Raw genomic sequence first — 112,565 nt, 5'->3', positions numbered from 1 at the left:
CGCGGCCCACCGCGCTCACCGCGCTCGCGGTGGTCGCCGTCTCCCTCGCCGCGCTGTTCGTGGCCGCGGACTCGTACGTGGGCACCGCCGTCCTGTTCGGCGTCTGGGGCCTGGCCACGGCCGCGGCCCTCGTGCCCATCCAGCACCGGCTGGTCGACGTCGACCCCGCCGTCGCCGGGGTGTCCCTGTCCTGGTACTCGACGGCGATGTATGTCGGGATCGCGATCGCGCCCGTCGTCGGCGCGTCGGTGCTGCCGTTCGGCGCGGCGTGGCTGGACCTGCTCGGCGCCGCGGCGGCCGCGGCGGCGCTCGCCGTCTTCGCCCTGGGCTACGCGCTGCCCCGCCGAGCGGCCCTGGTGTAGGTCGCCCGGGCCGAGCCCGGCTGCGCCCGTGCCCGCCGCCGAGGCCGTGCCCGCCGCCGAGCCCGGGTCGTGCCCGCCGCCCGCCCCGATCGCCCCTTCTCCTTTGAGACCTAAGTTTCTTCGCTTTGAGGCGACTTAAAGCGAAGAAACTTAGGTCTCAAAGGAGGGGGCGACAGCGGGCCGCCCCGCTGGTTTGTCCGGTTGCGGCCCGTTCGGTTGCGATCCGGCCGGGGGCCCGGGCTCAGTCCAGGGGGTGGAGCACCCGCTGCAGGAACTGACGTGTGCGTTCCTCGGCCGGGTCGGTGAAGATCTGCGCGGGCGCGCCCCGCTCGACCACCACGCCGCCGTCGAGGAACAGCACCTCGGACGCGACCTGGCGCGCGAACTGGAGCTCGTGGGTGACCACGACCATGGTCCAGCCCTCCTCGGCGAGCTCCTTCATCACCGTCAGCACCTCGCCGACCAGCTCGGGGTCGAGGGCCGACGTCGGCTCGTCGAACAGCAGGAGGTCCGGCTGCAGGGCCAGCGCGCGGACGATCCCGACGCGCTGCTGCTGCCCGCCGGACAGCTCGTGCGGGTAGGCGTCGCGCTTGTCGGCGAGCCCGACGCGGGCCAGCAGCTCCTCGGCGCGGCCGACCGCCGTCGCCCGCGGGACCCGCTGGACCTGGGTGGGGCCCTCGATCACGTTCTCCAGCACCGTGCGGTGCGGGAACAGGTTGTGGTGCTGGAACACCATCGCGGACCGGTCCCGCAGGGCCGCCCGGTTCGCCTTGGCCGTGCGGGCCGCGGCACGCCGCGCGCCCCAGCCGCCGGCGCCACCGGCGGCCTGGGCACCGAAGTCGACGACGGGGCCGCCGGCGAGCTCCAGCACGCCGGCGTCGGGCGTCTCCAAGCCGTTGAGGGAGCGCAGCACCGTCGTCTTGCCGCTGCCGGACGCGCCGATCAGCGCGACCACCTCGCCGCGCCGCACGTCCAGGTCGACGCCGCGCAGCACGTGGTTGGCGCCGAACGACTTCTCGATGCCGCGGGCGGTCAGCAGGTCCCCCGCGGGGCGGTCCTCAGTGCGCGACATACCGGTCCAGCCTCTTCTCGAGTGCGTTCTGCCCGGAGGACAGCACCGTGCAGAACAGCCAGTAGATGAAGGCCGCCTCGACGTAGATGGTCAGGAACTCGTTCGAGAACGCGGCGATCTCCTGGGCCTTGCGGAACATCTCGGTCACGAGGATGAGCGACGCGAGCGACGTGTCCTTGACCAGCGAGATGAAGGTGTTCGACAGCGGCGGCACCGACACCCGGGCGGCCTGCGGCAGGATGATGCGCTGCAGCGAGCGGACCGGCGACATGCCGACCGTCCAGCCCGCCTCCCACTGGCCCTTGGGCACCGAGAGGATCGCGGCGCGCACCACCTCGGCCGCGTAGCCGCCCACGTTCAGGGAGAACGCGATGATCGCGCTCGGCCACGGGTCGAGCAGGATGCCGATCGACGGCATGCCGTAGAAGATCACGAAGAGCTGCACCAGGAGCGGCGTGCCGCGGATCACCGAGACGTACGCCCGGCCGATCCACGACAGCACCGGGTTCGGTGACAGGCGCAGCAGCGCCACGATCAGTGCGAGCACCAGCCCGATCGCGAACGACGCGAGCGCGAGCGGGATGGTGCCGGTGAGGCCGCCTCGCAGCAGCGGCCAGAACGAGTCGGCGACGAGCTGCCAGTCCATGTCCCCCCCCTCGGCGCCGTCAGCGGTGCCGGGCGCGGTGCCCGGCGAGGAGCGTCGCGGGGTGCGTCACTCGGAGACGTCCTCGCCGAAGTACTTGTCGCCCAGCTCGGCGAGCGTGCCGTCGGCGCGCAGGTCGTCGAGGGCGCCGTCGATCGCGGTGGCCAGGGCCTGGCGCTCCGGCGTCACGACGAACGCGGACTGCGACTCCTCGTCGGTCTCCGCGGCGACCTTGATGCCGGAGGCGTCGTCGGTGTTCGCGTAGTCGAGGTAGGTCAGGCTGTCGTTGATCGTGGCGTCCACGCGGCCCTGCTCCAGCAGCGCCACGGCCTGTGCCCAGCCCTCGACGGCCTCGACCGTCGCGCCGCTCTCCTTGGCGAGGTCGTTCCAGTTGCTCGTGAGCGACTGCGCGCTGGTCTTGCCGTCCAGGTCCGCGAAGCTCTTGATGTCGTCGTTGTCCGCGGCGACGACGAGCACGCCCGTCGAGACGGTGTACGGCGTCGAGAAGACGTAGTCCTCCTCGCGCTCCGGGGTGATCGTGACCTGGTTCGCGATGGTGTCGAACCGGCCGGCGTCCAGGCCCGTGAAGATCGCGTCCCACTGGGTCTCCTGGAACTCGATCTCCAGGCCCAGGTTCTCGGCGACCGCCTCGGCGACCTCGACGTCGTACCCGACGAGCTTGTCCGTCTCGTCGTGGTAGCTGAACGGGCGGTAGGTGCCCTCGGTGGCGACGATCAGCTTGTCGCCGGAGACGAGGCCGAGCTCGTCGCCCGCGCCGCCCGACGCGCCGGAGCTGCCACAGCCGGTCAGGGCCAGCAGGGCGGCCGAGGCCGCGGTGACCGTGAGGAGGGCGCGGTTGCGAGACATGGTGAGGGCTCCTTCGAGGGATGGCACATATCGGCCGTTCCGATGCGTGCCCCAAAACTAGCCGATGACAGACCCGAACTCACGCACGGCCCCAGGACCGCTCGTCCCGGCGCCATCGGTCGGGCGTGGTCCCGTAACGATCCTTGAACCTTCGGACCAGGTAGGTCGCGTCGCGCAGCCCCGTCCGCGGGGCGACGACCGCGAGCGGCAGGTCGGTGTCCCGCAGCATCCGGCGCACCTCGGTCAGGCGCCGCTCCGTGATCCACTCGAGCAGGGTGCGGCCCGTGCGCTCGCGGACCGCCGTGGTCAGGTAGCCGGGCGTGTAGCCCAGCGCGCGGGCGACGTCGGCCGCGGAGACCGGGTCGCGGAACGTCGCCTCGATCTCGTCGAGCACGCGCGTCACGAGCGGGTCGGGAGGTGCGGGGGCCGACGGCGCCAGGCGCGCCGCCGCGATCAGCACCCGCGTCAGCAGGGCCGACGCCGCGTCCCGCGCCCCGAGCCGGTCCGGCTCGGCGAGCTCCTCCGCAAGCTCCGTCAGCCAGGCCGACCAGCGCGGGCGCTCCTCCTCGGGAACGACGGCGCTCGCGGCCCCGGCGTCGTCGAACAGCGCCAGCAGGGGGTGGTGCGCCCACGTCAGCGGCGAGACCGTGGCGAGCGCCGGGACGGCGTCGGGCGTGAACGCGACGCTCCACGCCGTGCAGTGCTCCAGGTCGGCCAGGGTGGCGGCGCCGATCGGCTGCCCCGGCGGCACGGCGTGCAGGTCGCCGTCCCGCAGCGGCGTGCGCCGTCCGCCGAGGGCCACCTCGCCCCCGCCCCGCTCGACGTACACGAGCACCAGGAAGTCGTGCGCGTGCCGGTGGTCCGGGGGCCGGTGCGGGTGGTCGGCGTCGGCGTCGATCCGGTTGACCCGGACCGGCAGCCGGCCCGGGCGCACCGGGTACCCGTAGACGGGCGTGCCGTCCGGGCGCACCGTCCGCAGGCGGTACGGGTCCCGGCCCGGGACGGGCGGCGTCGTCATGCCCGGCTCACCGGTCCCGCGCGCTCACCGGTCGCCCGGCACCGCGAGGGTGAGCACGGCGTCCACGATCTGGGGCGCGCGCTCGAGCTGCCGCTCCAGCGCCCGCAGGCGGACGGCGACGTGCGACTCGGACTCGTCGCCCGGCAGGTCGATGCTGGCGACCAGCAGGAGCTGCCGGGGTCCGACGAACTCGAGCCGGAGGTAGCCCACGTGGTCCACGCCGGGCAGCGCCTCGACCCGTTCGCGCACCGCCTGGTGGATCTGCTCGTCGGCCACCTCGCCCGTGAGGAACCGCCGGTTGCGGTCGAAGAGCACCCACGCCACGACGCACAGCAGCAGGCCCACCAGGATCGAGCCGGCCGCGTCGTACCGGGCGTCGCCGGTCACCTGGTGCAACCCCATCCCGGCCGCGGCGATCACCAGGCCCACCAGGGCCGCCGAGTCCTCGGCGAGCACCGCGCGCAGCGTCGGGTCGGACGTGCTCAGCGCGTGGTCGAGCAGGTCCCGGCCGAGCCTGCGCGCCTCGGCGCGGGTGCGCCGGTAGGCCTGCAGGAACGAGAAGCCCTCCAGGCAGAAGGCGACCGCCAGCACCACGTAGCCGACGCCGTAGTCGGTGGTCTCCTCGGTCTCCCCGAACGCGTGGATGCCGTGGTAGACCGACACGACGCCGCCCGCCACGAAGAGGCCGAGCGCCGCCAGCATCGACCACACGTAGGCCTCCCGGCCGTAGCCGAGCGGGCGGTCCTGGTCCGGCGGACGCGCGGACTTGCGCTCGGCGACCAGCAGGAACACCTCGTTGCCGGTGTCGGCCCACGAGTGCGCGGCCTCCGCCACCATCGACGCCGAACCCGTCAGCACCGCCGCGACCGACTTGGCCGCCGCCACCGCGAAGTTCGCGGCGAACGCGATGACCACCGTCAGCGCCGAGTCGTTCCCCTCGCGAGCCATGCGTCCCCCTTCGTCGCGACCTCCCTGACGCTACCGACGTTCCGGGGTGCCCGCCCGGTTCAACCGGCCCGGCCAACCGAGGATCGTGCGATCGGCACCGACTTCCGTCCTGTCGGCGCACCGCAGGATGTCCGATGCTGGAGGGGACGGCCGCAGCGGCCGGCCCGCGCCGCCCCGGCGCGGGCACCCGGACGAGAGGCGCCCCGGATGAACGACAGCACCGTGCGGATCATCGACCCCCGCACCCCGGAGGAGCGCGGGCGCGAGTTCCTGCCCGGCATGGCCCGGCCCTGGCTGCTCCCGCTCTACGACGCGTTCACCCGCCTCTCCCGCGTGCGGCCGCTGCACGACCGGGCGGCGGCGCTCGCGGACGTCGCGCCGGGGGAGTCGGTGCTCGACCTCGGCTGCGGCACCGGGAACCTGTCGCTCGCCGTGCTCCGCGCGCAGCCCGCCGCGCTCGTCACCGGCCTGGACCCGGACGCCGCCGCGCTGCGCGTCGCGGCCCGCAAGGCGGCGCGCCGGCGGGTGCCGCTCACGCTCGTGCAGGGCTTCGCCGACCGCCTCCCGGTCGACGACGGCTCCCTCGACCACGTCGTCTCCGCCCTCGCGCTGCACCACGTGCCCGACGACGCCCGGGTGCGGTTCGGGCAGGAGGCGCACCGGGCGCTGCGGCCGGGCGGCACGGTGACGATCGTGGACTTCGGCGGCGGGGACGGTACGTCCGGGGCGGACGGCGGGGACGGGCACGGCGCGCACGGCGCCGGTCACGGCGGCGGACACAGCGGCGGACACGGTTCCGGCGGCGAGCACGGGCATCGGCACGGTCGAGGGCGGGGCCACGGCCGCGGACGACGGCGCGGTCCCGGCAGCATCGGCGCGTACGGCCGGGTGCGGGGGCACGGCCGCGGGCACGACGCGGTCGAGGCCGAGGCCGGAACCGACCCCCACACCGCCCGGCCCCCGGCGGCCGACCTGCTGCGCCTCCTCGCGGACGCCGGGTTCACCGACGTCCGCGAGGTGGAGCGGGCGGAGCACCGCTACGGCCGGCTCACGTTCGTGCAGGCCACGCGCGGCTGACCGGGAGCGCGCCGCCCGGGCGGCACACCACCCGGGCGGTGCACCGGACACCTACGGGCGACGGCGCACCCGCGGCTCCGGCAGGGCCGGGGGCGCGGCCGCCGGGGTCTCCTCCAGCAGCCGGAAGGCCTCGGCCATGCCGGCCTCGAGCTGCGGGTCGACGTCGGAGAAGTAGTCCGCCGGCGTGTGCCGCACCTCGATGTCGGGGTCCACGCCGTAGTTCTCGACGTCGAAACCCTTGCCCTCCAGCCAGAAGCCGTAGCGCGGCTGGGTGATCCCGGTGCCGTCCACGAGGTCGAATCGGCCGTCGATGCCGATCACGCCGCCCCAGGTCCGCACGCCGACGACCGGCCCGACGCCGAGCGCCTGCGCGGCGGCGTTCACGATGTCGCCGTCGGACCCCGCGTACTCGTTGGTGACGAGCACGACCGGGCCGCGCGGCGCGCGGTCCGGGTAGGAGTTGGCGCGGTCGTAGTGCCGGTTCAGCCCCCAGCCCGCGACGCGTGCGGCGAGCCGCGCGATCACGAGCTGCGACGTGTGCCCGCCGCCGTTGTAGCGCACGTCCACGACGATGCCCTCGCGGTCCGTGGCGAGCCGCAGGTCGCGGTGGAGCTGCGCCCACCCGGTGCTCACCATGTCCGGGACGTGCACGTACCCCAGCCGGCCGCCCGACCGCTCGGCGACGTACTCGCGGCGGGACCGCACCCAGTCCTGGTAGCGCAGGTCGGACTCGTTGGCGAGCGGCACGACGACGACGCGGCGGTCCCTGCTCGCGACCGGGCCGGTCTCGCCGTCCGCCGGGGCCGGGGCGCGCCGCAGGGTCAGCTCCACCGGGATCTCGGCCGCGCCGACCAGGTTCGCCGCCGGGCCGGACACCGGGTCCACCGGGCGCCCGTCCACCGCGACGATGAGGTCGCCCGGCCGCGCGTCGACGCCCGCGGCGCGCAGCGGGGACCGGGCTCCCGGGTCGGACGACTCGCTCGGCAGCACGCGGTCGATCCGCCAGCCCTCGGCGGTCCGCGAGAGGTCCGCGCCGAGCAGCCCGAGCCGCCGGGACGCGTCGCCGCGCTCGTGGGGCGACCGCACGTAGGCGTGGGAGGTGTTGAGCTCGGCGACGGTCTCCCAGAGCACGTCCTCCAGGTCGTCGTGCGTCGCGACCCGGTCGATCAGCGGGCGCCAGCGCGCCACCACCCCGGCCCAGTCGACGCCGTTCATGTCCGCGCGCCAGTAGTGGTCGCGCATGATGCGGGCGTTCTCGTCGAACATCTGGTGCCACTGGGCGCGGGGGTCCACCTCGTGGCGCGCGCGGGACAGGTCGATGTCGAAGGCGCCCGGGTCGTCGTCGCCGGGCTTGCTGGTGGCGGACTGCGTGCTGAGCCCCGAACCGGACCGGATCACGACCCGCTCGCCGTCGCCCGACACCGCGTACGCGGTCACCTTCTCCGCGACGTCCGTGGCCTTGCGCGCCTCGAAGGACCAGAACTGGAGCACGTTGGGCACCGGGTCGCCCTCGGTGCCGGCGTGCCGCGCGCCGAGCACGCCCGCGTCGTCGGTCTCGTGCACCCAGAGCACGCCGCCCTTGGCCGCGAGCAGGTCGCGGTAGCGGCCCGACGTCACCGGGAACGGCATCACGCGTTCCTCGGCGCCCTCGAAGTCGATGTCGGGCGAGGCCTCGGCCTGCGTGTCCTGCTCGGACTTCTCGTCGCCCGACGCGGTGTCGTCCGCGCCGCCCTTCGTGTCGTCCGGTGTGGCGTCCTGCTTGGCGTCCGGCGCGCTCAGGCGCCAGCCGTCGGCGCTCGGGCCGAACGGTGCCGGCTCGGTGGCGGACAGCGGGATGAGCCACGGCCGGGTCGCCGCGCTGAACGACAGGGCGAACTCGTGGGAGTCGTAGGACGGGTCGAACGTGCGGTTCGACAGGAACACGACGTACTTGCCGTCGTCGCTGAACGCCGGCGAGAAGTCGTGGAACCGGCCCGACGTCAGCGGCGTCGCCGTCGGCGTCTCGGCGTGCAGGTCGGCGATCAGCACCTGGTGGTGGTCGCCCTCGGTGCCGGTCGGGCTGGACCAGGCGAGGTACCGGCCGTCCGGCGAGAACGTCGGGGACTCCGCCTCACCGTTGCCCGACCGGCCGACCGGGACGACGGTGCCGGCCGGCAGGGCGGCCTCGCCGGCGGGCAGCGCGACCACGCTGACCCGGCCGTCGTGCGAGATGGCCGCCACCTTGTCGCCGGCGGGGCTCGCGGCCAGGTGGAGCACCCGGCCGAGCTCGCCGGCCGCGAAGCGTCGCGGCACGGCGTCCGGGTCCACGCCGTCGGCGCCGGGCAGGGTGTGCACCTCCAGCGCGTCCTCCCGGCTCTCGCCCTCCGCGGTCGTGTGCGGCGCGTCCGTCACGACGACGGCGCGGCCCGTGTCGCCGAGCAGCACGGGCTCCCGCACGCGGACCGACGGGTCGGCGACGAGCGCGCGGGCCGGTCCGGCGCGGTGGGTCACCCAGAACGCGGTACCCAGCCAGCCGACGACGCTCGCGTCGCCGGTCCGGTCGACGGCGAGCCCGTCGACGCCGCCGGGCGCCGAGTCCGGGTCGGCCGGGTACGCCTCCGGGAGCGCCCCGGTCAGCGTGATGTCCAGGCGGCGGGGGGTGCCGTCGAGCGCGTCGAGCAGCCAGAGGTCGCCGCGGCTGTGCCACACGATCCGCGTGCCGTCCGACGCCGCGTCGCGCACGTAGCCCTCGGCCGCGGTCTGCGTGGTGAGCAGCCGGGGCCCGGGCGCCTGCGTGCCGGTCGCCAGGCCCTCCCAGACCCAGAGGTTCGCCTGTTCGTCGGCGTGGTCGGGGAACGTCGCGGCCCGGTCGGAGGTGAACACCAGCGCGTCCCCGATCCACATCGGGTCGTAGGTCCCGGCCTCGTCGTCGGGCAGGGGGCGCTCCCACTCGCCCGTTCCCCGGTCGAGCCACAGCACGGAGGCCGTGCCGCCGCGGTACCGCTTCCAGTAGGCGGGCGTGCGGTAGCCCGCCGACACGAGGGCGGTCGTGCGGCCGCCGTCCGGGCCCTGGTGCTCGGCGACTCCCCACGCGGTCCCGTAGCGCGGTGTCTCGACGGTGCCGTCCAGGCCGACGGCGCGCACCACGGTCAGGGAGCGCTCGTGCGCGCCCGCGTTGGACGAGACGAGCACCTGGCCGGCGTCGTCCCAGCCGAGCACCGTCGTGGCGGTGCCGCCGAGGTAGGTCAGGCGCCGCGTGGCGCCGTCGGCCAGCTCGATCACGTAGGCCTCGGGGTGGCCGTCCTTGTGCGACACGTACGCGAGGCGGGTGCCGTCCGGGGAGAACCGGGGTGTGGTCGCCGGGGCGTGATCGCTGGTCAGGCGCCAGGCGCGGCCGCCGGAGAGCGGGGCGAGCCAGACGTCGTCGTCGGCCACGAACGCGACCTGGTCGCCATGGATGTGGGGATACCGGAGATAGGGCTGGGTCACCGGTTCAACGTACTCGCGGGCCCCTGCGCCGTCACCGGAAATCGCTCACGGCGGCAAGCATGCGGACGCATGGACGTCCACATCGTGGTCTCAGATGATGAAACGATCTGGTGCACGAGTTGCATCATCCGGTTCTATGGGGTTCATCGGCATTGCCTGACAAAAGATGACCGACCGCCCCATGAGAGAGGAAAGCCCGATGACGTCACGACGCGCCACCGCGGCCCTCTCCGGGCGCGCGACGTGTCGCCGGTCCTGCCGAATGCGGCAGTGCGCCGGCATGTGACGCTCCCTTCGAGCCTGCCGCCCGGACCGGTCCGGGCCATGTCGGTGCACAGCGACAGCCCTACCGCACGGACCGATCGCAAGGGATGGACCCCCATGGTTCCCACAGCACCGTCCACAGCCCAGTCCACAGGCCGGCTCACAGCCTCGTCCGGTGCCGGCGCGAGCGTGTCCGACGTCGTCGCCTCGCCCGCGCTCCCCGTCCGCCTCGACGGCGTCTCCCGGACGTTCCCGGCGCCCGGCGCCGCGCGGGACGCGCAGGCCGGTCGCACCGTGCTGCACGGCGTGGACCTGGAGGTCGCGCCGGGCGAGATTGTCGCCGTGCTGGGGCCCTCCGGCTGCGGCAAGTCGACGCTGCTGCGCCAGGTCAGCGGCCTGGACGCGCCGACGGGCGGCCGGGTCACGATCGACGACGGACCCGTCGTCGGCGCCGACCCGCGCACCGCCGTCGCCTTCCAGGAGCCGCGCCTGCTGCCGTGGCGCACGCTCACGCAGAACGTCGCGCTGGGGCTCCCGCCGGGCACGGCGAAGGACGCCGGGCGGGCCCGCGTGGCCCAGCTCCTCGACCTGGTCGGGCTGGCGACGTCGGCCGGGCTGCGGCCCCGCCAGGTGTCGGGCGGCATGGCCCAGCGCGCCTCGCTGGCCCGGGCGCTGGCCCGCAATCCCGGCGTCCTCCTGCTCGACGAGCCGTTCGGCGCGCTGGACGCGCTGACCCGGCTGCGGATGCAGGACCTGCTGCTCGACGTCCACGCCGCGCAGCCCGCGACGATCCTGCTGGTCACGCACGACGTCGAGGAGGCGCTCTACCTCGCCGACCGCGTCGTGCTGCTGCGCACCCTGGCGGACGGCGGGGCTGCCCGCGCCGCCGGGTCCGGCGACCGCGCCGACGCCGGGTCCGGCGACCGGGCCGCCAGCATCGCGCGGATCGTCGACGTGCCGGGCGACCGGCCGCGCGACCGGGCCGCGCGCGACCTGGCCGAGCTCCGCGCGGAGCTGCTCGACGGCCTCGGCGTGCCGACGCACCACGACCGCTGAGCACGCACCGCCGCACCGAACCTGCTGTACCCGAGACCACCCCGAACCGACAGACCCAGCCCGCCGGCCGCCGTCGGGCAGCGAGAGGAAAACCCATGCGTAACCCGAGGAACACCGTCCTGGCGTCCGGTCTGGCCCTGGTCTCGGCGATGGCGCTGACCGGTTGCGTGGCGGGCGAGGGCTCGGCCGCGGCCGGCGGCGGCGAGGGCGCGGGCGCGGGCGAGTGGAGCACCGACACCCTGAACATCGACTTCGCCACGTACAACCCGCTCAGCCTCGTGGTCCGCGAGCAGGGCTGGCTGGAGGAGGAGCTCGACGGCGTCGAGGTCACGTGGGTGCAGTCCGACGGCTCGAACACGGCGAACGAGAACCTCCGCGCCGCGGCGATCGACTTCGGCTCGACGGCCGGCTCCGCGGCGCTCCTGGCGCGGGCGAACGGCTCGCCGATCCGGACCGTCGACATCTACAGCCAGCCGGAGTGGTCCGCGATCGTGGTCCCGGGCGACTCGGAGATCAAGGACGTCGCGGACCTGGAGGGCGCCTCGATCGCGGCGACCAAGGGCACCGACCCGTACTTCTTCCTGCTGCAGACCCTGGACGAGGCGGGCATCCCGCTCGACGAGGTCGAGGTGCAGAACCTGCAGCACGCCGACGGCCGCGCCGCGCTCGACAACGGCTCCGTCGACGCCTGGTCCGGCCTGGACCCGATCATGGCGGCGGCCGAGGCCGAGGCCGGCGACAAGCTGATCTACCGCAACATCGACTTCAACACCTACGGGTTCCTCAACGCGCGCGAGGAGTTCGTGGACGAGCACCCGGACGTCACCCAGGCCGTCGTCGACGCCTACGAGCAGGCCCGGGCCTGGGCGCTGGAGAACCCCGAGGAGCTGTCCGCGCTGCTCGCGGAGGTCGCCTCGATCGACCCCGAGGTCGCGGCCACGGTGATCGAGGACCGCACCGTGCTCGACCTCGACCCGGTGCCCGGCGACCAGCAGCGCGACGTGCTGGAGGTCGTGGGCCCGATCTTCGTCGAGTCGGGCGACGTGCCCGCGCAGGAGAACGTCGACACCGCGCTCGACGAGCTCTTCGCGCCGGAGTTCGCCCAGGAGGCGGTGGCCTCGGATGGCTGACGCGCGAGCCGACGTCGGGCAGGCGGCCGCCGCGCCGGCGTCCGGCCGCCCCGGGCCCGTCGCCCGGATCGGCGCCGACCGTGCCGGCCGGGTGCTCCTCGGGCTCCTCGTCCCGGTGGCGCTGCTGGCGCTCTGGTGGGGCGTCACGGCCGCCGGCCTGGTCCCGCCCTACCAGCTCCCCGGCCCGGTGGCCGTGTGGGACGCCGCCGTCGACCTGATCGAGCGCGGCCAGCTCGGGCACCACGTGGCGATCTCGACGCAGCGCGTGCTGATCGGGTTCGCGCTGGGCGCCGCCGTGGGCCTCGCCGTCGGCTCCCTGGTGGGCCTGTCGAAGCTCGGCGACCTGCTGCTCGCCCCGACGCTCGGCGCGATCCGTGCCGTGCCGTCGCTCGCCTGGGTGCCGCTGCTCATCCTGTGGCTCAAGATCGGCGAGGAGTCCAAGATCACGCTCATCGCGATCGGCGCGTTCTTCCCGGTGTACACGACGATCGCGGCCGCCCTGCGGCACGTCGACCCCCACCTGGTCGAGGCGGGCCGCGCGTTCGGGCTGCGCGGGCTGCGGCTCCTGACGACGGTGCAGCTCCCCGCCGTGCTGCCCTCCCTGGTGGCCGGGCTCCGGCTGGCGCTCGCGCAGTCGTGGCTGTTCCTCGTGGCCGCCGAGCTCATCGCGTCGTCGATGGGCCTCGGGTTCCTGCTCAACGACTCCCAGCAGAACGGCCGGGTGGACCGCATCCTGCTCGCGATCGTGCTGCTCGCGGTGCTGGGCAAGCTGACCGACGCGCTGATCGGCCTCGCCGAGCGGCGCCTGCTGCGGAGGTGGGCGTGACGGAACCGAACGTCACCGCCGAGGCCTACGACCGCGCCGCCGCCGACCCCGTCGCCTTCTGGGCGGAGGCCGCGAGCCGCCTCGACTGGACGACGCCGTGGCACACCGCGCACACCTGGTCGCCGCCCGCACCGCGGGACGAGCCAACAGACCTGAGCGTCCCTGAGGCCGCCTGGTTCGTCGGCGGCCGCCTGAACGTGGCCGCCAACTGCGTGGACCGGCACGTCGACGCCGGCCGGGGCGCCAAGGTCGCGCTGCACTGGGAGGGCGAGAACGGCGACCGCACCACGGTCACCTACGCCGACCTGCGGCGCCGCGTCGCGCAGGCGGCGCACGCGCTGACCGCCCTCGGCGTCGGCCCGGGCGACCGCGTGGTGGTCTACCTGCCGGTGCTGGTCGAGACCGTCGTCGTCGCGCTCGCGTGCGCGCGGATCGGCGCGGTGCACAGCCTGGTCTTCGGCGGGTTCAGCGCGGAGGCGCTGCGCTTCCGGCTCGCGGACACGGGCGCCAAGCTGCTGGTCACCACCGACGGGCAGTTCCGCCGCGGCGTCGCGACGCCGGTCAAGGCGAACGCCGACGAGGCCGTGGCCGGGCTGGACCACGTGGAGCACGTGCTCGTGATCCGCCGCACGGGCTCCGACGTCGCCTGGACCGACCGCGACGTCTGGTGGCACGACGCCGTCGACACCGCGCCCGAGGTGCACGAGGCGCCGTCGTTCGACGCCGAGCACCCGCTCTTCATCATCTACACCAGCGGCACCACGGGGAAGCCCAAGGGACTTGTCCACACCTCCGGTGGATATCTCACCCACGCGAGCTGGGCCCACTGGGCCCACTTCGACGCCAAGCCCGACGACGTGCACTGGTGCACCGCCGACCTGGCCTGGGTCACGGCGCACACCTACGAGATCTACGGCCCGCTCTCCAACGGGCTCACGCAGGTGATCTACGAGGGCACGCCGGACACGCCGTCCCGCGAGCGGCACCTGGAGATCATCGAGCGGTACGGCGTCACCGTGTACTACACGGCGCCCACGCTGATCCGGACCTTCATGACCTGGTTCGGCGACACCCTGCCGGAGCACGACCTGTCGTCGCTGCGCATCCTCGGCACGGTCGGCGAGGCGATCAATCCCGCCGCCTGGGAGTGGTTCCGGGCGACGTTCGGGCGCGGCGAGCTGCCCGTGATCGACACGTGGTGGCAGTCCGAGACGGGCGCCGCCATGGTCGCCCCGCTCCCGGGCGTGACGCCCCTGGTCCCCGGCTCGGCGACGCGCGCGCTCCCGGGCATCGAGGTGGCCGTGGTGGACGACGACGGCCGCCGCCTCGGGCCCGGCGAGCCCGGCATCCTCGTGGTGACCAGGCCGTGGCCGGGCATGGCCCGCACGGTGTGGCGCGACCCGGGGCGCTACCTCGACTCGTACTGGCGGCGTTTCGCGGGCCACGGCCCGGCGGGCGCGTACTACGTGGCGGGCGACGGCGCGCTGCTCGACGAGCACGGCAACGTGCACCTGCTGGGCCGGCTGGACGACGTCGTGAACGTGTCCGGGCACCGGCTGTCCACCATCGAGATCGAGTCCGCGCTGGTGGCGCACCCGACGGTGGGGGAGGCCGGGGTCGCCGGCGTGCCCGACCCGGTGACCGGGCAGGCCGTGGCCGCGTTCGTGGTGGCGTCCGGCGTGGGCGTAGGTTGGGCGGGCGCGACGTCGCCGCAGGAGGCGGACGCCGCGGTCGCTGAGCTGAGGTCGCAGGTGGCACGCGAGATCGGGCCGGTGGCGAAGCCGCGGTACGTGGTCGCGGTGCCCGAGCTGCCGAAGACGCGGTCGGGAAAGATCATGCGGCGCCTCCTGGCGCAGCTGTGGCAGGGCGAGGAGCTGGGCGACGTCACGTCGCTGCAGAACCCGTGGGCCGTCGACGACATCCGCGCCGTCCTGGCAGAGGGCGTCGCGGAGAGGAAGGCAGGACGATGACCGAGCACACCTTCGGGTTCCGCACGCGGGCCCTTCACGCCGGGGGCATCCCCGACGCGGCGACGGGGGCGCGGGCGGTGCCGATCTACCAGACCACGTCGTTCGTGTTCCAGGACACCGACGACGCCGCGAACCTCTTCGCGCTGCAGAAGTACGGCAACATCTACTCCCGGATCGGCAACCCGACCGTTGCGGCCCTGGAGGAGCGCATCGCCTCGCTGGAGGGCGGCATCGGCGCGGTGGCCACGGCGTCCGGCATGTCGGCCGAGTTCATCACCTTCGCCGCGCTCGTCGGCGCGGGGGACCACGTGGTCGCGTCCGCGCAGCTCTACGGCGGCACGGTGACGCAGCTCGACGTGACGCTGCGGCGCTTCGGCGTGCGGACCACGTTCGTGCCCGGGACGGACCCCGCGGACTACGCCGCGGCGATCACGCCCGAGACCAAGGTGCTCTACACCGAGGTCGTGGCCAACCCGTCGGGCGAGGTCGCCGACCTGGAGGGGCTCGCCGAGGTGGCCCACGCCGCGGGTATCCCCCTGGTGGTCGACGCGACGCTCGCGACGCCCTACCTGGTCCGGCCCATCGAGCACGGCGCCGACATCGTGATCCACTCCGTGACCAAGTTCCTGGGCGGGCACGGCACCACGCTGGGCGGCGTCGTCGTCGAGTCGGGCCGGTTCGACTGGGGCAACGGCAAGTTCCCGCAGATGACCGAGCCCGTGCCGTCCTACGGGGACGTGCGCTGGTGGGGCAACTTCGGGGAGTACGGCTTCCTCACCAAGTTGCGCTCCGAGCAGCTCCGCGACATCGGCCCGGCGCTGTCGGCGCAGTCGGCCTTCCAGCTCCTGCAGGGCGTCGAGACCCTGCCGCACCGCCTGGACGCGCACCTCGCCAACGCCCGCGCCGTCGCCGAGTGGCTCGACTCCGACCCGCGCGTCTCCTACGTGCTCTGGGCCGGGCTGCCGTCGCACCCGCACCACGAGCGGGCGCAGAAGTACCTGCCGCTGGGGCCGGGTTCGGTCTTCGCGTTCGGCCTCCAGGTCCCGACGACGCCCGCCGGGCCCGACGCCGAGAGCCTGGCCCTCGCCACGGACGCCCCGGTCGGCGCTGCCGTGCCCGTCGAGGACCACCTGCCGCTCCCGGACGGGCGCGAGGCCGGCCGGCTGTTCATCGAGTCGCTGCAGCTCGCGTCACACCTGGCGAACGTCGGCGACGCGCGCACCCTGGTGATCCACCCGGCGTCGACCACGCACCAGCAGCTGAGCGCCGAGCAGCTCGAGGCGGCCGGCGTGCCCGAGGACCTGATCCGCATCTCCGTGGGCCTGGAGGACGTCGAGGACATCCTCTGGGACCTCGACCAGGCACTGACCAAGGCGACGGGAGCGACCCGATGAGCGAGGCAACCCGGACCTGGCAGGGCCCGAGCGCCCCGGAGCGCCTGCGCATCCTGCGCTCGACGAGGTCGATCGCGATCGTCGGGGCGTCCTCGAACCCGGCGCGGGCGAGCTACTTCGTCGCGACGTACCTGCTGTCCTCGTCCCCGTACGACGTGTACTTCGTGAACCCGCGGGCGACCGAGATCCTGGGGCACCCCGTGTACCCGAGCCTCGCCGACCTGCCCGTGGTGCCCGACCTCGTCGACGTCTTCCGGCGGCACGAGGACCTGCCGACCGTGCTGGACGAGACGCTCGCCGTCGGGGCCAGGACCCTCTGGCTGCAGCTCGGGTCGTGGCACGAGGACGTCGCGCACAAGGCCGAGGCCGCCGGGCTGAACGTCGTGATGGACCGGTGCGTCAAGATCGAGCACGCGCGGTTCCACGGCGGCCTGCACCTGGCCGGCTTCGACACGGGCGTGATCAGCTCGCGCCGGGCGGAGCGGTAGCCGCGCTGGGTCGCGGCGTGGCCGGAACGAGGGACGACGCACGATGAGCACCCGGGTCGAACCCGTCAGCGCGCAGCTCCTCGCCGAGCGCGTCGTCGAGCTGGTCCTGGGCGGGGGCGCCGCACCCGGCGCCCCCGTCCGGCTGCTCGTCGACGGCCACCCGTCCGCCCACCCGGAATGGCTGGCCGACGCCGTCGTCGCGCCGCTGGAGGCAGCCGGCCGACCGGTCGCGCGGGTCCGCGTCAACGACTTCCTGCGCCCCCGGTCGCTCCGGCTGGAGCACGGGCGCGAGGACCCGGACAGCCTGCTCCACGGCTGGATCGACGTCGCGGCGCTCAACCGCGAGGTGCTGACGCGCGTCGCGGAACGGGGCGAGTACCTGCCCAGCCTGCGCGACCCCGCCACCGACCGCGCCACCCGGGCGGCCTACCTCCCCGCGGGCCCCGGCACGGTCGTCGTGCTCGACGGCGCCCTCGCGATCGGCCGCGGGCTCGACGTCGACCTCGCCGTGCACCTGGCGCTCAAACCGGCCACGCTCCGCCGTCGGACGCCGCCCGACGAGGAGTGGGGCGTCCCCGCCTACGAGCGGTACGCCCGGGAGATCGAGGGCGTGCCCGACCTGCTGGTGCGGGTCGACCACCCCGACCACCCGGCCCTCGTGCACGCCTGACGCGGGGCCTGCTGCCCGGCGCTTGCGGCGCGGCCGGGGCTCACGGGGCCGCCGCCTCCACGTAGCCCCAGCGCTCGCACATCGGGCGCAGCTCGCGCGGGATCGAGTCCGGGTCCGGGAGCGTGCGCCCGGGCTGGATGCTGCCGGTGCGGATCTTGTCGCGCCAGTCGCCCGCGCCCTTGCGGAACTCGCCGTGCTGCTGCTCGCCGTAGGCGGTCATCTCCGGCTCCCACGGCAGGGCGAGGTAGTCGCAGATGCGGCGGAACTCGGCCGTCGGGTCCGTGGTGACGTCCTCGTAGCGGACGGTCAGCCCGGGCAGCCGCCGCCGCACGTCCTCCAGCGCCACCATGTACTTCAGCGTGTGCTGGACGGCGCGGTTCATCGGCCGCCGGACCGGGTCGGCGTCGTGCCAGGAGCGAGCGACCGACGCCGGGTGCCGCAGCAGGAAGATGAACCGCGCGTCGGGCCAGCACACCGCGAACCGGTCCGCGACGAAGACGTTGCTCGGGGTCTTCTCCACGACCACCTGCTTGCCGCTGCGCAACAGCTCGCGGTGCAGCATGCGGTCCCACAGGATGTGCTCGACGTCGGACACCTCGTACCCCAGGGTCTCCATCGCCGAGTGCACCAGCGGGGTGGTGAAGCGGACCGCGAGCCGCCGCACATGGGTCTCGATCGGCGAGTGCACCTGGGAGTGGCTGTCCAGGACCACGCGCATGAGCGTCGACCCGGAGCGGGGCGCGGAGAGCACGAACACCGGGGCCACCAGGAGCCGGTCGGTCGCCGGGTCGGCGGGCGGCCGGAAGCGGCTGACGTCGGGCCGGCGGACGCCGCTCGTCCCGTTGCCGCCGGCCTTGCCGTTGGTCTTGCCACCGGCCTTGCCGCCGGTCCCCGGGCTGTTCGAACCGTGTCGGGGGGCGCCGGCACGCGGTACACGCGTGACCCGGACCCCGGCACGTTTCTCGAGCACCGTACCCAGACGTCGAGCGAGCTGTGTGCCGGTCTCTCGCACCGTGAGCATGTCGAAGGACTCCGTTCGGACGTCCCCCTGCCGACCAACACGGTGGCACGCCGCCCCCGGACGCGCCACCGCAAGCGGGAGAAGTCGGACTACAGCACCAGGCAGAACGGGTGTCCCGCCGGGTCGGCGAACACCCGGAAGCCCGAGCCCTCACCCGGCAGACGAGCCGCGCCGAGCGCCAGCACCGCGGCCTCGCCGGCGTCCAGGTCGGGCACCTCGACGTCGAGGTGCACCTGCTGCGGGTACCCGGGGTCCGGCCACCGCGGCGGGTTGTAGTCCGCCACGGACTGGAACAGCACCGGCCGGTCGCCGCCCAGCATCGCGACGCCGTCGGCGTCGTACGCCACCGGGGCGCCCAGCACGCCCGACCAGAACCCGGCCAGCTCGGACGCGTCGGGGCAGTCGAACGTGGGGCCCATGACGGTCACGCCGTCGGACTCCTCCTTGAGGCACAGGTCGAACGTGTGCCCCGCGAGGTCGGACAGCGTGATCCACCGCTCGTTCTCCCGCAGCACGGTCGCCCCGAGCTCGACCGCGCGGGTGCTCGCGGCGGCCAGGTCCGGCACGTACAGGTCGATGTGCGCCTGCTGGGGGTGCTCCTGCCCCGGCCACTGCGGCGGGACGTGGTCGGGGGCGAGCTGGAACGCGATCTCCCAGTGGTCGGGGGTCTGCACGGTGTGCCAGTCGTAGTCCTCGCGTGCGGCCTTCCCGCCGGTCAGCGCCGCCCAGAAGCCCGCTTCGGTGCCGAGGTCGGGCACGTCCAGGACCACCGCCCGCAGTGCGCCCACGCCGTCGGGCGCGGTTCCTTCGGCGGTAGGTCCGGTGGAGGTCGGTTCGGTCATGGCCCAGCCTTTCGGGAGGTGGTGCGAAGTACCGTCGGACACCACCCTGCACCCCGCCACTGACATTCCCCACCGGAAAAGTTGCGCGAGGCTGTCCACCGGGTTATCCACAGCCCTCCGGCGCGCCATCCGCACCAGAACGGCGTTATCCACAGATTCTGTCCACAGCCCTGTGAATTCGGTGGCCGCCCCGCCGAGGTCGAGCCGACCGGCTACCGCGCCTTCCGCTGACCACGGGCGCCGAGCGCCGAGGTGACGACGGTCCACGGCCGCCGGGCCAGGCGGGGCAGCCAGCCGCGCGGCTCCGCGGCGTCGAAGCGGCCCACCTCGGCCGTCATCGGCACCAGCAGGCCGGCCACGTCGCCTGCCTCGGCCTCCACAGCGTCCTCCACGGCGTCGTCCGTCGCGTCGATCTCCGCGACGAGCGCCCGCACCCGAGCGGTGATGTCGTCGACGATCCGCTCGACGTCCTCGATCGGCCGGCCCGCCGGGTCGTCCAGGGGCCAGTCGAGGTAGCGGCGGCCGGGGAAGACGGGGCAGGCGTCGCCGCAGCCCATCGTCACGATCACCCCGGAGGAGCGCACGATGTCGTCCGTGAGCTCGCGCGGGAACTCGATGAGCCCGTCCAGGCCGCGGCGGGCCAGGACCGTCTCCGTCATCGTGTCGGGCTCGGACACCGGCCGCGTGCCCGCGGTGCGCACCCGGATGCGGTCGCCCGCGAGGCGGCGCGTGACCGCCGCCGCGATCTGGGACCGGCCGGTGTTGTGCACGCAGACGAACAGCACGTCGCGCGGCGAGCCGTGGGTCACCTCGGTCATGGCGGCGAGCCGGTCGGTCGCGAGCCAGGCGGTGAGCGCCGGCAGGTGCTCGGACGACCGCACCTGCCTGCCCAGCGCGGCGTAGCACTCCCGGACCAGCCGGTCCACGGTGCCCGCGTTGGCGTTCGCGGCGAACGTGCCGGCCAGGGTGTCGACCAGGCGGTCGAGCAGGGCGTCGTGGTCGCGCACGTCGAGCGCCGGCTCGTCCGGGAACCGCGGGGCCGCGAGGGCCGCCGTGCCGAACCGCGCGATCCCGCGCGACGAGACGCGGTACAGCGCCGTGCTCGACGGCATCGGCCCCACGACGGCGACCAGACCGACCGCGACCAGCGCGTCCAGGTCGTGCTCCACGTCCGCGACGGCGGCCAGGTCCTCGGCGGCGGAGCGGGCCAGGTCCTCGGCGGTCGAGCGGCCCTCGGGGTGCGTGAGCAGGCGGGCCAGCAGACGCAACCGCTCGGGGTTCGCCATGGTGAGTTTCTGTGCCGAGCGCAGCTCGTCCGGGGTCATGCGCCTCTCCTTGGCCGACGGCGTTGTGGCCGAGTGCCAGGAGTGAGGCTACCGCGCCGTTCTGAGAGCCAGCGCGGCGAGTCTGTCAGGTGGACCGGGTCTTGGGCGGCCGCACGGTCGGCACGTCACCCACGATGGGGATCGGACGTCGGTGGAACGGGAACCCGTAGCGCGTGACGAGACCGGCGAGCGTCGTGACCCGGTTGCGCGGCCCGATCAGCGACATGATGTGCACGAACAGCCACACGATCCACGCCAGGCCCTTGGTGATCCGCAGCGGCCGGCCGCCGGGCAGGTTGATCTCGGCGATCGCGGCGCGCCGTCCGATCACCGCCATCGTGCCCTTGTCGACGTAGTGCAGGTCCTGCAGCGGCTCGCCGTCGAGCAGGGCCCGGATGTTCCGGCCCGCCACGAGGCCGCCCTGGAGCGCGGGCTGCGCGAGCTGCGGCAGGTCCGACGGCGAGATCGCGATGTCGCCCGCGGCAAAGACGCCCGGCAGGCCCTCGACCTGCATGTCGTCGCCGATCCTGATGCGGCCGCTGTCGTCCTGCGGCAGGCCCCACCCGGACACCTCGTCGTGCACGCTCACCCCGGCGGACCAGACGGTCAGGTCGGCGTGGATGCGGGTCCCGTCGGTGAGCACCACGGCCTCGCGCTCCACGGCCGCCACCCCGGCGCCCAGGTGCAGCGAGACGCCGCGGTGCCGCAGCTCCTGCGTCGCGTACGCACGCAGCTTGGGCGCGAACGACTTGAGGATCTCGCCGCCGCGCTGCACGATCTTGACCTCGAACGCGTCGCCGTGGATCTCCGGGTAGGCGGGCGCGAGGCCCGCGGTGCGCAGCTCGGCGAGGGCGCCCGCGACCTCCACCCCGGTGGCTCCGCCGCCCACGACGACGACGCGCAGACCGTCGTCGGCCCGCTTGGACTTCGCGGCCTTCTCCAGGCGGATGAAGAGGTTGTCCCGGATGCGCATCGCCTGCGAGCGCGTGTACATCGGGAACGAGTGCTCCTTGGCGCCCGGCGTCCCGAAGAAGTTCGCCGTGACGCCCGCCGTGACGACCAGGTAGTCGTAGCTGATCCAGTGGTCGTTCAGCAGGCGGATCTTCTTCGCGGCGTGGTCGGCCTCCACCAGGTGCTCGTGCACCACGCGCACGTTCTTCTGCTTGAGCCGCAGGCCCCGCAGGAAGTAGGTGACGTCGCCCGGGTTCAGCCCGCCCGTCGCCACCTGGTACAGCAGCGGCTGGAACGTGTTGTAGACGCGGCGGTCGATCAGCGTGATCCGCACGGGCGCGTCCTTCAGTGCCCGGACCGCCGCCATCCCGGCGAACCCGCCGCCCACGACGACCACGTGCGGCAGCGGCTCGGGGTCCCCGCTCAGGCTCTTCTCGAGGCCGTAGTCCTCGTCGTCCTCGGACAGGTGCACGGGGGTGTGTGCGGAGTCGGTCACAAGGACGATCCTCTCACCGGAGCAGAGGCACCCACATCCGGTGCCCGGGTTACCGTGGTCGGTCGTGAGCACCACCGACCACCACAGCGACCCCGCCGAACCCGCCGTCCGCCCCGAGCGGCTGGCGCATGGCCTGCGCACCCGGCACCTGACCATGATGGGCCTGGGCTCCGCGATCGGGGCGGGCCTGTTCCTCGGCTCCGGCCTCGGCATCGCCGCCGCCGGCCCCGCCGTCCTGGTCAGCTACGCCATCGCGGGCGCGATCGTCGTGCTGGTCATGCGGATGCTCGCCGAGATGGCGTCGGCGCTCCCGTCGAGCGGCTCGTTCTCCGTCTACGCGGAGGCCGCGCTCGGCCGCTGGGCCGGGTTCCTGCTGGGCTGGCTGTACTGGTTCACCATCGTCATGGTGCTCGGCGTCGAGGTGACGGGTGTCGCCGGCATCGTGCACGGCTGGTGGCCCGCGGTGCCCCAGTGGGCGGTCGCGGCCGCCGTCGTCGCCGTGTTCGGCGCGATCAACCTGGTGGGCGTGCGCCAGTTCGGCGAGGCCGAGTTCTGGTTCGCGACCGTCAAGGTCCTCGCGATCGTCGGCTTCCTCGTGCTCGGCGTGCTGATCGTCGTCGGCGTCGTGCCCGTGAGCGGCAGCGTGCTGGGGGAGTGGGCCTCCTACGGCGGGTTCGCCCCGGCGGGGCTGTCCGGCATCGCGGCTGGGCTGCTCACCGTGGTGTTCGCGTTCGGGGGCATCGAGATCGTCACCATCGCGGCCGCCGAGGCGCGCGACCCGCAGTCCGCGGTGGCGAGCGCCACCCGCACGATCCTCTGGCGCATCCTCTTCTTCTACGTGGGCTCGGTGGCGATCATGGTCGCGCTCATCCCGTGGACCGACGCCGCCCGGCTGGAGTCGCCGTTCGTCTCCGTGCTCCAGATGGCCGGGTTCGACGGCGCCGCGCGGCTCATGGAGGTCGTCGTCGTGCTCGCGCTGCTGAGCGCGTTCAACGCCAACGTGTACGCGACGTCCCGCATGCTCTTCTCGCTCGGCGGGCGTGGCGACGCCCCGGCGCTCGCGACCCGCGTCTCCGGCCGCGACGTCCCGTGGGTCGCGGTGCTGGTCTCCGTGTTCTTCGGCGTGGTCGCGGTGCTGCTCAACTACCTGCTGCCCGAGTCGCTGCTCGGCGTGCTGCTCAACGCCGTCGGCTCGGCGCTGCTCGTGGTGTGGCTGCTGGTCGTCGTCTCGCAGCTCCGGCTGCGCCCGCGGCTGGAGGCCGAAGCGGCCGAGCGGGGCGAGACCCTGCGCCTGCGCGCCTGGGGCTACCCGTGGCTGTCGTGGGTCACCCTCGTGGCGCTGGTCGCGGTGGTGGGCCTCATGCTGTCCGACGCCGCCGCCCGGCCGCAGATCGCCGCGACCGCGGGCCTCGTGGTGCTGATCCTGGTGGTCTACGTGATCGCCCGGGCGCTGCGCCGAGTGCGGTAGGCGTTCAGCGGACCGTCACCCCGGGTCCACCCGCCGGTCGGCCTGATGCCCGCGGGGTCCTCGATCGTTGGCGGCATGACCGAGAAGACTCCCGACGGCGTCGACCGCCGCACGTTCCTGTCCCTGAGCAGCCTCGGTGCGGCGGGTGCCGCGACCGCGGCCGCCGCCGGAGCCGCCGCGCCGGCCGAGGCCGTGGAGCTGGCCCGGCACCCGCAGCGGGGGCTGCGGTTCGGGCGGGACGGGAAGTTCAAGATCGTCCAGTTCAACGACACGCAGGACGACGAGAAGATCGACCGCCGCACCCTGGAGCTCATGCGCGCGGTGCTCGACGACGAGCGCCCGGACCTCGTGATCCTCAACGGCGACAACATCACCGGCGGCTGCGACACCCCGCTGGAGATGCACCAGGCGATGAACAACGTGGTGCAGCCCATGGAGGAGCGGGCCGTGCCGTGGGCCGTCACCTTCGGCAACCACGACGAGGACTCGACGCCGGACAGCGGCGTCGACGAGGCCGACATGCTGGCCTTCTACCGCTCCTACCGGCACAACGTGAACGGCCCGACGGCGCGCGGCGTCACCGGGCAGGGCAACTCGCACCTGCTGATCGAGGGCCGGGGCGGGCGGCCGGCGTTCAACGTCTGGCTGCTGGACTCGGGCCGGTACGCCCCCGACACGCTCGCGGGTCAGGACTTCGACGGCTACCCCCACTGGGACTGGCTGCGCATGGACCAGGTGAAGTGGTACTACGACACCTCGGTGCAGATCGAGCGCCGGTACGGCCGTGTGGTCCCGTCGCTCATGTTCATCCACATCCCGCTGTGGGAGTACCGCTTCATGTGGTTCGGCTCGGTGGACGGGCGCACCGACGCCGACGCGGCGCGCGGCAAGGCGCGACACGGCATCGAGGGCGAGCGCAACGAGGACGAGTGCCCGGGGCCCTTCAACTCCGGCATGTTCTCGGCGATCCGGCACCGGGGCGACGTCCGCGGCGTGTTCTGCGGGCACGACCACGTGAACACGTACTCCGGCGACTACTACGGCGTGCTGCTCGGGTACGCGGGCAACACCGGGTTCGGCACGTACGGCCTGGGCGGCGCCGAGCGCAACCGCCTGCGCGGCGCCCGGGTCTACGACCTCGACGAGTCGGCCGACGGCGTGCTGACCGGTACCCGCATGCGGTTCGCCGGCGAGTTCGGCATCGATCTCACGGCCGACGACCAGTGGATCGAGCCGCTCCCGCTGCCCCGGGGCAAGTAGCCGCCGCGCGCGTCCCCCGTACGTGTCAGACCCACAGGTCCCTCGGGTGACCTGTGGGTCTGACACGTCGGAAGTGCGGTGCGCGGATGCGAAAATGTGGGCATGGCTGAGCTCCTCGCGGTCTGTCGCGTGTACGTCCTGCATCCCGATCCCGGCACCGTGGGCGTCACGGCGATCGACAAGCGTCCCGTTGAGGGGCGGGTCAAGGTCCGGCCCTACGGCCTGTACGCGGACGTGCAGGCCGACCGCGCCAACCACGGCGGCCTCGACCAGGCGGTCTACGCCTACGCCCAGGAGGACGCCGACCACTGGTCCGCCGAGCTGGGCCGCGAGGTCACACCCGGGCTCTTCGGCGAGAACCTGCGGATCAGCGGCCTCGACGTGAACGGCGCGGTGATCGGCGAGCGCTGGCAGATCGGCTCGGCCCTGCTGGAGGTCACGCAGCCGCGCACGCCCTGCCAGACCTTCGGGCGCCGGCTCGGCGAGCAGCGCTGGGTGCGGCGGTTCACGCAGGCCAACCGCACGGGCGCGTACCTGCGCGTGATCGAGAACGGCGACCTCGGCGCGGGCGACACCGTCGACGTCGTGCACCACCCCCTGCACGGGGTGACCGTCGCGGACTGGTTCGGCGCGCAGTACGGCCTGGCCCGCGCGGCGGCCGGGTCCGGTTCGGCCGGCTCGGCCGGCTCGGCGGATTCAACCGGGACGTACGACGCCGAAGCGCCCGCCCCCGAGTCCCTGGAGGAGCTGGCCCAGCGGCTGCTGAACGCGCACGCCGCGGGCGAGGTCCGGCTCAGCGTCGACATGCACCGCCGCAGCGAGCAGGCCGCAAGCCGCGCCGTCGTCGACTAGCTGACGCCCACCACCCAACCCCACCCCACTCGAACCGTGAGTGCGGGATATTCGCCCTTCTCCCGCCCTGAAAAGGGCGAATATTCAGCACTCAACTGAGGGGTTCGGCGCGGCGTTCGTAGCGGGCGCGCGCGGCCTCGTGGGCGTCGCGCAGCAGGGCGAGCACGGTCTCGCCCGTCGCGGGCCCGGGGTTGACGACGGCGACCCAGCCGACCGACCCGTACACCGGGTGCGGCCGCACGACGTCGGCGGTGGCGGGTCCCGGACCGCCCTCTCTGGGCTCGACGGTGCCCGTGAGCTCGGCGAGCTGCGCCCGGCCGACGTGGACGTTGACCCGCCAACGCCCCTCGGGGTCGAGGTCCGAGGTCGTGTCGTCGGGGTAGTTCTTGGTGACGATCGTCCCGTACGGCTGGACGTTCTGGGGCATGCGCCCGTCGGGCGCGTAGTAGAAGAACGCGTCACCCCAGGCCAGCTCCGGGACGGCGGGGTCGCCGACGGCGGGTGCGACGACGAGTGCGCCGTCGAGGTCGCGCACCGCCGCGATGATCTGCTCGATGGTCGGGCCGGTACTCTGCTGAAGGTCCATGGTTCAAGCATCACCTTCAAGTGCTTCTGTGGGGTTGGGCGCATGACACCTCAGGCCTCCCGGCCGCTCCGCACGGCCGACGTCGCGCGAGAGTCGGGCTACTCCGTGCAGCAGGTCCGCGACCTGGAGCGGCTCGGCGTCATCCCGCCTGCCGCCCGCGGCGCCAACGGCTACCGCTCGTACGGGTCCGTGCACGTCCGGGCGCTGCGGGCGTACCGGGGCCTGGCGGCCGCCGCCGGGCCGGTGGTCGCGCGCGGTCTGCTCGCCGAGGCGCTGACCGGCAGCCTCGCCGACGCCGCCGCCGCGATCGGCGCGGTGCACGTCCGGCTGGCCGCCGACCGCGACGAGGCCCTCCGGGCGCAGGCGGCGCTGCTCGCGATCCAGGACGAGCCGCCCGACGTCGACGGCGGGACCCCGGCGCGCGGCACCCCGGAGGCCGCCACCCCAGGGGACCGAGCCCGCGCCGGGGCCGCGGACCCGACAGCCGACGTCCTGACGATCACCCAGCTCGCCGCGGCCCTCGGTGTGCGCACGTCCACGCTGCGGTTCTGGGAGCAGGAGGGGCTCGTGCTCCCCGAGCGCGTGACGTCGCTGCGCGCCCGGCAGTACGGGCCGGCCGCCGTCCGCGAGGCGCGCATCGTGACCGCGCTCCGGGGCAGCGGCTACGGCATCCCGGCGGTGCGCGACGTCGTCACGAGCCTGCGCCGCCTCCCCGGTGCCGACGAGGGTGTCGCACGGGCGCGCCAGCTCCTGGACCGCCGACTCGACCAGATCGCGACCCGCACGGTCGCGCTGCTCCGCGCGGGTGCCGACCTGGCCGACCTCCTCGACCCCCCAAACAGTTGAGTGCTGGGTATTTGCCCTTTCCGCGTGGCAGAAAGGGCGAATACCCAGCACTCAACGACCGGGACGGGGGCGGCGCGGGACGGGCAGGCGGGCCTCAGTCGTCGCTGAGCTGCTGGCCCTGGCGGACCAGGTCCTGCAGGGTGCGCTGCACCTCTTCGACGCCGGGCACGTCGTCGAGCACCATGCCCGGCTGGTCCGTGCCGTCGGAGATCACGAGGGTGCCGCAGCCCCAGAAGCGGTCGCTGAGCTGCTTCTCGAACGTGACGTTGTTGATGCGATAGAGCGGGATGTCGCGCCCGGTCTGCGTCAGGATTCCGGTGCGCAGCGCGACCCGCTGGTTGGTGATGATGTAGCTCGTCGTGCGCCACCGCAGGAACGGTCCCGCGGCGGCGACCACGCCGAGCAGCAGGATCACGGCGGTCGCGAACCACAGCACGAAGGGGTCGACCGGCAGCGGCAGCACCCAGATGGCGACCAGCACCGCGAGCAGCAGCACGAGCAGCAGGATCGGCTTGATGACCTTCTTCGGGTGCGTACGAAGCCGCAACACGATGGTCTCGCCCTCGGCGAGGTGCTCTTCCCTCATGCCGCGAATACTGCCTTACTGCGCCTTTTGGATCTACTGGTCGGAACCAAGGAACCAGCAGCCGGTCTACTGCGCCGCCAGGTTCCATCCCTCGATCGTGCGCAGACCGTGCCCGTACCCCAGCAGGCACACGGCGGCGGTGCCGAGCTCGAACCGGGCGCCCAGCCGCGGGTCCACGCCGAGCCACACCGTCGCGAGCACCCGCAGCAGGTGCCCGTGCGCGACGAGCAGCACGTGGCCGCCGGCTCCCGGACCGGTCCCGCGCAGCACTTCTTCGGCCCGGGCGACGACCCGCGCGGCCCGGACGGCGACCTGGTCCAGCGTCTCGCCGGGGCGCCCCTCGCCGTGCTCGGCCGACGGCGGCAGCACCCGCACGCCGTCGTCGAAGATCTGGAAGTCGCGCCCCAGGATCTCCGAGACGTCGCGCGAGGTGCGGCCGTCGACCGGCCCGTAGTCCCACTCGGCGAGGTCCTCGTCGACGACGGCGCCTGCGTGGCCCACGAGCTCCGCCGTCCGCCGCGCGCGTGTGCGCGGGGAGGTGAGGACGGCCGCGAACTCGTAGCCGGCCAGCGTCGCCCCGGCCGAGCGGGCCTGCGCCTCGCCGTCCACCGTGAGCGGCAGGTCGGTGCGCCCCGTGTGCTGCCCGCTCGCGCTCCACTCGGTCTGGCCGTGCCGCAGCAGCACGAGCTGCGGTTCGTGCGAGGGCTTCAGGACGGTGGGCTGGGCCGCGGTCGGGTTCGGCGGCAACGTCTCGTCGGGCATGGGACGAGCATCCTGCGTCCGACGCCGGAACGCACCCGTGACACGGGGCGACATTCACCGAACCTGCTCTGACCTGCCCGAACACGCCACCGGCCAACACGCCGGGCGGACACCCCGGGTCCTGGTGCACACCCGGCGCTGCACCTACTGTGGGCTTCGTGTCACGTGCCACACCGGCGTCGCGCGGCGCCGTCGACCACTTCTCCACGCGAGGCCTGCCCGCGGCGCGGCGGATCGAGCTGTGGGAGGAGCACAACGCCGACGCCCTCGTGGCGCTGCAGTGCCGCATGCTCGAGGACGACTCGGCGCTGGAGGCGTCCGAGGCGAACCTCCAGCTCGACCGCCTGCACCTGGCGCACGTCGAGGCCAACCCGCACGCCGTCGAGCGCACGGTCCGCACGGTCCGCGCCCGCCCCACCGAGTCCGTGGCCCTCTACTTCACGCTCCGCGGCGAGGCGTTCTTCTACTACGACGACGGCGTGCGGCGGCTGCGCCCCGGCCAGCTCCTGGTGTGCGACGCCGACCGGCCGTTCCTGCGCGGCTTCTCCCAGGGCCTGGAGGAGCTCGCGGTGAAGGTGCCGTACGACGTGTTCCGCTCCGCGGGCGGCACCATGCCGCGCACGGCCCGCGTGATCGACTTCGGCCCGCCGCGCGCACCGGTCCCCAACGCCCACGCCGCCGCCCTCGCCGGCCTGGTCGCCCGCGCGGTGGGCCCGGACGGCGACGGCGCCGCCGACGAGGACGCCCTGCTCGACCTCGTCACGGCGGTGCTGGTCCCGCCCGCGTCCGGGACGCAGGCCGCGGGCGCGCACTTCGCCGCGGCCGAGCAGTACGTGCGGCAGTGGCTGCGCGACCCCACGATGTCGGCCCGCCGGATCGCCGACGCGATCGGCCTCAGCGAGCGGCAGCTCTCCCGCGTGCTGGCCGAGCACGGCACGAGCGTGCCGCGGCTGGTCGCGCGCCGCCGCGTCGAGATGGCGAGCCGCATGCTGCGCATGCCGTCGTACGCGGAGCAGACCGTCGAGGCGATCGGCCTGCGCTGCGGGTTCTCGTCGGCGGCCCAGTTCTCGCGCGTGTTCCGGGAGCAGTCGGGCATGTCGCCGTCGGAGGCCCGGAGGTACGCGCTCGCGGTGCGGCCGCTGAGCAGGCGGCCCCAGAACACGCGGCCGCCCGACCCGCCCGCTTGATACTTTCCGCCGACTTCCATGGTCAGGTCTTTTCCCGCGCCGGGGCGCGCGGCACCCTGTCCGCATGCCTGAGTTCGACGACGGTCTGACCGAGACCGCACTGCCCAGCAACGCCGCCGCCGGCACGAACCCGGAGGGAACCGCACCGGTCGTCGAGACCGACGTGCTCGTCGTGGGTTCCGGTCCCGCGGGCGCTTCCGCGGCCCTGTTCCTGTCCAGCCTGGGGATCAGCAACATCATGATCACCAAGTACCGGTGGACGGCGAACACGCCCCGCGCGCACATCACCAACCAGCGCACCATGGAGATCTTCCGCGACCTGGGCATCGAGGACCAGGTGCTCGCGGACGCGACGCCGCACGAGCTGGTGGGCGACACCGTGTTCTGCACGACGATCGCCGGCGAGGAGATCGGCCGCATCCTCACCTGGGAGACCCACCCCGCCCGCGAGGCGGACGCGCGGCTGGCCTCGCCGTCGCTCACGGTGGACATCCCGCAGACCTACCTGGAACCGATCCTGGTCAAGAACGCCACCCAGCGCGGCACCCAGTCGCGGTTCTCCACGGAGTACCTGGGCCACACGCAGGACGCCGACGGCGTCAGCACCCGCGTGCTCGACCGCGTCACCGGCACCGAGTACACGATCCGCTCGAAGTACCTCATCGGCGGCGACGGCGCCCGCTCCCAGGTGGCGGCGGACCTCGGCCTGCCGATGGAGGGCGCGATGGACATCGCCGGCTCCATGAACATCACGTTCAAGGCCGACCTCACGGACCTCGTGGGCCACCGCCCGTCCGTCCTGTACTGGGTGCTCCAGCCGGGCTCCGACGTCGGCGGCATCGGCGCGGGCCTGGTCCGCATGGTGCGGCCGTGGAACGAGTGGCTCATCGTCTGGGGCTATGACATCTCGGGCGAGCCGCCGCAGCTCGACGACGCCGCGGCCGCCGAGATCGTGCGCCAGCTCGTGGGCGTCGACGACCTGGACGTCGAGATCACGGGCTACTCGCTGTGGGGCAACAACCAGATGTACGCCACGCACCTCCAGCAGGGGCGCGTCTTCTGTGCGGGCGACGCCATCCACCGGCACCCGCCGAGCAACGGCCTGGGCTCCAACACCTCGGTCCAGGACTCCTACAACCTGGCCTGGAAGATCGCCGCGGTGCTGAACGGCCAGGCGGCGCCGTCGCTGCTGGACACGTACTCGGCCGAGCGCGCGCCCGTCGCCGAGCAGATCGTGCTCCGCGCCAACAAGTCGGGCGGCGAGTTCCGGTTCATGGAGGTGCTCGGGGTGCTCGACGCCGAGACCCCCGAGGCGATGCAGGCCGCGATCGACGAGCGCAAGGCGAACACCCCGGCGGGCGCGGCCAAGCGCGCGGCGCTCGTGGAGGCGATGGACCTCAAGAACTACGAGTTCAACGCGCACGGCGTGGACATGGGCCAGTTCTACGAGTCGGCCGCGGTCGTCCCCGACGGGTCGCCGAAGCCCGTGGACGAGCGCGACCCCGAGCTCTACTACAAGCAGTCCACGGTGCCGGGCGCGCGCTTCCCGCACGTCTGGGTGGCCGACGTCGACGGGTACAAGCGCTCGACGCACGACCTGGTGCCGTACGGGCAGTTCACACTGGTCACCGGCATCGCGGGCGAGGCCTGGGCCGACGCCGCCGCCAAGGTCGCCGAGGAGCTCGGCGTGCCGCTGGAGGCCGTCGTCATCGGCCCGGGGCGCGACGTCATCGACACCTACTACGACTGGGCGAAGATGCGGGGCGTCGAGGAGTCGGGCGCGATCCTGGTGCGCCCCGACGCGCACGTCGCGTGGCGCGCGCAGACCCTGGCCGACGACCCGGCCGGGGCGCTGGGCGACGCGCTGCGGTCGGTCCTCGGACGGAGCGAGCACGATGGCTGAGCCGGACGCCGAGCAGGCGGCCCGCGAGCAGGAGCTCACCGACCGGGTCGCGGCGTCGTTCGCCGGCGCGGACGACGAGCGGCTGACGACGGTGCTCCAGTCCCTGACCCGTCACCTGCACGCGTTCCTGCGCGAGGTGCGGCTCACGGAGGACGAGTGGAACCAGGGCATCGGGTTCCTCACCGCGGCCGGGCACATCACGGACGACAAGCGGCAGGAGTTCATCCTGCTGTCCGACGTGCTGGGCGCCTCCATGCAGACCATCGCGATCAACAACGCGGCGTACGAGAACGCGACGGAGGCCACGGTGTTCGGTCCGTTCTTCGTGGACGACGCGCCCCGCATCGAGAACGGCGGCGACATCGCGGGCGGCGCCACCGGCCAGCCGTGCTGGGTCGAGGGCACCGTCACCGACACCTCCGGCAAGCCGGTCCCCGGCGCGCGCATCGAGGTGTGGGAGGCGGACGAGGACGGCTTCTACGACGTCCAGTACGGCGACGATCGCACCTCCGGCCGCGCCCACCTCTTCACGGACGACGACGGCGGCTACCGCTTCTGGGGCGTCACGCCCACGCCGTACCCGATCCCGCACGACGGGCCGGTCGGGGCGCTGCTCGCGGCGTCGGGCCGCTCGCCCATGCGCGCCGCGCACCTGCACTTCATGGTGACGGCGCCCGGTCTGCGCACGCTGGTGACCCACATCTTCGTGCGCGGCGACGAGCTGCTCGCGTCGGACTCGGTGTTCGGCGTCAAGGACTCGCTCGTCATGGACTTCGAGGAGCAGCCCGCAGGCACCCCGGCACCGGGCGGCCGCACGGTCGAGGGCACCTGGGCCAGGACGCGGTTCGACGTCGTCCTCGCCCCGGCCGACTGACCCCTCCCCGTGTCAGACCCACAGGTCCCTCGGGTGATCTGTAGGTCTGACACGGGAAGGGTCTTGCCTGGTGGCGGGCCGGATCTGACGGCACGGTGAGGCCGAAGTCACAGCGACTTCGGTCGACGGCGGAACTGGGTATCAACGAAGATGGTTGATCCGCAGACCAGCGGGTGAGCCACGTGCAGCGGAGCCGTAAGGCCTGCACCGGAGGAGGACCCATGACGGACGCCGACGACGCCCAGTACCACTCCATCGCCAACCCTCGCCGGACCACGCTCCTGCACCGGAGCGTCACCGACACCTACGGGTCGCAGCACGAGGAACGCGAGGCCCCGGCCGAAGAGGCCGCCGCAGGCTGACCCCCGGCGTCCGCGCCGAGAGCTGGTACCCCTGACGGAGGGCCCGGCCGCACGCCACCTTGCTGGCGTAAGCGGCCGGGCCTTCTGCGTCCCCGGCCGCCGGAGCCCGGCCGGAGCGCGGCTGAAGTCCGGCCGAAGCCCGGTCAACGCCGTTCCGCGATGCGAGACGCGGCAAAGTTCACCCGCACCTGTCGAAGGCCTGGTCCGGGGCCGGATGTCACCGGAAATTCATGTGATGGACCTCACTCCCGTTACATTCCGGAAACACTTCCGCTAGCCTGGGCCCCGCATCCTCTCCCACAATTCGACAGAGCAAGCGCAGTACGGCGAGTCGATGCAGGCGCATGAAGCACAGCGAGTTCGGCACGGTGAGCAGGCGGGCAAGGTCCCGCGGCGACCGGTACGACGTGGCAAGGAACTCGCCGGCAGCCTGGCCCCGAGACGGGGCACGGGCCCAGCAGAGCACGTCCATCACGTACGACACATGAACCGAGTGGGGTTACCAGGGATGAATGGCGAATCGATTCGACACTTCACGGACGGACGCGTTCCCGACGCCGGGATCGCGCACCTCTTCAGCGTCGAGAACCGATTCCAGGCGCGCCTCGACGTCGAGGCCGCGCTCGCGCTCGCAGAGGCCGAGGTCGGCCTGATCCCGGAGCCGGCGGGTGAGACCATCGCCCGGGCCGCGCAGATCGAGAAGCTGGACCTCGACCGCGTGGCGGCCGAGACGGCGTCGGCCAGCCACCCCCTGATGCCGCTCATCGAGGAGTTCGCCCGCGTGGTCGGGCGCGAGTACGGCGGCTGGGTGCACTGGGGCGCCACCACGCAGAACATCACGCAGACGGCCGACGTCCTGGTGCTGCGCGACGCGCACCGCTCGGTCAAGGACCTGCTCGCCAAGGTGCTGCGCGGCATGTCCAAGCTCGCGGAGGCCTCCGCGGCGGTGCCGATGGCGGGCCGCACGCACAGCCAGCACGCCGTGCCGGTCACGTTCGGCTTCAAGGTCGCGGTCTGGATCGACGAGCTCGCGGCGCACACCGACCGGCTCGAGCGCCTCGAGGACCGGCTGTTCCGGGTGCTCATGGGTGGCGCCGTCGGCACCTTCGCGTCGTTCGGGCCCGCCGGGCGCGAGGTCGAGCGCCGGGTCGCCAACCACCTCGGGCTCGGCACCATGCCGGTCCCGTCGCGCGCCATCAACGACGGCATCGTCGAGCTGGTGCTCGTCCTCGGCCAGGTCGCCGGCACTGCCGGCAAGATCGGCAAGGACATCTACTCGATGATGCAGCCCGAGTTCGGCGAGGCGTTCGAGCCCATCCCCGAGGGCACCGTCGGCAGCTCGACCATGCCGCACAAGCGCAACCCGCAGCTCGCCCTCGACCTGCTGTCGATGAGCGCCCAGCTCCGTGCCCTCGCGGCGCCCGCGCTCGAGTCGATGCAGCACGACCACGAGGCCAACGGCGGCATGACCGACCTCCTGGAGTCGACCGTCTCCCGCGCCACCGTCCTGGCCGGCGACATCCTGACCCGCCTCGACGTGATCCTCGGCGGGCTGGAGCTCGACGAGCAGCGGATGCGCGCCAACCTGGCGCTGAGCGAGGGCCTCATCGGCTCGGAGTCGCTCATGATGGAGCTGGGCGAGCGCATCGGCCGGCAGAAGGCCCACGAGGTCGTGTACGAGGTGGCGCAGGAGTCCGCCGTCGGCGACGAGCAGTTCCTCGACCTGCTGGTGCGGAACGCGACCGTCAGCGCGTACTTCGACCGCGACGAGATCTGCCGCCTGATCGACCCGCGCGCCTACCTCGGCGAGAGCGTCACCATCGCGCAGGACATGGCGCAGCACGCCCGCGCGGTCGCCGACCGGCTGGAGTTCAGCGCCCGGACGGCGAAGCCGGTCCCGCTCTTCCTGCGCGAGACGGCCGCGGCGACGTCGGCGAGCGAGGACGACGACGCCGACCCGGTCGCGTCCGGGCGGATCGCGCCCGCCGCCCGCACCGCCGAGGAGCTCCTGCTCGTCGGCCTGTAGTCCTCGGGGTCGGGCGCCCTAGAAGAGGGTGCCCGACTCCCAGGTGCGGCCCGCCCCGGACACCACCGGCGTCGGCCGGGTCGCGGGCGCCGTGCTCTCGCGGGTCTCGGGGGCGAGGCTCCCGTCCCGCAGCTCGGCGTCGGGGATCATCCCGGCGTCGGGGACCAGCATCTCGCCGACGCCGCCGCGTCCCGCGTCCCACTCCTCCGCGGCGAACCCGGCGAGCTGGTCGACGCGCTCGTTGTACGGGTTGCCGACGTGGCCGCGCACCCAGTGGAACCGGACCGGCCCGGTGCGCTCCGCGACGGCGCGGTCGATGCCCTGCACCAGGTCGAGGTTCGGCACGGGCTCGCCGGCGGGGGAGCGCCAGCCGTTGCGCTTCCATCCCTCCGACCACTCGGACACGGTCCGGACGGCGTACTGGGAGCCGGACTCGACGAGCAGCGGCTCGCTGCCGGGATGCGCGTCGATGGCGCGGAGCAGAGCTGAGAGTGCCGCGACCTGATCGTTGCCCTGGGCCGCGCCGCCCGAGTCGAACTGCCCGCCCGCGTGGTTGATCCACGCCCATCCGATCGCGCCGCCCGGCGCGGCCGACCCGTGCGTGCTGACGATGATCACGGCGTCCATTGTGCATCCTTCTGCCCGAGAATCCGGACGCCTGGCCGGGCCTGGACAACGCGGGAGAGTTCGGGGCTGCGAAACCGGCGCCAAGGGCCTACGAAACCCACGACCGGCGATCCACGGGCATGATGGCTGTGTGCCCCACGAACCGTCCGACCCCGCCCGTCGCTCGTCCGGCGGCACGCCCACGCCCGAGCAGCGCGCCCACGAGCTGCACCCGGCCCGCCCGCGGACCCGGTCCGACATCCGGCGGTGGCGGCGGCTGCTCGCCGACGAACGGGCCGAGGCGGCCGTCTACCGCGACCTGGCGGGCCGGCGCACGGGCGAGGAACGCGAGATCCTGCTCGCGCTCGCGCGGGCCGAGAAGCGGCACGAGTCGCACTGGCTGGATCTCCTGGGTCCTGACGTCGGCGCGCCCGTGCGTGGCGACCTGAGGACCCGCGGCCTCGGGTTCCTCGCCCGCCGCTTCGGCGGCGTCTTCGTGCTGGCGCTCGCCCAGCGGGCCGAGGCTCGCTCGTCGTACGCGCACGACGCCGACGCCACCGTGACCATGGCGGCCGACGAGCAGATCCACGAGGAGGTCGTGCGCGCGCTGGCCACCCGGGGGCGCAACCGGCTCTCGGGCACCTTCCGCGCCGCCGTCTTCGGCGCCAACGACGGGCTCGTGTCGAACCTCGCGCTCGTGCTCGGCATCGGCGCCTCCGGCGTGGCGACCAGCACGGTGCTGCTCACCGGGCTCGCGGGCCTGCTCGCCGGGGCGCTCTCCATGGGCGCCGGCGAGTTCGTGTCGGTGCGGTCGCAGCGGGAACTGCTCGAGGCGTCGTCGCCGTCCCCCACGGCCGACGCCGCGCTGCCGAACCTCGACGTCGACGCGAACGAGCTCGCGCTCGTCTACCGGGCGCGGGGGATGAGCAGCGAGGAAGCGACCACACGTGCCGACGCGGTGCTCGCCCGGCTCGCGGTCGCGCCGTCGGCGGGCGGTCTGCTCCTGGAGACCGGGGCGGACGGCGCCCCCGCCGCCGACGTCGACGACCTGGAGACGCACGGGACGGCCTGGGGTGCGGCGGTCTCGTCGTTCCTGTTCTTCGCGTCCGGCGCCGTGGTCCCGGTGCTGCCGTACCTGCTTGGCCTCGACGGGCTCGCGGCGGTCGCCGTCGCGACGGCGCTCGTCGGGATCGCGCTGCTGGTGACGGGCGCCGTCGTCGGCCTGCTGTCCGGGACGTCCCCGCTCACCCGGGCGCTGCGCCAGATCGCGATCGGGCTGGGCGCGGCCGCCGCGACCTACGTTCTCGGGCTCGTGTTCGGGGCCACCGTCGGGTGAACTCCGGGACTTCACCCGTAGCCCCTCCAGGGCCCTGCCGATAGCACCGAATGCCCTGAAATGACTGAGATATGGCGGCTCTTCCGACATACTCGTGTTCCCAAGCACAAAATTCTCGATCCGCAAACCGCAGGTATGCAGTTGCCGAACCCTGGTGCGCGCCGCAGATTTAATGTGTATGCATGGCTGCTGAGCGGCCCGGTGAGCTGAGAGCGGGAGACCGATGTCGAAGGACGCGATGACGAGCACGGGGGACAACCTCCGTCGCATCGTCGTGCGCGCCGTCGGCACCTTCGCGCTCGGTGCCGCGGGCGTCGCGCTCGGCGTCGGTCTCGCGGCGCCGTCGAGCGCCGCCGAGCGGCCTTCGCTCGGCTCCCTGCTCGGCGACACCGTGGGGGCGACGGTCCAGACCGTCGTGCGCACCACCGAGGCGCTCGGGTCGGCAGTGACGCCGCCGGCCGGCCAGGCCGCTACCGGCGGCAACGGGTCGGCGACGAAGCCGGCCGCGCCGGAGCCTGCTCCCGCGGCGAAGCCCGCCGCGCCCAAGCCCGCCGCGCCCGAGCCGGTCGCCGCGAAGCCCGCCGCGCCCAAGCCCGCCGCCCAGGAGCCCGCTGCTCCGGCGCCGGCGGCGAAGCCTGCTGCCGAGCCCGCCGCCGGTTCCGGTAGCGCCGCCAAGCCCGCTGCCGCCGCGCCGAAGCCGGCCGCCGCGAAGCCCGCGCCGACGTCGGGCGGCACGACGGCGAAGCCCGTCGCGCAGGCCGTGGACGGCCTCGTCAAGGGGGTCTCCGAGGGCGTGCTGGAGCCGGTGACCACGCCGGTCCGGACCGCCGTGACGGAGCCTGTCGGCGAGCTCGTCAAGGGCATCACCGAGAAGCCCGTGGCGCAGGTCGCCGACGTCGTCGAGCAGGTCGCGGACCCGGTCCTCAAGCCCGTCACGGAGCAGGTCGGCAGCGCGCTGACGCCCGTGACCGCACCGGTCGGCGAGGTTCTCGCCCCGGTGACGGGCCTCGTCGGACAGGTCGTCACGCCGCTCGCGCCCGTGCTCGGCGCCGTGACCCAGCCGCTGGCCCCCGTGACCGGCGGTCTCCTGACCCCCGTGGTCGACCTCGTCTCGCCGGTGACCGACGCGGTCGGTGGCGTGACCGCCCCGATCACGCAGGTGCTCCGGCCCGTGACCGCCCCGGTGACGGACGCCCTGGCGCCCGTGCTCACGCCGGTCGGCGAGGCAGTGGCCCCCGTGGGCGGCGTGCTCGCCCCGGTCGTCGAGCCGCTGAGCCCCGTCGTGGAGCCGCTCGTGCCGGTGCCGGGCGTCGTGCCCGCCGCGCCCGCGACGCCGGCCACGGTGGTCCCGACCCAGCGGGTCGAGGAGCCCACAGAGCCGACGTACCCGGGGACGCTGCAGACCCCCGGTGACGCCGCGGGTGTCGTGGTCTGGACCTCAGCCGGGGTCCAGCACGCGATGCTCGACCTGATGCCGGTGCCCGCCCTCGTGGCGGCCACGGACACCGCCGAGGCGCTGAGCGTCGTGACGGCGGGTGTCGTCGACGCCGCCGGTCCCGGCCTGCTCGGTGCCGGCCTCCCGCTCGCCGCCGGCGGCGCGGGCAGCGCGGTGCTCGCCGGGGGTGCCGGTGGCCTCGTCGGCGGCGGCGCCCCGCAGCTCAAGGTGCTGGGCGGCGACATCCTCGCCGTCCTCTCCGCGCTGCTGATCTTCCGGGCTCGCACCTGGACCGTGTCCGCCGACGAGTCGCGCGCCAAGCTGGCGAGCAGCTACACGGACATCCCTGTCTCTCCTGCCTGACCTGGCTGGTCCGCGCACACGTGCGCGGTACCACCGACGGCGCATGTGCCGTCGGCTCCACGCCAGGCAAGGAGAGACCCATGGACAAGAACTTCCGACGTGCGCTGTTCACGGCGCTCGTGACGGGCGGCCTCGTGGTCGTCGGTGCCGCCTCGGCCTACGCCGCCGGGGACGGTCCGACGGACACCGCCACCCAGGGAGCACCCGAGACGATCGAGGGCGCTGCCTCGGCTGACGCCGCTGCCTCCGTTGACGCTGCCTCGGACGAGGCCGTGCCGGACGGCGCCGGTGCTTCGGTCGACGCTGCCGTCTCGGTCGACGGTGCTGCCTCGGACGACGCTGGGGCTTCGGACGACGACGCCGCCTCGGACGACGGCGCTGCGGGCGATGCCGCGACCGGTGCCTCCGGCGAGGGGATCGTCGGGTCGGTCGTGCACGGCGACCTCGCGGGCGTGGTCGACGGGACGCTCGGCGCCGACGGCCTGGTCCACGACCTCCTGGACGGTCTCCTGCCCGTGGGCGGCGAGGTGCCCGGTGACCCGGGCACGGACGAGCCCGGCACGGAGCAGCCTGGTACGGAGCAGCCCGGCACCGATGAGCCTGGTACCGACGAGCCCGGCAGGCCGGGAACCGACGAGCCGGGTACCGACCCCGACGGCGGCATCCTCGATCCCGGAATCCTCGACCCCGGCGTCGGTGACCCCGGCGTCGACCCTGGTACCGGCGAGCCTGGCACGAACGAGCCCGGCGAAGGCGGCCCCGGTACGGGCCGCCCCGGCACGGACGGCCCCGCGACCGGCAGGCCCGACGACGGCCACGGTCGTCCCGGCCAGGGCCGGCCCGAGGGCTGGCTCGGCACCGACCCGCGCCCCGGAGCAGGACGTCCGGGGGCCGACGTCCCCGGTACCGCCTACCCCGCCGTCGGCTGGTCGGATGCCGTGACGCCCGGCGTCATCGACGTGGCGCGCGACGCCGTGGCCGGGGACGCGCCCGGCACCGACCCGGCGTCCGCCGGACCCGCGGACCCGGCGGACGCCGGACCCGCGGACCCGGCGGACGCCGCCGAGGCGCGGTCCGACGAGCCCGCGCCGGACACCGACGCCCGGGACACCGGCGTCGACATCACCTGGGGAGACAAGGCGGTCGTCGTGCCGACGACCGCCGCCGACGGGGCGGTCCTGTCGGACGGCTCGGTCGCCGGCCTCCTCAGCGGTACACGGACCGGGCCCGAGGGGCAGGTGGCGCCGGATGTTCCCGGCGAGACCCTTGCCCAGACGGGCCCCATGATCACGGGGCAGCTCGCGCTGGTCTCGCTCCTCCTGGGGCTGGGACTCGTGGCGCTCCGCATGCGTCGCCGTCGGAGCGTGGGTTAAACCACGCGCCGAAGGGCGACTACGGCCCGGGCGCGGTTCTCGTCGTGAGTCTGTCAAGGGGCTCGTGACAGGGAGCCGACCCAGCCCGGGTCGGAAGGTTCGTGAGGTCGGGACGCCGCTGGGGGGCGTCCCGGCCCGCGGACCGGAGTCTGGGGTCGGGACACCGCTGGGGGGTGTCCCGGCTCACGGACCCTGAGTCCAGGGTCGGGCCGCCGCTGGGGGGCGGCCCGGCCCAGGGCCGGAAGTGAACAGAGCGGGAGCTCAGGGCATCGGGGGGTGACCTGGGCGCCCGCTCTGTCATGTCCGGGGTCGGGCCCGGCGTCGTCCCGAGGTCGGCACCGGGCACGAGTGCGGCGAACGTCATATGGACGGCGCCGCCCGGGCACGTTGCCCCGGCATACGATCGGGCATCATGCGCCATCTGCTCGCCGACACCACGCCCCTGAAGGTGTCGCCGGACTACCGGCGCCTCTGGTTCGGGCTGTCCGTCTCGAACATCGGCACGCAGGTGACCATCGTCGCGGTGGGCCTGCAGGTCTACGCGCTGACCGGCTCGACGCTCGCCGTCGGCGTGCTGGGCCTGTTCTCGCTGGTCCCGCTCGTGGCGCTCGGCCTGTACGGCGGCGCGCTGGTGGACCACTACGACCGGCGCAAGGTGTCGCTGGTGTCGTCGGCCGTGCTGTGGGTCGTCGTGGCCGCCATCGCCGCCCAGGCCTGGCTCGGGCTGGAGTCCGTGGAGCTGCTCTACGGCCTGGTCGCCGTGCAGAGCGCGGCGTTCGCGATCAACAACCCCGCGCGCTCGGCGATCATCCCGCGGCTGCTGCCCAAGGAGCTCATGCCCGCGGCCAACGCCCTGGCGTCGCTCTCGATGAACGTCGCGCTGACCGGCGGGCCGCTGATCGGCGCGCTGCTCGTCGCGCAGCTCGGCTACGCCTGGGCGTACACGCTGGACATGGTGCTGTTCCTGGCGGCCCTCTGGGCCGTGTTCCGCCTGCCGCCGGTGCTGCCGGAGGGCGCCGGCGAGGGCGGGAGCGGGAACGGCCGGAGCCGGGTGGGCGCCGTCGGGCTGCGGTCCGTGCTGGACGGCCTGCGCTACCTCGCCACCCAGCCCAACGTGCGCACCACGTTCCTCGTCGACATCTGCGCCATGGTGCTGTCGTTCCCGCGGGTGCTGTGGCCCGCGGCGGGCGTCATCTACCTGGGCGGCGGCGAGACGACGACGGGCGTGCTCGCCGCGGCCTTCGCCGTCGGCGGCATCCTGGCGAGCGTGTTCTCCGGCGGGCTGACGCGCCTGCGCAAGCAGGGCCAGATCATCGTCTGGGCCATCACGGCGTGGGGCCTGTCGATCGCCGCGTTCGGGCTGGTGCTCGTGCTGGTGGGCCGCGGGTCGCCCGACGGGACGATCGTCTGGGCCGTCGTCGCGGCCGGGATCGCGCTCGCGTTCGCGGGCGGCTCCGACAGCATCTCGTCCGTGTTCCGGCAGAGCATCCTGCAGACCGCGACCCCGGACCACATGCGCGGGCGGCTGCAGGGCGTGTTCATCGTGGTGGTGGCCGGCGGCCCGCGCCTCGGGGAGATGGTGCTCGGCGCCGAGGCGACCTGGTTCGGCGAGGGCTGGGCGGCCGTCGCGGGCGGGCTCACGTGCGTGGTGCTGCTCTGGGTGATCGTCCGTCTGACGCCGCGGTTCTGGCGGTACGACGCGCGGCACCCGGAGCCCTGACCCGGGCGCCCCTGCTCCTGAAGAGCCCCCGACGTGTCAGACCCCCAGGTCCCTCGGGGGACCTGGGGGTCTGACACGTCGCGCTTGGTCTGACGACCCTGGCTCAGTTCTTGGTTGCGGCTTCTCCGGAGGCTGCGGTCCCCGTGCCGTTGCCGGCGGCCGGCCCGGCCAGGCCCGAGATGAGCTGGTGGATGTCCACGCCGGTGAGCTGCTTGATGACGCCCTGGCCCTCGCCGAGCACCGAGGCCACGTTCTTGGTGATCGCGGAGGCCCCGTCGGTCGAGACCACGGTCATGCCCTGGATCGAGGCGATCGGCTCGGCGGCGGCGCGGACGATCTCGGGCAGGCGCTCGATGAGCTCCTGCACCAGCGCGGCCTCGCCGTACTTGCGCAGCGCCTCGGCCTTGGCGTCGGTGGCCTTGGCCTCCGCGAGACCCTCGGCCTCGACGGCGGCGGCCCGGGCGCGGCCCTCGGCCTCGATACCGGCGGCCAGGGCCACCTGCTTGTCACGCTCGGCCTCGCCCGCGCGGCGGACGGACTCGGCGGACGCCTCGGCGTCCTGCAGCGCGGCCGTCTTGTTCGCCTGGGCGATCGTGGTGCGCTTGAACGCCTCGGCCTCGGTGGCCGCGTTGTTCGCGTCACGGCGGGCGTTGGCGCCCTGGACCTCGGCGTACGCCGTGGCCTCGGCGGGCTTGCGGACCTCGATGTCGAGGCGCTCCTGCTCCACGCGCGCCTTCTCGGCCATGGCCTCGCGCTCCTGCTGGGCCACGAGCCGGTCCTGCTCGGCCCGGGCGAGCTGGCCGGCGGCCTCCGCCTCGGCGTTGGCCCGGTCGGTCTCGGCCTTGATGGTGGCCTTCTTCAGGTCGAGCGCCTTCTGCCGCTCGGCGATCTGCTCGGCGGCCTCGATCACGGCGAACTCCGAGGCCCGGTTGGCCTCCGCCTCGGACACCTCGGCGAGCTGGCGGGCGTTGGCGGCCTCGGCGCGGCCGAGGTTCGCGAGGTAGTCCGACCCCGGCGTCGAGATGTCGGAGATGTTCAGCAGGTCGACCTGGAGGCCCTGCTCCGAGAGGTCCGTCTTGGTCGACTGCACCACGCGGTCGGACAGGCCCTTGCGGTCCGAGATGATCTGCTCGATCGTCATGTCGCCGACGATCGACCGCAGCGAGCCCTCCAGGGACTCCTTGATGATCTCCGTCAGCAGGTGCTGCTGGGACAGGAAGCGCTGTGCGGCGCGCCGCACGCCCTCCTCGTCACCCCGCACCTTGAAGTTGATCGACGCCTTGATGGCGATCTTGATGCGGTTCTTGTCGACGCCCTCGACGGTGATCCCGATCTGGCGCTGCTCCAGCGAGATCGCGAAGCCCTGCTGCAGCACCGGCCACACGAAGGCCCGTCCGCCGACGACGACGCGCTGGCTGGCCGTCTGGGCCTCGGACTTCCCCGCGCCACGGCCCACGACGATCAACGCCTCGTTCGGCGGGACCCGCCGGATGCGGCTCGCGACGAACGCGAGGACGAGGAAGATCGCGAGGACGCCCGCCACGACGGCGATGACGCCGACCAGCTGACCGTTCAGTTCCATGTCGGCTCCTGGGGTGAGTCGGTGTGGACCGGGCCGGCGTGCGGTCCCGGTCGAGGGTGTTCGGGGGTGGGGAGGGGCGTCGGCGTGGTGCGGCTCAGCGCCACACCGGCTCGACCTTCACGCGCGCGCCGTGCTGCTCGACGACGACGATGCGGGTGCCCTGCTCGATCGGCTCGTCGGAGAACGCGAGCCGGGTCTCCAGCTCGGACGCGGCGTCGAGCGACACCTCGCCGTGCCCGCGGTCGACGCCGGACGTCACCGAGCCCTGCGCGCCCACCAGCGAGACGGGCGCGCCGTCGTCGCCGGCCTTGAGGCGCTTGACCAGCACGTTGACCAGGAGGACCACGAGGACCGCGACCACGAGCCCCGCCGGGTAGGCGACCCACGGTTCGAGGCCCCAGGACAGCACCAGCATCCCGGTCGCGCCGAACAGGAGCCCGCCGGCGCCCAGCGAGGTGCCCGAGATGGCGCCGTCCAGCAGGTCGAGGAAGTCGCCCAGCAGGAGCGAGGCGACCGCCAGCCCGAGCCCGAGGAGTCCGATGACGATGAAGACAAGCATCCCGGGTCCGTTCGTGAAGATGTGATAAGTCAGATGTAACGTATCAGGACGGTTATTTACATCTCAGGGCTTTCGCGGGTGAAATTCCCGTGGGTGTGCCCGGCGGCGTCGATCATGGCTGCGCCGCGGCCTGCCGGCGCAGCGTGCGGCTCGCGGCGAGCGTCAGCAGCGCGGCGAACCAGGCCGCGGCGACGGGGACGAGGAAGCCCGCGTCCGCCCCGGCGTCGTCCACGCGCATGCCGGCGACGGACGCGCCGAGCGAGGCGCCGATGCCGATCGACGTGCCCACCCAGGTCAGGGCCTCGGTGAGCTGGTGCCCGGCCACCATGTCCTGCACCAGGCCGTTGCCGGTGATGACGGTGGGGGCGATGGCGAGCCCGGCCACGAACATCGCGGCGGCCAGCGCCCACAGGTTGTGCGCCAGCAGGAAGAGGGAGACGCCCGGTCCGAGGGCCACCATCCCGATCACGAACCGCCGCACGGCAGGGCTGGTGAAGTGCCGTGCGCCGTACGCGAGGCCCGCGACCATCGACCCCAGCGCGAACACCGCGAGCACCAGTCCGGCGGCACCCTTGCTGCCGCGCTCCTCGGCGAACGCGACGGTGACGACCTCCATCGACCCGAAGATCATTCCCATGGCCACGAAGACGAGCACCAGCACCGGCATCCCGGGCACGAGGACGACGGGGCGGTGCCGCACCTCGGTGTCCGGGGGCACGACGGCGGGTTCCGTGGCGCGCTGCACCACGAACAGCAGCCCGCCCGTCAGCGCCGCGACCCCCGCGACCACCAGGGCGGACGGCGCCGCCACCGCGGTCGCGAGCGTCGTGGCCAGCACCGGCCCGACGATGAAGACCAGCTCGTCGACCGACGACTCCAGCGAGTACGCGGTGTGCAGCTTGCGCGGGTCGTCGAGCGCGTGGTTCCAGCGGGCCCGAACCATCGAGCCGTACGAGCCCTGGCTCGCGCCCGCGACCGCGGCGAGCGGCCAGAGCACCCACTCGGGGGCGCCGAGCACCGCGGCCGTGACGAGGCCGCCCAGCCCGGCGACGGACACGAGCAGCGCGGGCAGGAGCACCGTCCGCTGCCCGCGGCGGTCGACCCAGCGGGCGATCTGCGGCGCGACGAACGCCTGCGCCAGGCCCAGCACGGCCGCGACCCGGCCCGCCATGGCGTAGCTGTCGTACAGGCCCTGGACCATGAGCACGGCGCCGATCCCGACCATCGACATCGGGAGCCGGGCCAGCGCGCCGGCCGCGGAGAACTTGAGGGCTCCGGGGGTGCGGAGGACCGCCGCGTAGGGGTTGGAACGGGGTGAGGCAGCGGTCTGTGGCACGCGTCGAGTGTCGCACCGACCACTGACACCGGTGCCGGCACCCGGGCCGGCGCCGGCCACGCACCGGGGCCGCACCCGGGGCTGGCGACCCGCGGGTGCGTGCCGCACGATGGGGCCCATGACAGACGAGCCTCAGGTGAAAGTGGTCGACAACCCCGACGAGTCCCGGTTCGAGGTGAGCGTCGACGGCACCCTGGCCGGCTTCGCCGTCTACGAGAACGACCGGGGCGCCGTGATCTTCGTGCACACCGAGGTCTTCGAGGAGTTCGAGGGTCAGGGGCTCGCTGGTCAGCTCGCGAAGGCCGCCCTCGGCATGGTGCGCGAGGCCGGGAGGACGATCATCCCGCTGTGCCCCTACATCAAGGCCTACGTGCGCAAGCACTCGCCCGAGTACGACGACCTGCTCCGGCATCCGGCCGCGGAGGCGTGAAAGTAAGTTTCACAATCTGCTCCACTGTGCAAACTTCACATCTGGCGCGAGATGTGCAAGAGTTTCCCCACGGCGTCGCCCAGTGGCATTGTTCGTCACCATTGCTGTCGATCCTGTGCGCCGATCGACGCCGGCCAACTTGAGACAACCACATCACAGAGCACCACGGCACCAACCCCCAGCAGCCAGCACCGGAGGTCAAGCACGTGAGGCACCCCGCCCGCCGTGAGGCGACCGAACTGCCCGCCTACGCGCGTACCAGGTCGCTGGAGCAGGACAGGCAGGCGGGGGTGGTGCCGGGGATCGGCCGTCGTGAGTTCCTCACGATGGCGACGGCGGGCACGGCGGCCGCGGCGATCGGTGTCACGATCTCGGCCCTCGACCCGGCCACAGCGCTCGGCGCCCCGGCCATGACCGGCAACGCCTCACCATCGCCGTCGCCGGACCTGGGGCTCAAGCGCGAGCTGCGCGCCATGTGGATCGCCAGCGTCGCCAACATCGACTGGCCGTCGACGAGCGGCCTCGACGCGGACACCCAGAAGGCGGAGTTCCTGCACTGGCTCGACGTGGCGCAGGAGAACCGGCTGAACGCCGTGTTCGTGCAGGTCCGCCCCACGGCCGACGCGTTCTACGACAGCCCCTACGAGCCGTGGTCCAAGTACCTGACGGGCACGCAGGGGCAGGACCCGGGCTACGACCCGCTGGCGTTCATGGTTGAGGAGGCGCACCGGCGCAACATCGAGCTGCACGCCTGGTTCAACCCGTACCGCGTCTCGATCGAGACGGACCTGTCGCAGCTCGTCCCCGAGCACCCGGCGCGGCAGCACGCGGACTGGGTGTGGGAGTACCACGGCCGGCTCTACTTCGACCCGGGCGTCCCCGCCGCGCAGGAGCACATCCAGGAGTCGATCCTGCACGCGGTGGCGAACTACGACGTCGACGGCGTGCACTTCGACGACTACTTCTACCCGTACCCGGTGGACGGCCACGTGCTGCCCGACATCGGCACGTACGAGCTGTACGGCGCGGGCTTCGACACGATCGAGGACTGGCGGCGGCACAACGTCGACCACTTCGTCGAGACGATGAGCGTGCGCATCAAGGAGACCAAGCCCTGGGTCAAGTTCGGGATCAGCCCGTTCGGGATCTGGCGCAACTCCACCACCGACCCGCTCGGCTCGGAGACCGGCGGCCAGGAGTCGTACGACGACCTGTACGCCGACACCCGCAAGTGGGTGCTGGAGGGCTGGCTCGACTACGTCAACCCGCAGGTCTACTGGCAGATCGGGCTGACCGTCGCCGACTACGCGAAGCTCGTGCCGTGGTGGGCCGAGGTCGCCGCGCAGTCGGGCACCCAGCTGTACATCGGCGAGGCCCTCTACAAGGTGACGAGCGGCGTCTTCACCGACCCGGAGGAGCTCACCAACCACCTGGACCTCTGCCGGGAGGTCAGCCGCGACGTCGGGCCGATCCACGGCAACGTCTACTACTCGGCCGTGCACGTGCCCGCCGACCCGCAGGGCGCGATGTCCAAGGTGGTCGCGGACCACTACCAGCACCCGGCGCTCGTGCCTCCGATGCCGCACCTGCCGGCCGACCCGGTGGTCACCCCGGTGCTCACCAAGGCCCGCCGGGTGCCCGACGGCGTCAAGGTCCACGTGGCCGACATCGGCAACAAGAACGCACGGGCCACGTCGTTCGCCGTCTACCGCGTGGCCGGTGCCGCCGACACGGTGGACACGAACGACCCCGCGAACCTCGTGGGCACGTTCCGCGGCGTGAGCGGGCGCGTGCAGTCGTGGCTCGACACCTCGGCCGAGCGCGGCGCCGAGTACACCTACGCCGTCACCGCGCTGGACCGGGTCTGGAACGAGACCGACCCGAGCCAGCCGCGGGTCACCGAGAAGTAGCCGGCCGGGTCAGGTGCGTCGGCGCTCGGCGGACGGGCGTCAGCGCTCGACCGGCAGCCCGGCGCCCGCCCAGGCGACGATGCCGCCGTCGAGGTTCGTCGCCTCGAAGCCGACCGCGTCGTTGAGCCACTGCGTCGCGCGCGCCGAGCGGCCGCCGGAGTGGCAGATGACCAGGACCGGGGCCTCGGCGTCGAGCTCGCCGTACCGCGCGGGCAGGTCGCCCAGCGGGATGTGCACGGCGCCCACGGCGTGGCCGGCGTCCCACTCGTCCTGCTCGCGCACGTCCAGCAGGACGGTGCCGGCGGGGACGGGGGCGGACGGGTCGAGCTCGCTGGGGTGGAGCGACGGGACCTCGGGCTGCATCGGCGGGAACATGCGGCCAGCCTACGACGGCGAGGGTGAGGAGAGGCGTGGGCGGCGACGGACCCGCCCGGTACCTGGCAGTATCGGCTGTATGGATGCGCGTGCCGGAACCCCCGCCCAGCCCAGCGACCTGATCGACGTCGACCAGGTGGTCGGGGCGTACTACGACCTCACCCCGGACCCCGAGGACCCCGGGCAGCAGGTCGCGTTCGGCACGTCCGGGCACCGTGGGTCGAGCCTCGACCACGCCTTCAACGAGGCGCACATCGTCGCGATCACCGCCGCGATCGTGGAGTACCGGCGCGGCCAGGGCACGGACGGACCCCTCTTCATCGGCCGGGACACGCACGCCCTGTCCTACCCGGCCTGGCGGACGGCGCTGGAGGTGCTCGCCGCGGCCGACGTCGACGTCATGGTCGACGCGCGCGACTCCTGGACCCCCACGCCCGCCGTCAGCCAGTCGATCCTGCTGCACAACCAGACCCGGTTCGCCGAGGGCACCCCGGGCCTCGCCGCGCCGGGCGCGGGCCTCGCGGACGGCATCGTGGTGACGCCGTCGCACAACCCGCCGCGCGACGGCGGCTTCAAGTACAACCCGCCGCACGGCGGTCCCGCGGACTCCGACGCGACCGGATGGATCGCCGACCGGGCCAACGAGATCCTGCGCACCGGCGTCGGCCAGGTGAAGCGCGTGCAGCTCGACCAGGCGCTCGCCGCCGAGACCACGCACCGGCACGACTTCCTCTCGACCTACGTGGACGACCTGGCGAACGTGCTCGACCTGGAGGCCATCCGCACGTCCGGCGTGCGCATCGGCGCCGACCCCCTGGGCGGCGCGTCCGTCGAGTACTGGGGCGCGATCGCCGAGCGGTACGACCTCGACCTCACCGTCGTCAACCCGCAGGTCGACCCCCGCTGGGCGTTCATGACGCTGGACTGGGACGGCAAGATCCGCATGGACTGCAGCTCCCCGTACGCGATGGCGTCTCTGGTGCAGCGCATGACGGGTGACGGCCCGGCGCCCTTCGACGTCGCGACCGGCAACGACGCGGACTCCGACCGGCACGGCATCGTCACCGCCGACGGCCTGATGAACCCCAACCACTTCCTCGCCGTGGCGATCGAGTACCTGTACGGCGGCGCGCGTCCCGGCTGGCGTCCCGACGCCGCGATCGGCAAGACGCTCGTGTCTTCGGCGCTCATCGACCGCGTGGCCGGCGGCCTGGACCGCCGCCTCGTGGAGGTCCCCGTCGGCTTCAAGTGGTTCGTCCCGGGCCTGCTGTCCGGCGAGGTCGGCTTCGGCGGCGAGGAGTCGGCGGGCGCGTCGTTCCTCCGCAAGGACGGCCGCGTCTGGTCCACCGACAAGGACGGCCTGCTGCTCGCGCTGCTCGCCTCGGAGATCCTGGCGACCACCGGCCGGTCGCCGTCCGAGCACCACGCCGACCTGGTCGGGCGGTACGGCGAGAGCTGGTACGCCCGGGTCGACGCCGCGGCCACGCGCGAGCAGAAGTCCCGGCTCGGCGCGCTGTCGCCGTCCGACGTCTCGTCCACCACGCTCGCGGGGCAGGAGATCACGGCGAAGCTCACCGAGGCGCCCGGCAACGGCGCGAAGGTGGGCGGGCTCAAGGTCACGACGGCGGACGCGTGGTTCGCCGCGCGGCCCAGCGGCACGGAGGACGTGTACAAGATCTACGCGGAGTCGTTCGTCTCCGCGGAGCACCTCACCGAGGTGCAGGACGCCGCGCGGACCCTGGTCGACGAGGCGCTCGCCTGACGTGTCAGACGTACAGGTCACCCCGGTGACCTGTACGTCTGACACGTGCGGTGCTTAAACGATTCGTGTGGTTCCCCGGGCGGCGGCGTGTTCCTAGCGTCACGCGGGCACGCCCCGGCCTCCCCGGCCGGGGCGGACCCGACGAACGGAGAGCGCCATGTCTCGCCTACGACGACGTAGCCGCACGGCGGCCCTGGCCGCAGCCCTCGCACTCGTGACCACCGGGGCACTGACCGCGGCCACCCTGACGGCGCAGAGCGCCACAGCCGGGGTGACGAGCCTGGGGGTCACCAGCCTTGGCGTCACCAGTCTCGGTGTGACCAGCTTGGGAGTGACGAGCCTGGAGGCTGAACCGGTGGCGGCCACGGAGCTCTACGTGGACCCGACCACCCAGGCGCACGCCGCCTGGGAGGTGGCGGGCGGGACCGACAAGGACCTGCTCGCGAAGATCGCCCTGACGCCCCAGGCCTACTGGGTCGGCAACTGGGCGGACGCCGACCACTCCCGCGCCGAGGTCGCCGACTACACGGGCCGGGCCGCCGCTGCCGGACGGACCGGTGTCCTGACCGTCTACGCCATCCCGGGCCGCGACTGCGGCAACCATTCCGGCGGCGGGGTGCCGGAGAGCGAGTACGCGCGCTGGGTCGACACCGTGGCGGCCGGCATCGAGGGCAGCCCGGTGGTGGTCCTCGAACCGGACGCTCTGGCCCAGCTCGGCGACTGCGACGGCCAGGGCGACCGGGTCGGGTACCTGCGGTACGCCGCGGCGGCGCTGACCGACGCCGGCGCGCGGGTCTACGTCGACGCCGGCCACTCGGGCTGGCTGAGCCCGGGGGAGGCCGCGCGGCGGCTCCAGCTCGTCGGCTTCTCGGACGCCGTCGGCTTCGCGCTGAACACGTCGAACTACCAGACGACGGCGGCCACCCAGGCCTATGCCGAGCAGGTGTCGGCGCAGGTGGGCGGGCGTCCGTACGTGATCGACACGTCCCGCAACGGCAACGGGTCCAACGGGGAGTGGTGCAACCCCCGCGGCCGCGCGCTCGGTGAGCAGCCGCGGTTCGTCGACGACGCGACGTCGCTCGACGCGCTCCTGTGGGTCAAGCTCCCCGGCGAGTCGGACGGCGCGTGCAACGGCGGGCCGGCGGCCGGGGCGTGGTGGCAGGAGGTCGCGCTGGAGCTGGCGGCCAACGCGAGCTGGTGATCAGTCGGCGTTCGTCACCAGGAGGTTGACGAGCTGGCTCAGGACGGCGGCGCCCGGGGTGGCGTCGCCGTCCTCCCGTTCGGGGCTGGCGACGACGGCGGCCCGGGCGGACGACTCGTACACGCTGAGCAGCAGGTCCACGGCGGTGCGCTCGTCGACGGTGAACCGCAGGCCGAAGTCCCGCAGGATGCGCCCGATCGCCGCGCCGAGCTCGGTGCGCAGGGTCTGCTCCTGGGCCAGGAACGGCTCGCCGACGGCGGGGTCGCGCATGGCGAGCAGCTCCAGCTCGGCGCGCATCAGCGCCCACTGCCGGGCGTCCCCGGCATCGGTGACCACCACCGAGAGGATGGTCTGGATCGCGTCGTGGTCCACGGCGCCGCAGCGGACGACGTCCGGCTCCAGCTCCTTGCCCACCGACTCCAGCGAGACGAGCTGCCGGCGCATCGCCCGCTCGGCGAGCGCGAGGAACAGCTCCTCCTTGCTGCTGAAGTTCGAGTAGAAGGCGCCGCGGCTGAAGCCCGCCGCCTCGCAGACGGCCTCGATCGACGCGCCGTGGATGCCGTGCTGCGCGAAGACGGTGAAGGCGGCGTCGAGCAGACGCTCGCGCGTCCGTTCACGTCGGGGGGTCAGTGCCGTGGCGAACGCGCGCTCGACGGGCGACTCCGAGCCGACGTCGCCGGCGGGTTCGGTGGTCACATCAGCTCCTCAGATGGCGGATGTCCCAGCCTATCAATACATCCGTGTATCCGATGCATCCGTGTATCGGATACAGTGGTGCATCGAACGTCCCCTCATCGGTTCCCGCCTCGCTCAGGAGTGTGCGTGTCCTCCGTCCTCTACTCGCTCGGCCGCTGGGCCGTCCGCGCCCGCCGGCTCGTCGTAGCCATGTGGGTCGTGGCACTCGTCCTCGTGGGCGGTGCGGCCGGCCTGCTGCAACAAGGTCTCGACAACCAGGTGTCCATCCCCGGCACCGAGTCCCAGGAGGCGCTCGACCGGCTGGCGGCGACCTTCCCGCAGGTCAGTGGCGCTTCCGCCCAGGTGATCGTGGTCGCGCCCGACGGCGGGACCATCAACGACGACGCGATGCGCGCCGCCATCGAGGACGGCGTCGAGGACCTCGGCGACGTCTCCCAGGTCGAGGTCGTCACCTCGCCCTACGACGACCTCATGCCGGCCTCGGTCTCCGACGACGACCGCGCCACGCTGCTGACGATCCAGCTCGACGGCGACCAGGGCTCCATCACCGACGAGACCAAGGACGCGCTGGGCGTCGAGACCGAGGCGCTGGCGCAGGCCCTGCCCGCGGGCGCCGAGGCGCACCTCGGCGGCCAGCTCTTCTCCTCGAAGTTCCCCGAGATGACGCTCACCGAGGGGATCGGCCTGCTGGTCGCGCTCGTGGTGCTCGTGCTGACCCTCGGCTCCCTCGTGGCCGCCGGCCTCCCGCTGCTCAACGCGCTGCTCGGCGTCGGCGCCTCGATGGGCCTGCTGTTCGCCGCCACGGTGCTCGGCCCCATCAACTCGACCACCCCGATGCTGGCGGTGATGCTGGGCCTGGCGGTCGGTATCGACTACGCCCTGTTCATCGTCTCGCGACACCGGGAGCAGCTCGGCAAGGGCCTCGACGTGCACGAGTCGATCGCGCGGGCCACGGCCACGGCCGGCTCGGCCGTCGTGTTCGCGGGCCTGACCGTGATGATCGCGCTGGTCGGCCTGGGTGTGGCGGGCATCCCGTTCCTCACCATCATGGGCGTCGCGGCGGCGGTCACCGTGGGCGTCACCGTGCTCGTCTCGCTGACCCTGCTGCCCGCGCTGCTCGGCATGGCGGGCGAGCGGCTGCGTCCCCGGCCGTCGCGCAAGGAGCGGCGTGCTGCCGCCCGCGCGGCGGCGGCCGCGGTCGAGGCCTCGCAGGGCACCCCCGCCCAGGACGACCTCGAGGCGACCCGCACGCGCGTCGCCGTCGTGGCGCCGCCCGAGGAGAAGCCGAACCGCTTCTTCGCCGGGTGGGTGCGTGCGGTGACCAAGGTCCCGGCCCTGACCGTGGTGCTGGTCATCGCCGGCATGGGTGCGCTGAGCTACCCGGCGCTCGACCTGCGCCTCGCGCTCCCGGACGCGGGCGTGATGGCCGAGGACGACCCGGCGCGCGTCACGTACGACCTGGTCTCCGAGAACTTCGGGGACGGGTTCAACGGTCCGCTCATCGTGACCGGCTCCATCGTGACCAGCACCGACCCGGTGGCGCTCATGGACCAGATCGGCGACGAGATCGCCGACCTGCCGGGCGTGGCCGACGTGCCGCTCTCGACGCCCAACGAGTCCGCGGACACCGGCATCATCCAGGTGGTGCCCGAAGGCGGTCCGACGTCGGCCGAGACCGAGGCCCTGGTGCGCGAGATCCGCTCGCTGCACGACCACTTCCTCGACGAGTACGGGGTGGACCTGGCCGTCACCGGCTTCACCGCGGTGGGCATCGACGTGTCCGACAAGCTCGGCAACGCGCTGCTGCCCTTCGCCCTGGTGGTCGTGGGCCTGTCGCTGATCCTGCTCACGATGGTCTTCCGCTCGATCGCGGTGCCGATCAAGGCGACGATCGGCTACCTCTTCTCCGTCGGCGCCGCGTTCGGCGTGGTCTCGCTCGTGTTCGAGCACGGCGTCCTCGCCGAGGCGCTCAACGTGACCCGGACCGGGCCGGTGATCAGCTTCATGCCGATCGTGCTCATGGGCATCCTGTTCGGCCTCGCGATGGACTACGAGGTGTTCCTCGTGTCCCGCATGCGCGAGGACTACGTGCACGGTGGCAGCGCGAAGCACGCCATCTCCACCGGGTTCCAGGGCTCGGCCAAGGTCGTCACCGCGGCGGCGATCATCATGATCGCGGTCTTCGTGGCCTTCGTGCCGCACGGCGACATGAACCTCAAGCCGATCGCGCTCGGACTGGCGGTCGGTGTGGCCGTGGACGCCTTCGTGGTGCGCATGGTCTTCGTGCCGGCGGTGCTCGCACTGCTGGGCGAGAAGGCCTGGTACATGCCGAAGTGGCTCGACAAGGTGCTGCCCTCGTTCGACGTCGAGGGCGAGGGCCTGACCCGCGAGCTGTCGCTGACGGAGTGGCCCGAGCCGGGTGCGACCGACTCGGTCGCGGCCGGGGACCTCGAGGTGCACGGCGCGTCCGGCACTATCGTCGGCCCCGTGAGCGTCCGGGTGCCCGACGGCGGCACGCTGCTCGTCCACGGCGACGCGACCGCACCGGTCAGCGCCTTCCTGCTGGCCGTCGCCGGCCGGATCAAGGTGTCGGGCGGCGTGGCCAAGACCGCGGGTCTGGTCCTGCCCGAGCGGGCCTCGTCGGTGCGGCGCCTGGTCGCGGTGGTCGACTCCGCGGCCGAGGACGGACGTCCCGCCGCGGCGGTCCGCCGGGCCCTCGGCGACAAGCCGAAGGTGCTCGTCGTGGACGGCACCGAGACCGTGGGCGACCTCGCGGCGCGGGCCGAGCTGGCGCAGGCCGTCGCCGGTGCCCAGGCCGCGGGTGTCGCGGTGCTGCTGGGCTCGACCGGCTTCGCCGCGACCGACCTGGCGCCCGCCGGTACCCCGGTACTGGACGTGACCCCTGGCGAGAGGGCTGGCGCCGGCGCCCACCTCGCCACCGATACAGACGTGACCGAGCAGGAGGTGCGGGCATGACGACCGCGAACAAGTGGCTGCGGCCCGAGCCGTTCCGTAACCCGTGGCGCGCCGTGGCCGTGGCGCTCCTTCCCCTGATGATCCTGGGCCTGCTCATCTCGGCCCTGTGGAACCCGCAGGACCGGCTCGACACCGTCAAGGCCGCGATCGTGAACCTCGACGAGCCCGTGACGGTCGAGGGCCAGATGGTGCCGCTCGGGCGCCAGCTCGCCGCGGGCCTCGTGAGCGGCGGCGAGACGGCCGACGCCGCGGCGGGTGAGGCGGCGGCGATCCCGGCGTCCGACGCGAGCTACGACTGGGAGATCTCCGACGAGCAGTCGGCCGCCGACGGCCTGGCCGACGGCACCTACGCCGCGGTCATCACCATCCCGGAGGACTTCTCGGCGGCCGCCACGTCCTTCGGCGGGGACGACCCGGCGAAGGCGGAGCAGGCGACCATCGACGTCGCCACCGCCCCTGACGGCCGCGTGCTCGACGACGCCCTCGCGCAGGTGGTGGCGCAGACCGCCACCGGCGTGCTCAGCAGCACCCTCACCGAGACCTACGTGGACAACGTGCTCGTCGGCTTCTCCACCCTCTCCGAGGAGCTGGGCAAGGCCGCCGACGGCGCCGACCAGCTCGCCGACGGCGCGACCGAGGCGGGCAAGGGCGCGAAGCAGCTCGCGGACGGCGCGCAGCAGACCTCCGACGGCGTGTCGGGGCTCGGCGACGGCGTGTCCGGCCTGGCCGGCGGCGCCGGGACCTGGGCCTCGGGTGCCGGGCAGTGGGCTGCCGGTGCGGACCAGACAGCGGCGGGCGTGTCCGGGTTGGCCTCGGGCGCATCCGAGCTGGCGAGCGGCGCGGACCAGGTCGCCTCCGGCGTGGGTCAGAGCTCTGCCGGGGCTGCGGGCCTGGCGGACGGCGCTGGCGAGCTCGCCAAGGGGGCCTCGGGACTCTCGGACGGCGCTGCCGAGCTTGCCGGTGGGACCAGCCAGCTCGCCGCGGGTGCGAAGAAGGCTGCTGACGGTACGCAGGTGCTTGCCGGGAGCGCGGCCGACGCGTCGGACGGCGCCGTCGCCCTGTTCACGGAGACCGCGAAGGTTTGCGCGAACCCGGCGCTTGCGCTCCAGGTCCCGGAGCTGTGCGCCGCGATGGCCGAGCACAGCGACCTCCCGGTCGATGCCGGCACCGTCGAGTACGGGCTCAACGCGCTGTCCGACAAGAACAGCCCGGAGAGTCTCTACGGCCTCGCTGCGGGGGCCTCGGAGCTTTCGGGGGGCGCGGACGAACTCGCCGCCGGTGCTGACGGGCTCGCGGTGGGTGTGAACAAGGTCGCCACCGGCAACAAGCAGCTCGCCGGCGGTCTCGGCGAGCTGGAGGACGGCGCGACCCAGCTCGCGGGCGGTCTCGGTGAGCTGTCCAACGGCGCCGACCAGGCGGCCGGCGGCGTCAGCGCACTGTCCGCGGGCGCTCGTGAGCTCTCGGGCGGCGCGGGCGGCATCGCGTCGGGTGCCACCCAGCTCGCCGACGGCGCCGGCCAGCTCGAGACGGGTACCGACCAGCTCGCGACCGGTGTGGGCGGCCTGGCCGACGGCGTCGGCGAGCTGGCCGGCGGCGCGACGGAGCTCTCGGACGGCCTGGGTCAGGCGACCGAGGAGATCCCGTCGTACACGGAGCAGGAGCGCAAGTCCCTGGCCTCCGTGGTGGCCGACCCGGTCGCGACCGACGGTGAGGTCACGGACCTCAACACCGGCACGACCGGCCCGATGTTCGCGGTGCTGGCGCTCTGGCTCGGCGCGCTCGCGCTGATGATCGTCTTCCCGCCGGTCCCGCTGCGGGCTCGCGGCTCGACGCGCGGTGCCTTCCGCCTCACGCTCGGGACGTTCGCGGTCCCGGCCGCGATCGGCCTGGTCACCGGCCTCGCGACGGGCGCGATCCTGGCCGGGATCGAGGACCTGGGCGTCGGCGGCTGGGTCGCGACCATGGGCTTCGGCGCGCTGATCTCGGTCGCGTTCGTCGCCGTCAACCAGGCGCTCGCCGCGGCGCTCGGGCACGTCGGCCGGGGCATCAGCCTCCTGATCGCGGTGCTCGTCATCGCGACCGGTGTGGTGTCGACCGTGCCGGGCGTCCTGGAGGGGCTGGCAGGGTTCCTGCCGGTGGGTCTGAGCATCGTCGGCCTCGTCCGGCTCACCGAGCCCGGCACGGGCGGGATCGCGATGGCGACCGCGGCGGTGGTCCTCTGGGCCCTCGCGGGGCTGGTCGTCACGACGCTGATGGTCGCGCGCGAGCGCACCGTCCGGGTCGCGGAGCTCCTCCGCACCGCCTGACCCCCTACCGCTGAGCCCGACCCCCACCGCTGAGTGCGGGATGTTCGCCCTTCCAGACCGCTGGAAAGGGCGAACATCCCGCACTCAGCTGTGTTCCGGCTGGACGCGGCGGAGGCGGCCCGCCGTGTCCGGCCACGGCACGTGCACCGCCTGCAGCGGGACCAGGGCCTTCGCCAGGAAGGCGTCCCGGAGCACGATGCCGGCGGGGGAGAGCTCGCTGATCGCGAGCTCGGGGCCCGCGCCGTCGAGCAGCCAGTGCTCCGCGAGCTCCCGCAGGCCGCGGTCGAGCACGATCTCCTCGGCGGCGTGGTAGTCCTGCACGTCGCCGACGGCGTGGCCGAGGCGGTTGCGGGGGAGCACGGTGGCGTAGTCCTCGGTCACCGGTTCGAGGTAACCGACGGTCTCGCCGTCCTCCCGCGTGACCGCGAGCCAGGTGTCGACGGGGGCTGTCTCCGGCATCGTCATGGCCCGACCCTAGGGTCGGTCACCGAGCCCGCGCCCGCTGTTTTCCTGGCCCGCGGCCACGGCAACCTCAGGCCAGGTCGGACTTCCGGATCAGCCCGTGCACGCCGACCGTCCGGTCCACGACCTGCGAGACGGCGAAGTCGGCCGCCGCGGAGAGGTAGGCGTACGCGACCGCCCGGTCCAGGCCGTGGTCGTGCTCCAGGAAGTCGAGGGCGTTCACAACGGCCCGGCGCATCGCGACGTCGAGGTCGCTGAGCTGGCCGCCCACCGCGCCGTCGGGGTCGGACAGGCCGATCGGAATCCAGGCGTCCGCCGTCTCGGCGAAGGGGTACGAGTACGCGACCGACGGCGCGTCGCCGGAGCCCGGCTTGCAGACGGTGAGCCGGAACGTGCCGCGCAGCGAGCCCTCCATCGCGGTGAGCGCCACCTCGCCGTCGCCCATCGCCATGTGCGGGTCGCCGACGTAGAACAGCGCGCCCTCGGCGCTGACCGGCAGGTAGAAGGTCGAACCGGCACCCAGGTGGCTGATGTCGATGTTGCCGCCGCCCAGCGTGGGCGGGATCGAGTTGGCCTCCGGTGAGGTGAGGTTCGTCGTCTCCGCGTAGGCGACGCCCATCATCCCGAAGAACGTGCGGAGCGGGAACCGCACCCGTCCCCGGCCGGAACCCATGGTCGCGTGGTCGCCCCGCACCTCGGCGAACACGGACACGTTGCCGTACTCGGTCGGGATGCCGGAGTCCCGGCCGTCGGTCGCGACGGGCGGCATCACCTCGTCGAGCGTGATCCCCGCGGGGGCGCCTGCGGCCGTCGCCGCCAGGGCGCCCTTGCCGTGCCGCGACGACACGACGCCGTACGGCACGCGCGGCGTGGCCTCCAGCGTCTCGATCTTCAGCACGTCGCCTGGTTCGGCCCCCTCCACGAAGACGGGCCCGGTCACGACGTGCGGCCCGTCGACGTCGAAGTTCCGCGCCGTCCGGGAGTACCCGGCGGCGATCGCGACGGCGTCGTCGAGCACCTCGCGGCGTCGCACGCCGTGCTCGGCGAAGTATCCGACCGGGTCGCGGCCCTGGTCCTCGAGGATGCCCTCGTGGGAGACGGAGTCGATCGTGATCGTCCGACCGGAGCGGACCCGCGTCACGGCGTCGGCGTGCACCGACGGGACGTAGCCCCACAGGACGTCGTCCGTGTCGGAGCCCAGGTAGACGTCGCCGCGGATGCGGCCCTTGCCGGGCTGGAGGATGCCGGAGTACCGCCCGGAACCGCGCCCGGCGCCTGCGCCGTGAGCCGCCCCCGCGCCGCGGACGGCCTGTGCGGCCGAGCCCGACGTCGGGCTCCCGGCCGCCGCGGGCACCGCCGCTCCGGCGGCGAGTGCGGATCCCGCCCCCACGCCCAGTGCGGCCTGCAGGAACCGGCGCCTGCCGAGTGTCGCGACCAGCGTCTGCGCCGCGGTCCGTCCTTCGAGATGTCCGCCTTGATGTCCGCGAGGTGTCACGGGTCCACGCTCCTTCGGTCGGGCGCGCGATCGGGCACCGCGCGAGCCTGACGCTAGAAAGCGGAGATTTCGCCCGGATGTGCGGGCCGTTACGACGGGACCGACCTGTCCGCTGAGAGGCTCTCCTTCGAGACCTAAGTTTCTCCGCTTTGGTTGGCCCGAGAGCGAAGAAACTTAGGTCTCGAAGGAGATGTCTCCCGCCAGGCTCGGTCGGTCCCGGCGTAACGGCCCCGGCCCTGCTCCGGTCCCGGACTGGGCCTCGGCGGCGCGCTGTCAGTCGAAGTAGCGCTCCACGTCGACCGGGCCGCCCTGGGCGGCGAACTCCTCGTGGACGGCGGCCCGTAGCCCGGCGTCGGACAGGTAGTCCAGGGCGGTCGCCGCGAGCCCGGCGGCGCTGTCGACGGCGGCCGAGACCGCCGCGGGGGTCGCTGCTGCAGCCGCGAACTCGGCGGTGTGCAGTGCGACGTCGGGCCCCGAGACCTGCACGAGCGGGTGGATGCCGGGGATGCGGAACGAGACGTTGCCGAAGTCGGTGGACGCCGCGAGCGTCTCCGAGAGCACGCCGAAGGGCAGCGGGTCGCGCCCGCGGCGGTGCTGGGCCGTGACCCAGCGGCGGGTCAGAGCCTCGTTGGTCCGCACGGGGAGGCTCGGGTGCGCGCCGTCGTCCCAGGCGATCTCCACCTCGGTGCCGGTCATGAGTGCCGCGCCGCGTGCGATGTCGTCGAGACGACGCGAGAGGTCACGGAGGGTGTCGGGGTACTTGGACCGCGCGTAGAGGTGCACCACCGCGCGCTCCGTGATGATGCTCGGCCGGGTGCCGCCCTCGGCGATCGTCGCGTGCACGCGGTCGACCGGCGGCATCTGCTGCCGCAGCAGGCCGATGCCCTGGTACGCGAGGGTGGCGGCGTCCAGCGCGTTGCGGCCCATGTACGGCTGGGCCGAGGCGTGCGCGGGCCGGCCGGTGAAGGTCCAGGTCAGCAGACGGCGGCCCAGCCACACCTGGTCCGCGACGTCGAGCCCGTACGGGTGCACCATGATCGCCGCGTCGATTCCCTCCAACGCCCCGTTCCGGGCCAGGACCTCCTTGCCGGAGTGTCCCTCCTCGGCGGGGGTCCCGAGCAGGACGACGCGACCCGCCGGGAGCGGGCGACCCGCCGACCCGAGGACCTGGTGCAGCGCGAGGAACGCGCCGACGCCGGCCGCCGCGATGACGTTGTGGCCGCACGCATGGCCGATGCCGGGCAGCGCGTCGTACTCGGCGCAGATGGCGATCGTCGGGCCGGCGGGGTCGCCGAACTCGGCCCGGAACGCCGTCGGCACCCCGTGGACGCCCAGCTCCGCCTCGACGCCGTGCCGGGCGAGCACCTCCACGAGCGTCGCCGCGCTGCGGTGCTCCTCGAAGGCGGGCTCAGGATGCTCGTGCAGCCTGCGGACGATCTCCGCGAGCTCGGGTTCGAGGCCCTCCGCCGCCCGCTCGACGGCGGTGATCAGGTCGGCGGGCGCCCCGCCGTCGTCGTCCGGACCCGCGTCGGCGGCCTGACCCGCGGGTGCCGCACCGGCCAGGGCGGCCCGCCGTCCGGCGGTCTCGGCGACCAGGTGGTCGAGGTACGCGGTGCTCGGCGGGGTGGGGCGGTTCATGCGCTCCATCGTATGGAGCGCGGACCGGCCCACCTGGTCCATCTCGCCCAAACGGAACGCCCGGCCTGTTTGCGCGAGGTCTGACTCGCGCAAACAGGCCGGGCGTTCCGCTCGGCGCATTCGGCTTCAGGCTCTACCTATGTGGCCTGAGGCTGCGGTTCCGCTCCGGGCGAGTGCCTCGTTCCTCGGCCCCCACCTGCGCTGCACCTCCGCCTCAGTCCAGGTAGTCCTTGACCAGCTGCTCCGCCAGCCCCGTGTACGTCGCCGGGGTCAGGGCGGCGAGGCGGGCGGCGACGTCGTCCGGCAGGCCGAGGCCCGCGACGAACTCGCGCATGCGCGCGCCGTCCACGCGCTGGCCGCGCGTGAGGTCCTTGAGACGCTCGTACGGGTTCTCCATGCCGGGCACGCCCGCGACCGACGCCGCGCGCATCGCGGACTGGACGGGCTCGCCCAGCACCTCCCAGTTTGCGTCGAGGTCCTCGCGCAGCAGCGTCTCGTTCACGGCGAGTCGGTCCAGGCCGCGCGCCACGTTGTCGATCGCGAGCAGGCTGTGCCCGAACGCCGGCCCGATGTTGCGCTGCGTCGTCGAGTCGGTGAGGTCGCGCTGCAGGCGGCTGGTCACGAGCGTCGCCGAGAGGGTGTCCAGGAGCGAGCACGAGATCTCGAGGTTGGCCTCGGCGTTCTCGAACCGGATCGGGTTCACCTTGTGCGGCATCGTGGACGAGCCCGTGGCGCCCGCGACCGGGATCTGCGTGAAGAACCCGAGCGAGATGTACGTCCACACGTCCGTCGCCAGGTTGTGCAGGATGCGGTTGAAGCGGGCGACGTCGGAGTAGACCTCGGCCTGCCAGTCGTGCGACTCGATCTGCGTGGTCAGCGGGTTCCAGTCCAGGCCGAGACCCTCGACGAACGCCTTCGACACCGCGGGCCAGTCCGCCGTCGGGACGGCGACGACGTGGGCACCGTAGGTGCCGGTGGCGCCGTTCAGCTTGCCCAGGAACTCGGCCCCCTCGACGCGCCGGAGCTGACGTCGCAGGCGGTGCGCCAGCACGGCGAGCTCCTTGCCCAGGGTCGACGGCGTCGCGGGCTGGCCGTGCGTGCGGCTGAGCAGGGGCGCGGCGGCGTGCTCGCGTGCCATGCCGGCGAGCTGGTCGACGACGGCGGTCGCGGCCGGCAGCCAGACGTCCCGCACCGCGCCCCGCACCATCAGGGCGTACGACAGGTTGTTGATGTCCTCGCTGGTGCAGGCGAAGTGCACCAGCTCGCTGGCGGCGGGGAGGCTCGTCTCGCCGAGCGTCTCGGGCGCCGCGGCGATGCGCCGCTTGATGAAGTACTCGACGGCCTTGACATCGTGCACCGTCTCGCGCTCGATCTCGGCCAGCTCGGCGATCTCGTCCGCGCCGAACGTCGCGGGGATCGCGCGGAGGTAGTCGACCTCCTGCTGCGACAGCGTCGGAGCCCCCGGCACGACCGGCGCCTCGACGCCCTCCGCACCGTTGCACAGCGTGATGAGCCACTCCACCTCGACGTGGATGCGCTCGCGGTTCAGTGCGGCCTCGCTCAGGTGGTCCACGAGCGGCGCGACGGCCTTGCGGTACCGGCCGTCGAGCGGGCCGAGCGCGATGGCCGGGCTCACCTCCGCGAGCGCGACGCGGGTGACGGCGCCGGCGGAGTCGGCAGGGCTGGCAGCAGGGGCGGTGGTCTCAGGCACGTGCTCCATTCTCCCACGGGCCCGTCTTCGGGCCGCCTCGTTGTCCACAGGCATGGCGTGATGCTGTGCGACCGATCGGCACACCGGTCGGGAGAGACCCTCCCGACGGCGTCCCGCGGGAGCGAGCCCGACCACAGGTGGCCGTTCGGGCCGTCCGTGCACAGACGCCCCTGGCGGCCCGACGCCGGACCACAGGCCCTGCGTAACGTCATCGGGACACGTGACCGGTCGACCCAGGGAGTGCGAGCGCCGATGAACAGAGACCGGCCATGAGCGGCCCGTCGTGCTTCCCCGTCCCGGAGAGCGCCGTGCCCGCGCTCCTGCGGGCCGCGGACCTGGTGGACGGGGCGGTGGTGGGGGTACGGGCCGCGGCCGAGGTCGAGTGGTGTGCCCGTGCGGCGGAGCTGTACCGGGTGGCGGTCGGCGACGTGGCGCGTGCTCTGGTCCAGGACCGGGCCGTGCTGGAGGGGGCCCTACGGCTCGCGTACGGCGGGTGGGTGCGGTGAGCGGGGGACCCTGGCGGCCCGAGGACACGGTCACGGTCTACGGCGGGAAGGGCGCGTCGGCCGTCGAGACGGCGTCCGTGCGGCGTGCCGCCGCACTGCTGGCCCGCGCGGCGGACGACCTGCGGGCGGCCGCGCTGTGCTGCCTCGGGGTGAGCCGTGACCTCGCGGTCGTCCCGGGCGGTGCGGCCGGGCCGTGGGAGCCGCTCGGCCCCGCGGGAGCAGCGCTCGCCCCGCAGACCCTCGCCCTGGACGCCGCCCGACACCTCACCGACCGGGCCGACCTCTGCGACCTGCTCGGCTGGCGGCTGCTCCGCGCGGCCGGCCTGTACGAGGAGGCCGAGTCGACGGCGGAACGCCTGGTCGGCGGGCTCGTCACGGCGTGGGCGTTCGGCACCGGGGCGGCGTTCGGCGTCCTGGGCTGGGCAGGACTGGCGGGGATCGGCGTCGTGGGTGGTGCGGAGGTGGGCGCGCGTCTGGTCGGCAGCGGGCTCGCCGGGGGCCTCCCGTCGGCACTCACCGGCCGGCTCGGGTCCGGTCTCACGCGCGGCCTGTCCCCGTACTCGGACGAGGCGGTCACCGGCCTGGGCGGCGGCGTCGCGCTGGCCCGGCCCGGCCTCGCCGGGGGCAGACCGGGCGTGGAGGGCGCCGCCGGTGTGCTCGCGCACGTGGCCCGCGAGACGCCTCTGCTCGGCAACGACGACGCCGGCGTCCGGCTGGCCCGGCTCGGCCCCGGGGACTTCGCCCACGGCGCGGTCCCGGCGTGGTCCACGAGCGGGGCCGGGTCGGTGCAGGAGGCGCTGGCCCGGGTCGACGACCTCTACCCGGGCACGGGCGGCGCCCCCGCGGCCACGATCGCCGTCCAGCGGGTCACGGGCGCCGACGGCGGGGTGTCCTGGACGGTGCTGGTCCCGGGCACCCAGTCCGCCCTGCCCGCGGACCACCCCTGGGACGGCCGGACCGACCTCGAGCTGGTCGCGGGCCAGGCCGACGGCGCCACGGCGGCGATCGAGGACGCGCTGGCGGACTCCGGCGTCGGACCCGACGAGCCCGTGACCCTCGTGGGGCACAGCCTCGGCGGGATCGCCGCCGCCGCGCTCGTCTCGCGGGCGGGTTTCACCGAGCGGTACCGGGTCGGCGGGCTGGTCACAGCCGGCGCGCCGACGGGCCTGCTGAACACGCCGCCCGGCGTCCCGGTGCTGCACCTGGAGACGCCGGAGGAGCTCGTCTCGAACACCGACGGCCGGTCCGCCGCGGAGAACCCGCGCACACGCGACCGCGTCACCGTGGTCCGGTCGCTGCGGGACTCGGTCGCTGTGGGCGACCGGGCGGCGTCGGGCAGCCTGCCGCAGGCGCACGCGGTCGCCACGCACGTCCGCACGCTCGACCTGGCCCTCGCCTCGGGCGACCCCCGGGTGGTTGGCGCGGCCGACCGGATCGGCGCCCGGCTGACCGGCCCGGAGGTGAGCACCGTGTTCTACCGGGCCGAACGCGCGGGCACGTGACCCGGATCAGGCCGTGACCCGGGTCAGCCCCGGCTCACTCCGAGATCCGCTTGGGCAGCACCGCCAGCAGGATGGTCTGCACCACGGAGATCACGATCGCCGCCAGCACGAACCACCAGAAGCCGCCGTTGATCTCCAGGCCCCAGTTCGGGGTGTCGGAGAACCAGGACTGGTTCGTGATGAGCGTCGTGATCCACAGCATCAGCGCGTTGATGAGCACCGACACCAGACCGAGGGTCAGGATGTAGAGCGGCAGCGAGATGAGCTGGACGATCGGCTTCACGATCATGTGGACGAGTCCGTAGACCACGGCGACCACGATGACGGCGAGGATCGTGCCGAGCGTGGTCCCGTTGCTCACGACATCCATGTGGGACCCGAGGATCAGGGACGACAGCGCGATGGCCAGTGCGGTGATGAGGATCTGCGCGACGAGCTTCATCCGGTCATCGTGGCATGCTGACCCTCGTGGAAGAAGCATTCGTACCGCTCCGCGCCGCCGTGTCGGCCCTCCCCGCCTACGTCCCCGGAGCGCGCGCCGGCGCCGGTGCCCAGGTGTGGAAGCTCTCGTCCAACGAGAACCCCTACCCGCCGCTGCCGTCCGTGCTGGAGGCGATCGCGCGGGGCGCGACCGAGGTCAACCGGTACCCGGACATGTATGCCGGCGAGCTCGTCGAGGCGCTCGCGGCCCACACCGGCGTGGTCGCGGAGAACGTCGTCGTCGGCAACGGCTCGGTCGCGGTGCTCGCGCACGTGCTGCAGGCCGTCGTCGAGCACGGTGACGAGGTCGTCTTCCCGTGGCGCTCCTTCGAGGCGTACCCGATCGCGGTCGCCGTCGCGGGCGGCAAGGCCGTCACCGTCCCGGTCCAGGAGGGCACGGGCCGGCTCGACCTCCCCGCGATGGCCGCGGCCGTCACGCCCGCCACCCGCGTGGTCCTGGTCTGCACGCCGAACAACCCGACCGGCCCCGCCGTGCACGCCGACGAGCTGGAGACGTTCCTCGCCGCGGTGCCCCGGGACGTGCTCGTCGTCGTGGACGAGGCCTACCTGGAGTTCGTCCGCGACCCCCGCGTGGCCGACGGCGTCGACCTGCTGCGCCGGCACCCGAACGTGGTGCTGCTGCGCACCCTGTCCAAGGCCTACGGGCTGGCGGGCCTGCGGGTCGGCTACGCGGTCGCGGAGCCCCGGCTGGCCGCGGGCATCCGAGCGGTGTCCACGCCGTTCGGCGTCTCGCACATCGCGCAGGTCGCGGCGCTGGCGTCGCTGGCGCCCGCCGCGCAGGGCGAGCTGCTGGAGCGCGTGGACGCGCTGATCACCGAGCGCACCCGGGTCACCGGGGCGCTGCGCGAGCAGGGCTGGGCGCTTCCCGACACGCAGGCCAACTTCGTCTGGTTCGGGCTCGGCGAGCCGACGGCGCAGCGTGCCGCCGAGGCGAGCGGCGGCGGCGTCCTGGTCCGTCCCTTCGCGGGCGACGGGCTCCGCGTGACCATCGGCGAGACCGAGGCCAACGACGCGTTCCTCCGCATAGCGGCCACCTGGCGCTGACGGACGGTCCCCGACGGACGGTCCCCGACGGACGGCGCCGCCCGGCTCAGCCGATCATCGCGTCCGCCAGCACGCCGTCCCGTGCCGTCCAGGCGGGCGCGGCGCCCACCAGGGAGTCGAGGCGCTCGAGCCGGCGGGCCGAGTCGGCGTCGGCGGGAGTGAGCACGACCATCCGCTCACCCCGGTCGCGGTCGAGCCACAGACCCTGGAAGACGGTATCGAGCCTGCCCACCCGGGAGGACAGGTAGCGACGCAGTTGTCCGGGCCGGTCGCCCCGCACCTCGTGCTCGTCCCAGTACCGCACGAACTCCGGCGAGTGCTCGCGCAGGCCGCCCAGCAGTCCGCTCCACCTCGGGTGCTGCCGGAACTCGGCCTCCCGCGCGCGGAGGCGTCCGGCGAGGTCACGGAGCACCACCTCGGGCTCCACGAGGCTGTCGCGCCACTCGTCGTTCATGAACAGGAGCCAGGCGCAGTTCCGGTCGACGGGATCCACCGAGTCGAGGTCGCCGAACAGGAACCGGTAGCTGCGGTTGGCCGCGACCAGGTCGTACGTCGCGGTCTGGATCGCGGCGGGGAAGGGCAGCAGCCGCTCCAGCAGGGCGATGTGCTCGGGGCGCACCTCCATCAGCGGGTTCGGCGCGTCAGCCCCGGGGTCGGCCGCTCGGCCGGCCAGGAGCATGAGGTGCCGGCGCTCCTCGGGACGCAGGCGCAGCGTCCGCGCGACGGCGTCGAGCACCTGGTCCGACGGGTGGGGCGCCCGCCCCTGCTCGAGCCACGTGTACCAGGTGACACCCACCCCGGCGAGCTGCGCCACCTCCTCGCGGCGCAGACCAGGGGTCCGGCGCCGGCCGGCGTGCGGCAGCCCGACGTCGGCCGGCGTCACACGCCCGCGGCGCTCCCGTAGGAAGGCGCCGAGCGCCTTGTGGTCCGGTGCGGTACTCGTCACCCGACCAGTGTCACCCCGCGGGGCGTGGGCAACCAGGTGGTGTCAATACCCGTATGGACAGGCTCCTGGTACCAGGATGGCGAGCGGCGCACCGTCGAGGGCATGACGACATCTCTCCCCACCGCGGTCGACCCCGGCGCGCTGCCGGCCCACCCCGAGCGCCCGGCACGGCCGCTCCCCGCCATGGCGCCGGCGCTGACCTGGGGCGGCCTGGCCGTGCTGCTGCTCGCCTTCCTGCCCGTGAACTTCACGTTCGGCGCGGTGAACCTGCTGGTGCCCGCGATCCGGGCGGATCTGGCCGCCGGCCCGTCGGGCGGGGCGCTCGTGCTGTCCGCCTACACCACCACCTTCGCCGCCGGGCTGGTGGTCTCCGGGCGGCTGGGCGACCGCTACGGCCGCCGGAGGCTCCTCAGGATCGGGCTGGTCGCCTTCGGCGTGCTGGCAGTCCTGACCGGCCTCGCTCAGGACGTGGTCTCCCTGGTGGCCCTGCGTGCGGCCCTGGGCCTGGCCGCCGGACTGTTCACGCCCCAGGTGCTGACGAGCATCCAGGCCACGGCGCCCGACCGGCTCCGCACCCGCGGGATCATCCTGTTCACGGCGGCCGGCGCGGTCGCCTCGATCGCCGGCCAGGTCGTGGCGGGCGCGACCACCGTCGCGCTGCCGGAGCACCTGGCCTGGCGAGCGGTCCAGGTGGTCACCGGTCTCATCGCACTGGTGGCGCTGCTCGGCCTGCGCGCCGTCCCGGAGTCCCGCTCACCGGCGCCGCTCGGGCTCGACCTGCGGGGCGCCGCCCTGCTCGGCGGCGGGCTCGTGGCGCTGGTCGTGCCGCTGACCCTCGGCCCGACGGCGGGGTGGCCGGCCTGGTCGCTCGGCCTGCTGGCCGTCGCCGCGGTGACCCTGACGGCCTTCGGCCTCGCCCAGCGCGCCACGGAACGACGGGGCGGGCTGCCCGTGGCGCCGCCGAGCGTGCTGCGCGTCCCGGCGGTGCGGATCGGCCTGACCCTGACGCTGCTGTTCTTCGTCTCCTACAGCGCGTTCCTCTACGAGGTCTCGGAGTACTCGCCGACCGCCTGGGGCGCGGACGGCTGGGACGTCGCGATGCTGACGCTCGGCTTCGGCGGCGGGTTCCTCGTCGCCGCGCTGCTGCTGCCGGGCATCCTGCGCCGGGTGGGGCCGCGGATCATGGTCTACGCCGCGTCCGGTCAGGCCGCGGCGCTGCTCGCCATCGCGCTGGTCGTCGGGCTCGACGGCGGCCGGAGCGCCCCGCCGGCGCTGCAGCCGCTGCTCGTCGTCCTCGGTGCCGCGCAGGCCTTCATGTACGGGCCCGCGCTGCAGACGGTGCTCTCGCGCACCCCGGTCTGGGCGGCCGGCGTCGCGGGCGGACTGCTGACCACGCTGCAGCAGCTCGGGATCGGCCTGGGCGTGGCCCTGCTGGGCGGGCTCTTCCACGCCGTGGCCGGCCTGGCGGGTGGAGCGGCCGGTGGGACTGCCGCGGCGGACGCCACCGGGACGGGGTCCGGGCTGACCGTCGGCCTGGTCGCCGCTCTGACCGTCCAGGCCGGGTGCGCCGTGGTGTTCGCGCTGCTGGCGCACCGCGTCGCGCGGGATGCAGCGTGATCGGTAGAACGTCAGACGATCGGCATTCCGAGCTGCCGACCATCTGACGTTTTACCGACCGTCTGACGTTCTGCCGACCACAGCCCCGCGCCGCCCCGGCGCCCGGTCAGCCAGCCACGCACCTCGCGATGTGGCCCCGGGTCGCCGATGCGGCCCGGGCCTTCACATCCACGTCGCCGGGGTAGTCGGCGTGACCGGCCGGCAGCGTCTCCAGCTCCAGCGCGGGGCAGGCCGCCCCGCCGGCCCGGGTCGCGGCGACGGCCGCCACCGCGTTCGCCACGGCGAACTGCCCGGGCGGCGGCACCGCCGCGTCCCACAGGGCGCACTCGCAGCGCACGGGGATGCGCAGGTACCCGGCCGCCGTCGACGTGTCGAAGTAGCGCAGCACGTCCCGGGCCTCGGGGTGCTCCGCGACGTACCGGCGCACGGCCTCGCCGCTGCCCGTGCACTCCAGCCCGAGCCGCACGTCGTACTGCCCGAAGCTCGGTACCACGAAGGTCGCGCCCACGAACCGGCGGTCCCACGGCAGGGCCAGCGCACCGATCCCGCCGAAGCTCTCGCCCACGTAGTAGAGGGGCAGGTCGCCGGCCACCTCCACCAGGGCGTCGGCCGCGTGCCACAGGTCGACGGCGCAGCGGCCCAGCGAGTAGGTCGCCACCGAGCCGATGCCGTGCACCACGTGCTCGGCCGCCTCGTCGGGCGCGCCGACGCCGCTGTTGAGCGCCCCGAGCCCGCGGGCCACGGGGAAGACGACGGCGGCGTCGTCGGGCACGCGGTCGAAGGCGGGTGCGTCCCGGCCGCCGTAACCGTGGCCGTGCACCACGCCGACCCGGGCCCGGCCCTCGGACGGCAGCGCCAGCCAGCCCCGCAGCCGCAGCCCGTCGGCGCCCGCGTGCTCCACCTCGTAGAGGTCGTGCGCCCCCTGCCGGCCGAGCGACGTCAGCCGAGGCTCGGGGCGTACCACCCGCGAGGCCGCGAACCATCCCTGCCACAGCTCGGCGAAGCCGGCGGGCGCCGGAACGGGCTCGACGGCGAGCAGCGCGTCCCGGTCGTACCCGTAGGTGCCGTCGATCGGGGCGTCGGGAAACCAGGTGGCGTAGGGCTCGGGCAGGGGCACCGGACCAGTATCGGTTCGGGGCCCGGCGAGACGCGGGCGCCGCGCGGAGCGCTCACGGCCCTGGGCGCCGATACCCGGTCGCACCCTTGGTGGGTTTCGACAAACGGTCCCCGGAGAGATTGGGGGACATCGCGGCAGACCAACCTACGGAGCCGTAGCCTACGCTTGCGTAGGCTACGAGAGCGTAGGTTGCGGATCGGCCAAATTTCCGGCTGGACCCGTGCCAGGATGGAAAGGTCCCCGGAACGGGCCGGGCGTCTCCGCATCAGCGGGCGCTCGCCGCCCGCAGGTGAAGGAGGAAAGTGTGACTACCACCAACGGCTCCAACGAGGCGATCCCGACGTTGCAGCTACTCGATCCCCGAGGGCGCCGCGTCACGACGCGCGGCACCAAGGGCTATCGCGACCGCGCCGCCGCGCTGACCACGGAAGACCTCCGTGGCATGTACCGCGACATGGTCCTGACTCGCCGTTTCGACGACGAGGCGACCTCGCTCCAGCGGCAGGGCGAGCTCGCCCTGTTCGCGCCTGCTCGTGGCCAGGAGGCCGCGCAGGTCGGCAGTGCCTACGCGCTGCGGCCGCAGGACTACGTCTTCCCGTCCTACCGGGAGCACGGCGTGCTGCACGTCCGCGGGCTGGACCCTGTCGACCGGCTGCGGTTCTTCCGCGGTTCGGACCACGGCGGGTGGAACCCGACCGAGCACAACACGGCGGTCTACACCATCGTGATCGGCGCCCACGCGCTGCACGCCGTCGGCTACGCCATGGGCGTCCAGCGGGACGACACCCCGCACGACGAGCACGACGGCACCGCCGTGATCACCTACTTCGGTGACGGCGCCACCTCGCAGGGCGACGTCAACGAGTCCATGGTCTACGCGGCGGTGAACGAGGCCCCGGTCGTGTTCTTCCTGCAGAACAACCAGTGGGCCATCTCGGAGCCCACCACCCGGCAGACGAAGACCCCGCTGTACAAGCGCGGCGAGGCGTTCGGCATGCCCAGCCTGCGGGTCGACGGCAACGACGTGCTCGCGGTGTACGCGGCGACGCAGGAGGCGATGGAGCGGGCCCGGCTCGGCCAGGGCCCCAGCTTCATCGAGGCGTTCACCTACCGCATGGGCGCCCACACGACGTCGGACGACCCGACCCGCTACCGCACCTCCGAGCAGGAGGAGATGTGGCGCCAGCGCGACCCGATCGACCGCCTCGGTGCCCTGCTGCGGTCCGAGGACGCGCTCGACGACGAGTTCGAGGCCGAGATCAAGGCCGCGGGGGACGAGCTGGGCGCAAAGCTGCGCACCGGTGTCCGCGCCCTCGACGGCGGCCCGGCCGTCTCCAGCACGTTCGACGACGTGTACGCCACGCCGCACGGCGTCGTCGCCGCAGAACGGGCCTGGTACGAGGCCTACGACGCCGGTGACCCGCCGGCGCCCCAGTATGCGATCGCGGAGTCGGCCCAGGGAGGCGCACGATGACAACCATGGCGGAACGAACGCACACCACAGGCGGCGCCGCGGAGCCGGCGTCGGGCACCCAGACGCTGACGATGGGCAAGGCGATCAACGAGGGCCTGCGCGCCGCGATGCGGCGCGACGACAAGGTCATGCTCATGGGTGAGGACATCGGCCCCCTGGGCGGCGTCTTCCGCGTGACCGACGGCCTGCAGGCGGAGTTCGGCGAGCGGCGCGTGGTCGACACGCCCCTGGCGGAGTCCGGCATCGTCGGTACCGCGATCGGCCTGGCCATGCGCGGCTACCGGCCCGTCTGCGAGATCCAGTTCGACGGGTTCGTCTTCCCGGCGTTCAACCAGATCACCACGCAGCTCGCCAAGATCCACAACCGGACGCGCGGGGCCGTGCAGATGCCCGTCGTGATCCGCATCCCGTACGGCGGCGGCATCGGTGGCGTCGAGCACCACGGCGAGAGCCCGGAGGCGCTGTTCGCGCACACCGCGGGTCTGCGGGTGGTCTCGCCGAGCACCCCGCAGGACGCCTTCACGATGATCCAGGAAGCCATCGCCTCCCCGGACCCCGTGATCTACTTCGAGCCGAAGAGCCGCTACTGGGGCAAGGGGCCGGTCGACCTGGGCACGCCCGTCGGCGCCGACACCCTCAACGCCGCCCAAGTGGTCCGCCAGGGCACCGACGTCACGCTCGTCGCCTACGGGCCGTCGACGGTGACGGCGCTCAAGGCCGCCGACGCCCTCGCGGAGGAGGGCAAGTCGGCCGAGGTGATCGACCTGCGCGCCATCTCGCCGATCGACACCGCGGCCGTCGTAGCCAGCGTCCGCAAGACGGGGCGCTGCGTCGTGATCCACGAGGCGCCCGTGTTCTTCGGGGCCGGCGCCGAGATCGCGGCCCGGGTCACCGAGGAGTGCTTCTACGCGCTGGAGGCGCCCGTGCTGCGCGTGGGCGGTTTCCACACGCCGTACCCGGTGGCCAAGCACGAGCACGAGTACCTGCCGAGCGTGGACCGTGTGCTCGACGCCGTCGACCGTGCCTTCGCGCACTGAGCCAGGAGTGAACCGAGAGTGAGTTCGAACATCCAGAGGTTCCCGCTCCCCGACGTCGGCGAGGGTCTCACCGAGGCCGAGATCGTCGAGTGGCAGGTCGCCGTCGGCGACGTCGTCGAGGTGAACCAGACGATCGTCGAGATCGAGACGGCGAAGTCGCTCGTCGAGCTGCCGTCGCCCTGGAACGGGACCGTCTCCGCGCTCCTCGTCGAGCCGGGCACCACCGTCGACGTCGGCACGGCGATCATCGAGATCACCGTGGCCGACGACGCCGGTGCGCCCGCGCCGGCGTCGAACGGCACCTCGTCCGCGGGGGCCGCGCCGGCTCCGGCGGCCGCCGAGGACGAGACCTCCGGGTCGGTGCTCGTCGGCTACGGCACGGCCGAGGCCAAGGCGAGCGGACGGCGTCGCCGGCACCAGGTGGCGGCGTCCGCCCCCACGGCGGCCCCCGCCCCGGCGGCGGCCCCCGCCCCGGCGGCGGCCGTCCGGACCGCGCCCCCCGCTCCGGCACCCGCCCCCGTGGCGGCCCCGCCGGCTCCGGCGCCCGCCCCGGTCGCGGCCCCGCCGTCGGACACCGGGACGACGACGGCCGCCCGGGCCCGTGTGCTCGCCAAGCCGCCCGTCCGCAAGCTCGCCAAGGACCTGGGCGTGGACCTGGCGGGCGTGCTCGCGTCGGGTCCCGGCGGCATCGTGACGCGCGAGGACGTGGTGGGTCACGCCGAGCGCTCGTCGGTGCAGAAGCTGACCAGCTACCCGGACGACGAGCCGTGGCTCGCCTCCGGGACCGTCTCCCCGGACGGGCGCCAGACGCGCGTCCCGGTGCGGTCGGTGCGCAAGCGCACGGCCGAGGCGATGGTGGCCAGCGCGTTCACCGCGCCGCACGTGACGGTGCTGCACACGGTCGACGTCACCAAGACGATGAAGCTCGTGGCCGCCCTCAAGGAGGACCGCGACTTCACGGACGTCAAGGTGACGCCGCTGCTCGTGGCGGCCAAGGCGGTGCTGCTCGCGGTGAAGCGGCACCCGCAGATCAACGCCTCCTGGGACGACGCCGCCCAGGAGATCGTCTACAAGCACTACGTGAACCTGGGGATCGCCGCGGCGACCCCTCGGGGCCTCGTGGTGCCGAACATCAAGGACGCGCACACGCTCGACCTGCTCGGCATCGCCAAGGCGCTCGTCGGGCTGACGGCGACCGCGCGGGCCGGACGTACCTCGGTCACCGACATGTCCGACGGCACCATCACCATCACCAACCTGGGTGTCTTCGGCATCGACACGGGCACGCCGATCCTCAACCCGGGGGAGTCGGGCATCCTCGCCTTCGGCGCCATCCGCAAGCAGCCGTGGGTGCACAAGGGCAAGGTCAAGCCGCGCTGGGTGACGACGCTCAGCTTCAGCTTCGACCACCGCCTGGCCGACGGCGAGCTGGGCGCCCGGTTCCTGTCCGACGTCGCGCGCGTGCTCGAGGAGCCGGTGCACGGCCTCGTCTGGAGCTGATCCCGTAGACGTGTCAGACCCCCAGGTCACCCGAGTGACCTGGGGGTCTGACACGTCTACATCTTTGTGATGCCCATGTGGAACGATCCAAGACGTCGGTCGGCTGGAGCAGCGCGCCTGTCCCGGACCGGTCTGGGAGATCCGTGGTGCGGACGGGCGCGCTGCCCCGACATTCACGGCAGCCGGTCGTGGCGGCCGTGCCCCGGGCGATGTCTGGGGGTCAGGTGGCCGTCATGCCACGCGCATGCCACCGATCGAGCGCGGGCGTCCACGACGACGCTTGCGGCTGCGCACGGTGCCGTCGACGACGATCTCCCCGCCCCAGACGCCCCACGGTTCGCGGCGCGCGAGGGCGCCCGCGAGGCACTGGGCCTTGAGCGGGCAGGCGGCGCAGGCGCGCTTCGCCTCCTCGAGGTCCGCCGGATGTTCCGCGAACCAGAGCTCGGGCTGTTCCGAGCACGGCACGGAGTCGTCGGTCTCGGTGATGATGTTCGCGAGGTCCACACTGGTCACAACGCAGAGGAGGGCTAAAGGGTTGGGTTTGGTGCATAATCCTCCCTAATTTTTCCTGAACTTCTTCGGAAGTCGGGATGGCCGCCGGTTCCCGGTGTGGTCAACGGGACGTCCGCGGACGGTCAGAACCGCTGCTCGACGCGCCTAGGCTGGACCGTGTGACCCCCACCGAAGCCCGGAACGGGACCAGCAGAACTGCCCGGAAGAGCACCGAGGTCGGCCCGACCAGCCCCTCGTGGCTCGGCGTGGCCCTGCCCGTGGCCGCGCTCGTCGCCCTGGCGGCCCTCGTCGCGGCCGGCGCGTTCTCCGGGGCGTTCACCGCGTTCGCGAACTTCGCCGACCCGGGCGTCCTCGTCCGCTGGGGCGTGCCCGTCGCGACCGTGACCACCGAGCTGGCCGTGGCCGTGACCGTCGGCGCGCTCGCGCTGGCCGCCTGGGTGCTGCCGCGCGGGCCGCTGGTCGACCGCGCGATCGGGGTCGCGGGCGTCGCCGCCGGGGTGTGGACCGTCGCCGCGCTGGTGCAGCTCGTCCTGCGGTTCTCCTGGTCCACGTACCTGCCGCTGGACTCGCCGACCTTCGGGCCGGCGCTGATGGAGTACGTCTCGACCATCCCCGTGGGACGTACGTACCTGGGGATCGTGATCGTCGCCGCGCTCACGGCCGCCGTCGCGCTCCTCGTGCGCGGCTCGGTCGGTGCGATGTGCACGATGGCGCTGCCGCTCGTCGCCCTCGGCATGCAGTCCTCCACGGGGCACGCCGCCGGCGCGGCCAGCCACGACCTCGCCATCTCGGCCCTGTTCCTGCACCTCGGCGGCGCGGCCCTGTGGATCGGCGGTCTGGCCGCGATCGTCTTCGTCGGCCTGCGCTACGCCGCGACCGGCGACGTGATCCGGCGGTACTCCGCGATCGCCCTCTGGTGCTTCGCGGCGGTCGCGATCTCCGGCCTGGTCAGCGCCTGGGTCCGGATCGGCTCGCTCGACGGGCTGGGTACCGACTACGGCATCCTGATCGTGGTCAAGTCCGTCCTGCTGATCGTGCTGGGCGGCCTGGGCTGGCTGCACCGCAGCACCGTCGTCGCCCGCCTGTCCGCGGGCACCACCACCCGGAACGCGGCGATCGGCCTGTTCTGGCGGCTCGCCGCGGTCGAGGTCGGGGTGATGGGCGCGGTCTCCGGCGTGGCGGTCGCGCTCGGCTCCACGGCACCCCCCGTGCCCGACGACGTCATCGCCGACCCGACCCCGGCCGAGATCGTCACCGGCCACCCGCTGCCGCCCGAACCCACGCCGCTGCGCTGGCTCACCGAGTTCCAGTGGGACGTCATCGTCGCGTTCGCGTGCGCGGCCGCCCTGATCGTGTACGTCCGGTGGGCGCTCCGGCTGCGTGCCCGGGGGGACGCCTGGCCCGTGGCCCGCACCGTCTCCTGGTGCCTCGGCATCATCGTGCTCTTCTGGGCCACCAACGGCGGCGCCGCCGCCTACGGTCACGTCATGTTCAGCGCCCACATGGTGCAGCACATGATCCTGGCCATGGTGGTGCCGATCTTCCTCGTGCTGGCGGCACCGGTCACCTTGCTCGCGCGGGCCGTCCCCGCGCGCCAGGACGACTCCCGCGGACCCCGCGAGTGGGTGCTGCTGCTCGTGCACTCCGCCTGGGGCCGGTTCCTGGCGAACCCGATCGTGGCCGCCGTCCTGTTCGCCGGCGGGATGATCGTCTTCTACTTCACGCCCCTGTTCGAGCTGGCCCTGACCACGTACGCGGGCCACCTGTGGATGATCCTGCACTTCACGCTCGTCGGGTACCTCTTCGCGAACGTGCTGATCGGCGTCGACCCCGGCCCGTCCCAGCCCGGCTACCCGATGCGGCTCGTGCTGCTGTTCGCCACCATGGCGTTCCACGCGTTCTTCGGCGTGACGCTCACCTCGGGCACCGCACTGCTCGTCCCCGACTGGTTCGGGCTCATGGGCCGTCCCTGGGGGCCGAGCGCCATCGCGGACCAGCAGACGGGCGGCGCCGTCGCCTGGGGCATCGGCGAGCTGCCGACGCTGCTGCTCGCCGTCGGCGTCGCGATCTCCTGGACCAAGTCCGACGCGCGCGAGGCCCGGCGCACCGACCGCAAGGCGGAGCGCGACGGCGACGCCGAGCTCGAGGCGTACAACGAGATGCTCGCCAAGAAGGCGGAGCAGGCGGCGAAGCGCGGCGAGGGCTGACGGCTCACCCGGGCCGCAGCCGGCCCGGGTGACGGATCTGGTGGACGTGGCCTATCCTGACAACGAGCCTTCCCCCGCTGAGGGAACGGAAGTGAGGCCGGGAACTCCTGATGTAGGTCAGGACCCCGGCTCTCGCGCTTTCCAGGGCAGCCCCGCTCCTAGGACAGCTCAAGGTCGATCTCGTCCACCTCGCCGAGCGCGGTACGGATGTCGCGGATACTGCGATTCGCCGAGCTCGTCGGGTACGGAGCGAAAATCCCTGCCCGTCCTCATCCCCGCGTGATAAGACGGCGACGTGAGCGAATCTCCGCAGACCCCGCAGACCCCGTTCCACGACCTCGACCAGTACGTGGCGATCCCGCGCCTGGCAGGCCTTACAGCCAGCCCGGACGGCACCCGCCTCGTCGCCACCCTCCAGACGCTCGACGGCGAGCGCACCGCCTACCGCACGGCCCTGTGGGAGGTGGACCCGGCGGGCGAGGCACCGGCCCGGCGGCTGACCCGGTCCGCGAAGGGCGAGTCGTCGGCCACCTTCACGCGGTCCGGCGACCTCCTGTTCACGTCCGCCCGGCCCGACCCCGACGGCAAGGACGGCGACGAGCCCCGGTCGGCCCTCTGGCTCCTGCCCGCGGGCGGCGGCGAGGCCCGCGTGGTCGCGGCCCCGCAGGGCGGCGTCTCCGGCCTTCTCGCGGCGCGCGAAGCCGACACGGTCAGCGTCGCCTCGAGCCTCCTGCCCTCCGCGAAGGACCTGAAGCAGGACGCCGAGCTGCGCAAGGCCCGCAAGGACCAGAAGGTCTCCGCGATCCTGCACACCGGCTACCCCGTGCGCTACTGGGACCACGACCTGGGCCCGGACGAGGAGCGGCGCTTCGCCGGCGACCTCGCGGCGCTCGTGGACGACCCCGCCGTCCCGCTGCCGAAGGCCCCGAAGGCCGAGGGGTCCGCGGCCGACGACACGTCGGCCGAGGGCAAGCACCTCGACCTGCGCGACCTCACCGGCGCGGGCAAGCACCTGGCGGACCACTCCGCGGACCTGTCCGCCGACGGCACCACCCTCGTCACCACCTGGAGCGTGAGCGACGCCGGGGCCGCGACCCGCGGCACGCTGGCCGTGCACGACGTCGCGACGGGCGAGCGCCGCGTGCTGGTGGACGACCCGGACGCCGACGCCGGCGCCCCGCGCATCTCGCCCGACGGTGCCTGGGTGGCCTACGTGACGGAGTCCATCTCGACGCCGGACGAGGCCCCGGTGGTCCGCCTGGCTCTCGTGCCCACGGACGGTTCCGCCGACCCGGTGGTCCTCGCGGACGACTGGGACCGCTGGCCCGGCCGCCCCACCTGGCTCCCCGACGGCAGCGGCCTGCTGGTCCAGGCCGACGACGACGGTCGCGGCCCGGTCTTCCTGCTCACCTTCTCGGGCGCGCTGCCCGGCGGTGACGTCGTCGTCGAGCGGGTGACGTCCGACGACGCCGTCTTCTCGGACCTGAACGTCACGCCCGACGGCGCCACCCTGTTCGCGCTGCGCAGCTCGTACGCGGCCCCGGCCGAGCCGGTGCGCGTCGACCTGGCGGCGTTCGCGGCGTCGGGCGCGCCGGGGGAGCGGACGCCGGTCGCGGCGACCCTCCTGCGGTCACCGGTGGCGGCGCCGGAGCTGCCCGGCACACTGACCGAGATCGAGACCACCGCCGAGGACGGGACGCGCGTGCGCGCCTGGCTCGCGCAGCCCGCCGACGTCGGGCCGGAGGACAAGGCCCCGCTCCTGCTGTGGATCCACGGCGGCCCGCTGGGCTCGTGGAACGCGTGGAGCTGGCGCTGGAACCCGTGGCTGATGGTGGCCCAGGGCTACGCCGTCCTGCTGCCGGACCCCGCGCTCTCGACCGGCTACGGCCAGGAGTTCGTGCAGCGCGGCTGGGGCGCCTGGGGCAAGGCGCCGTTCACGGACCTCATGGCGATCACCGACGCCGCGGAGGCGCTGCCGCAGATCGACGAGACCCGCACGGCCGCGATGGGCGGCTCGTTCGGCGGCTACATGGCCAACTGGGTGGCCGGGCACACCGACCGGTTCCAGGCCGTCGTGACGCACGCGAGCCTGTGGGCGCTGGACCAGTTCGGCCCCACCACGGACGCATCGTTCTACTGGGCGCGCGAGATGACGCCCGAGATGGCGCTGGAGAACAGCCCGCACATGTCGGTGGGCGAGATCCGCACCCCGATGCTCGTGATCCACGGCGACAAGGACTACCGCGTCCCGGTCGGCGAGGGCCTGCGCCTGTGGTTCGAGCTGCTCACCAAGTCGGGCCTCCCGGCGTCCGACGACGGCGAGACCGTGCACCGGTTCCTGTACTACCCGGACGAGAACCACTGGATCCTGACGCCGCAGAACGCGAAGGTCTGGTACCAGGTGGTCTCGGCGTTCCTCGCCGAGCAGGTGCTCGGCGAGGAGCCCGAGCTGCCGACGACGCTCGGCTGACCTGACGGCCGGCCGGACATCCGGCCGGTCGGCCGTCAGCCCGCCCGCACGGCGCCCACGACGCGCACGCGCACCGCGACGTCGTTGATCTCCTCGGGGACCTTGTCCACGAGACGGGCGTCCGTCACGTTGACCTGCAGCACCCAGCTCCCGCCGGGTCCCGCGACCTGTTCGACCAGTTCGTCCTCGGAAAGTACTTCGACCGGCGACCTGCCGGACGTGCCGGGCTTCGCTTGCTTTCGAGCGGGGTACTCACGCGGTGGCTGTCCGATTGACGCCGTGAACTCTGGGGCGACGCCAACCCCGATCACTCCGTCGAGCCCGGTGACTTTTTCCCGCAATGCGGCTTTTGCCGACCTGGCCTCGTCGAGTGTTGCCATCCCGATCACCTCCTGGTCATCCATTGTGTCCCCCGTGTCTACCCCCTTCCACCGGGGCGGAGAGGGGTCTCGGGGCACCTCCCAGAGCCTCGGACAGCGCCGCAGGTCAGCCGGGTTACGGCGCGCGACGCGCCGCGAAAACACGCCCACCGGGCCGGCCTCCGAATGCGACACGCCCGGCGGTGGAAACGCTGGTGCGCATGCCGAACATTCACCCGGACGACACGGCATTCATCCGAACGGATGGGTCTGTTCTCTCGCCAGCTCCACCTCCAGGATATCGAGCACCTGGTCGATCGGGTTGGCGTAGGTGAGACCTTTTCCGCTGCGCCCGCCGGACTCCGAACCGGCGAAAAGAAGGCCCACCGCCACGCCGTCCTCCCGGTAGACAAGGGCGCCGGAATCGCCGCCACGCGAAAAAGGCCCGTCGTCCAGGCTCTCGATCTCGATCTGGTCGTCGAAGCTCAGGGCGCCGAGGTCCTCGTAGCCGACGATCACGTCGTCGAGCTCGATGGCCGTGACCCGACCGCGCGTGATCGCCGTCGTGCGGCCCACCTTGCCCACGATCTCGCCGCCCAGGGCGCGCGCGGTCTTGACCACGCGGCCCACGGGGTAGTCGAGGCTGATCGGCACCCGGTCGAGGCGCGCGATGGCGGCGTCCGTGTAGGACGGCTCGGCCGAGTCCAGGTCCACCACCTGCGTCAGCTCACCGATACGGTCCCCGGGCGCGAGCCCGCCGTCGGCCGGTCCGGGCTGCAGCACGACGTCGCCGGGCCGCGCCTCCGGGGAGCCGGCCAGCACGTGGTAGTTCGACAGTGCGTACAGGTGGCCGTCGCCGGGGACTGCGCGGGTCACGAAGGCGCCGAGGGTGCCCGCCGTGACGCCGACGTGCCCGATCGAGACCCCGGGCCGCAGCGGACGACGCCGGTCGGTGTCGCCGTCCGCCTGGGACGTCGGCGCCGGCGGACGCGGGCCGAGCTCGCTGACCGGCCGGATGCGCCCGGTCCGGCGTACGTCGGCGCCCGGCCCGATCTCGGCCGAGACCTTGCGCACGATCGAGCGGGCGCGCGGCACCCCGAGCCGGTAGCGGACCGCGATGCCGAACTCGCCGTCCCCCTGCGGCACCAGACCCAGCGCCAGAGTGGGCGCGCGCACCACGTCCGCGGCGGCGGCATGCGTCCGCCCGCCCGGCGACCCCTGTGTCGCCGTGGTCCCGTGTCTCTCGGCCAGCTCTCGGGCGAAGGCTGTGAGCTGCTCCTTCATCTTCCTGGCCTCGTCGCGGTCCATGCCCTGATCCTCTCCTCACCCACCAACACGACACGGCAGCAGGATGGCGACACGCCGGTCTGCCCAGGAAAGTCATCCGATAGATGGATATCCCCCCGCCGGGTTTGCGCGGTACGTTCCTCTGCTACACCCAACCATGGCCGGGTGAAAGCCAGGAAGCCCTGAGGTGTCACAAATGATCCTCGGCCGCCTCTTGAATCGTTGGCGGCGCCCGCTCCGGACGCCGATGGACACGAAACGGCGAGAATGATCGGGACGATGGACGAGACGCGGAGCGCGCGGGTCACCCGCGCCGACGTGCGGGCGGCGCTCATGTGGGCCCTCGAGCGAGACCGCGCTGCCCTGCTCGCGCACCGTGCGGCCGTGCACTCCAGCAAGAGCGACCTCACCCGCCGCCGCGCCGACAAGACGCTGGTGGAGACCTGGCGTGCCCGCAGGACGGACGGCGGCAAGGACGGTTCGCCCCGGGAGTGACAATGGACGGGTGAGCGCCACCGTCCAGAACTTTCCCCGGGTCCGTGCGTCCGAGCTCGTCGGGCGCGGCTGGCTGAACACCGGAGGCCGCACCGTCACGCTCTCCGAGCTGCGCGGCAAGGTCGTCGTCCTCGACTTCTGGACGTTCTGCTGCATCAACTGCCTGCACGTCCTCGACGAGCTGCGCGAGGTCGAGGAGCGGCACCGCGACGAGCTCGTGATCATCGGGGTGCACTCGCCCAAGTTCGAGCACGAGGCCGACCCCGACGCGCTCGCGGCCGCCGTCGAACGGTACGAGGTGCGCCACCCCGTGCTCGACGACCCCGAGCTGGTCACCTGGGGCGCGTACACGGCGCGGGCCTGGCCCACGCTCGTGGTCATCGACCCCGAGGGCTACATCGTGGCGCAGATGGCGGGGGAGGGGCACGGCTCCGCCATCGCGGCGCTCGTCGACGACCTCGTCGCCGAGCACGCGCTGAAGGGCACGCTCCACCGTGGCTCGGGGCCGTACGTGCCGCCGGCGCCGGCGTCGGGCACGCTGCGCTTCCCCGCCAAGGCGCTGGTCCTGCCGAACGGCAACCTCCTGGTCGCCGACGCCGGGCACCACTCCCTCGCGGAGCTCGAGCCCGACGGCGAGACCCTGGTCCGCCGCATCGGCTCGGGCGAGCGCGGGCTCGTGGACGGCGGGCCCGGCGAGGCGCGGTTCTCCGAGCCCAACGGGCTGTGCCTGGTGCCCGCCGACCTGGCGACGAGCCTCGGGTACGACGTCCTGGTCGCCGACACGGTCAACCACGCCCTGCGCGGCGTGCGGCTGTCGGACGGCGCCGTGCACACCGTCGCGGGCACCGGCCAGCAGTTCATGGTGGGCGGCCAGGAGAACGTGACCTGCACCGTCGGCACGTTCGACGCCGGTGAGTCGTACGACGCGCTGAGCGTCCGGCTCTCCTCACCCTGGGACGTCGAGTGGTCCGCGGAGCTCGGCGTGTTCGTCGTGGCGATGGCCGGCAACCACACGCTGTGGGACTTCCACCCCGGCCCGCACCTCCCCGTGGTCTCGCTGCTCGCGGGCACCATGAACGAGGGGCTGGAGGACGGCCCCGGCGAGGGCGCGTGGTTCGCGCAGCCCTCGGGCCTGGCTACCGCGTCCGACGGCGCGCTCTGGCTCGCCGACGCCGAGACCTCCGCCCTGCGCCGCGTCGTGCCCGTCGACGAGACCGACGTGCGGGTCGAGACCGCCGTCGGGCAGGGGCTGTTCGACTTCGGGCACCGCGACGGCGCCGCCGGCCAGGCGTTGCTGCAGCACCCGCTCGGCGTAGCCCTCCTGCCGGACGGCAGCGTCGTCGTCGCCGACACCTACAACGGCGCCGTGCGCCGGTACGACCCGGCATCCGGTGAGGTGACGACCCTCGCGAAGGACCTGGCCGAGCCCTCCGACGTGCTGGTCGAGGTGGCCGACGGCGCCGTGCACCTGCTCGTCGTCGAGTCGGCCGCGCACCGGCTCACGCGGATGGCGCTCCCGGCGGGCCTCGCGGGCGAGGTGCTCGACGGCGGCGCCCACCGGGTCGCCCGGCCCGCCACCGACGTGGCGTCCGGTGCCCTCCGGCTCGACGTGCCGTTCGCACCCGCCCCGGGACAGAAGCTCGACGACCGCTGGGGCCCGTCGACGTCGCTCCAGGTCAGCGCGACGCCGCCGGAGCTGCTGCTGTCGGGGGCCGGCAACGGGACCGACCTGTTCCGCGACCTGGTGATCAACCCCGACGTGGCCGAGGGCATCCTGCACGTGACCGCGAAGGCGGCGTCGTGCGACCAGGTGCCGCTGCTGCCGAACGGCGAGCCCGACCCCGACGTGTTCCCCGCGTGTCACCTCGCGCAGCAGGACTGGGGCGTCCCGGTCCGCGTGGTGCCGGACGGCGACGCGGGCCTCACGCTGCCGCTCCGCGGCTGACCAGCCCCGCCCCACGTGTCAGACGTACAGGTCCCTCGGGTGACCTATACGTCTGACAGGTCCGCGAGGGTCTGACAGCTCTCAGCCCGCCAGCACTCCGGGCAGCTCCGTCAGCGAGTCGATCACCGTGGTGCGCGCGGCCTCGGGCCGGCGCGCGTGCAGGTACCCCCACGGCCCGCGGCGCAGCAGCACCGGCATCATCCCGGCGTCGGCCGCGGGAAGCACGTCGTTGTCGAGCCGGTCGCCCACGTAGGCGATCTCCTCCGGCGCGACGCCCGACAGCTCCGCGACCTTGACGAAGAACTCCGGCTCCGGCTTCTGGACGCCCCACTCGTCCGAGGTGCGGATGGCGCTCGCGGGCAGGTCCATCGCCTCCAGCGCGGCGCGCGCCTCGGGCGGCTGGTTTCCCGCGATGACGACGTCGAAGCCCGCGTCGCGCAGCGCCTCCAGCGCGGGCCGGACGTCGGGGTAGAGGTCGTCGGCGTCGAACCCGGTGCGCAGCCCGTCCGGGTCGTCGAGCGCCCAGCGGGCGGCCTCGGCCTGGTAGTCCAGCCCGGGCCGCAGCAGCTCGAACGCCTCGCGGTGCGTCAGGTCGAGCGCGGCGCAGCCGCCGAGCACGCCCAGGAACGTGAGCGGCGGGACGCCCAGCCGCTCGGCCCAGCGGAGCCAGATCCGGGACTCGTCGATCAGGGTCTCGCCGACGTCGAACACCACGGTGCGCACCATGGCCCCGACCCTAGGCGGTGTCAGACCCACAGGTCACCCGGGTGACCTGTGGGTCTGACAACTGCCTAGTGGGGGCCCAGGTGGCGCTTCAGGATCGCGACGACGCGGTCGGGTTCGGTCCGTGCCGCCGCCGCGGGCAGCCGGAGCCGGATCTCCCGGTCGCCGGTGGTGAGCTCCGCATCGCGCAGGAGGTCGTCGTACCAGCGGGCCACCTCCATGTGGCCGATGCCGTCGATCTCGACGAGGAGTCGTCGCCCGTCGTCCAGGATCCACACCGCGTCCAGGAAGCGAGTCCTTCCCCTGGAGTCGACCCGTCTCTCCTGCTGCTTCGGTTCGGGCAGCCCGTGACGGCGGCACAGCCGGACGAGGTCGATCTCGCTCAGCGCGTCGGATCCGCCCCGGATGTCGGCGACGCTCCGGCGCATGAGGTCGCGGAACCGTACCTTACCCACGCGTTCGAGCTGGTCCCACAGCTGCTCCGGGGACGCCATCCGCTGCTGGACCACGGCGGCCAGCAGCCCGACGGCCGTCCGCGGAGAGTCCTGCCAGGCCGCGGCGTCGATCGCGCACCGCTGGACGGTGTGCACGGGCAGGCGAGCGAGCCGGACGATGTCCTCGGGAGCCGGCCGTCGGGACTCGTGCACGACGACGCCGGGCAGCCGTCGGGTCTTCGCACCCCGCGGCACGACGATGTGGACGCCGTCCCGGTCCCAGCCCCGAAGCCCGTGCCTGTGCAGTCCGGTCCACGAGCCGAGGGCCACCGGCGGCTCGACGTCCAGGACCGCCACCCACAGCTCGGCGTCCCGCGGCAGGGGCCCGTTGTGCAGGACGACGACGTCGCTGGTCACCGCACGCCAGCGCAGGGCCGCGAGCTGGTGGCTGACGTGCCGGGCACTGATTCCGAGCCCGGCGAGCTGCCCGCGGGTGACCACGGCATGCTGACGGCGGGCGAGCTGCACCAGGCCAGGGGTCCGCTCGAAGTTTCGTGATCCGGTCATGAGGCGATCGTGCGTCGCCGGGCGCGTCCGCCGTCGGCCGATCGCGCGGTCCTGTGGACCGAGCGACCCCGAACGCTCCTGTGGTCGCGGTCGAACCGTTGGAACGGCGTCGCGCGGGTCGGAAAACGGGCCGCGTCACTTTCGGAGCCCGGGTCTTGTCAGACGCCCCCGGATGTGTCAGACGTACAGGTCCCTCGGGTGACCTGTACGTCTGACACGTCCGGGGAGGTCTGACAGGTCACGCCAGGCGGAACAGGGGGTCTCCCGCCCGGACGACGGTGCCGGGGCGGACCAGCTCGTCCAGCCCGTCGGTGCCCAGGTCCAGGGCGACGACCGGCACCAGGGGCGAGCGGCCGCCGTCGGCCACCGTGAGGGGCGACCAGACGACGAGCTCCTGCCCGGCTACGACCGTCTCGCCCTCCTCGACGAGCAGCGTGAAGCCCTCGCCCTTGAGCTGGACGGTGTCGATGCCGAGGTGCACGAGAACGCCCCGGCCCCCGGCGGGCTCGGCGCCCCCGGACGGCGCCAGCAGGACGAAGGCGTGCGGGTGCAGCTTGACCACGACGCCGGCGCACGGCGCGACGACGCGCCCGCCGGTCTCGGCGTCCGGCTCGACCGCGAGACCCGGGCCGACGATGCTCTCCGCGAAGACGGGGTCCGGCACGTCGCGCATCGCGACCACCCGTCCCGCGACGGGCGATCCGACGTTCAGGGCCTCGGCCATGCGGACATCCTGTCAGAACGTCGCGACCCCGACACGGCGGACGCCCCGGCGGCTCCGCCACCCGCCCCAGGCCGGCTCCGGCCACCCGCCCCGGCCTGCGCGGGGAGCCCCGCCCGGGTGCACGCGACCCGCCCGCCCCGCCGTCCGCTGTGACACCCCGCCCCGACCACCCGACCGGGTCTCGCTCGGCCGTCCCGTCGCGTGTAACGTTCCGAGAAGACCCGACGACGAGCCTGAGGGAGCGTACGGATGACGAGCGAGAGGCTCACGGGGGTTCCGGCGAGCCCGGGCCGAGCGGTGGGAACCGTGGTCCGGATGCCGGCCCGAGTCCCTGAGCCGAGCACGAGTCGCCTGACGGGTTCCGCGGACGACGCCGTCCGTGCCGTCGAGGAAGCCGCCGCCCGGGTCGAGGCCGACCTCGCGGAGCGCGCCGGCCGTGCCTCGGGCACCGCGGCCGACGTCCTGGCGGTCACCGCCGCCATGGCCGCGGACCCGACCCTCGCCGCGGGTGCCGCGCGCCGCGTCCGGGAGGACCACCTCACGCCGGAGCGTGCCGTGTGGGACGCCGCCGGCTCGGTGGCGAACCAGCTCGAGATCCTCGGCCCGCCCATGTCGGAGCGTGCCCGGGACGTGCGGGACGTGCGCGACCGCATCGTCGCCGCGCTCACGGGCGCCGCCCCGCCCGGCGTGCCCGACCCGGGGCACCCGTTCGTGCTGGTGGCGAGCGACCTCGCCCCGGCGGACACCGCCATGCTCGACCCCGCCGTGGTCACCGCGATCGTCACGGCGCGCGGCGGCCCCACCTCGCACATGGCCATCCTGGCGCGCGCCCTCGGCATCCCCGCCGTCGTCGCGCTCCCGGGCGCGAACGACCTGGGCGACGGAGAGGAGCTCGTGGTCGACGGCACGCTCGGCACGGTCCTGCGCGCCCCGTCGGCCGACGACGTCGCCGGTGCCCGGCGCAGCGTCACCGCCGCCACGTTCGACGGGCGGGGAGTCACCCGCGACGGGTCCGAGGTGGAGCTCGTGGCGAACGTCGCCGACCCGGCGGCCGCCCAGGCCGCCGCGGCCGCGGGCGCGCGCGGGGTCGGCCTGTTCCGCACCGAGTTCTGCTTCCTGGGCCGGGGCGAGGAGCCCAGCGTCGAGGAGCAGGTGACCGCCTACCGGGCGGTGCTGTCCCACTTCCCGGGACAGCGGGTGGTGGTCCGCACGCTCGACGCGGGCGCCGACAAGCCCCTGCGGTTCCTCACGCCGGACCACGAGGACAACCCCGCGCTCGGCGTGCGGGGGCTGCGCACCGCCGTCGCGCACCCGGACGTGCTCGACCGGCAGCTCGACGCGATCGCCCGGGCCGCCGCGGCCGAGACCGCCGAGGTCTGGGTGATGGCGCCGATGGTCGCGACCGTGGACGAGTCCCGCGACTTCGCGGCGGCCTGCGCCGCGCACGGCCTGGAGCAGCCCGGGATCATGATCGAGACGCCGGCCGCCGCGCTGCAGGCCCGGCACCTGCTGGCCGAGGTGTCGTTCGCGAGCCTCGGCACCAACGACCTGACGCAGTACACGATGGCCGCCGACCGGGACCTGGCCGGGGTGGCCGTCCTGTCGACCCCGTGGCAGCCGGCCGTTCTCGAACTGGTCCGGGTGGCGAGTGAGGGGGGTGCGTTGCATGGTGCTCCGGTGGGGGTGTGTGGCGAGGCCGCGGCCGATCCGCTGCTCGCGCCCGTCCTCGTGGGACTGGGCGTAACGTCGTTGTCCATGACACCTCGTGCTCTGGCGGACGTCGCGGGTACCATCGCCGGCGTGTCCCGTGAGGAGTGCGTGGAGCTCGCACGAGCCGTCCTGGAGTGCTCGACGGCCCAGGCGGCGCGCGACCTGGCGCGCGAACGACTCCTCACCTGAACCTCCAGGTCACATCACAGTCACGTTCGCGTTTTAAGGTGGCCCGCATGCCCGAACCGATCAGGACCGAACCGCAGGAGCCCGCCGCACCCGACGTGCAGGTGACGCTCTCGACGGCATCGGTCTTCCCTCGCCGTGTGCCGCTGGCCTTCGAGGCCGCGGCCGAGCTCGGCTACGACGGCATCGAGGTGATGATCTGGTCCGAGGAGGTCACCCAGAACCCGCGCTCGCTCGCGAAGCTCGCCGCCGACAACGGCATGCCGGTCCGCTCGGTGCACGCGCCGACGCTGCTGGTCAGCCAGCGGGTCTGGGGCAGGTCCCCGGTCGCGAAGCTGGAGCGGACCACGGAGATGGCCCTCGAGCTCGGCGCGGGCACGGTGGTGGTGCACCCGCCGTTCCGCTGGCAGTACAAGTACGCGCGGCAGTTCCAGGACCAGGTGCGTGCGCTGAGCGAGACGACCGGCGTCACGATCGCCGTCGAGAACATGTACCCGTGGCGGGGCGGCAAGCGCGAGTTCCAGGCCTACCTGCCCGGGTGGGACCCCGCCGAGCACGACTACGACGCGGTCACCCTGGACCTCTCGCACGCGAGCGTCGCGCAGCAGGACGCGCTGACGCTGCTGGAGACGTTCGGCGACCGGCTGCGGCACGTGCACCTCGCCGACGGCAACCACGGCGCGCGGGACGAGCACCTGGTGCCCGGCCGCGGCAGCATGCAGGCGGAGAAGGTGCTCCAGGAGCTGGTGGCGCGCCGCTGGAGCGGCGACGTCTGCGTGGAGATCTCGACGCGCGCGGCCCGGAGCGCCGCCGAGCGGCACGACGACCTGGCGGCCTCGCTGCAGTTCGCCCGGGCCTACCTGTCGCCCACGCCGCACGAGTTCCACACCCCGCCCGGGCCGCACCACCGGCCGCACGACGCCTGGTGACCCGGTCTGTGACCTTGCTCTCGAACTGTTTCGATCCCCGGGGCCGACGGGTCTAGACTGGCCCCTGTCGAGAAAGACGCTGGTGCGGCGGTCCGCCGCAGGACGAAGGAGGTGGCGCGCATGACCCGTAGCGAGCCTCCGAGTAGTCCGAGCCGCAGCTGAGCTGACGGTTCCCCTGCCCGCGTGTCAGCGGGTCTCTCGCGCACCGGTGCGCTCCGCCCCTCACGGGGCGTGAGGTCCACCGGTCGCCCGGCCGTCCTTGTTGCGGTGTGCGTTCGCAGTCCTTCTTCCTGCGCTCGACCCCGGGAGTTTCCCATGGCCACGTTCCTGCCGTCCCGTCCTGCCCGTCCGCTGCTCGGCGCCCTGCGCCAGCGCCGCTCCGTCGGCGTCGTGCCCGACGTCGCACCGCGTCCCGTCGCGCCCGAGCCCCGCTCGTCGATGGTCGCCGCCGCGATCTACGACGACGGCGTCCGCACCGCCGGCTACGACAACCTCGCGGAGACCTTCAGCGCGCTCCGGTCCCGTCCCGGCGGCATGGCCTGGATCGGGCTGGAGCGGCCCGAGGAGTCCGAGCTGACGTCGCTCGCGCGCGAGTTCGACCTGCACCCGCTCGCGATCGAGGACGCCATCCAGGCGCACCAGCGCCCCAAGATCGAGCGGTACGGCGACACCCTGTTCGTCGTGCTGCGGGCCGCGCGCTACCTGGACGACGCCGAGGAGGTCGAGTTCGGCGAGCTGCACGTGTTCGTGGGCCCCGACTTCGTGGTGACCGTGCGGCACGGCGCCTCGCCCGACCTCGCCGCCGTCCGCGCCCGACTGGAGGCGGACCGCGAGATGCTCGCCCGCGGGCCCGAGGCCGTCCTGTACGCCATCCTCGACAGCGTCGTGGACGGCTACGCGCCGGTTGTCGCGGGGCTGGACCACGACATCGACGAGATCGAGTCCGACGTCTGGGGCGGCGCCCCCGACGTGTCGCGGCGCATCTACGAGCTCTCCCGCGAGGTCATCGACTTCCAGCGCGCCGTCCGGCCCGAGCAGGCCCTGTGCGGCTCGCTCGCCAAGGGCGCCGACAAGTACGGCGTCGACCCGGAGCTGCAGGCCTACCTGCGCGACGTCGCCGACCACCTCACCGAGGCCGCCGACCGCATCGAGGTCTTCCGGGCCGCGCTGCGCGACATCCTCACCGTGGCCGCGACGCTCGTCGCGCAGCGGCAGAACGAGGAGATGAAGCACCTCTCGGAGGTCAGCATCCGGCAGGGCGAGGAGGTCAAGAAGATCTCGGGCTGGGCGGCCATCCTCTTCGCCCCGACCCTCGTGGGCACGGTCTACGGCATGAACTTCGAGTCCATGCCGGAGCTGGGCTGGGCGTGGGGGTACCCGGCGGCGCTGGTCGCGATGCTCGCCGTGAGCGTGGGTCTGTTCGGCGTCTTCCGCTGGAAGCGCTGGATCTGATCTGACGCGTCGCCGTCAGGCCCGGGCCGGCTCCACGGCGTCGAGTGTCTCCGGATCGGGCAGCGTGGCGATGTACCGGTGCCCGACGGCGGAGACCATCAGGCCGACCGTCGCACCGACGATCAGCGGCGTGCTGTAGCCGGAGCGCGCGAGCAGGCCGCCGGCGAGGGAACCGAGCGGCATGGCGCCCCACAGCGCGGTGCGCCACGTGCCGTGCACCCGGCCGAGCAGGTGGTTCGGCACCGCGGCCTGGCGCAGCGACATGACCAGCACGTTCCACGTCGTCGTGCAGCCGAACGACACGAAGATCGCGACCGCGCCCACCCCGGCCAGGGGGAACACGCCGACGAGGAACCAGGCCCCGAGCCCGACGGCGTTCACCGCCGCCATCACGGGGCCCGTTCCGAAGCGGGCCTTGAGTCTGCTCGTGACGGCCGCCGCCGTCAGGGCGCCCACGGCACCGGCCAGCATGAACGTGCCGTACCAGGCCTCGGGGACGTCGAGCCGCTCCAGGATGAACAGCACCAGGGTGGACGTGATCGCGGCGTGGCAGATGCCGATGAGCACGCTCACGATCCACAGCGGCCGCAGCATCGAGCTGGCCCAGATGAAGCGGAACCCCGCGGCGAGCTCGGCCCGCCAGCCGGCCGTCGGTGCGGCGACGTCCGCGTCGTCGTCCTGGCCGGCCTCTGCCCGGCCGGGCTCGTCCGCCACCTGGCGTCGTCGTCGGGCGGCGATCCCGGAGGCGACGGCGGGCAGTGTCAGCGCCAGCCCGCCGGCCACCGCGTACGCGGCGGTGTTCAGCCCGAGCGCCCAGGCCGCGGAGAACGCGAGCAGCCACGAGGTGAGCGGCTGCGAGAGGAACTGCTGCACCACGATCTCGGTGGCCTCGATGCGCGAGTTCGCGCGGGGCAGGTCGCCCCGGAGGACGATCGACGGGACCACGGCGCGGATCGCGCCGTCGTACACCGTCTCCAGCGCGCCGTACAGGAGCACGACTAGCAGGAGCCACCAGATCGTGAGCGCACCGGTGAGGTGCAGCGCGAGCAGCCCGGCCGCGACGAGGGCGCGCACCCCGCCCGCGAGGCCGAGCGCGAGCCGGCGGTCGATCCGGTCCACGAGCACGCCCGCCGGGATGGCGAGCACGAGCCAGGGGAGCAGGGCGGCGACGGCCACGAGCGACACGAGCAGCGGGTCGTCCGTGAGCTGCACGGCCAGCAGCGGTGCGGCGACGCGGGCTATGCCGTCGCCCAGGCTCGAGCTGAGGTTGGCGGCGACGACCCTGGCGAACGGTCCGCCGAGCGGCGCCTGCCTCGTCGGGGGCGCGGGCTCCGGGTTTACGGCGGCGGAAGACACGCGCTAGAGGCTACCGCCAGGCGGGTTACCGCCTGCCGGCCCGCTTACCTAAGCTCTGCTCGTCTGCCGCCCGAGCCTGCGGCTCCGCTCCGGGCGGGTGCCTCGTTCCTCGGCCCCCACCCTGCGCTGCACCTCCGGCTCAGGCGGGCACCCGCTCCGGAACCCGGGCCCCCACCGCGCGCAGCACGAAGGCCTCCGCCGCACGGATGGTCCGCTCGCGGGCGACCGGCTCGTCCGGGATGAGCCGGCCCGACAGGCAGGCGTTGACCAGGTGCACGGTCGGCTCGATGTCCTGGGGCGGGAAGGTCCCCGCGTCGATCCCCGCCGTCAGGATGCGGCGCAGGATCGCCTCGACGATGTCGGCGTGCTCGCGCAGGCGCTGCAGCGTGGCGCGGGACAGGACGGTGCGCAGGTCCGGGCCGGGGGCGAGGTGGAAGACACGGGTGAGCTGGGCCTGCTGGCGGATGTAGGTACGCAGCTGTTCCACGGGGTCGGCCACGCCGTCCAGCGCGCGCTCCAGCGTGTGGGCGTACTGCTCGGTCTCGTGCGTGATGAACCCGAGGAGCAGTGCTTCCTTGTCGTGGAAGTGGTTGTAGACCGCGGTCCGGCCGACGTTCGCCGCCGCGGCGATGTCGGCCAGCGTGATGGTGTCGAACCCGCGCTCCGCCATGAGGGTGGACAGAGCGGTGAACAGCTTGTGCCTGGTCATCTGCCGGTGCTCGTGCAGGCTCTTGCCGATGATCTTGGGCATGCTGACAGCATATGCCCTCGTCGTCAGTATCTGGAACGCAGGATCGGGTGGCGAAGGGCGTCGCGGCGAATTCGTCGGACACGTGGCGCTAAGTTCGTATAGATCGGCTTTGCGCGGTGCCACTGGTGGAATATGCATGTCTTTGCACTGAGACTCCGTCGCCAAATATATGGATGTGTAATACGCCTCGCGCGAAGCGCGGAAAACCGCGAGTCCTTCGTCACGAGCGTGTTTCATCTCTGTAACACGCCTGCATCATGGGCGAAAGTGCCCGGCAGTAAGGTGCCCGCATGACATTTCTGGCGGGCGCGATTCCAGCGGAGCACGCCTCGGGTCATCTTCTGATCCTGCCCAGCACGAACGGCCCCGTGGCGGTCAGCGAGCTGGCGGCCGCCTGGTTCTCGGACATCGCGTGGCTGCGAGAACCCTCCCGCGCCGCGGGCGCGCGGCGGATGGCCGGCTCCCGGTTCCGTGGCATGGCGCAGTCCGACGCGCTCGTCCCCGGTGTCATGCGGCTGGGTGAGGCGCACGTCGCGACCGGCCCCTTCGAGGTCGGGGAGGCACACCTCGCCGAGCTGTCCATCGCCGCCACCAAGGCGGAGGCGTACTCCGTCGCGCGCAGCGACGGCCTCCGGGACATGCGGGGCGCGGCCCCGACGTCGTACGACGACCGGGACGGGATCGCCCGCGCCTTCCCGCACGCCCTTCCGCAGACCGAGGAGCTGCGCATCGTGCAGTGGATGGTCGCGGCGGCGCGCAAGACCGCCGGCGGAGTGCTCGCCGACGGGCGTCAGCCCCTGGTCCCGGAGGCGGCGGCGTCCGTCAACCTGTCGCTCTACTCCGCGCACCCGCTCCAGCCGGGCGACGTGCTGCCCATGCTCCGCTCGTTCATCGCCACCGCCGACGTGTCCGCCGAGCAGGTCATGCCCGACGGCACGCCGCGGTACACGCTCGCGGGCAGCACGGCCTACGACGGCTCGATCGTCGTCGACGTCGAGCGGGTCGACCGGGTGCCGCGCGCGCTCGGGGCGCTGGACTGGCGCAGCTACGGCCCGTACGCCTACCGCATGACCTGGGTGCCGGCCGACCCCTACGAGCTGGAGCTCGAGCGCGGCTCCGGGCTGCACGTCATCGCCCGGGCGCGCATGCGCGCGTCGCTCGCCCGCCTCGCCGTCTCCCTCCAGGGCCGCATCGCCGGCGTCCTCGTGGACGACGGCGGCTTCATCGCCACCCCGGAGGAGCTCGACGGGCGCACCGACTCGACGACGGGCGGCGCACCGGGTTCCCGCGCCTGGGTCTGACCCGGCAAGTTATCCACAGATTTGATCCACAGCCCTGTGTGTTGTGTGGGAAATCCGGGGCTTTTCCTGTGGACAGAACTGTTGAGAACCAGAGGGTGAAAATTACAACGGCGGAGCAGTTGCCGCATGTACGACACGCGGATAGAAACGGTGTCAATGGTTCGACGATCCGGGTGCAGATGCGGTGCGCTGCAGCAGTACCGACCGGCTTGGACATCGGACACATGGGTCGACCGGAGAACGACAGGACATCCCGTACCGCGGTGCGGGCTGTGGATGACGCCACAGGTGCCTGTACGGGGCCGGAAGACCGCCCGCGTTCGAGGTGTTCGTGCAGAACAGGCCTGGCGACCCGGGTCTGACGGGCACAACGGAGTCGTGACGTCGACACGACGCCCCTGGTTCTCGCCGAGCGCGGGCCACGGGTATGCGGTTTCGCCAGGGCCCCCGGCCTGCCCCGGGGGCCCTGGCCCCTCCCCGGAGCCCGCGCGCGGCATCTAGGCTCGGCGCATGAGCAACCTCGAGACCCAGCCGGCCGAGCAGGTCTGCGCCGCGGGCGACCAGGGCGACGGCATCGAGCTCCTCACCCCGCGGGACGTGCCGCTCGGCGGGCCGCGGGCGATGGACGTGCGGCGCACCATCCCGCAGCGCGCACGGTCGCTCGTGGGCGCCTGGTGCTTCAGCGACCACTACGGCCCCGACGACGTCTCCGACAGCGAGGGCATGCAGGTGCCGCCGCACCCGCACACCGGGCTGCAGACCGTGAGCTGGCTCTTCGAGGGCGAGATCCTGCACCGCGACTCGGTGGGCTCGCTCCAGCGGGTCCGGCCGGGCGAGCTCAACCTGATGACGGCGGGCATGGGCATCTCGCACTCCGAGGAGTCGCCCGCCGAGGGCCGCCCGCCCCGGCTGCACGGCGTGCAGCTCTGGACGGCGCTGCCCGGCTCCGCGCTCGGCGTCGACCCGCACTTCGAGCACCACGCCGGCCTGCCGCTCGTCCGGCACGAGGGCGCCGTCGTGCAGGTGTTCGTCGGCCGGCTGTCCGTGGCGGGGGAGGAGCTGGCGTCGCCCGCGACGACGTACACGCCGCTCGTCGGGGCGCAGATCGACCTCGAGCCGGGCGCCGAGGTGCGGCTCGACGTCGACGCGGGGCACGAGCACGCCCTGCTCGTCGACTCCGGCGACATGACGTTCGAGGGCAGCGTCGTGCCGCCGTCGAACCTCGGCTACGTGGCTCCGGGGCGGTCGACGCTCGTGGTGCGCGCCGGGGCCGCGGCTCCTGTCCGGGCGGTGCTGATCGGCGGCCTGCCGTTCGACGAGGACGTCGTCATGTGGTGGAACTTCATGGGTCGCACGCACGAGGACATCGTGCGGGCCCGCGACGCCTGGACGGCCCAGATCGCCGAGCTCGCGGACGGGGTGACCGGCTACGCCGACGGCGCCGCCGGGCGGCTGTTCGGCCAGGTGCACGGCTATCCGACCGGGCCGCTGCGCGCACCCGCGCTGCCGGACCTGCGGCTCAAGCCGAGGACGCGCCCGGGTCAGGGCTGACCCCGGTCCGGCGGGCCGGTCCGACGCCGGTTCGGCCGGCCGGCCCGACGCCGGTCAGCCCGCCTCCGGTCCGGCGTCGGCCGGCCGCAGCAGCGGCGGGTGCAGCACGGTCGCGGTCGGGTCGGCGCCGGGGGCCAGCCGGAACAGCTCGGCCGGCCGGCCGGGGCCGCCGCCGCCCAGGCGCCCGGTCGGCTCCAGGAAACCCGGGGTTCCCGTGGCCTTCCGGTGGAAGTTGCGCGCGTCCAGCCGCGTGCCCCACACCGCCTCGTAGACGCCGCGCAGCTCGGCGACCGTGAACTCGGGCGGGCAGAACGCGGCCGCCAGCGGCGAGTACTCGATCTTGGCGCGGGCCCGCTCCACGCCGTCGGCCAGGATGCCGTCGTGGTCGAAGGCGAGCCCGGCGCCCCGGCCCCCGACCGGGACCCAGCGGGCCTCGGCCGCGTCGCCGCCTGCCGCCGGCAGCCCGAAGGCGGGCGCGAGCAGCAGGTAGGCGACCGAGAGCACGGGGCCCCGCGGGTCCCGCCCGAGCGGGCCGTAGGTGCGGAGCTGCTCCAGGTGCCAGGGGCCCGTTCCCGTCGCCCCGGCCGGGACCGTCAGCCGCGTCTCCTCCTCGAGCTCTCGCCCCGCCGCCTGCTCCAGCGTCTCGCCCGCGAGCACGAACCCGCCCGGCAGCGCGGCCTGCCCGCGGTACGGCTCCAGGAGCCGGTCGACGACGAGGACGTGCAGGGCGGCCTCCCGCACCGTCAGCGCCACGACGTCGACGGTGACGGGGAAGGCGCCCGCGGAGTCGGGTATCGCGGACGGGACGGGTGCTGTGCGGGCCATGACATCGACCGTACATTCTCGTCACCTTGACGAAAAGCCGGGAGGGTAGATATCGTCAAACTGACGACAACAATCGAAGGAGAGTCAGACGATGGCGACGATCAAGCGCTACCCCGGGTTCCGCCAGTTCCTCGGCACCGCGAGCGACTACGTGGTGCACCTCAGCAAGGGCGGCGTCCGCCACGAGGGCGTGGGCCAGGCCTTCTGGTTCCGGCCCGACACCTCGGTGCTCAGCGAGGTGCCCGCCACCGACCAGGAGCTGCCGGTCCTGTTCCACGCCGTCACGCGCGACCAGCAGGACGTCAGCGTGCAGTCGAACGTCACCTACCGCTTCGGCGACCCGGTCCTCGCGTCCCAGCGCCTCGACTTCGGCATCTTCCCCGTCACGGGCAAGGGTCAGGAGGCGAGCGGCCGCCAGCAGGTCGGCGCCATCGTGGGGCAGCTCGCGCAGAGCCTCACGGTCGACCTGATCGCCACGCTGGACCTCGCCGAGGCGCTGGAGTCCGGCATCGGGCGCGTGCGGACGGCGCTCGGCGCGCTCGGCGAGGACGCCCGCCTCGCCGCGACGGGCATCGAGATCCTCGGCGTCCGCGTGCTCGCGGTTCGTCCTGAGGGCGACGTCGAGAAGGCCCTGCGCACCCCCGTCCGCGAACGGCTCCAGGCCGAGGCTGACCGCGCGACCTACGAGCGCCGCGCCGTCGCCGTCGAGCGGGAACGCAAGATCGCGGAGAACGAGCTCGCGAGCCAGATCGAGCTCGCCGCCCGCCGCGAGCAGCTCGTGGCCCAGGAGGGTGCGAACAAGCGCCGCGAGGCCGAGGAGGCCGCGGCGGCCGCCCTCGTCTCGGCGAAGTCCGACGCCGAGCGGCGCGAGATCGCCAGCACGGCCCAGGCGGGCTCGCTGCGCCGGCTCGGTGAGGCCGAGGCCGCGAAGGAGGCCGCGCTCATGGCGGTCTACACGAACGTCGGGCGCGACGTGCTCACCGCGCTCGCCCTGCGCGACGCCGCACCGCACCTGCCGAACGTGGGCTCCCTGACCGTCACGCCCGACCTGGTGAGCGGGCTCCTGAGCGCGCTCACGACCCGGGCGGCCGAGCCGACGGCGGACACCGCGCCGGCCTCGAACGGCGCGCCGGCCACGGAGCGCTGACATGGCGCTCCGCACGCGCGCGGTGCTCGTGCACCGCCGCACCGAGCTCGACGAGCTGCTCGACCGGCACGCCACCCGCGGCCAGGCGGAGTTCTTCCTGCGCACCCGGGGCCGCACCCTGGCCGACGTCGAGGCCCGGCACGACGCCGCGACGTCGGCCCGCCGGGTGGTCGCGGCGAGCGTGCCGTCCGACTGGGCGCTCGCGGAGGTGGAGCGGGCCGACCTGGACCGGTTCCTCTTCGCGCCCGAGGACGTCGTGCTCGTCGTGGGCCAGGACGGCCTGGTCGCGAACGTGGCCAAGTACCTGGACCGGCAGCTCGTGATCGGCGTCGACCCCGAACCGGGCACCAACCTCGGGGTGCTCGTGCGGCACGACGTCGACGACGTCGGCGCGATCATCGGCGCGCTGGCCGAGCCGGGCCGGGGGGATGCCCGGCGTGGTTCGGCCCTGCGCGGCGACGAGCTCACGATGGTCCACGCCCGGCTCGACGACGGCCAGGAGCTGCACGCCGTCAACGAGCTGTTCCTGGGGCACCCGAGCCACCAGTCGGCGCGCTACCTGCTGGGGTCCGGCCGCGGCTCGGAGCGCCAGTCGTCGTCGGGCCTGATCGTCAGCACCGGTACCGGGGCCACCGGCTGGTGCGCCTCGATCGCCCACGACCGGGGCGGGCGCCGGCTGCCCGGGCCCACGGACCCGGCGCTGGCCTGGTTCGTGCGGGAGGCGTGGCCGTCGCCCGTCACCGGCGTCACGATGACGGAGGGCGTGCTCGGGAGCGACGGCGAGCTCGTGATCACCGTCCAGTCGGACCGGCTCGTCGTGTTCGGCGACGGCATGGAGGCGGACCGGCTCGAGGTCTCGTGGGGGCAGGAGGTCCGCATCGGCGTGGCCGAGCGGAGGCTCCGGCTCCTGTGAGGCGGCTCCTGTGAAGCGATGCTCAGGCTCTGCTTGTCTGTCGACTGAGCCTGCGGTTCCGCTTCGGGCGGGTGCCTCGTTCCTCGGCCCCCACCCTGCGCTGCACCTCCGGCTCAGTCGATGTCGTAGCGGAGCATGAACTCGCCCGCGTCCAGCACCACGTGGCTCACCTCGACCGGCGACCCGTCCTTCGTGAAGGCGGTGCGCGTGACCGCGAGGACCGGGGTGCCGGGCTCGATGCGCAGCTCCTCGATCTCCTCGATCGTCGGCATGCGGCCCACCACGTCCTCGCGGAACCGCACCGGCGCGTGCCCGGCCTCGGTCAGCCGCGCGTGCGTGCCGCCCGGCCCGACCTCCTGGTCCGCGATCGGCGTGCCGGCCGCGATCGCCGCGGGCAGGTACGACGTCGCGAACAGGACCGGCTTGCGCTCCCGCAGGTGCAGCCGCTCCCGCACGGTGACCTTGTCGCCCTCGGCGAGGCCGAGCGTCGTGCGGATCTTCTCGGACGGCTCGGCCTCCGCCGTCACGGCGAGGGTGCGGACCACGAGGCCGGCGCCGGTCTCGTCGATCTCCGCCGTCACCGTGGACTCGCCGGCCTTGCCGCCCGTGCTGTCGCGGACGATCGGCTCGAACGAGCGCACGAAGACGCCGGAGCCGTGCCGGGTCACGGTCAGACCCTCGTCCTTGAGCATCGACAGGCCGTGGCGCGCCGTCATCCGGGCCACGCCGTAGTTCGACATGAGCGCGGCCTCGCTCGGAAGGCGATCGCCCGGTTTGTAGGTCCCGGAGCGGATCGCGGCACGAAGATCCTTGGCGATGCTTGCGGCAGTCACACGTCCCTCTCTAGACACGGAACCCACCTAACCCGCAGCCAGTGCGTATACGCAACTTTTCCGCGTAGCGGTTGCAACCCCCAGTTAACCCGCAACACGCTGTCTATGCGCCTAGAGGTAGGTGCAGAGAGGTAGGAGAAATGGCAACGATTGCGGGCACCCTGGCTGATACCACGCTGAGTGTGCGGGACTTGCTGGACGAGGTGGGGGACGCGCGGGTCAAGTGGGTCGAGGTGTTCCGCGATCACCTGGTGCTGCATCCGACGCAGCGCTCCGAGGGTGCGGCCATCGCGGAGCAGCTGGGGATCACGGTGGCGACCGACTACCCGGCCACCCGACCGGGCTTCACGATGTGGACCGGGTGCTGGAGGGGCATCGACATGTACGTCTACGGCGACCTGCGTGGCTCGGCCCGCCCGGTCCGCGCGTGGCCCACATGACAGCAGGGTCCTGCACCGGGGGCCTCGGCCCCGAGGGCTGCCCGACGCCGGGGGCGCACCTTGCCGAGCTCGTGGAGGTCACCGCGCTCATCGCGCACGTCTACGACATCCACACCCTGGACGTCCGGGCCGGCGTGGACCACCTCGACCTCGAGGACGACGTCGTGGCCATGCTGACCGTCGACGTCGTCGCGGCCCGGTCGCCCGACGCCGCCCGGCTCGCCAGGATGCTCCACCTCACCGAGCGGGCGGGGCACCACGGCAGCGAGCCGCACGGGCGCACCACCTGGCGGTGCTGGACGGGCTGGGTGCCCGCCGCCGGGCCCGGGCTGCCGGTGTCGCTGCACGTGACGGCACCGATCCGGGGCTGAGGCCCCCACGGACGAACGCCGCGGGCCGGACGGTGGGTCCGGCCCGCGGCGTTCCTGGCGTCATCTCGCGTTCATGCCGGCCGGGCAGACTGCGCCGATGACGCCTCGCCTGCCCGGTCCGGCCCCGACCCGTCCGCTCCATGTCGCACGCGGCGCCACACGGCTCGCCAGTGCCACCCGGCTCGCCGGCGTGGCGCTGGTCGTCGGGGTGCTGGCCGGCTGCACGCCGCCCCCGCCGTCGGGCGCCCTGCCGGGCATGCCGCCCGGGGTGCGGGCCCCGGAGGAGTACGCCTTCGGGGACGACGTCGCGGGCCGCGACCTGCGTGCCTCCGGCCCCGTCCACGACGCGCTCTCCGAGGAGGTCGACGACGAGCGGCTGCGCAACCTGCCCCTCGTCCTGGACGTCGACGTCGATCCGGCGGCCGTGCGGGACGCCTATGCCGACGAGCTCGTCGGGCGCGGCTGGACCGCGATGCCGGAGCTGCCGGACGTGGACGAGGCCTGGACCGAGGGCTGGACCAGCCCCGACGGTCGCGACGCCTTCGTCCTGGTGGGCCTCGAACCCCGCCCGGACGAGACGCACGTACCCCTGACCGTCCTGACGACCCTGCCTGACGAAGTGGACGACGACGCCTGACGGACGTGCGAATTGCGGGGAAATGCGCGAATGTTGGGCGGTCGCGACCCCGCGCGACCCGATGGAGGTGTCCCCGTGCCCCAGAACTCCACCAGCGCAGGCGGCGCCGTGCGCCGAGCGAAGAACAGCCGCGCCGTACGCGGCCTCGCCCGCGGCGGCTATGCCGCCTCCGGTGTGCTCCACCTGCTGATCGGCTGGCTCGCCGTCCAGCTCGCACTGGGCGAGTCCGAGGGGCAGGCGGACCAGTCCGGCGCCTTCCGGGCGGTCGCCCAGATGCCCGGCGGAGAGCTGGTCCTCTGGCTGGTCGCCGTGGGCTTCACGGCGCTCGCGGTCTGGCAGCTCGCCACCGCCGTCGTCGGCGTGCCGAACGCGGACAACCAGGCGGCCGCGCGAGGCAAGAGCGTGGCCAAGGCCGTGCTGTACGGGGTGCTTGCGGTCTCCGGCGTCCGCTACGCGACGGGCGGCGGGGGCGGCAGCAGCGGCGGCGAGGAGAGCCTGACCGCGCGTGTCCTGGCGATGCCCGGGGGCGCCTGGCTGGTGGGCGCCGCAGGCCTGGTGATCGTCGGCGTCGGCGTCTACCACGTGGTCAAGGGCGTGCGGAAGAAGTTCCTCGAGGACCTCACCGGAGCGGGCGGCAGCGCGGTCCGGCCCGTGGTCGTGCGGCTGGGGCAGATCGGCTACGCGGCGAAGGGGATCGCGCTCGGCGTGGTCGGCGGCCTCGTGGTCGCCGCCGCGGTGACGGCGGACCCGGAGCAGGCCGGCGGCCTCGACGAGGCGCTGCACACGATGCGCGACCAGCCGTACGGCACGGCGCTGCTCATCGTCATCGGGCTGGGGATCGCCGCGTACGGCGGCTACTCCTTCGCGCGCGCCCGGTTCGCGCGGCTCTGATGTCGTCGCGGGCCGACGCCGGCGACGCGAGCCGGCCGTGGTTCACGCTCGCCCAGGGCTACGAGCAGGCGCGGGCCAAGGAGGACTCGCTGGACCGCCTGGTCGAGTGGCCCGCGCAGCGCGACCTGCTGGGCGACGTCGACGGACGGTCGGTGCTGGACGTCGGTTGTGGCAACGGGGCCAAGCTCGCCGAGCTGGTGCGCGACGGCGCGGCGGCCTCCGTCGGCGTCGACATCAGCGGCAACTTCCCGGCCGGTCCGACGCCCGGCATGGAGCTCGTCCGCGGCGACCTCTCCGACCTGGGGTCGGTGCCGGCGCTCGCGGGCCGGACGTTCGACCGGATCTTGTTCCTGCAGACCATCGGCTACGCGGACGACCCGGTGCGCACGTTGCGGGCGGCGCGGTCGATGCTCGCCGACGACGGGTTCGTCCTGCTGTCGCGGACGCACCCGATCCGGTACGCCGTCGAACGGGCGGAGCAGAACGGGACCACCCTCGGCGAGGAGTACTACTCCACGGCCCCGTACACCTACTACCACCGAGGCTGGAACGACCAGGTCGCCCTGACGAAGCGCGGCTACACCGTCGCCGACCTGCTGAACCTGTTCAGCGCGGCCGGGTTCTGGGTCGAGGCCGCCGTGGAACCGCAACTCTCCGAGGACGCCCGGCGCCGCTACCCGCACAAGCAGGCGTGGATGGACAAGCACCTCGGCATCCTGATCTTCCGGCTCCGGCCTCTTCCTTGAGGCCCCGGGAACGACGAAGCCCCAGGTCAGAACGTTCTGACCTGGGGCTTCGTGCTGGAGCGGGTGACGGGAATCGAACCCGCGCTATCAGCTTGGGAACTGTGCTCGCCTACCTGTCGTCCGCTGTTTGGCGCGCGTTCGAGCGGCCAGGAGCGGCCACGAGTCGCCCCCTGTGGCCTGGGGTAATGGCACGCCGATGGCACGACGTCGAGTGGTATCCCACGGGGCGTCGGGTGAACTTGGGGGTGAAGAGGTAGGTCCGCGTGGCCTGGGGCCGTTTGGGGAAGGCTACTTGTCGTACTTTCGACAGCGACACCTTGCTGCGCACCGTGCGTGCAGGGGAGAGGAGCGACCATGGCTGTCAACGTCGACAAGGGTCTGACCACTGCCAAGACCTACGAGAGCGGGCAACGGGTGACCGTGGACAGCGGACACCTGCTTGTGCAGAAGCTCAGTGAGACGAACCACTGGGTGAACGTCGCGATCCATGCCCCCGGCGAGTGGCGGCGAGCGGTCGTCACTGAGGCGAAGCAGCCCTGATCTAGTTCACCTCGCTTTCAGCGAAGTCCGTGCCCTAGGTCACTGCGTTCAGGCGGCGTTGGATGTAGCCTGCGACCATGCCTCAGATGTGGACCGTCTCCCACCGTCTCCGGTGGACGCCGATCCTGACCTTCGGGATGAGGAGGCTGCGTCTGCTGGAGTGGCTTGAGAAGAACACTAGCCCTGTGGCCTTTGCCGACGAGGGGGAAGGCCACATCGGCATCTCACTGGTTGACCGAAGCCTCAAGCTCGTAATTGGTCGCAGCCATGCGGATATTTCGAGCAGCGCCGCGGACCTCAGCATCGACAACCTTGAGCCTGCGTTGGCCGGGTTGTTCGAGGTCTTCGAGCCGGAAAGTTGCGTACTGACGGCAACGGACTCTGTCTGGACTAGCGAGATCGACTCCACCGACTACAACGAAGAGCGGGCAGGGCTCGCGTCCGCGATGACCGGTGTGATGGGTAGTCGCGCAGGGTTCCGAGCTGTTGACGCTTCTGCCCTGGTCGACTTCGAGTCGATGGAGCACACGGCGCAGGTCGAGTTCGGGATCATCGATGACAAGGAGCTACGGGACCGCCTCAGTGACCCGCGGATGGGACGGATCAGCGGTCGCCGGCCCGTCTACGAGGGCTTGTTCCCGGAGCAGGTTCCATCTGTCGCGCTCCTCGCGGACGTGGCGCTACGGCGCAAGGTCGGTGGAACGGTTACAAGTGCGCAGGACGTTATAACTAGTGCGGCAGACGAAGTCCGTACGATCGATAGCATCGTCTCGATGCTCGTCGACGGACAGGGGAAGGGAAGGGATTCAGGTGAGCACATTCAAACTGGCTGAGCGCATTGACTGCGTCGATGGAGACACAGCGAGTGCGTGGGTTGATGTGGTTCCGCCTGCGGAGACGCGTACGCAGCCCAGGGCACCCGGCGTAGTCCTCTCGATCGCTGCTGCCCGAAACCGCTATAACCGAGGAGTCGTCGAAGAGGTAGAGGTCGACGAGTCGGAGCTTGCACCGATCGGCGAAGTCGACCGCGACATGGCGGACTACTTTGACTCGGTGTGGGACCGCTGATTCGGCCTCCGATTCGTGACGAAGTTCGCGCGCGGGCAGGTGTGGCGTGCAGATGTGCCGTTCAACGACGAGCCCGCAGCTGGTAAGTACCGGCCGGTGGTCGTGATTGGGATCTCCAAGTTCGGCAACGACGAAGATGGTGTCCTGCTGGTCGTACCAGTTACCAGCTTTGGCGACGGCGGCTCTCCGAGGAACGGCGATGTAGTCATTGACGATCACAGTCAAGCAGGCTTGAAGGGCAGGTCCTGGGCTCGCGCGAGGCGCCTATGGGGCCTCAGCCCGCGCGCACTTGACGCACAGAAGGGCTCGACCGGCACTGTGTCTCCTGAAGTGATGTCGGCGATCCTGACTGAAGTTGAGAAGCTGTTCTAGGTCCGGCCGGGCTGGCGACGCTACTACTAGAGGCCCACTCTCGGGATGAGAGTGGGCCTCCGGCGTTGGTGGCGCGGCGGGACGAGCAGCTGACTACAAGCGCTGTTGCTGTCTGATGCCTGAGCCTGATCCGTATCGCGTGTAGTGCGAGGCCCCACCTCTTGCAGGTGGGGCCTCGTCATGGGGTCCCTCGGCTCCGTTTGCCCAGACCGGATAGCACCTGTGTTCGAATAGTGGTCCATACTGATACCCATGAACGGCACGGCCCATGTGGGCGACGCGGGGCGTGAGCGGGATAGGCAGGCGCAAGAGCGCCGGATCGCGTCGTGGCGTAAACATGGCCTGGAGGAGCGGGGATGGGCGGCTGAGCGTCTGATCGAACATCAGGGTCCGGCGTCGGTCCCGGCAGTCAAGCTGCCGCAGCCGATCCCCGCCCGATGCACCGCCCGTGCTTACGACGGCACTGTCGTGACGATGGTTGGAGAGGTCACCCATGTTCGCGGCCCGTGGCGGAGTTTCACCGCGGAGTATCCCGGCTGGGGCGAGTGGTCGGCCGTCGTGCATCGCGACGCGTGCGAGTACCTCGACCGGTGAGGTTCGCTCAATACTGGGCTATCTCCGCTGCCAACCCCATGAGGTCCATGAGTCGATCGCCGTCGATCCCTCGGGCAATGATGCCGGTCTGAACGCTCTCATCTTTCGAGGTCCACGATGCTTGCCCGCCGACCCCCTGACCTGTGGCCCACATTGGCGAATCCATCGAGCGGTGCCATGCGGTGGGCTCGTCGTACAGGTCATCAAGGATCGCGACGAAATCGAGCGGCGCGGGACCGCTAAGTGCTGCGATGTAGCCGGAGTAGTCCGTCTGCCACCAGCACGCTTCCACACCATCGCTGAGGCTCCGGTCATCGCGTTTGACGATTTCCGACCCGAGAAGTTCGGCGACCGCACTGGTGAAGGCTTCGCAGCGATCGCGAATGGTATGGATGGGCGTTGGATCGGCAGATGGTGACTGGGACGCGGCCGGGCTTGGTGCGGTGCTTACCAGCGGCTGTGCGCTACACCCGGTCACCATCATGACCACTGCGAGCGTTACGGCCGCCACCATTGGTGTGTGGTGCATGAGAACAGCATGCATTAACAGCAATGGCCCATCCGGGAGGATGGGCCATTGCTGTTAGAGGTTTTGAGATTAGAGCCCGCCGCCGACGCGAATGCGTCGACGCGACTACTCGGCACCCACGATGGCTAGCCACTCGCGCGCCGAGGTCCGGGCCGCGTTGTAGTCGCCGGTGTTCATGCTGTCGCCTACAAGGTCGGAGCCGACGCCGAGAGCGACAGCCCCGGCATCGAGCCACGCGCGGGCATCCTGCCGCGTGATCGTCCCGGTCGGCATGATTCCGGCGTCCGGCAGCGGTGGCAGGAGCTGACGAATGAACTTCGGGCTGTGCGAGCTGGCAGGGAAGAGCTTGACCACCTCGGCGCCCGCCTGGGTGGCCGCGTCGATCTCACTCGGAGTGAAGACCCCAGGAACGAACCCAATGCCGCGTTCCCGGGCGTATTCGATCACCGGCATTGACATGCTCGGAGCGACCAGGAAGCCCGCGCCGGCGTCGATCGCTCGCTGTGCGTCAGTGACGTTTCGCACCGTGCCGGCACCGACGTATCCGGTGTTCCCGAGGCGGCTTGCAATCTTCGTAACCACCGAAAGAACCTCTGGCCGGGCGATGGGAAATTCCAGCGCCCGAATTCCCTCGGACACCAGCACCTCAGCGACGTCGGCAAGGCGCTCAACGTCCGGCCCGCGCAGGATCGGGAGTAGCCGCGCGTCGCGTATCGCCTGTGCCGCGCTTGAGGGCCGCGTGGTCATGCCGCCGCCGAAATGGTCGCGAGCATCTTGGTTGCCTGGCTCTGCAGAGGCTCGCTGGACGCTGAGTTGTCGATGATGACGTGGTCCGCTGCTGGCTGGAATGCGAGGTCGATTCCCGCGATGTAGTCGTCCCAGTTCGAGAGTTTGCCCGTGTCGCGAGCAGCACCACGACGCTTCAGGTAGGTGTGCATCGTGGTTGCGTCGCAGCGCACCCAGACCAGGCTGAGCCCGACGCCCGCCGCGTTCAGGCGCGTGCCGATTCGTTCGATCCACGCAGCGTCCTGAAACTCACGGATGAACGGCGCTGTGGCGATGACCCCTACACCAACCTCGGCGTTCTCCTCAATGGTTGCAAGAAGCGCCTCGTACTCGAACGGGCGCACGTGCTCCAGGTATGTCTGTGACTCACGGTCGTGCGCCGGTCGCCCGAGCTCTTCGAGAAGCCTTTCGACGACGGCGCGCGTTGTCGTGTCCTTGTCCACGATGGCGGATCCCGTGACCCGAGACAGCACGCGGCTCAGCTCCGACTTGCCGCTACCCGCGTAGCCGCCGATCAGGAACACGTGCGGTCGGCGGGGCTTACCGCTCTCAGTTGGCGCTGTGATGCCGCTTCGAACGATGCGGCGAGAGCGGGAGATGGCCTCAACGAGACCGTCGGCTACGAGCTGTTCGATCGCCTTGCTCACCGTCCAGGCGCTTACGCCCATTTGCTCGGCCAGATCGCGCGACGAGGGCAACGCTGCACCGTCTCGGAGCCTGCCCGCTTCGATGTCGTTTCGGAGGATCCGCTCCACTCGTTCGAGCTTCTTGCCGCCAACGTCGTCGGCGCTGTACTGCGACATGTGACCTACCTCACATTGGAATCTCGCAACTGGCTGGTTTCGGCCTAACAACTGGCTGGTTACCGATCATCCACGCCTGAGCGCCCGCTGCCAAATCAGATGCGAGGGCACCAATCAGTTGACAGGTTGCCTCGCAACTTGCAAGGTTTCCTCTCAACAGGACTGTGACCCGGGACATAGATCCGGATCACAGTCACGACGAGGAAGCGAGGTAGTGAGATGTCTCAGCACCGCATCAGTGGTCTGGACGTAGCACGCAGGTACCTGTTCGAAGCCCAGGACGGCCTGAACAAGGCCGCCCGGGTCCTGACCCAGCACGGCACCACCGCTGACGGCCTCAAGGAGGACGGCCGTACGGCGGCGTCTCTGGCCCGGAAGGTCGAGGCCATGAAGGACCGGGTTCGCAAGGTCCACGAGGCCGCCCTTGCCGCTGAGCGTGGCAACGGTGGCAACGGTCGTCGGGGGTGGGGCTGGTGACCTACACCGACTACGCGGGGTTCGAGGTTGAGCCCACGTTCACCGACCTCGCGGCCATCGCCGCCGAGGAGCCGGTCATCTCGGCCGAGGTCGCCGTGGTGGACGCCGAGTGCCAGATGGCCGCTTCGCCCGGCCCGGCCGCGACCGAGGCTCACCGCCGCGCGGTGACCGCCCTGAACACGGTCATCCGGACCCGCGCCTCCCGCGCTACGTCTACGGCCCCGGTCTTCGGACTGGTCCAGCCGCTTTCCACGGCCCGCCGGGTCGTCATCCGCCCTGCCCACCGCACTGCCGCCTGAGAGGACACCCCAATGGCTATCTCCGTTATCGCGTTCATCTTCGCCGTCGTCGCGTTCTGCCTGTGCAAGTGGGGCCCGGAGCGCTGGGGACCGTCGCTGTTCATGGTCGCCACCGGCCTGATGCTGGCCGCTACGCCGGTCGGTCAGGACGCCTCGGTCATGATCCAGGAGCTGTTCAACAACATCTTCAGCGGGGTGCTGGCGTGACCACCCCCAACGAGCACGAGGGCGGTTACCCGCCTGACGACGCCTCGGAGATCGCGGAGCTGGAGGCGCTGCTCGCCCTGCCGAGCGGCCCGGAGGCCGTGGGCGAGTCCATCGCTGACGCGACCCTCAGTGGCGCTGACGCGAACACGCTGGACCAGGGTCGCGCTGCTTCCCCGTCGGTCGAGGTGGCCGGCGGGGAGGTGGGCGACGAGGACGACGAGTACGAGGACGACGACGCTCCGGGCGGTGTCCTGGCCCTGCTGGACGGTCTGCGGTCGCTGACCGGTCGTGCTCCGTCTGTTGCTCGCCGTGAGGTCGATCAGGCCACGTCGTGGCTGGGCTCGAACTGGGTCCTGATCCCGCTCTACCCGCTCATCGCTGTCGTTCTGGCCCCGTACGGTGCCGGTCTGCTCGCTCAGCGGCACTGGACCTGGGTGTGGGACCTGGACTACAAGACCCACCGCGCCGAGCGACGCAAGGCCGCCCGCGCCGCGGGGGAGGACGCGGAGATCCGCAAGGACTACGCGGCCCTGTTGCGGGCGCGGTGGTTCGCGACGGTCGGCCTGTCCCTGGCCGGGTTCGTGGGCGCGCTGCTGTTCATCCAGTTCACTCCGTGGTGGGCGACCTGGGCGGCCCTGTTCGCCCTGGTCGGCAGCATGGGCGGGTATGGCATTGCCCGGGCTCCGTGGCTGGCCAAGGCCACGGGCCGCAAGGCCAAGGCCCCGACGATCACGATCCCGTTCGTCACCGAGGCCCTGGCCACGCTCGGGATCTCTCCGGAGCCGTCCAAGCGCGGCCTGCCCGGCCTGGAGATCCTGGGCATGCGGACCCTGCGCGGCGGCGTCGAGGTCCTGGTGGACCTGCCCCCGGGCAAGACCGCCGAGGACGTCGTCAAGCTGCGCAACCGCCTGGCCTCCGCGCTGCGCCGGCAGAAGGGCTGCGTGTGGCCCTCGGGCGACACCGAGGTGCACGAGGCACGCCTGGTTCTGTTCATCTCGGACAAGCCCTTGCACAAGCGCGACGCCGTGAAGTGGAAGCACGCCAAGTCCGGGGCGACCAACGTGTTCGAGCCCATCGCCCTGGCCGAGGACGTCCGCCACCGCGACGTGACCGCCACGCTGATGTTCAACTCCGGGATCATCGGCGCCGTCCCCCGCATGGGCAAGACCCTCGCGCTGCGGACCATCGGCATGGCGATGGCCCTGGACCCGCGTGTGGAGATCCACGCCTACGACCTCAAGGCCACCGGCGACCTGGACTCGCTCGGGCCGATCGCGCACGCCCTGCGCGTGGGCGACTCCACCGATGACATGAAGTTCATCCGGGACGACCTCAAGCGGCTCGTCGAGGACCGCGCCCGCCGCGCCGCGACGATCCGTGGCCTGTCGGTCAAGGAAAAGAAGATCACCAGCGACATCGCAGACCAGCACGAGCTGGGGCTGCACCCGATCGGAATCCTGATCGACGAGTGCCACATCGCGTTCACCGACGCCACGTACGGCAAGGAGATCGCGGCCCTGTGTGAGGACCTGGTCAAGCGTGGTCCCGCTACCGGGATCATGCTCTGGCTCGCCACCCAGGAGCCGAACAACGACATGATCCCCGCGTCGATCTCGCGGGCCTGCACCTACCGGTGGTGCCTGATGGTCATGGACTGGCGCGCCAACGACGTCGTCCTCGGTAACGGGGCGCACGCCGCCGGGTTCGCCGCGAACAACTTCACCACCAACGACAAGGGCCTTGCCTACTTCCGGGGCGAGGGCGAGTCCCCGGCCCTGGTCCGTGGCGCGTACATCGACATCCCGACCTCGGAAAAGATCGTCGAGCGTGCCCTGATCGCCCGCACCGAGGGCGGCTGGCTCTCGGGCATGGCCGCTGGGGAGATCGCCGCCGACGACGACCGGTCCACGATCCTGCACCACCTGATCGCGGTCTGGCCCGAGAACGACCCCGCCTGGCCCAACGGGAAGGTCTGGTCCGAGGTGCTGGCCGAGCGCCTGGCCGAGCACAAGCCGACCCTCTACGACGGCTGGAACGCCACCCAGGTCAACTCAGCCGCCCGCCGCCACGGCGTCAAGGCCCGCGACGTCAAGGGCCGCCACAACGGCACCGAGGGCACCCGCAAGGGCCTGGTCCGCGCCGAGATCGTCACCGAGCTGGGCACCGACACCACCACGGAGGACTGACCCATGAGCACGTTCAGCGTCAAGGCCAAGGTCCGGGTCACGGCCGGGCCGTCCCGGGGACAGGTCGGACGCGTCGTGGACGTGGACGACACCCGCGTGGACGACGGCAGCGACCCGTACGTCTACCTGGTCCAGCTCGCCCGGCCTACCCGCCTGATCACCCTGACCGCCGCCCAGATGGAACGCGCCCGATGAGCGGGCACCACCCCACACACGAGAGGAGCACCACCATGAGCACCAACACCACCGATGCACCGCGGCGCGGGTCGCGCCGCCTGGTTCTGGGCGGAGCCGTCTCCGTCGCCGTCATCTCGACCGTGTCCGCCTACCTCGCCATGGTCGGGTTCGGGAGCGACGTCCTGGGCATGGACCAGGCCACCGCGTACACCACCGCCGGGGTGTTCGAGCTGTCGCTCGTGACCGTCGCTCTGCTGGCCCGGGAGGCCGCCCGGGACAACCGGCCGGGCGGCACCCTGCTGACCCTGACGTGGGCGCTGTCCACGGCGTCCGGTGTGTTCGCCGCATGGCACGAGGTCTACCTCGGGCACCCGGCCGGCGCGGTCCTCTTCCGGTTCGTCGTGCCCCTGCTGGCCGCCTTGATGTGGCACCTCGCCCTCATCGGTGACCGCCACCTCGCGTCCGGGAACACCTGGGCGAGCATCCGGCAGTCCATGCGGATGCACGCTCTGTTCCTGACCACGGAGGACGCTGTCCGGGCGCACGCCGCCGACGACGGCACCCCCGCCGCCCGCCGTGCGATCGAGCGTGCCGAGGCTCGCCGCCGGGCCGCTCGCGCTGTCGCTCTCAAGTCGGTTCCCCCGGCCGAGATGCGCACCCGGACCGTGGAGTGGATGGACTCGCTGTCCGCCGTCGCGGACGCCGTGACCGATGTGGCCCGCTTGCACGTCGAGGCGAACAACCGCGTTGCCGGACACCTCGCCGCCCCGGTCGTGTCCGGGCCGGACTACGAGGACAAGGCGGCCGACGCTGTCCGGGCCGAGGTCGCGGACATCCTGGCGGACACCGAGGCGGACACCGACCGCCTGTCCGCCACCCCGGCGGCCGGACAGGACACGCCCCGTGTCCGGGCCAACGTCCGCGCCGCTGTCCGGCCCAAGTCGCCTCGAACCGTCCGCCCGGCGGCGTCGGCCGGTGACCGGGCTGTCCGCCGGGACATCGTGTCCGGCCTGCTGTCCACCAGCCCGGCCGCGACCGCCAGTGACGCCCTGGCCGCGCTGTCCGACGCCGGGCACCACGTGACCGACCGGACGGCGCGCCGCCTGCTGGCCGAGCTCCGCCCGGCCACGGACAGCGCCACCGACACGGACAGCGACGCCGAGGCGGCCTGACACGTCCTGATCTACCTGCCCGCCGTCGAACACCACCCTTAAGGGAGCACCCGCCATGGTCAAGATCACCGCCCCGAACATGCTCGCCGCCCAGGGCGCCAAGCTCACCAAGGCACAGCTCGCCGCCCTGCGCGCCAAGGCCGACCGGCGACGCGCCAAGCACGGCGACTTCGGCCCCGAGGCGATCGACGTCCCCGTGTACGACCACCAGGGCGCCCTCATCGGCCACATGCGCTACACGCTCTGATCCACCACCGACCGACCGACCGCCGTCACCGTCACCGTGATCAGGAGGAGAACCACGATGAGCAACACCGACCGCATCCGGCAGGCACAGCGGGCCTACGACCAGGCCGCCGCCCGGAGCAAGGAGCTCGGCCGGATCCACGACCGCGCCGACGATGCCCTCACCGCCGGGAAGACCAGCCAGGTCAAGGTCTGGAAGGCGTGGCAGGACTTCCTCGCCAGCGTCGAGGTGATGAACGCCGCCAAGAGCGCGCTGGACCAGGCCAAGGCGGGCCGGTGACCAGCTACCCGACGTGAACCTGCCTGTCCCCGCGCCCGTCCCCGAATCTGGAGGAAGCCATGAGCACCACCACAGAGCAGATGGACCCGCAGGAGTACGCCGCACTGGTCCGGGACGCAAACGCCCTGGTCAACGCCATCGAGACGGGCATCACCCGCACAGGGTTCGTGTTCGTCTCGGCCTCGGCCCTCACCGTCGCCCACCTGGCGTTCGGCCTGGCCCCGGTGGCTCAGGTGCTCGCCGCCGTCGCCGCCCTCGCGTTCCTCGCCGCCGTCGTCCTGGTCGTGACCAGGATCAGCCTCGGCCCCGTCCCGGAGCCCCTGCCCGAGGGTCCCGAGGCCGCGACGGGGGTAGCGCAGGTAGCGCAGAGCCCCGCTACCGGTAGCGGCAGCGCTACCGCCGAAAACCGCGTGATTCCAACGAAGTAGCGCGGTAGCGGCCCTCCCGCTACCCCCTCGAAACACACTCCGCACCCCACTTCCAGGGCACGCCGGCCCCGCTACCGCTACCGACGCGCCCCTACCCCACCCATGCCAAAAACAGGCCGTACGACGGCCCGAGAGGAACCCCTGATGAGCACCGCACGCGAGTACAACACCACCACCCCGCATGGCCCCGACACCACCGACCCCCGCGTCATCGACTGGGCCGAGCGTCAGGCCCGCGCCCTGGTCCCGTTCGACGTCGTGGACGGCCTGCCCGTCAACCCCCTGACCACCGACCTTCCCGAGGGGCGGGGCGGCCTGTGGCACTGGGGTGAAGCGGTCGCTGTCGATGCCGCTGTCCTGTCGTTCGGGCGCGGCTCGGACCGAAGCCGGTGCCTGCTCATGGTCGAACGCACCGACGGCCACGGCTGGGCACTGCCCGGCGGGATGCTCGACCCCGGCGAGAGCCCACGGCAGGCCATGGCCCGCGAGGTCGGTGAAGAGACCACGCTGCGTGTCGACCCCAACGACGCGGTGATGTGGTCGGCCCGCGCCGTGCCCGACCCGCGTGCCGGGGCCAACGCATGGATGGTGACCGTCCCGTTCGTCATCCCGCTGTTCACCCGCCCCACGGTGCGCGGGATGGATGACGCCCGCCTGGCGGCATGGATGCCCGCCGAGGACTTCACCACCCTGACCGCCGCCCTCGGCACTGGTCGTGTCTTCCCCGCCCACGTCGAGCTGATCCGCGAGGTCCTGGCCCGCTGACACGCCCTCTCGCCGCCCGGCCCCGGCGTCGGGCGGCGGGAGAGCGCGGCAGACCCGCCACGCCACCCCACCCATGGAGGAACCCACATGTCCCGGATCAATCGGCCAACACGCAGATGGCTCCTGATTCCCGTGTCCGATGCCGGACACCCCGGCATCCGCTACGCGGCCATCGCGCCCGGCTGCGACTACCAGCCCCACGACAGCACCCGCTGCGGCTGCCGCCGGTTCGACGACGAGACCGACGCCGAGCGCTACATCCGCGACCAGAGGCGCCGCTGACGCACCCTCTCGGCGCCCGGCCCGGCGTCGGGCGGCGGGAGAGCGCGGCAGATGCCACGCGACCAGGAACACCACCGGAGGAACAGCACCCATGAGCAACGACATCAAGCGAGCACAGCGCGACCTGGACAACGCCCGCAAGCGCGTCGAGGAGACCGCCAAGGCGTGGCGTGACGCGCTGCGGACCAAGGCCCCGGCCGGGCAGACCGCCAAGGCCAAGGCCCTCAACACCCGGGCGATCGAGGACGAGATGAAGGCAGAGGAGGCCCTCAAGCGAGCGATCGAGCGCACCACCGGGACCGTCGTGAACATCTCGCGCGGCGGCACGGTCGGCATCCAGGCCCACACCATCAACGGCGGCTACTACCGCAACTGATCCAGCCCCGCCGTCCGGCCCACGGGCCGGGCGGCGGCCCCCAGGTCCCACCACCGAACCAGGAAGGAAGTGCGTCATGACCACCACCACGCCCGCCGC

The 112,565-nt window shown here is 72.9% G+C and carries 107 protein-coding genes (2 of these 107 cut by a window edge); 68 read left to right on the top strand and 39 right to left on the bottom strand.

The window, feature by feature from the left end:
* Positions 1-362 carry the 3' portion of an MFS transporter gene (locus FHX71_RS23530; RefSeq protein ID WP_182619801.1) on the top strand. The gene continues 826 nt to the left of window position 1, outside the view, so the window shows 362 of its 1,188 coding nt (coding positions 827-1,188); its start codon lies off the left edge, out of view; its stop codon occupies positions 360-362.
* Positions 363-603: 241 nt separating this feature from the next.
* Here FHX71_RS23530 and FHX71_RS23525 read toward each other — a convergent pair whose 3' ends face one another.
* The 5 genes from FHX71_RS23525 to FHX71_RS23505 form a co-directional block, all read right to left on the bottom strand.
* Positions 604-1,434 carry an amino acid ABC transporter ATP-binding protein gene (locus tag FHX71_RS23525; RefSeq protein WP_220490245.1) on the bottom strand — a complete coding sequence of 277 codons (831 nt, stop codon included), beginning with the start codon at positions 1,432-1,434 and terminating at the stop codon, positions 604-606.
* Positions 1,421-2,080: an amino acid ABC transporter permease gene (locus FHX71_RS23520; protein WP_182619800.1), complete on the bottom strand. Its 660-nt coding sequence runs from the start codon at positions 2,078-2,080 to the stop codon at positions 1,421-1,423. The genes FHX71_RS23525 and FHX71_RS23520 overlap by 14 nt, the downstream gene beginning before the upstream one ends.
* 66 nt (positions 2,081-2,146) lie before the next feature.
* A complete protein-coding gene (locus FHX71_RS23515; RefSeq protein ID WP_182619799.1) occupies positions 2,147-2,944 on the bottom strand; it encodes an amino acid ABC transporter substrate-binding protein in 798 nt (265 codons plus the stop codon).
* A 79-nt stretch (positions 2,945-3,023) separates the two neighbouring features.
* On the bottom strand, positions 3,024-3,962 hold the full coding sequence (locus FHX71_RS23510) for an AraC family transcriptional regulator (RefSeq protein ID WP_182619798.1): 939 nt from the start codon (positions 3,960-3,962) through the stop codon (positions 3,024-3,026).
* A gap of 24 nt (positions 3,963-3,986) precedes the next feature.
* Positions 3,987-4,910: a cation diffusion facilitator family transporter gene (locus tag FHX71_RS23505; RefSeq protein WP_182619797.1), complete on the bottom strand. Its 924-nt coding sequence runs from the start codon at positions 4,908-4,910 to the stop codon at positions 3,987-3,989.
* 207 nt (positions 4,911-5,117) lie between these two features.
* On the opposite strand from FHX71_RS23505, the gene FHX71_RS23500 reads away from it, so the two are divergent.
* Positions 5,118-5,987: a class I SAM-dependent methyltransferase gene (locus FHX71_RS23500; protein ID WP_182619796.1), complete on the top strand. Its 870-nt coding sequence runs from the start codon at positions 5,118-5,120 to the stop codon at positions 5,985-5,987.
* A gap of 51 nt (positions 5,988-6,038) precedes the next feature.
* Here FHX71_RS23500 and FHX71_RS30195 read toward each other — a convergent pair whose 3' ends face one another.
* Positions 6,039-9,455 (bottom strand): S41 family peptidase, encoded by a 3,417-nt coding sequence (locus tag FHX71_RS30195; protein WP_182619795.1) that lies wholly within the window; start codon positions 9,453-9,455, stop codon positions 6,039-6,041.
* Positions 9,456-9,836: 381 nt separating this feature from the next.
* Between FHX71_RS30195 and FHX71_RS23490 the strand changes: the two genes are divergently transcribed.
* The 7 genes from FHX71_RS23490 (at position 9,837) to FHX71_RS23460 (ending at position 17,253) form a co-directional block, all read left to right on the top strand.
* Complete coding sequence (locus FHX71_RS23490) at positions 9,837-10,775, top strand: ABC transporter ATP-binding protein (protein ID WP_182619794.1); 939 nt, start codon at positions 9,837-9,839, stop codon at positions 10,773-10,775.
* A 95-nt stretch (positions 10,776-10,870) separates the two neighbouring features.
* Positions 10,871-11,905 carry an aliphatic sulfonate ABC transporter substrate-binding protein gene (locus FHX71_RS23485; RefSeq protein WP_182619793.1) on the top strand — a complete coding sequence of 345 codons (1,035 nt, stop codon included), beginning with the start codon at positions 10,871-10,873 and terminating at the stop codon, positions 11,903-11,905.
* Entirely contained in the window at positions 11,898-12,731 is an 834-nt protein-coding gene (locus tag FHX71_RS23480) for an ABC transporter permease (RefSeq protein WP_246403378.1), read from the top strand. Before FHX71_RS23485 ends, FHX71_RS23480 begins: the two co-directional genes overlap by 8 nt.
* Positions 12,722-14,701: an acetate--CoA ligase gene (acs, locus tag FHX71_RS23475; RefSeq protein ID WP_182619792.1), complete on the top strand. Its 1,980-nt coding sequence runs from the start codon at positions 12,722-12,724 to the stop codon at positions 14,699-14,701. Before FHX71_RS23480 ends, acs begins: the two co-directional genes overlap by 10 nt.
* The gene (locus FHX71_RS23470; protein ID WP_182619791.1) at positions 14,698-16,095 is read left to right on the top strand and encodes an O-acetylhomoserine aminocarboxypropyltransferase/cysteine synthase family protein; all 1,398 of its coding nucleotides are present in this window, start codon (positions 14,698-14,700) and stop codon (positions 16,093-16,095) included. The genes acs and FHX71_RS23470 overlap by 4 nt, the downstream gene beginning before the upstream one ends.
* Positions 16,092-16,583, top strand: coding sequence for a CoA-binding protein (locus FHX71_RS23465; protein ID WP_182619790.1), 492 nt, complete (start codon positions 16,092-16,094; stop codon positions 16,581-16,583). Before FHX71_RS23470 ends, FHX71_RS23465 begins: the two co-directional genes overlap by 4 nt.
* A gap of 43 nt (positions 16,584-16,626) precedes the next feature.
* On the top strand, positions 16,627-17,253 hold the full coding sequence (locus tag FHX71_RS23460; protein ID WP_182619789.1) for a nucleoside/nucleotide kinase family protein: 627 nt from the start codon (positions 16,627-16,629) through the stop codon (positions 17,251-17,253).
* Between the two features lie 40 nt (positions 17,254-17,293).
* On the opposite strand, the gene FHX71_RS23455 is transcribed toward FHX71_RS23460, so the two are convergent.
* The 4 genes from FHX71_RS23455 to FHX71_RS23440 all read right to left on the bottom strand — a co-directional run bounded on the left by FHX71_RS23455 (position 17,294) and on the right by FHX71_RS23440 (position 21,888).
* Positions 17,294-18,274, bottom strand: coding sequence for a sulfotransferase family protein (locus FHX71_RS23455; protein ID WP_182619788.1), 981 nt, complete (start codon positions 18,272-18,274; stop codon positions 17,294-17,296).
* 89 nt (positions 18,275-18,363) lie between these two features.
* The gene (locus FHX71_RS23450; protein WP_182619787.1) at positions 18,364-19,116 is read right to left on the bottom strand and encodes a VOC family protein; all 753 of its coding nucleotides are present in this window, start codon (positions 19,114-19,116) and stop codon (positions 18,364-18,366) included.
* A 212-nt stretch (positions 19,117-19,328) separates the two neighbouring features.
* Entirely contained in the window at positions 19,329-20,441 is a 1,113-nt protein-coding gene (locus FHX71_RS23445) for an arsenate-mycothiol transferase ArsC (protein WP_220490244.1), read from the bottom strand.
* A gap of 85 nt (positions 20,442-20,526) precedes the next feature.
* Positions 20,527-21,888: an NAD(P)/FAD-dependent oxidoreductase gene (locus tag FHX71_RS23440; protein ID WP_312877189.1), complete on the bottom strand. Its 1,362-nt coding sequence runs from the start codon at positions 21,886-21,888 to the stop codon at positions 20,527-20,529.
* 64 nt (positions 21,889-21,952) lie between these two features.
* Between FHX71_RS23440 and FHX71_RS23435 the strand changes: the two genes are divergently transcribed.
* From FHX71_RS23435 to FHX71_RS23425, 3 genes are all read left to right on the top strand, one after another.
* Complete coding sequence (locus FHX71_RS23435) at positions 21,953-23,356, top strand: amino acid permease (RefSeq protein ID WP_312877188.1); 1,404 nt, start codon at positions 21,953-21,955, stop codon at positions 23,354-23,356.
* 75 nt (positions 23,357-23,431) lie between these two features.
* Positions 23,432-24,616 (top strand): metallophosphoesterase family protein, encoded by a 1,185-nt coding sequence (locus tag FHX71_RS23430; protein ID WP_182619786.1) that lies wholly within the window; start codon positions 23,432-23,434, stop codon positions 24,614-24,616.
* Positions 24,617-24,718: 102 nt separating this feature from the next.
* On the top strand, positions 24,719-25,468 hold the full coding sequence (locus tag FHX71_RS23425; protein ID WP_182619785.1) for an MOSC domain-containing protein: 750 nt from the start codon (positions 24,719-24,721) through the stop codon (positions 25,466-25,468).
* 91 nt (positions 25,469-25,559) lie between these two features.
* Here the strand turns inward: FHX71_RS23425 and FHX71_RS23420 are convergent, their stop codons facing one another.
* Complete coding sequence (locus tag FHX71_RS23420; protein ID WP_182619784.1) at positions 25,560-26,054, bottom strand: DUF6194 family protein; 495 nt, start codon at positions 26,052-26,054, stop codon at positions 25,560-25,562.
* A 42-nt stretch (positions 26,055-26,096) separates the two neighbouring features.
* Here FHX71_RS23420 and FHX71_RS23415 point away from each other — a divergent pair, with 42 nt between their 5' ends.
* Positions 26,097-26,900, top strand: a complete 804-nt coding sequence (locus FHX71_RS23415; RefSeq protein WP_182619783.1) for a MerR family transcriptional regulator — start codon at positions 26,097-26,099, stop codon at positions 26,898-26,900.
* 94 nt (positions 26,901-26,994) lie between these two features.
* Here the strand turns inward: FHX71_RS23415 and FHX71_RS23410 are convergent, their stop codons facing one another.
* Positions 26,995-27,486, bottom strand: coding sequence for a PH domain-containing protein (locus FHX71_RS23410; RefSeq protein ID WP_182619782.1), 492 nt, complete (start codon positions 27,484-27,486; stop codon positions 26,995-26,997).
* A 66-nt stretch (positions 27,487-27,552) separates the two neighbouring features.
* Complete coding sequence (locus tag FHX71_RS23405) at positions 27,553-28,248, bottom strand: histidine phosphatase family protein (RefSeq protein WP_182619781.1); 696 nt, start codon at positions 28,246-28,248, stop codon at positions 27,553-27,555.
* 158 nt (positions 28,249-28,406) lie between these two features.
* Between FHX71_RS23405 and FHX71_RS23400 the strand changes: the two genes are divergently transcribed.
* From FHX71_RS23400 to FHX71_RS23380, 5 genes are all read left to right on the top strand, one after another.
* On the top strand, positions 28,407-29,435 hold the full coding sequence (locus FHX71_RS23400; protein ID WP_182619780.1) for a helix-turn-helix domain-containing protein: 1,029 nt from the start codon (positions 28,407-28,409) through the stop codon (positions 29,433-29,435).
* Positions 29,436-29,499: 64 nt separating this feature from the next.
* Positions 29,500-31,338, top strand: coding sequence for an FAD-dependent oxidoreductase (locus FHX71_RS23395; RefSeq protein ID WP_246403377.1), 1,839 nt, complete (start codon positions 29,500-29,502; stop codon positions 31,336-31,338).
* Positions 31,331-32,212, top strand: coding sequence for a hydroxyquinol 1,2-dioxygenase (locus tag FHX71_RS23390; RefSeq protein WP_182619779.1), 882 nt, complete (start codon positions 31,331-31,333; stop codon positions 32,210-32,212). The genes FHX71_RS23395 and FHX71_RS23390 overlap by 8 nt, the downstream gene beginning before the upstream one ends.
* Before the next feature lie 221 nt (positions 32,213-32,433).
* A complete protein-coding gene (locus FHX71_RS23385) occupies positions 32,434-32,574 on the top strand; it encodes a hypothetical protein (RefSeq protein ID WP_182619778.1) in 141 nt (46 codons plus the stop codon).
* A 508-nt stretch (positions 32,575-33,082) separates the two neighbouring features.
* Entirely contained in the window at positions 33,083-34,600 is a 1,518-nt protein-coding gene (locus tag FHX71_RS23380; RefSeq protein WP_182619777.1) for a class-II fumarase/aspartase family protein, read from the top strand.
* 18 nt (positions 34,601-34,618) lie between these two features.
* On the opposite strand, the gene FHX71_RS23375 is transcribed toward FHX71_RS23380, so the two are convergent.
* Positions 34,619-35,227, bottom strand: coding sequence for a ribonuclease H family protein (locus FHX71_RS23375; protein ID WP_182619776.1), 609 nt, complete (start codon positions 35,225-35,227; stop codon positions 34,619-34,621).
* A gap of 130 nt (positions 35,228-35,357) precedes the next feature.
* On the opposite strand from FHX71_RS23375, the gene FHX71_RS23370 reads away from it, so the two are divergent.
* From FHX71_RS23370 to FHX71_RS23355, 4 genes are all read left to right on the top strand, one after another.
* The gene (locus FHX71_RS23370) at positions 35,358-36,542 is read left to right on the top strand and encodes a VIT1/CCC1 transporter family protein (RefSeq protein ID WP_376770157.1); all 1,185 of its coding nucleotides are present in this window, start codon (positions 35,358-35,360) and stop codon (positions 36,540-36,542) included.
* A gap of 223 nt (positions 36,543-36,765) precedes the next feature.
* The gene (locus tag FHX71_RS23365; RefSeq protein ID WP_182619775.1) at positions 36,766-38,340 is read left to right on the top strand and encodes a hypothetical protein; all 1,575 of its coding nucleotides are present in this window, start codon (positions 36,766-36,768) and stop codon (positions 38,338-38,340) included.
* Between the two features lie 80 nt (positions 38,341-38,420).
* Positions 38,421-39,713: a hypothetical protein gene (locus FHX71_RS23360; RefSeq protein WP_182619774.1), complete on the top strand. Its 1,293-nt coding sequence runs from the start codon at positions 38,421-38,423 to the stop codon at positions 39,711-39,713.
* A gap of 412 nt (positions 39,714-40,125) precedes the next feature.
* Positions 40,126-41,433, top strand: coding sequence for an MFS transporter (locus FHX71_RS23355; protein WP_182619773.1), 1,308 nt, complete (start codon positions 40,126-40,128; stop codon positions 41,431-41,433).
* Between the two features lie 103 nt (positions 41,434-41,536).
* Here FHX71_RS23355 and FHX71_RS23350 read toward each other — a convergent pair whose 3' ends face one another.
* From FHX71_RS23350 to FHX71_RS23340, 3 genes are all read right to left on the bottom strand, one after another.
* Positions 41,537-43,015: a flotillin family protein gene (locus tag FHX71_RS23350; RefSeq protein ID WP_182619772.1), complete on the bottom strand. Its 1,479-nt coding sequence runs from the start codon at positions 43,013-43,015 to the stop codon at positions 41,537-41,539.
* A gap of 94 nt (positions 43,016-43,109) precedes the next feature.
* Complete coding sequence (locus FHX71_RS23345) at positions 43,110-43,574, bottom strand: NfeD family protein (RefSeq protein WP_182619771.1); 465 nt, start codon at positions 43,572-43,574, stop codon at positions 43,110-43,112.
* Between the two features lie 112 nt (positions 43,575-43,686).
* Positions 43,687-44,910 carry an MFS transporter gene (locus FHX71_RS23340; protein WP_182619770.1) on the bottom strand — a complete coding sequence of 408 codons (1,224 nt, stop codon included), beginning with the start codon at positions 44,908-44,910 and terminating at the stop codon, positions 43,687-43,689.
* Between the two features lie 118 nt (positions 44,911-45,028).
* Between FHX71_RS23340 and FHX71_RS23335 the strand changes: the two genes are divergently transcribed.
* Together FHX71_RS23335 and FHX71_RS23330 are read left to right on the top strand one after the other, a co-directional pair.
* A complete protein-coding gene (locus FHX71_RS23335) occupies positions 45,029-45,340 on the top strand; it encodes a GNAT family N-acetyltransferase (RefSeq protein WP_182619769.1) in 312 nt (103 codons plus the stop codon).
* A gap of 206 nt (positions 45,341-45,546) precedes the next feature.
* The gene (locus FHX71_RS23330; RefSeq protein ID WP_312877187.1) at positions 45,547-47,250 is read left to right on the top strand and encodes a glycoside hydrolase family 10-like protein; all 1,704 of its coding nucleotides are present in this window, start codon (positions 45,547-45,549) and stop codon (positions 47,248-47,250) included.
* Positions 47,251-47,289: 39 nt separating this feature from the next.
* On the opposite strand, the gene FHX71_RS23325 is transcribed toward FHX71_RS23330, so the two are convergent.
* Positions 47,290-47,625 carry a rhodanese-like domain-containing protein gene (locus FHX71_RS23325; RefSeq protein WP_182619768.1) on the bottom strand — a complete coding sequence of 112 codons (336 nt, stop codon included), beginning with the start codon at positions 47,623-47,625 and terminating at the stop codon, positions 47,290-47,292.
* A gap of 79 nt (positions 47,626-47,704) precedes the next feature.
* Here FHX71_RS23325 and pgm point away from each other — a divergent pair, with 79 nt between their 5' ends.
* Both pgm and FHX71_RS23315 read left to right on the top strand, forming a co-directional pair.
* A complete protein-coding gene (gene pgm / locus FHX71_RS23320; RefSeq protein ID WP_182619767.1) occupies positions 47,705-49,387 on the top strand; it encodes a phosphoglucomutase (alpha-D-glucose-1,6-bisphosphate-dependent) in 1,683 nt (560 codons plus the stop codon).
* 157 nt (positions 49,388-49,544) lie between these two features.
* Entirely contained in the window at positions 49,545-50,588 is a 1,044-nt protein-coding gene (locus FHX71_RS23315) for a glycoside hydrolase family 6 protein (protein WP_182619766.1), read from the top strand.
* On the opposite strand, the gene FHX71_RS28880 is transcribed toward FHX71_RS23315, so the two are convergent.
* Entirely contained in the window at positions 50,589-51,284 is a 696-nt protein-coding gene (locus FHX71_RS28880) for a TetR/AcrR family transcriptional regulator (protein ID WP_312877186.1), read from the bottom strand.
* 126 nt (positions 51,285-51,410) lie between these two features.
* On the opposite strand from FHX71_RS28880, the gene FHX71_RS23305 reads away from it, so the two are divergent.
* Both FHX71_RS23305 and FHX71_RS23300 read left to right on the top strand, forming a co-directional pair.
* Positions 51,411-54,260 (top strand): MMPL family transporter, encoded by a 2,850-nt coding sequence (locus FHX71_RS23305; RefSeq protein ID WP_182619765.1) that lies wholly within the window; start codon positions 51,411-51,413, stop codon positions 54,258-54,260.
* On the top strand, positions 54,257-56,566 hold the full coding sequence (locus FHX71_RS23300; RefSeq protein WP_182619764.1) for a YhgE/Pip domain-containing protein: 2,310 nt from the start codon (positions 54,257-54,259) through the stop codon (positions 56,564-56,566). The genes FHX71_RS23305 and FHX71_RS23300 overlap by 4 nt, the downstream gene beginning before the upstream one ends.
* 84 nt (positions 56,567-56,650) lie before the next feature.
* Here FHX71_RS23300 and FHX71_RS23295 read toward each other — a convergent pair whose 3' ends face one another.
* The 4 genes from FHX71_RS23295 to purB all read right to left on the bottom strand — a co-directional run bounded on the left by FHX71_RS23295 (position 56,651) and on the right by purB (position 61,881).
* The gene (locus FHX71_RS23295) at positions 56,651-57,031 is read right to left on the bottom strand and encodes a hypothetical protein (protein ID WP_182619763.1); all 381 of its coding nucleotides are present in this window, start codon (positions 57,029-57,031) and stop codon (positions 56,651-56,653) included.
* Positions 57,032-57,098: 67 nt separating this feature from the next.
* The gene (locus FHX71_RS23290; RefSeq protein ID WP_182619762.1) at positions 57,099-58,523 is read right to left on the bottom strand and encodes an acetamidase/formamidase family protein; all 1,425 of its coding nucleotides are present in this window, start codon (positions 58,521-58,523) and stop codon (positions 57,099-57,101) included.
* Between the two features lie 273 nt (positions 58,524-58,796).
* Positions 58,797-60,170, bottom strand: coding sequence for a M20 family metallopeptidase (locus FHX71_RS23285; RefSeq protein ID WP_182619761.1), 1,374 nt, complete (start codon positions 60,168-60,170; stop codon positions 58,797-58,799).
* A gap of 205 nt (positions 60,171-60,375) precedes the next feature.
* Positions 60,376-61,881 (bottom strand): adenylosuccinate lyase, encoded by a 1,506-nt coding sequence (gene purB, locus FHX71_RS23280; RefSeq protein WP_182619760.1) that lies wholly within the window; start codon positions 61,879-61,881, stop codon positions 60,376-60,378.
* A gap of 260 nt (positions 61,882-62,141) precedes the next feature.
* On the opposite strand from purB, the gene FHX71_RS23275 reads away from it, so the two are divergent.
* Complete coding sequence (locus FHX71_RS23275; RefSeq protein WP_182619759.1) at positions 62,142-62,378, top strand: hypothetical protein; 237 nt, start codon at positions 62,142-62,144, stop codon at positions 62,376-62,378.
* Positions 62,375-63,880 (top strand): lipase family protein, encoded by a 1,506-nt coding sequence (locus FHX71_RS23270; protein WP_182619758.1) that lies wholly within the window; start codon positions 62,375-62,377, stop codon positions 63,878-63,880. The genes FHX71_RS23275 and FHX71_RS23270 overlap by 4 nt, the downstream gene beginning before the upstream one ends.
* Before the next feature lie 34 nt (positions 63,881-63,914).
* On the opposite strand, the gene FHX71_RS23265 is transcribed toward FHX71_RS23270, so the two are convergent.
* Positions 63,915-64,322, bottom strand: a complete 408-nt coding sequence (locus FHX71_RS23265; protein WP_182619757.1) for a phage holin family protein — start codon at positions 64,320-64,322, stop codon at positions 63,915-63,917.
* 14 nt (positions 64,323-64,336) lie between these two features.
* Between FHX71_RS23265 and hisC the strand changes: the two genes are divergently transcribed.
* Positions 64,337-65,425 carry a histidinol-phosphate transaminase gene (gene hisC / locus FHX71_RS23260; RefSeq protein ID WP_182619756.1) on the top strand — a complete coding sequence of 363 codons (1,089 nt, stop codon included), beginning with the start codon at positions 64,337-64,339 and terminating at the stop codon, positions 65,423-65,425.
* Positions 65,426-65,471: 46 nt separating this feature from the next.
* Here the strand turns inward: hisC and FHX71_RS23255 are convergent, their stop codons facing one another.
* A complete protein-coding gene (locus FHX71_RS23255) occupies positions 65,472-66,371 on the bottom strand; it encodes a helix-turn-helix transcriptional regulator (protein ID WP_182619755.1) in 900 nt (299 codons plus the stop codon).
* A gap of 102 nt (positions 66,372-66,473) precedes the next feature.
* Between FHX71_RS23255 and FHX71_RS23250 the strand changes: the two genes are divergently transcribed.
* Positions 66,474-67,988: an MFS transporter gene (locus FHX71_RS23250; protein WP_220490243.1), complete on the top strand. Its 1,515-nt coding sequence runs from the start codon at positions 66,474-66,476 to the stop codon at positions 67,986-67,988.
* Between the two features lie 106 nt (positions 67,989-68,094).
* On the opposite strand, the gene FHX71_RS23245 is transcribed toward FHX71_RS23250, so the two are convergent.
* Complete coding sequence (locus FHX71_RS23245; RefSeq protein ID WP_182619754.1) at positions 68,095-69,105, bottom strand: acetylxylan esterase; 1,011 nt, start codon at positions 69,103-69,105, stop codon at positions 68,095-68,097.
* Positions 69,106-69,409: 304 nt separating this feature from the next.
* Here FHX71_RS23245 and pdhA point away from each other — a divergent pair, with 304 nt between their 5' ends.
* The 3 genes from pdhA to FHX71_RS23230 are packed head-to-tail and all read left to right on the top strand — an operon-like array spanning position 69,410 to position 73,116.
* Complete coding sequence (gene pdhA / locus FHX71_RS23240) at positions 69,410-70,579, top strand: pyruvate dehydrogenase (acetyl-transferring) E1 component subunit alpha (RefSeq protein ID WP_312877185.1); 1,170 nt, start codon at positions 69,410-69,412, stop codon at positions 70,577-70,579.
* A gap of 5 nt (positions 70,580-70,584) precedes the next feature.
* Positions 70,585-71,616 (top strand): alpha-ketoacid dehydrogenase subunit beta, encoded by a 1,032-nt coding sequence (locus FHX71_RS23235; protein WP_182619753.1) that lies wholly within the window; start codon positions 70,585-70,587, stop codon positions 71,614-71,616.
* 18 nt (positions 71,617-71,634) lie between these two features.
* The gene (locus FHX71_RS23230) at positions 71,635-73,116 is read left to right on the top strand and encodes a dihydrolipoamide acetyltransferase family protein (protein WP_182619752.1); all 1,482 of its coding nucleotides are present in this window, start codon (positions 71,635-71,637) and stop codon (positions 73,114-73,116) included.
* A gap of 231 nt (positions 73,117-73,347) precedes the next feature.
* On the opposite strand, the gene FHX71_RS23225 is transcribed toward FHX71_RS23230, so the two are convergent.
* Positions 73,348-73,620 (bottom strand): WhiB family transcriptional regulator, encoded by a 273-nt coding sequence (locus FHX71_RS23225; RefSeq protein ID WP_182620063.1) that lies wholly within the window; start codon positions 73,618-73,620, stop codon positions 73,348-73,350.
* A gap of 167 nt (positions 73,621-73,787) precedes the next feature.
* Between FHX71_RS23225 and FHX71_RS23220 the strand changes: the two genes are divergently transcribed.
* The gene (locus FHX71_RS23220; RefSeq protein ID WP_182619751.1) at positions 73,788-75,836 is read left to right on the top strand and encodes a bifunctional copper resistance protein CopD/cytochrome c oxidase assembly protein; all 2,049 of its coding nucleotides are present in this window, start codon (positions 73,788-73,790) and stop codon (positions 75,834-75,836) included.
* 295 nt (positions 75,837-76,131) lie between these two features.
* Entirely contained in the window at positions 76,132-78,306 is a 2,175-nt protein-coding gene (locus FHX71_RS23215; protein WP_182619750.1) for a S9 family peptidase, read from the top strand.
* A gap of 35 nt (positions 78,307-78,341) precedes the next feature.
* Here FHX71_RS23215 and FHX71_RS23210 read toward each other — a convergent pair whose 3' ends face one another.
* Positions 78,342-78,686, bottom strand: coding sequence for a hypothetical protein (locus tag FHX71_RS23210; RefSeq protein WP_182619749.1), 345 nt, complete (start codon positions 78,684-78,686; stop codon positions 78,342-78,344).
* Between the two features lie 231 nt (positions 78,687-78,917).
* Entirely contained in the window at positions 78,918-79,973 is a 1,056-nt protein-coding gene (locus FHX71_RS23205; protein WP_182619748.1) for a chymotrypsin family serine protease, read from the bottom strand.
* Positions 79,974-80,231: 258 nt separating this feature from the next.
* Here FHX71_RS23205 and FHX71_RS23200 point away from each other — a divergent pair, with 258 nt between their 5' ends.
* Positions 80,232-80,447 (top strand): hypothetical protein, encoded by a 216-nt coding sequence (locus tag FHX71_RS23200; RefSeq protein WP_182619747.1) that lies wholly within the window; start codon positions 80,232-80,234, stop codon positions 80,445-80,447.
* 10 nt (positions 80,448-80,457) lie between these two features.
* Positions 80,458-82,392: an NHL domain-containing thioredoxin family protein gene (locus FHX71_RS23195; RefSeq protein WP_182619746.1), complete on the top strand. Its 1,935-nt coding sequence runs from the start codon at positions 80,458-80,460 to the stop codon at positions 82,390-82,392.
* Between the two features lie 81 nt (positions 82,393-82,473).
* Here FHX71_RS23195 and FHX71_RS23190 read toward each other — a convergent pair whose 3' ends face one another.
* The 3 genes from FHX71_RS23190 to FHX71_RS23180 form a co-directional block, all read right to left on the bottom strand.
* Positions 82,474-83,118, bottom strand: coding sequence for an HAD family hydrolase (locus tag FHX71_RS23190; RefSeq protein ID WP_182619745.1), 645 nt, complete (start codon positions 83,116-83,118; stop codon positions 82,474-82,476).
* Positions 83,119-83,183: 65 nt separating this feature from the next.
* Positions 83,184-84,116 (bottom strand): hypothetical protein, encoded by a 933-nt coding sequence (locus tag FHX71_RS23185; protein WP_182619744.1) that lies wholly within the window; start codon positions 84,114-84,116, stop codon positions 83,184-83,186.
* Between the two features lie 238 nt (positions 84,117-84,354).
* On the bottom strand, positions 84,355-84,840 hold the full coding sequence (locus tag FHX71_RS23180; RefSeq protein ID WP_182619743.1) for a PTS sugar transporter subunit IIA: 486 nt from the start codon (positions 84,838-84,840) through the stop codon (positions 84,355-84,357).
* 249 nt (positions 84,841-85,089) lie between these two features.
* Here FHX71_RS23180 and ptsP point away from each other — a divergent pair, with 249 nt between their 5' ends.
* The 3 genes from ptsP to FHX71_RS23165 all read left to right on the top strand — a co-directional run bounded on the left by ptsP (position 85,090) and on the right by FHX71_RS23165 (position 89,117).
* Positions 85,090-86,739, top strand: a complete 1,650-nt coding sequence (gene ptsP, locus FHX71_RS23175) for a phosphoenolpyruvate--protein phosphotransferase (RefSeq protein WP_182619742.1) — start codon at positions 85,090-85,092, stop codon at positions 86,737-86,739.
* A 47-nt stretch (positions 86,740-86,786) separates the two neighbouring features.
* Complete coding sequence (locus FHX71_RS23170) at positions 86,787-87,665, top strand: sugar phosphate isomerase/epimerase family protein (protein ID WP_182619741.1); 879 nt, start codon at positions 86,787-86,789, stop codon at positions 87,663-87,665.
* A 315-nt stretch (positions 87,666-87,980) separates the two neighbouring features.
* A complete protein-coding gene (locus tag FHX71_RS23165) occupies positions 87,981-89,117 on the top strand; it encodes a magnesium and cobalt transport protein CorA (RefSeq protein WP_182619740.1) in 1,137 nt (378 codons plus the stop codon).
* A gap of 15 nt (positions 89,118-89,132) precedes the next feature.
* Here FHX71_RS23165 and FHX71_RS23160 read toward each other — a convergent pair whose 3' ends face one another.
* Positions 89,133-90,473 carry an MFS transporter gene (locus FHX71_RS23160; protein ID WP_182619739.1) on the bottom strand — a complete coding sequence of 447 codons (1,341 nt, stop codon included), beginning with the start codon at positions 90,471-90,473 and terminating at the stop codon, positions 89,133-89,135.
* Between the two features lie 139 nt (positions 90,474-90,612).
* The gene (locus FHX71_RS23155; protein WP_182619738.1) at positions 90,613-91,224 is read right to left on the bottom strand and encodes a TetR/AcrR family transcriptional regulator; all 612 of its coding nucleotides are present in this window, start codon (positions 91,222-91,224) and stop codon (positions 90,613-90,615) included.
* Between the two features lie 290 nt (positions 91,225-91,514).
* On the opposite strand from FHX71_RS23155, the gene FHX71_RS23150 reads away from it, so the two are divergent.
* On the top strand, positions 91,515-92,525 hold the full coding sequence (locus FHX71_RS23150) for a hypothetical protein (protein ID WP_246403376.1): 1,011 nt from the start codon (positions 91,515-91,517) through the stop codon (positions 92,523-92,525).
* 510 nt (positions 92,526-93,035) lie between these two features.
* Positions 93,036-94,076 carry a pirin family protein gene (locus FHX71_RS23145; protein ID WP_182619737.1) on the top strand — a complete coding sequence of 347 codons (1,041 nt, stop codon included), beginning with the start codon at positions 93,036-93,038 and terminating at the stop codon, positions 94,074-94,076.
* A 54-nt stretch (positions 94,077-94,130) separates the two neighbouring features.
* On the opposite strand, the gene FHX71_RS23140 is transcribed toward FHX71_RS23145, so the two are convergent.
* Positions 94,131-94,901: an NUDIX hydrolase gene (locus FHX71_RS23140; protein WP_182619736.1), complete on the bottom strand. Its 771-nt coding sequence runs from the start codon at positions 94,899-94,901 to the stop codon at positions 94,131-94,133.
* Positions 94,902-94,992: 91 nt separating this feature from the next.
* Between FHX71_RS23140 and FHX71_RS23135 the strand changes: the two genes are divergently transcribed.
* Both FHX71_RS23135 and FHX71_RS23130 read left to right on the top strand, forming a co-directional pair.
* The gene (locus tag FHX71_RS23135; protein ID WP_182619735.1) at positions 94,993-96,048 is read left to right on the top strand and encodes an SPFH domain-containing protein; all 1,056 of its coding nucleotides are present in this window, start codon (positions 94,993-94,995) and stop codon (positions 96,046-96,048) included.
* 1 nt (position 96,049) lies between these two features.
* The gene (locus FHX71_RS23130) at positions 96,050-96,961 is read left to right on the top strand and encodes a diacylglycerol kinase catalytic domain-containing protein (RefSeq protein ID WP_182619734.1); all 912 of its coding nucleotides are present in this window, start codon (positions 96,050-96,052) and stop codon (positions 96,959-96,961) included.
* A gap of 113 nt (positions 96,962-97,074) precedes the next feature.
* Here the strand turns inward: FHX71_RS23130 and FHX71_RS23125 are convergent, their stop codons facing one another.
* The gene (locus FHX71_RS23125; protein ID WP_312877183.1) at positions 97,075-97,794 is read right to left on the bottom strand and encodes a GntR family transcriptional regulator; all 720 of its coding nucleotides are present in this window, start codon (positions 97,792-97,794) and stop codon (positions 97,075-97,077) included.
* A 140-nt stretch (positions 97,795-97,934) separates the two neighbouring features.
* On the opposite strand from FHX71_RS23125, the gene FHX71_RS23120 reads away from it, so the two are divergent.
* The 9 genes from FHX71_RS23120 to FHX71_RS23080 all read left to right on the top strand — a co-directional run bounded on the left by FHX71_RS23120 (position 97,935) and on the right by FHX71_RS23080 (position 103,453).
* On the top strand, positions 97,935-98,234 hold the full coding sequence (locus FHX71_RS23120) for a hypothetical protein (RefSeq protein ID WP_182619733.1): 300 nt from the start codon (positions 97,935-97,937) through the stop codon (positions 98,232-98,234).
* Complete coding sequence (locus FHX71_RS23115; RefSeq protein WP_182619732.1) at positions 98,231-98,605, top strand: hypothetical protein; 375 nt, start codon at positions 98,231-98,233, stop codon at positions 98,603-98,605. Before FHX71_RS23120 ends, FHX71_RS23115 begins: the two co-directional genes overlap by 4 nt.
* 97 nt (positions 98,606-98,702) lie before the next feature.
* Entirely contained in the window at positions 98,703-99,242 is a 540-nt protein-coding gene (locus tag FHX71_RS23110) for a hypothetical protein (protein ID WP_182619731.1), read from the top strand.
* Positions 99,243-99,317: 75 nt separating this feature from the next.
* Positions 99,318-100,133: a DUF1206 domain-containing protein gene (locus FHX71_RS23105; protein WP_182619730.1), complete on the top strand. Its 816-nt coding sequence runs from the start codon at positions 99,318-99,320 to the stop codon at positions 100,131-100,133.
* Positions 100,133-100,879, top strand: a complete 747-nt coding sequence (locus FHX71_RS23100; RefSeq protein ID WP_182619729.1) for a class I SAM-dependent methyltransferase — start codon at positions 100,133-100,135, stop codon at positions 100,877-100,879. The genes FHX71_RS23105 and FHX71_RS23100 overlap by 1 nt, the downstream gene beginning before the upstream one ends.
* Positions 100,880-101,233: 354 nt before the next feature.
* Entirely contained in the window at positions 101,234-101,419 is a 186-nt protein-coding gene (locus FHX71_RS23095; RefSeq protein WP_182619728.1) for a hypothetical protein, read from the top strand.
* Positions 101,420-101,496: 77 nt separating this feature from the next.
* A complete protein-coding gene (locus tag FHX71_RS23090) occupies positions 101,497-102,252 on the top strand; it encodes a hypothetical protein (protein ID WP_182619727.1) in 756 nt (251 codons plus the stop codon).
* 250 nt (positions 102,253-102,502) lie between these two features.
* Entirely contained in the window at positions 102,503-102,859 is a 357-nt protein-coding gene (locus tag FHX71_RS23085) for a type II toxin-antitoxin system PemK/MazF family toxin (protein ID WP_182619726.1), read from the top strand.
* A 252-nt stretch (positions 102,860-103,111) separates the two neighbouring features.
* Entirely contained in the window at positions 103,112-103,453 is a 342-nt protein-coding gene (locus tag FHX71_RS23080) for a hypothetical protein (RefSeq protein WP_182619725.1), read from the top strand.
* A 7-nt stretch (positions 103,454-103,460) separates the two neighbouring features.
* Here FHX71_RS23080 and FHX71_RS23075 read toward each other — a convergent pair whose 3' ends face one another.
* The 3 genes from FHX71_RS23075 to FHX71_RS23065 all read right to left on the bottom strand — a co-directional run bounded on the left by FHX71_RS23075 (position 103,461) and on the right by FHX71_RS23065 (position 105,571).
* Entirely contained in the window at positions 103,461-103,982 is a 522-nt protein-coding gene (locus FHX71_RS23075; RefSeq protein WP_182619724.1) for a hypothetical protein, read from the bottom strand.
* A gap of 105 nt (positions 103,983-104,087) precedes the next feature.
* Complete coding sequence (locus FHX71_RS23070) at positions 104,088-104,729, bottom strand: bifunctional 4-hydroxy-2-oxoglutarate aldolase/2-dehydro-3-deoxy-phosphogluconate aldolase (protein WP_182619723.1); 642 nt, start codon at positions 104,727-104,729, stop codon at positions 104,088-104,090.
* On the bottom strand, positions 104,726-105,571 hold the full coding sequence (locus tag FHX71_RS23065; RefSeq protein ID WP_182619722.1) for a GntR family transcriptional regulator: 846 nt from the start codon (positions 105,569-105,571) through the stop codon (positions 104,726-104,728). Before FHX71_RS23065 ends, FHX71_RS23070 begins: the two co-directional genes overlap by 4 nt.
* A gap of 219 nt (positions 105,572-105,790) precedes the next feature.
* Here FHX71_RS23065 and FHX71_RS23060 point away from each other — a divergent pair, with 219 nt between their 5' ends.
* From FHX71_RS23060 to FHX71_RS23000, 13 genes are all read left to right on the top strand, one after another.
* Complete coding sequence (locus FHX71_RS23060) at positions 105,791-106,048, top strand: hypothetical protein (protein WP_182619721.1); 258 nt, start codon at positions 105,791-105,793, stop codon at positions 106,046-106,048.
* On the top strand, positions 106,045-106,347 hold the full coding sequence (locus tag FHX71_RS23055; protein ID WP_182619720.1) for a DUF6284 family protein: 303 nt from the start codon (positions 106,045-106,047) through the stop codon (positions 106,345-106,347). Before FHX71_RS23060 ends, FHX71_RS23055 begins: the two co-directional genes overlap by 4 nt.
* Positions 106,348-106,359: 12 nt before the next feature.
* On the top strand, positions 106,360-106,554 hold the full coding sequence (locus FHX71_RS23050; RefSeq protein ID WP_182619719.1) for a hypothetical protein: 195 nt from the start codon (positions 106,360-106,362) through the stop codon (positions 106,552-106,554).
* Entirely contained in the window at positions 106,551-108,740 is a 2,190-nt protein-coding gene (locus FHX71_RS30190; protein ID WP_182619718.1) for an FtsK/SpoIIIE domain-containing protein, read from the top strand. The genes FHX71_RS23050 and FHX71_RS30190 overlap by 4 nt, the downstream gene beginning before the upstream one ends.
* Positions 108,741-108,743: 3 nt before the next feature.
* A complete protein-coding gene (locus FHX71_RS23040; protein ID WP_182619717.1) occupies positions 108,744-108,935 on the top strand; it encodes a KOW motif-containing protein in 192 nt (63 codons plus the stop codon).
* Positions 108,936-108,970: 35 nt separating this feature from the next.
* Positions 108,971-110,089 (top strand): hypothetical protein, encoded by a 1,119-nt coding sequence (locus FHX71_RS23035; protein WP_182619716.1) that lies wholly within the window; start codon positions 108,971-108,973, stop codon positions 110,087-110,089.
* A gap of 55 nt (positions 110,090-110,144) precedes the next feature.
* Positions 110,145-110,336: a hypothetical protein gene (locus FHX71_RS23030; RefSeq protein WP_182619715.1), complete on the top strand. Its 192-nt coding sequence runs from the start codon at positions 110,145-110,147 to the stop codon at positions 110,334-110,336.
* Between the two features lie 57 nt (positions 110,337-110,393).
* Positions 110,394-110,615 (top strand): hypothetical protein, encoded by a 222-nt coding sequence (locus FHX71_RS23025; protein WP_182619714.1) that lies wholly within the window; start codon positions 110,394-110,396, stop codon positions 110,613-110,615.
* 59 nt (positions 110,616-110,674) lie between these two features.
* A complete protein-coding gene (locus FHX71_RS23020; protein ID WP_182619713.1) occupies positions 110,675-111,043 on the top strand; it encodes a hypothetical protein in 369 nt (122 codons plus the stop codon).
* Positions 111,044-111,187: 144 nt separating this feature from the next.
* Complete coding sequence (locus tag FHX71_RS23015; RefSeq protein ID WP_182619712.1) at positions 111,188-111,808, top strand: NUDIX hydrolase; 621 nt, start codon at positions 111,188-111,190, stop codon at positions 111,806-111,808.
* A gap of 132 nt (positions 111,809-111,940) precedes the next feature.
* Complete coding sequence (locus tag FHX71_RS23010; RefSeq protein ID WP_182619711.1) at positions 111,941-112,090, top strand: hypothetical protein; 150 nt, start codon at positions 111,941-111,943, stop codon at positions 112,088-112,090.
* A 91-nt stretch (positions 112,091-112,181) separates the two neighbouring features.
* On the top strand, positions 112,182-112,466 hold the full coding sequence (locus FHX71_RS23005; RefSeq protein ID WP_182619710.1) for a hypothetical protein: 285 nt from the start codon (positions 112,182-112,184) through the stop codon (positions 112,464-112,466).
* A 76-nt stretch (positions 112,467-112,542) separates the two neighbouring features.
* Positions 112,543-112,565, top strand: partial view of a hypothetical protein gene (locus tag FHX71_RS23000; RefSeq protein ID WP_182619709.1) — the 5' end (the start) only. The gene runs 499 nt beyond the window's last position; 23 of the gene's 522 nt are visible here — the first part of the coding sequence; it begins with the start codon at positions 112,543-112,545; its stop codon lies off the right edge, out of view.

Source organism: Promicromonospora sukumoe, assembly GCF_014137995.1.
GTDB lineage: Bacteria > Actinomycetota > Actinomycetes > Actinomycetales > Cellulomonadaceae > Promicromonospora > Promicromonospora sukumoe.
This window is presented reverse-complemented; position numbering and strand designations above follow the sequence as displayed.

Coding starts and splice junctions, on each gene's coding strand:
- FHX71_RS23460 (WP_182619789.1), top strand. CDS start 16,627: ATGAGCACCCGGGTCGAACCCGTCAGCGCGCAGCTCCTCGCCGAGCGC.
- FHX71_RS23180 (WP_182619743.1), bottom strand. CDS start 84,840: ATGGCCGAGGCCCTGAACGTCGGATCGCCCGTCGCGGGACGGGTGGTC.
- FHX71_RS23490 (WP_182619794.1), top strand. CDS start 9,837: ATGGTTCCCACAGCACCGTCCACAGCCCAGTCCACAGGCCGGCTCACA.
- FHX71_RS23210 (WP_182619749.1), bottom strand. CDS start 78,686: ATGGCAACACTCGACGAGGCCAGGTCGGCAAAAGCCGCATTGCGGGAA.
- FHX71_RS23455 (WP_182619788.1), bottom strand. CDS start 18,274: ATGCTCACGGTGCGAGAGACCGGCACACAGCTCGCTCGACGTCTGGGT.
- FHX71_RS23480 (WP_246403378.1), top strand. CDS start 11,898: ATGGCTGACGCGCGAGCCGACGTCGGGCAGGCGGCCGCCGCGCCGGCG.
- ptsP (WP_182619742.1), top strand. CDS start 85,090: ATGACGAGCGAGAGGCTCACGGGGGTTCCGGCGAGCCCGGGCCGAGCG.
- FHX71_RS23145 (WP_182619737.1), top strand. CDS start 93,036: ATGAGCAACCTCGAGACCCAGCCGGCCGAGCAGGTCTGCGCCGCGGGC.
- FHX71_RS23415 (WP_182619783.1), top strand. CDS start 26,097: ATGACACCTCAGGCCTCCCGGCCGCTCCGCACGGCCGACGTCGCGCGA.
- FHX71_RS23050 (WP_182619719.1), top strand. CDS start 106,360: ATGGCTATCTCCGTTATCGCGTTCATCTTCGCCGTCGTCGCGTTCTGC.
- FHX71_RS23130 (WP_182619734.1), top strand. CDS start 96,050: ATGGCGCTCCGCACGCGCGCGGTGCTCGTGCACCGCCGCACCGAGCTC.
- FHX71_RS23265 (WP_182619757.1), bottom strand. CDS start 64,322: ATGAAGCTCGTCGCGCAGATCCTCATCACCGCACTGGCCATCGCGCTG.
- FHX71_RS23430 (WP_182619786.1), top strand. CDS start 23,432: ATGACCGAGAAGACTCCCGACGGCGTCGACCGCCGCACGTTCCTGTCC.
- FHX71_RS23300 (WP_182619764.1), top strand. CDS start 54,257: ATGACGACCGCGAACAAGTGGCTGCGGCCCGAGCCGTTCCGTAACCCG.
- FHX71_RS23345 (WP_182619771.1), bottom strand. CDS start 43,574: ATGCTTGTCTTCATCGTCATCGGACTCCTCGGGCTCGGGCTGGCGGTC.
- FHX71_RS23065 (WP_182619722.1), bottom strand. CDS start 105,571: ATGTCGCAGTACAGCGCCGACGACGTTGGCGGCAAGAAGCTCGAACGA.
- FHX71_RS23100 (WP_182619729.1), top strand. CDS start 100,133: ATGTCGTCGCGGGCCGACGCCGGCGACGCGAGCCGGCCGTGGTTCACG.
- FHX71_RS23410 (WP_182619782.1), bottom strand. CDS start 27,486: ATGAGGGAAGAGCACCTCGCCGAGGGCGAGACCATCGTGTTGCGGCTT.
- FHX71_RS23395 (WP_246403377.1), top strand. CDS start 29,500: ATGCCTGAGTTCGACGACGGTCTGACCGAGACCGCACTGCCCAGCAAC.
- FHX71_RS23040 (WP_182619717.1), top strand. CDS start 108,744: ATGAGCACGTTCAGCGTCAAGGCCAAGGTCCGGGTCACGGCCGGGCCG.
- FHX71_RS23295 (WP_182619763.1), bottom strand. CDS start 57,031: ATGACGATGCCGGAGACAGCCCCCGTCGACACCTGGCTCGCGGTCACG.
- FHX71_RS23170 (WP_182619741.1), top strand. CDS start 86,787: ATGCCCGAACCGATCAGGACCGAACCGCAGGAGCCCGCCGCACCCGAC.
- FHX71_RS23200 (WP_182619747.1), top strand. CDS start 80,232: ATGGACGAGACGCGGAGCGCGCGGGTCACCCGCGCCGACGTGCGGGCG.
- FHX71_RS23090 (WP_182619727.1), top strand. CDS start 101,497: ATGCCTCAGATGTGGACCGTCTCCCACCGTCTCCGGTGGACGCCGATC.
- FHX71_RS23135 (WP_182619735.1), top strand. CDS start 94,993: ATGGCGACGATCAAGCGCTACCCCGGGTTCCGCCAGTTCCTCGGCACC.
- FHX71_RS23525 (WP_220490245.1), bottom strand. CDS start 1,434: ATGTCGCGCACTGAGGACCGCCCCGCGGGGGACCTGCTGACCGCCCGC.
- FHX71_RS23465 (WP_182619790.1), top strand. CDS start 16,092: ATGAGCGAGGCAACCCGGACCTGGCAGGGCCCGAGCGCCCCGGAGCGC.
- FHX71_RS23350 (WP_182619772.1), bottom strand. CDS start 43,015: ATGGAACTGAACGGTCAGCTGGTCGGCGTCATCGCCGTCGTGGCGGGC.
- FHX71_RS23425 (WP_182619785.1), top strand. CDS start 24,719: ATGGCTGAGCTCCTCGCGGTCTGTCGCGTGTACGTCCTGCATCCCGAT.
- FHX71_RS23515 (WP_182619799.1), bottom strand. CDS start 2,944: ATGTCTCGCAACCGCGCCCTCCTCACGGTCACCGCGGCCTCGGCCGCC.
- FHX71_RS23450 (WP_182619787.1), bottom strand. CDS start 19,116: ATGACCGAACCGACCTCCACCGGACCTACCGCCGAAGGAACCGCGCCC.
- FHX71_RS23375 (WP_182619776.1), bottom strand. CDS start 35,227: ATGGACGCCGTGATCATCGTCAGCACGCACGGGTCGGCCGCGCCGGGC.
- FHX71_RS23365 (WP_182619775.1), top strand. CDS start 36,766: ATGTCGAAGGACGCGATGACGAGCACGGGGGACAACCTCCGTCGCATC.
- FHX71_RS23335 (WP_182619769.1), top strand. CDS start 45,029: ATGACAGACGAGCCTCAGGTGAAAGTGGTCGACAACCCCGACGAGTCC.
- FHX71_RS23285 (WP_182619761.1), bottom strand. CDS start 60,170: ATGGAGCGCATGAACCGCCCCACCCCGCCGAGCACCGCGTACCTCGAC.
- FHX71_RS23120 (WP_182619733.1), top strand. CDS start 97,935: ATGGCAACGATTGCGGGCACCCTGGCTGATACCACGCTGAGTGTGCGG.
- FHX71_RS23080 (WP_182619725.1), top strand. CDS start 103,112: ATGAACGGCACGGCCCATGTGGGCGACGCGGGGCGTGAGCGGGATAGG.
- FHX71_RS23505 (WP_182619797.1), bottom strand. CDS start 4,910: ATGGCTCGCGAGGGGAACGACTCGGCGCTGACGGTGGTCATCGCGTTC.
- FHX71_RS23315 (WP_182619766.1), top strand. CDS start 49,545: ATGTCTCGCCTACGACGACGTAGCCGCACGGCGGCCCTGGCCGCAGCC.
- FHX71_RS23185 (WP_182619744.1), bottom strand. CDS start 84,116: ATGACCGGATCACGAAACTTCGAGCGGACCCCTGGCCTGGTGCAGCTC.
- FHX71_RS23005 (WP_182619710.1), top strand. CDS start 112,182: ATGAGCAACGACATCAAGCGAGCACAGCGCGACCTGGACAACGCCCGC.
- FHX71_RS23070 (WP_182619723.1), bottom strand. CDS start 104,729: ATGACCACGCGGCCCTCAAGCGCGGCACAGGCGATACGCGACGCGCGG.
- FHX71_RS23030 (WP_182619715.1), top strand. CDS start 110,145: ATGGTCAAGATCACCGCCCCGAACATGCTCGCCGCCCAGGGCGCCAAG.
- FHX71_RS23190 (WP_182619745.1), bottom strand. CDS start 83,118: ATGGTGCGCACCGTGGTGTTCGACGTCGGCGAGACCCTGATCGACGAG.
- FHX71_RS23235 (WP_182619753.1), top strand. CDS start 70,585: ATGGCGGAACGAACGCACACCACAGGCGGCGCCGCGGAGCCGGCGTCG.
- FHX71_RS23420 (WP_182619784.1), bottom strand. CDS start 26,054: ATGGACCTTCAGCAGAGTACCGGCCCGACCATCGAGCAGATCATCGCG.
- FHX71_RS23445 (WP_220490244.1), bottom strand. CDS start 20,441: ATGACCCCGGACGAGCTGCGCTCGGCACAGAAACTCACCATGGCGAAC.
- FHX71_RS23360 (WP_182619774.1), top strand. CDS start 38,421: ATGGACAAGAACTTCCGACGTGCGCTGTTCACGGCGCTCGTGACGGGC.
- FHX71_RS23020 (WP_182619713.1), top strand. CDS start 110,675: ATGAGCACCACCACAGAGCAGATGGACCCGCAGGAGTACGCCGCACTG.
- FHX71_RS23510 (WP_182619798.1), bottom strand. CDS start 3,962: ATGACGACGCCGCCCGTCCCGGGCCGGGACCCGTACCGCCTGCGGACG.
- FHX71_RS23140 (WP_182619736.1), bottom strand. CDS start 94,901: ATGGCCCGCACAGCACCCGTCCCGTCCGCGATACCCGACTCCGCGGGC.
- FHX71_RS23390 (WP_182619779.1), top strand. CDS start 31,331: ATGGCTGAGCCGGACGCCGAGCAGGCGGCCCGCGAGCAGGAGCTCACC.
- FHX71_RS23470 (WP_182619791.1), top strand. CDS start 14,698: ATGACCGAGCACACCTTCGGGTTCCGCACGCGGGCCCTTCACGCCGGG.
- FHX71_RS23015 (WP_182619712.1), top strand. CDS start 111,188: ATGAGCACCGCACGCGAGTACAACACCACCACCCCGCATGGCCCCGAC.
- FHX71_RS23380 (WP_182619777.1), top strand. CDS start 33,083: ATGAATGGCGAATCGATTCGACACTTCACGGACGGACGCGTTCCCGAC.
- FHX71_RS23075 (WP_182619724.1), bottom strand. CDS start 103,982: ATGCACCACACACCAATGGTGGCGGCCGTAACGCTCGCAGTGGTCATG.
- FHX71_RS23205 (WP_182619748.1), bottom strand. CDS start 79,973: ATGGACCGCGACGAGGCCAGGAAGATGAAGGAGCAGCTCACAGCCTTC.
- FHX71_RS23035 (WP_182619716.1), top strand. CDS start 108,971: ATGAGCACCAACACCACCGATGCACCGCGGCGCGGGTCGCGCCGCCTG.
- FHX71_RS23325 (WP_182619768.1), bottom strand. CDS start 47,625: ATGTTCCCGCCGATGCAGCCCGAGGTCCCGTCGCTCCACCCCAGCGAG.
- FHX71_RS23155 (WP_182619738.1), bottom strand. CDS start 91,224: ATGCCCAAGATCATCGGCAAGAGCCTGCACGAGCACCGGCAGATGACC.
- pgm (WP_182619767.1), top strand. CDS start 47,705: ATGGATGCGCGTGCCGGAACCCCCGCCCAGCCCAGCGACCTGATCGAC.
- FHX71_RS23355 (WP_182619773.1), top strand. CDS start 40,126: ATGCGCCATCTGCTCGCCGACACCACGCCCCTGAAGGTGTCGCCGGAC.
- FHX71_RS23520 (WP_182619800.1), bottom strand. CDS start 2,080: ATGGACTGGCAGCTCGTCGCCGACTCGTTCTGGCCGCTGCTGCGAGGC.
- FHX71_RS23115 (WP_182619732.1), top strand. CDS start 98,231: ATGACAGCAGGGTCCTGCACCGGGGGCCTCGGCCCCGAGGGCTGCCCG.
- FHX71_RS23250 (WP_220490243.1), top strand. CDS start 66,474: ATGACGACATCTCTCCCCACCGCGGTCGACCCCGGCGCGCTGCCGGCC.
- FHX71_RS23405 (WP_182619781.1), bottom strand. CDS start 28,248: ATGCCCGACGAGACGTTGCCGCCGAACCCGACCGCGGCCCAGCCCACC.
- FHX71_RS23500 (WP_182619796.1), top strand. CDS start 5,118: ATGAACGACAGCACCGTGCGGATCATCGACCCCCGCACCCCGGAGGAG.
- FHX71_RS23060 (WP_182619721.1), top strand. CDS start 105,791: ATGTCTCAGCACCGCATCAGTGGTCTGGACGTAGCACGCAGGTACCTG.
- FHX71_RS23110 (WP_182619731.1), top strand. CDS start 98,703: ATGACGCCTCGCCTGCCCGGTCCGGCCCCGACCCGTCCGCTCCATGTC.
- FHX71_RS23275 (WP_182619759.1), top strand. CDS start 62,142: ATGAGCGGCCCGTCGTGCTTCCCCGTCCCGGAGAGCGCCGTGCCCGCG.
- FHX71_RS23150 (WP_246403376.1), top strand. CDS start 91,515: ATGACATTTCTGGCGGGCGCGATTCCAGCGGAGCACGCCTCGGGTCAT.
- hisC (WP_182619756.1), top strand. CDS start 64,337: ATGCTGACCCTCGTGGAAGAAGCATTCGTACCGCTCCGCGCCGCCGTG.
- FHX71_RS23165 (WP_182619740.1), top strand. CDS start 87,981: ATGGCCACGTTCCTGCCGTCCCGTCCTGCCCGTCCGCTGCTCGGCGCC.
- FHX71_RS23385 (WP_182619778.1), top strand. CDS start 32,434: ATGACGGACGCCGACGACGCCCAGTACCACTCCATCGCCAACCCTCGC.
- FHX71_RS23025 (WP_182619714.1), top strand. CDS start 110,394: ATGAGCAACACCGACCGCATCCGGCAGGCACAGCGGGCCTACGACCAG.
- FHX71_RS23485 (WP_182619793.1), top strand. CDS start 10,871: ATGCGTAACCCGAGGAACACCGTCCTGGCGTCCGGTCTGGCCCTGGTC.
- purB (WP_182619760.1), bottom strand. CDS start 61,881: ATGGAGCACGTGCCTGAGACCACCGCCCCTGCTGCCAGCCCTGCCGAC.
- FHX71_RS23095 (WP_182619728.1), top strand. CDS start 101,234: ATGGCTGTCAACGTCGACAAGGGTCTGACCACTGCCAAGACCTACGAG.